The organism is Thioalkalivibrio versutus (assembly GCF_001020955.1).
Taxonomy (GTDB): domain Bacteria; phylum Pseudomonadota; class Gammaproteobacteria; order Ectothiorhodospirales; family Ectothiorhodospiraceae; genus Thioalkalivibrio; species Thioalkalivibrio versutus.
The window spans coordinates 1,880,477-1,995,819 of the sequence record NZ_CP011367.1 but is presented as its reverse complement, the minus strand read 5'-3'; the positions used below and the strand labels follow the sequence as shown (position 1 = coordinate 1,995,819).

Below are 115,343 nucleotides of genomic sequence, written 5' to 3'. Positions count from 1 at the left end.
CAATCGGTGTACTTGCACTTGATGCAGTTATCGAGAACGATGAAAGCCATGCTTTTCTCCCTTTGAATTCAGTCAGTTGACCGGGGTTTTTGAGGCCCGGTCATGGTCGCGGCGGCACGTGTCCCTGGCCTTGCCGACGGGTTATTGCGGCATTGTAACGCCTCCATCGCGGGAGTCGTGAATCCCGGGCACAGGTCGGCGTCATTCAGCATGCGTTGGGCCGCCACCCTTAATGGCGTTGGCGAAATGGCCTGCGGCTACGGGGACTTTGGGGCGACCGCAAAAGACGCAGGCGTTGGTTTACGCGCGCCGAGGCGTCGCGCTAGGGTGGAGACCAGAAGCGTTTGCTGCACCGCCGGGGCCGGTTTTCCGCCTGCGCCCGGTGCCATTGGCCCCTACGTGTCCCTGTTGGTGGGCCGGGCCCCGACAATCTGTGCCCCGGATAACGAGCGGGGCGGGAACCGGGTGCGCCCGGAGTAGTGGGAGAACGATCTATGCATCACTTGCGTTCGGCCACCCCCGTGACCGCTCTGATCCTCGGCTGGCTGTTGCTTGTCCTGCTGCCGGGTTGCGCGGCGGAATCCGAAGAAGAGGATGAGGCGGCTCCCGAGGTCGTGGAAGTCCCGGTGCGCTCGCTGGAAAACGAACTCGTCTCGATCTCCCGTACCTATACTGCGCGTACCCGCAGTCCGCGCGAAGTGGAAGTGCGTGCGCGGGTTTCGGGTGTGCTCGAAAGCCGCCGCTATGAAGAGGGCGAGCAGATCGAGCGCGGCGCCGAAATGTTCCGTATCGATCCGTCGCCCTACGCCGTCCGTGTACGCAGTGGCGAAGCGAGCCTCGAACGGGCCGCGGCGGAGAGGCGTCAGGCCGAGCGCGAGTGGGAACGCGTGCTGGGACTGTACGAGGACAACGCGGCCAGTGGCCGCGAGCGTGACGAGGCCCGCTCGCAACTGGAGCTGGCCGAGGCCGAGGTGGCCGCCGCCGAGGCGGCATTGGCCGAGGCCCGTCTTGATCTCGATTACACCTCGGTCGTCTCGCCCCTGGATGGGGTCGGGGGGCTGGAGGAACGCCCGGAGGGCAGCCTGCTGGAGGCCGGTGATCTGCTCGCCACGGTGACCCAGCTGGACCCGATCCGTGCCGATTTCGCGATACCCGAGGCCCACTTGGCCACCTACGGGCCGCAGATTCGTTCCGGTGTTGGCCTCACGGTGCTGCTCGCCCTGCCGGATGATGCCCTGTACCCCCATCAGGGTCAGATCGATGTAACCGAGGTGTCGGTGGACGAGGCAACCGGCATGGTCGAGGTGCGTGCCCTGTTCCCGAACCGAGATGTGCAGTTGCTGCCCGGCCAGTTCGTGCGGGTCACGTTGAGTGGGCTGATCGCCGGACATGGCAAGCGCGTGCCCCATGCCGCGGTGGTCGAGGGCCCCGAGGGGACGGCGGTCTTTGTCGTTGATGATGACGATGTCCCGCACATGCGGCCCATTCAGATCGGCATGGATCTGGGGGAGGACTTTCTCGTTACCGGGGGGCTGAGTGACGGCGACAGGATCGTGATCGGGGGCGTGGCCGGGATCGAGGAGGGTATTGGCATCCGTCCCCTGGATTCGCCGCGCGCGGCCGAGGAACCGGTGGCCCCGGGCTTGCTGCCCGAGGTATCGACCGACCTGCTGGATGAGGTCATGGATCCGGCGACCGAGCAGGACGCGGTGGACGACATCCTGGACGGGATCGGGAACGGCCCTGACCGCGACCGGGCAAGCGACTGATGTTGCGTTTTTTCATTGGCCGGCCAGTGCTGGCCTCGGTCATCTCCATCCTGTTCGTCCTCGCCGGGCTGTCCTCGGCACTGTTCCTGCCCGTTGACCAGTACCCGGACATCCTGCCGCCCAAGGTGGTCGTGACCGCCAGCTATCCCGGTGCCAGTGCGGAGGCGGTGGCGGAGACCGTCGCGGCGCCGATCGAGGCGACGGTCGATGGCGTGGACAACATGGCCTACATGCGCTCGAAGGCCAGCGACGAAGGTGACATGGAGTTGATCATCACCTTCGAGGTGGGCACGGATCCCGACATCGCCGCGATCAATGTGAGCAACGAGGTCGAGGGGGCGATGGGGCGGCTGCCGGATACCGTGGTCAGCTCCGGCATCGCGGTGGAGAAGCGCGCCCCGTCCATGCTGCAGATGATTACCTTCACCTCCTCCGATGGCAGTCTGGACCCGCGTGCGATCAGTGACTACGTCTGGCGCAACGTGTATGCCGAGCTGCGGCGGGCGCCGGGGGTTGGGGACCAGACGTTCTTCGGGGCGCAGATCTATTCCATGCGGATCTGGCTGCAGCCGGACCAGATGGCCGAGTTCGACCTGACCGCGAGTGATATCCGGACCGCGGTGCAGGAACAAAACGAGCAGTACGCGGCCGGACAGTTCGGCGCCGAGCCGATGGACGAAACGGTCGATTTCACCTACGCCGTGACGACCCCCGAGCGCTTCTCCGAGGTGGAGGAATTCGAGCAGGTGATCCTGCGCAGTACCCCGGACGGGTCTGCGCTGCGTCTGGGTGATGTGGCGCGGGTGGAACTGGGCGCGCATCTGTACAACTTCGGCGCGCGACACAACGGCGAGGTCGCCGTGCCGGTCGGCATCTATCTCCAGCCCGGGGCCAACGCGCTGGAGACGGCGCGCGGGGTGCGCGCAATCCTGGAAGAGCTTGAGCCGCGTTTCCCCGACAGTCTCGAGTACCACATTCCGTTCGACACCACGACCTTCATCGACCAGTCGGTGCAGCGCGTCCTGCTGACCCTGGTGCAGGCGCTGATCCTGGTGGTGGCCGTGGTGTACCTGTTCCTGCAGACGGTCCGCGCCACCGCGGTTCCCATCGTGGCGGTTCCGGTCTCTTTGATTGGCACGCTCGCCGGCATGTACCTGCTGGGCTTCTCCGCCAACATGCTGACGCTGTTTGGCCTGGTGCTGGCGATCGGGATCGTCGTGGACAACGCGATCATCGTGCTGGAGAACACCGAGCGGTTGATGCGCGAGCAAGGCATGAAGGCAGTGGATGCGGCCTACCAGACGGTCGATGAAGTCGCCACGCCGATTATCGCCATGACCCTGGTGACCATTGCCGTGTTCGTGCCGGTGGCCTTTATCGGGGGCTTCAGCGGGCAGATGTACCAGCAGTTCGCAATCACGATCGCCGTCTCGGTGGGGATCTCCGGCGTCGTCGCACTGACGCTGAGCCCGGCGATGTGCGCCCGCTTGCTGTCCGACAAGCCGCGCCGTCCGGCCTTTCCGTTTCGCTGGTTCAACGCTGCGTTCGAACGCTTTACCGCTGTCTACATGGTCGGCGTACGCTTCCTGCTGCGGCGCAATGTCCTGGGCATGGGTCTGTTCGCATTGCTGCTGGTGGCCATCGTGGTCCTGTTCCGCATCGTCCCGGGCGGGCTGGTGCCGGACGAGGATCAAGGCTATGTCTTTGCCGCGGCCGAACTGCCCGCCGCCGCCTCGCTGCACCGTACCGAGTCCGTGATGGACCAGCTGGCGGAGGAGGCACTGGCGGACCCGGATACGGCGGACGTCGTCGCCTTTTCCGGGATGGATCTCCTGTCCGGTGGCATGAAGACCTACGCGGGCGTGGCCTACGTGACCCTGAAGGACTGGTCCGAGCGCCGCGATGCCGATCAGGGCAGCGACGCGGTGATCGACCGGCTGGTCGCACAGGGCGAGCGCCAGCCGGAGGCGAACATCCGCGCATTCAATCCGCCGCCGATTACCGGGATCTCCACCACCGGGGGCTTTGATGCCTATCTGCAAAGCCGGGTTGGGGATGATTTCAAGACCATGCGCGAACGCGCCGACGAGGTCATCGAGGCGGCGCGCGAGCGGCCGGAACTGGCCGACGTGCGTACGGCCCTCAATGTCGAGGTGCCGCGGTACGACGTTGAGATTGATCGCGAACGTGCCTTTGCCGCCGAGGTGCCGCTGGGGGATGTCTTCGATGCCATGCAGAGCACGTTCGGAGCCGTGTATCTGAACGACTTCTCGCTGTTCGGGCGGGTGATGCGGGTCCATATGCAGGCCGAGGCCGAATATCGCCAGCGGCCCGATGATCTCGACAAGGTGTTCGTCCGTTCCGATACCGGCACGCTGGTGCCGCTGTCCAGCCTGCTCACGGTCGAGCGCGTGCAGGGACCGGACGAGGTCGAGCGCTTCAACGTGTTTCCGGCCGCGCGGATCATGGGCGAGCCGGCACCGGGCTACAGCTCGGGCGAGGCGATCCGTGCGTTGAACGAAGTGGTCGACGAGACCCTTTCGGACGACTACCTCCTGAGTTGGACCGGGGCCGAATACCTGGAGCAGCAGGCGGCCGGGACCTCGATGCTGGCGTTCGTGCTGGGCGTGGTGTTCGTGGTGTTGATCCTGGCGGCGCAATACGAACGCTGGAGCTTGCCGCTGGCCGTGTTGCTGGCCGTGCCCTTCGCGATCTTCGGGGCGTTGGTCGCGATCTGGCTCACTGGGCAGGAGAACGGGATCTACTTCCAGATTGGCTTGCTGGTGCTGGTTTCGCTGGCGGCCAAGAATGCGATCCTGATCGTCGAGTTCGCCCAGCTCAAGCGCGACGAGGGGCTGGATCTGTTCGATGCGGCCGCGGAGGCGGCACGTCTGCGCTTCCGGCCGATCATGATGACCGCCATGTCGTTCATCCTGGGTGCGGTGCCGTTGGCACTGGCCACGGGCGCGGGTGCGAACAGTCAGCACGCGATTGGCATCGGCATCATCGGCGGCATGCTGGGCGCGACCTTCCTCGCGCTCCTGTTCGTGCCGTTGTTCTACTACGTCATCAGCAGTGGCATGGAGCGCCTGAACCGCCGCCTGCGCGGAACGGAGCCTGCGGGGGAGACTGGAACGCATGCGTAGCATCCTGCCAAGGGCCCTGACGGGCGCGGCCCTGGCCCTTGCGCTGGTGGGCTGCGCGGTGGGGCCGGACTACGAGCGTCCGGAAGTCACCCTCCCGGAGGCGTGGCCCGAGGCGATTGGCGAGCAGATGGACAAGGACTACTCCGATGCCGAGTTTTGGTGGGAGATGTTCGAGGACCCGTTGCTCGACCGTCTGGTGCGCGAGGCCCTGGAGAACAACCTCGACGCCGAGATCGCCGCGGCCCGCGTGGTGCAGGCGCGGGCCGTGCTGGGGCTCAGCCGCGCCGAGCAATTTCCCCGTCTGGATGGCGAGGCCGAGGTCTTGCGCGAGAATCCGGGGCGCGGGGACGATCCCGAGACCGAGATCACGATTGCCGCGGTGTTGAGCTACGAGGTCGACCTGTGGGGGCGGCTTGCGAGGGCGAACCAGGCGGCGCGAGCCCGTCTGCTGAACGCGGCCTTCACCCGGGATGCCCTGCGTCTGGCGGTGGTCAGTGACGTGGTCAGCACGTATTTCGACTACCGCGCGACGCGCGAACAAATCGAGACCACCGAGGCCACCATCCAGTCGCAGACCGAGGCCCTCGAACTCGAGCGGTCACGCCGCGAGAGTGGCGCGACCACCGACCTGACGGTGCGTCAGGCACAGGCCGAGCTGGAGACCAGCCGGGCGAGCCTGCCCGGGTTGCAAGCGGATGCAGACCAACAGCGGCGCGCCCTGGCGGTGCTGGTCGGAGAGATCGGGGCGGTGATCGACGGGCTCGACGGCCTCGGCGACGAGGGCCTGGAAGCCCTCCCGGAGACGCTCTCCGGCCTGCCGCACTCGGTGCCATCGGATCTCATCACCCGGCGGCCTGATATTCGCGCGGCGGAAACCCGACTGATCGCGGCCAACGCGGATATCGGGGTGGCGCGGGCCGAATGGTTGCCGAGCCTGAATCTGGCGGCCCTGTTCGGGCAGGAGGCGAGCGGGGTGAGCCAGTTGGCCTCCGGTGATTCGGCGATCTGGGAGTTGCTGGTCGGGTCCACGGTTCCGCTCCTCGATTTTGGGCGGCGTCAGGCGACCATTGACGAGGTGGAGGCCGAATATGCGATCGCGGAGCTGGAGTATCGCCTGGCGATCCAGGAGGCCCTGGTCGAGGTGGGCAATGCCTGGAGCGTCCTGAACGCGGCCCACGAGCGGGTGGAGGCACGCCAGCGCGAGATGCGTGCCCGGATCGAGGTCCTTGACCTGGCGGAGCGGCGCTATCTCGGCGGCTTCGTGGGCTATCTGGAGGTGCTGGACGCGCGTCGCGCCCTGCTGGATGCGAGCCTGACCCTGACCGAGGCCTCGCGCGATCGGCTGGCGGCCACCGCGACGCTATTCCGTGCGCTGGGTGGCGGCTGGGACAGCGCGGCGATCCCCTCGGATGTGCTGGAAGATGGCGATCCGGACGATGCCAAGGAAGAGGCGGTCACGCCCGCGGATCCGGACGACTGACCTCCGACGCAGCGGCTACTTTTCGCGCAGGGCGTCTTTCATCCGATAGAGGGCATCCAGGGCCTCGCGCGGGGACATGTCGTCCGGATCCAGCGTGTCGAACAGGGCCTTCAGGGCGCGTGCCTCCGCTTCGTACGGCTCGGGTTCGGGTGCGGCCACGTTGGCCGGGTCGGGTTTGGGCGTGAACAGCCCCAGTTGCGGCGAGTCGCTCTCGGCGGCGCGGTCCTCGAGCTCGCGCAGGTGCTGGCGCGCGAGCTTCAGGACATCGGCCGGTACCCCGGCCAGTTGCGCTACCTGCAGGCCGTAACTCTGATTGGCCGGCCCCTCGCGGACCTGGTGCAGGAACACGATGCTGTGCTCGTGTTCCATGGCATCCGTGTGCACGTTGGCGACCGCCGGTTCGCGTTCGGCCAGCGCCGTCAGCTCGAAGTAGTGCGTGGCGAACAGGGTCAGGGCGCGATTGTGGCGCGTCAGGCGTTCGGCGCAGGCGAGCGCCAGGGCGAGGCCGTCGAAGGTGCTGGTGCCGCGGCCGATCTCGTCCATCAGCACCAGGCTCTCGGGGCCCGCGTTGTGCAGGATGTTGGCGGCCTCGGTCATCTCCACCATGAAGGTGGAGCGCCCGGAGGTCAGGTCGTCGGAGGCCCCGATGCGGGTGAAGATCCGGTCCACCGGCCCGATCTGCGCGCGCGCGGCTGGCACGAAGCTGCCCATGCAGGCCAGCAGCACGATCAGCGCGGTCTGGCGCATGTAGGTGGACTTGCCGCCCATGTTGGGGCCGGTGATGACCAGCAGCCTGCGCTCTTCGGGGTCCAGCTCGGTGTCGTTGGCGACGAAGGGCGCATCCAGGCCGGCCTCCACTACTGGGTGGCGGCCCTGTTCGATGCGGATGCCGGGCGTGTCGACCAGTTCCGGGCAGTGCCAGTCCAGGCGCCTGGCCCGCTCGGCCAGGCAGGCCAGGGCATCCAGTTCGGCCAGCGCGTCCGCAATCACGCGCAGACCCGGGGCGCGACCCTGGAGCTCGGCGATCAGGCCGTCGAACAGGGCGCGCTCGCGGGCCATGGCCTGCTCGCGGGCGGAGAGGATCTCGTCCTCGAAGCGCTTGAGTTCCTCGGTGGTGTAGCGCTCGGCGTTCTTCAGCGTCTGGCGGCGCATGAAGCGCCCGGGCAGCTCCGCCGAGCGCGTGCGCGAGACCTCGATGTAGTAGCCGTGCACCCGGTTGTAGGCGACCTTGAGCGTGGGGATGCCGGTGGCCTCGCGCTCGCGCGCCTCGATCTCGCGCAGGAACGAGTCGGCATCGTTCTCCAGTGCGCGCAGGCGATCCAGTTCGGCATCGAAGCCGGCGCGGATCATGCCGCCGTCGGTGACGCGCAGTGGTGGCTCCTCGACCAGCGCGGCGGCCAGGGTCGCGCTCAGCTCGTCTTCCGGCGCCAGGGCCTCGTACAGCGCCTGCAGGGAGGCCGCGCTGGCGGCCAGTGGGGTCAGGGCCTGGTGCAGGGGCGGCAGGCGTTCGAGACTCGCGAGCAGGGCGGTCAGGTCGCGCGGCCGGGCGCTGCCGAGGACGATGCGCGACAGGATGCGTTCGACATCCGCGCTGCCGGCCAGGGCCTCGCGCAGGGGCGCGGTGGCCCCCGCCTCCAGAAGTCCGGTAATCGCGGTCTGGCGCTCGCGGATGATGGCGCGGTCGCGCAGTGGCTGGTGCAGCCACTGCAGTAGTCGGCGCGAACCCATCGCCGAGCGGGTGGTGTCCAGCAGGGCCAGCAGGGATCCGTGGCGTTCGCCGCCCAGGGTGCGGGTCAGCTCCAGGTTGCGGCGGGTGGCCGGGTCCAGCACCAGCATCTGGCTGCGCAGTTCGTGCGCCAGGCCGGTGATGTGCGCGAGATCCCCGCGATGGCGGTTCTGCACGTAGGCAAGCAGGGCGCCGGCCGCGGCGATGCCGAGATCCAGGCCATCACAGCCAAAGCCGGAGAGATCCCGGGTGCCAAAGTGCGTGGTCAGGACCCGGCGGGCGGAGACACCGTCGAAATGCCAGTCGGCGTGGCGCTGCGGGGCGAAGCCCTCGATCCCGGGGATGGGCGCGGCCTGGTCGGGGATCAGGCATTCCACCGGGTCCAGCCGTGCCAGCTCGGCGGCCAGTTCGGTCGCGTCGCGCACCTCCAGCAGGCGGAACTGGCCGGAGGCGAACTCCAGGCTGGCAATCCCGTAGCCCTCCTTGCGGCCCTTGATCGCGGCCGAGCCGGCGGGGCACACCGCGACCATCCGGTTGATGCTGCGGGCCTCCAGCAGGGCCTCCTCGGTGACCGTGCCGGGGGTGACAATGCGTACGACCTCGCGCTTGACCGGGCCCTTCTGTTCCCCGACGGCGCCGGTTTGCTCGCAGATGGCCACGCTCTCGCCCAGCTTCAGCAGGCGCGCGAGATAGCTCTCCAGCGTGTGCACCGGGATCCCGGCCATGGGGATCGGCTGTCCGGCCGATTCGCCACGCCGGGTCAGGGTAATATCAAGCAGTCCCGCGGCGCGCTCGGCGTCATCATGGAACAGCTCGTAGAAATCACCCATGCGGTAGAGCAGCAGCGTATCCGGGTACTCGGCCTTGATACCGAGGTACTGCTGCATCATCGGGGTGTGTGCGGAAAGTGGCGTCTTGTCAGTCACTTGTTAGCGGCTGTCCAGAAAATCGGGATTCGCAATCAGACATTTGTCCAATACTCGGCGGTTCGCCGCGCACGGTATCACGCGCGCGGATGCATCGGTTGGCAATCCCCCGTGCTCGCGTGCGGGCTCCGTACCCCAACGAGAAACGCCCCGGCCTCAGGGGGGAGGCACGGGGCGCCGAGCACACAGGGGGGCGGTGCTCTTCAGTCACGCTATCCCGCGCCCATGCGGACCGCAAGCAGGCCAACTAACGCTCCATACCCCTGCCTGTAACGCCCTCAAGCAGGGGGCCGGCGCTCGCGCGGCTGGCATGGCCCTGTGGCGTAGTCTGCCCGCGATTGGCCCGGCTAAGCGTATGGGCGGCGGCGCTCATCGGTCCTCCGGCGCTCGATCCGGGCAGACGCGCAGTATACGGATGCGGTGCCCGGCATGGCAGCTGGGTCAGGTGCGGGAGTTGTGCCACACTCGGGACAGCGCAAGCGACGCGATGTCAGGGAGGAGGCGAGCATGATCGGGGAAGAGGATCGGCGCGATCACCGGCGGATGCAGGTCAGCACGGCGGCGCGCGTGACCTGGCGCTCCAGTGGCGAGTCCATCAGCGTGCAGTTGGAGGACCTTTCCGCCATGGGTTGCGCCTTTGTGGCGCAGCGCGAGACCGATGCCGGTGTGGGGATTACGGTCTCGGTGCCAAGCCCGGACGGTCGCCTGGAAGGGCTTGAGCGTCACGGCCGCGTGGTGCGCTGCGCCCCCGTCGAGGGCGCATCCGGCAACGGCTGGCGGGTTGCGGTCGCCTTCGATCCGGAGGGATGATCGCGCCATGACGGCAGAATCGAGCACCACCCTCCTGACCCTCCGCGAGTCCGACGCCCCGAGCCTGTCGGCTTTGGTTTATGACCTGAGCGAGCGCCTGATGGCGAAGGGCGAACGCCTGTGCACCGTGGAATCCTGCACCGGCGGCGGCATCGCGCAGGCGATGACGGATATTCCGGGTAGCTCGCAGTGGTTCGAATGCGGCTGGGTGGCGTACTCGAACGCCGCCAAGACCACGATGGTTGGCGTGCCGCCCGAGTTGATCGAGGAACACGGCGCCGTCAGCGAGGCGGTGGCCCGTGCAATGGTCGAGGGTGGGCTGGCCCGCAGCGGGGCGAATCACGCGCTCTCGGTCACCGGAATCGCCGGACCCGGGGGCGGGACCGACGCCAAGCCGGTCGGTACGGTCTGCTTCGGTTGGCAACAGCGAGGCCAGGATGCCCGTGTCGAGACCTGCCATTTCGATGGCGAACGCCACGAGGTCCGCCTGCAGTCCATGTTGCATGCCCTGAGCGAACTGCTGGCGCACTAGGGAAACCCTGATCAAGGGACCCGTTCGCGCGCGAGTCGGTCTTGCGTGCGAACAAGGCGCGGTGACCGCCGTGCAGTCACCCGGCACAAGGGAGTCGTAACGCCTGCACGCGCCGCACCTGGAGTCTCCTGGGCAAACGGGCCCCGCCAATGAAAACGCCCCGGCCTCTGGAGGCACGGGGCGTCGAGCACACAGGGGGGGGAGGGGTGCTCGCAGGAAACGCTATTCGCCCCCTTTGATCCTCGCAAGCCAACTGGCTCACAGACCCCGAATTTCGCCCTGAACCCCGCGCCGGAACGTGTGCGGGGTCACGCCTGTGTGGGCCGCGTTCGGGGCGGGGGCCCGATTGCGCGGGTGTGTGCCGGCGTCCGTTCCGCGGCGTCGGGGTTGCATGGCCGCCGGGATCGCGGTCGCGGATACCGCTGCGGGATTAACGCAGTCACAGAACCGGGCAGGCGAACCGGGGCAACGCGGTATACGGTATATGTTGTGCATACGGAGGTCGTATGCCCCGGAACGCGCGGAGTATGCCGGGCGGGGCGGGATCGCAAGTCGACGGCGGGCGGGTTCGCGGACAGGTAGATCATGAGAAGGATCGACGGATGCAACAAGTGCCGCCGGACGTGGCGGCTCGCGTTTCTTGGGATCGCCCTGTTGTTGTGGTTGGTGGCCGGTCCACTGGCGGGGGCGGACGCGGATCCGGAGTCATCCTCGCCGGTTGTGGTCAGCCCGGCGGAAGTGGCGGCCCTGGAGGCCGATCTGGCCGTTTTCCGCGACCGTCTCCCCGAGCTTCTGGAAGCCGTGGATACCCAGCCGGCGGAGGAGTGGCTGGAGGCCAGTCCGCTGGACGAGCTCGAGGCGCGCAGCGCTGACGAGGACCGGGCGGAAGCGGAACGGGCACTGTGGGAGGAGGCCCGCGAGTACGAGCAGGCGGCCGTGGAGCGAGTGCGGGGAGCGCTGGACCGTGCGACCACCGCCCGGGAGGTGCCGGAGCGTCTGGGCGAGTTGGAACAGGGTCTGGACGGGGTCGGGGCATTCCCGGCCGGGCTGGGCGAAGAGGTCTCGATCCGCCGCATCGAGGATGAGCTGGAACGGGTGGGGCGCGACCGCGAGCGACTGGAAGCGGAACTCGATGACCAGCGCATCCTGCACGCGCAACTGGAAGAGCAGGCGGAGGTTCAGGCGGAGACCCTGGAACGCCTGCGCCGGGAGCGTCAGGAGCTGGAGGACGGGCCACAGCCGCTGCCCGAGGAGGTCGAATGGACGGAGGCTCACGCAGCCGTGCAGGAGGCCCGGGCGCGACAGGCGGATGCTCGCCTGCTTGCGGCGCAGCTGGATGCCGTTTCGCTGCCGCCGCGGATGCAGGCGCGGGGCCTGCTGATCCGCGGTCTGGAGTTGGAGGCGCGCTGGCAGAGTGTCCTTCAGAGTCGGCTGGAGGTCCGGTTGACCGAACTGTCCAGCGAGGAACTGCAGGAACTGCGGGCGGAGCTGCGTACCCTGCTGGAGCGTCAGCCGGAAGCGCAGCTGCACCATACGGAGGAAATCGAGGAACTGCATGCGGCGTTCGACCGCATCGCGGAGGCCCAGGCACAGACCCGCACCCTGCAGTATGAGCGTGACCGGCTGGTCCGGGTCGAGCGGGAACTGGCGCAATCCCTGTCCCATGTCCACGAGCGTCTGGAGATCAGTGGTCTGACCGAGGCGCTGGGTGGGGTCTTCCTGGAGGAGCAGCGACGCCTGCGCGATCTTGACCAGGTCCGTTTCCAGCTACGTGATCTGGAGCGGGAGCTGGCGCAGTCGCAGTTACGGACCATCAGCTTGCGCGAGCGTCTGGCTGTGCTTCCGGCGGACCCGGTGGCGGAATGGGAACCCGCGGCCCGTGCGGCCTTGCGCGAGCTGCGCCGCCAGACCCTGAATGCGGAGCTGCATGCCGAGGAGGCGCGGACCGAACAACTGCGCCAGGCCGACCTGCGGCTGCGTGCGGTCGTCGATCTGGTGGCGGAGCTCGACCGGATCCTGCAAGAAGCGTTGCTCTGGTGGCCAAGCCATTCCCCGGTCGGGGTCGCGTGGTTCGAGCGGGCGCCGGCCGCGACCCTGGCGCTGGTGGACCCCGCCGCCTGGGCGGAGTTGCGGGAGACATTCCTGCGCCAGACGCTGCACCGGCCATGGTTCATCGGGTTCATTCTGCTGGTGGCGGGGTTGATGTATCTCGCCGGGCGCAATGTCCACCGGCATCTGGAGCGTCTCGCCGAAACGACCCGTCACCGCTACACGGACAGTATTGCGGTCACCGTCCGGGCCCTGGGGTGGAGTCTGCTGCGCGTTTTACCCGTGCCGTTTCTGCTGCTGACTCTCTCATTCCAGTTGCACGCGGTCCCGGAGCCGGGTTTTGCAGTGGAGGTCCTGTCCCTGGCACTGATCACGGTTTCGGTGTGGTGGATGGCGGGCCACCTCCTGCTGCTCTTCATCAGCCGCCATGGGGTCGGGACCGTGCATTTCGGCTGGCCCGAGCCATTGCTGACGCGTCTGTATCGTCACCTGCACTGGTTTCTTCCGGTGCAGACCCTGCTGTTCCTGTTCGTGGCCCTGGCCTTCGGGCACCCGAGCGACGAGGTATTCGATCTTTATGGCCGTCTGGCACTCCTGGCGGTCATCGTGAATTTTGCGATGGTGGCCTGGCTGCTTCTGGCGCCGGTCCCGGACGGTTCGAAAGGCGGCTCGCTGGACGAGCGCCGCCGGTTATTGCTGCGGGGGCTCGTGATCGTGATGGTGGTGGGCCTGGCGGCCCTTGCCCTGGCCGGTTATCTGTACACCGTGGCCGAGCTTCTGCGGCATCTGATCGGGACGGTGCTGGTGCTGATTGTTGTCGGTCTTGGTTACAGCCTGGCGGCCCGGTGGCTCGTCCTGGGAGAGATGCGGCTCGCGCTGCTCCGGAACCGCGAGCGGCGCGAGCAGGAGGCAGTCACCGAGGGCGGCAGCGGCGGCGAAACTGGGCTGGACGTCCCCGAGCCGCAGCTGAGCATGGAGGACGTCAATCTGCAAAGCCGCACGCTGCTGCGGGTGGCGGCGCTGGGCGGCACGGTAGTGGGGCTGTTGTGGGTGTGGTCGGACATCCTGCCGGCCCTGGCCTGGCTGGACGGGATCACACTGTGGTCGCGCACGATCGAGATCGGCGAGAGCGAGATCCTCACCAGCGTGTCCCTCCAGGATCTGTTGCTGGCCGGGTTTCTGGGGCTGCTGTTTCTGTTGTCCGCGCGCAACTTGCCGGGGCTGGTGGAGATCCTGCTGTCGCGCAGCACGCAGATGGATGCGCCCGGGCGCTACACGTTCACCATGCTCCTGCGCTATCTGCTGGCCGTGGTGGCGGTTATCGTGGTGTTTTCGCTGCTGGGCCTGCGCTGGAGCGAGATCCAGTGGCTGGTGGCGGCGCTGACCGTCGGTCTGGGTTTTGGTCTGCAGGAGGTCGTGGCCAACTTCGTTGCCGGGCTGATCGTGTTGCTGGAGCGCCCGGTCCGGGTGGGCGATACCATCACCGTTGGCGAATACAGCGGGACGGTATCGAAGATCCGGGGTCGTGCTACCACGATCGTTGACTGGGACAACCGGGAGATCGTCGTTCCCAACAAGACGTTCATCTCCGACCATCTGATCAACTGGACTCTGAGCGACACCACCACGCGGCTGGTGATCCCGGTGGGGGTCAGCTATGCGTCCGATGTCGATCTTGTCCGGGAGACCCTGCTGGAGGTGGCCCACGAAGACCCGCACGTCCTGGAGGATCCCGAATCGGTAGTGTATTTCCTCCGGTTTGGCGATAACGCGCTGAATTTCGAACTGCGAGTGTTCGTCTGCCAGATGGCGGACCGGCTGGTCACGCTGAGCGGGCTCCACACCGCGATCATCAAGCGCTTCCGCGAACAGGGGATCGAGATCGCTTTTCCGCAGATGGACGTTCACCTGCACGACGACGAAACCCGGAGGCGTCGTGCCGTGCCCCCCGCTGCGGGTCCCTACGAGCCCGGAAACCCCATGGATCGGTGACGGGTGCCCGATTCGTTGGCCCGGGGCCGTGACCCGGGCCAACCCAAGCGTCCCGCCCGCAGACCAGGCGGCTTGCCTCCCGCGCCGCGTGTGTCTTGGGCAAGTCCTTTGTCCCTGCACGATCACGGGTTGGGTCACTCCCCGCCCTGTGGGATACTGCGGCCCCGTATCCGCCCCGTCTTGGGCAACGGGTCGGAAACCATCGCAGCAAGTATCGGGAGGCATACCGTGGACGACAATCGCAAGAAGGCCCTGACCGCCGCACTCGGGCAGATCGAACGCCAATTCGGCAAGGGCGCGGTCATGCGCATGGGCGATCAGGAGGCGGTGGACGTCCCCGCGATCTCTACGGGCTCCCTGGCACTGGATATCGCGCTTGGCATCGGCGGTGTGCCGCGCGGGCGTGTGGTCGAGATCTACGGGCCGGAGTCCTCGGGCAAGACGACCCTGACACTGCAGGTGATCGCCGAGGCGCAAAAGGCCGGCGGTACGGCTGCGTTTGTCGACGCCGAACACGCACTGGACCCGACCTACGCCGAAAAGCTGGGTGTGAACGTGGACGACCTGCTGGTCTCGCAGCCGGATACCGGCGAGCAGGCCCTGGAGATCTCCGACATGCTGGTGCGTTCCGGCGCGATCGACGTCGTGGTCGTCGACTCCGTGGCTGCGCTCACGCCCAAGGCCGAGATCGAGGGCGAGATGGGCGACTCCCACGTCGGCCTGCAGGCGCGGCTGATGTCGCAGGCCCTGCGCAAGCTGACCGCCAACATCAAGCGTTCCAACACGCTGGTCATCTTCATCAACCAGATCCGCATGAAGATCGGCGTGATGTTCGGCAGCCCCGAGACCACCACCGGCGGCAACGCGCTCAAGTTCTACTCCTCCGTGCGCATGGACATCCGCCGCATCGGCGCGATCAAGAAGGGCGACGAGGTCATCGGCAACGAGACCCGTGTGAAGGTCGTGAAGAACAAGATGGCGCCCCCATTCCGCGAGGCCTATTTCGAGATCCTCTACGGCGAGGGCATCTCCCGCGTTGGCGAGATCATCGAGATGGGCGTGAAGGAAGGCCTGATCGACAAGGCCGGCGCCTGGTACAGCTACAACGGCGAGCGCATCGGCCAGGGCAAGGAAAACGCCCGCCAGTACCTGAAGGACAATCCGCATATCGCCGAGGAAGTCGAAAAGACGCTGCGCGAACGCCTGCTGCCCAAGCGCAACAAGGCCACGGTAGAGGACGTGCCGGTCGATGCCCCGGTCGAGGAGCAAGGCTGACCCGGCCGACCCCGAGGCTGCGCTTGAGGTGGGCCTGCGGTTGCTGGTTCGGCGTGAACACTCCGGTCTGGAGCTGGCGCGCAAGCTCGGTGAGCGCGGCTTCGAACGGGATGCCGTGGACGCCGCGCTGGAGCGTGCGCGCGAGCTCGACTATCTGAGCGATACCCGTTACGCGGACTTCATGGCCCGCCACCGTACCGAGCACGGTTACGGCGAACAGCGCATCCGCGCCGAACTGGCCCACAACGGCATCGGCAACGACACCGTGAACGCCGCCATCGATGCCCTGGAGATCGACTGGATCGACCAGGCCCGTGGCCAGCTCGAACGCCACTTCCGCCACCCGCCCGAGACCCGCGAGGACGAGGCCCGCTATCTTCGCCACCTCGCGGGTCGCGGATTCCCCGGCGGTGTCGCCCACCAGGCCCTCGCCGCCTGGAAGGGCGAGCCCTGAGACCCAGTGTCATTGCGAGGAGCTCCGCGACGAAGCAATCTGCGTCCAGAGCCACCCGATTCAGCCGCCGCGCGAACCGTCAGCGATTGCCACGGTCCCTTCAGGGCCTCGCAATGACGTTTCTCGAGCCCCGTCATTGCGAGGAGCTCCGCGACGAAGCAATCTGCGTCCAGAGCTACCGGATCCAGCCGCCGCGCGAATCGTCAGCGATTGCCACGGTCCCTTCGGGCCCTCGCAATGACGTTTCTCGAGCCCCGTCATTGCGAGGAGCTCTGCGACGAAGCAATCTGCGTCCAGAGCCACCGGATCCAGGCGTCGAACAAACCGCCAGTGACTGCCACGGCTCCTTCGGGGCCTCGCAATGACGTGCTGGTGTTGGGGGCGTGCTAGCGTCCCCGTAGTAAACGGCCGAAAGGATTCTCGGCCGGTGAGTGCCCATGCCCTGTCGCCCAGGGAGGGAGCGATGAAACAGCCCTGTGTCTACATCATGAGCAACCGCCGTGACGGGGCGCTTTATGTCGGGGTGACCAGCAACCTGGTGCAGCGGGTCTGGCAGCATCGCTCGGGCGAGGCGTCCGGGTTCACCCGTCGCTACGGTCTGCATCGGCTCGTCTGGTTCGAATCCTGTGAGGAAATGACCTCCGCGATCGAGCGCGAGAAGCAGCTGAAAGCGGGTCCGCGGCGCAGGAAGGTCGCTCTGATCGAGCAGACGAACCCCGAGTGGCGCGACCTGTTCGACGATATTGTGGGTTGAGTATCGGTCAGGCGTTGGAGGGCTCCCGGGTCCTACGGGACCCGGCGATAGGCGACCGGAGTCGTGGTTCTTGCATCGGTTGGGTCCCGATGGAGATTGCTTCGTCGCTGCGCTCCTCGCAATGACGTTGTTCTTGCCCCGTCATTGCGAGGAGCTCTGCGACGAAGCAATCTGCGTCCAGAGCCACCCGATTCAGACGTCGCGCGAACCGTCAGCGATCGCCACGGTCCCTTCGGGCCTTCGCAATGACGTTTCTCGAGCCCCGTCATTGCGAGGAGCATCGCGACGAAGCAATCCGTGTCCATGGCCACCGGATCCGGCGGCGGGGCATGTCCCAAACGATCGCTCCGGCCCCTTTTGGGGGCCTCGCAATGACGAGGAAGATGGCCGGAAGACGGGCCCGGCAATACGCGGGTGGGGCGCTTGCGTGATAGCATTCCGGGTTTGACCCCATTGCTATCGGAACCGCATGAAAAGCGCCGACATTCGCCGGAGTTTCCTCGAATTCTTTGAAGGGCACGGACACACGATCGTGCCGTCCAGCCCGCTAGTGCCCGGCAACGACCCCACGTTGCTGTTCACCAACGCGGGCATGGTGCAGTTCAAGGATGTGTTTCTCGGGCGCGAGAAGCGCCCGTACACCCGGGCCGTGTCCAGCCAGCGCTGCGTGCGCGCCGGCGGCAAGCACAACGATCTCGAGAATGTCGGCTACACCGCGCGGCACCACACCTTCTTCGAGATGCTGGGCAATTTCAGTTTCGGTGACTACTTCAAGCGCGACGCGATCCACTACTGCTGGCAGTTCCTGACCGACACCATCGGCCTGCCGCCGGAAAAGCTGTGGGTCACGGTCTACGAGACCGACGATGATGCCTACAAGGTCTGGGCCGACGAGATCAAGGTCCCGGCCGAACGCATCATCCGCATCGGCGACGACCCTGACGGCGGTTCCGACAACTTCTGGCAGATGGGCGAAACCGGCCCCTGCGGCCCCTGCACCGAGGTCTTCTACGACCACGGGCCGGAGGTCGCGGGTGGCCCGCCCGGTTCGCCGGACGAGGACGGCGATCGCTACATCGAGATCTGGAACCTGGTGTTCATGCAGTACGACCGCGATGCGGACGGCACGCTGAACCCGCTACCGCGCCCGTCGGTGGATACCGGCATGGGCCTGGAGCGTCTGGCCGCCGTGCTGCAGGGCGTTCACTCCAACTACGAGATCGATCTGTTCCAGGAACTGATTGCGGCCGCGGCGCGCGTAACCGGGGCGACGGAAAAGGATTCCGCCTCGCTGCGCGTGATCGCGGACCACATCCGCTCCATCGCCTTTCTGATCACTGACGGCGTGCTGCCGTCGAACGAGGGGCGTGGCTACGTGCTGCGTCGCATTATCCGCCGCGCCGCGCGCCACGGCTTCAAGGTGGGTGCGCAGGATGCCTTCCTCTACCAGACGGTGGGCGACCTGGTGCGCGTGATGGGCGAGGCCTTCCCGGAACTGGCCGAGGCGCAGTCCCAGGTCGAGAAGGCCCTGGAGAAGGAGGAGCGCAAGTTCCTGGAGACCCTGGACAAGGGTATGAAGATCCTGGAAGAGGACCTGCGCGATCTCGAGGGCAAGGTGATCCCCGGCGAGACCATCTTCCTGCTCTACGACACCTACGGCTTTCCGGTGGACCTGACCGGCGACATTGCGCGCGAGCGCGACCTGGAGCTGGACATGGAGGGCTTCGAGTCCGCCATGGCCGGCCAGCGTGCACGGGCCCGTGCGGCCAGCCACTTCTCGATGGACGACGGCGGCCTGCCGCAGGTCGATGTCGCGACCGAATTCTCCGGCTACGAGACGGTGGACGACGAGGGCCGCGTGCTGGCGCTGTACCAGAATGGCGAGGCCGTCGATCGCCTGGAAGTCGGTGCCGAGGGGCTGGTGGTACTGGACCGCACGCCGTTCTATGGCGAGTCCGGCGGCCAGGTGGGCGATGTCGGTACGCTCAGCGGTTCCGGCGTGCGCTTCCAGGTCTCCGACACCCGCAAGCAGGGTGCGGCGCACATCCACGTAGGCCAGGTCCGCGCCGGCACACTGGAGCGCGGCCAGACCCTGCAGGCCGCGGTGGAAGGCCCCCGCCGCGAGAACATCCGCCGCCACCACTCGGCCACTCATCTCCTGCACAAGGCGCTGCGCGATCAGCTGGGCGACCACGTGCAACAGAAGGGATCGCTGGTGGACCCGGATCGTTTGCGCTTCGACTTCACCCATATGGAACCGCTGACCGAAGAACAGCTGCGCTCCATCGAGGCCCAGGTGAACGCCGAGATCCTGGCCAACGAGGCCACCGATACCAACGTCATGGACATCGACTCCGCGATGGAGTCCGGCGCGGTCGCGCTGTTCGGCGAGAAGTACGGTGATCGCGTACGCGTGCTGAAGATCGGCACCTCGGTGGAGCTGTGCGGTGGCACGCACGTGGATCGCACCGGCGACATCGGGTTGTTCCGCATTACCTCCGAGGGCGGGGTGGCCGCGGGCATCCGGCGTATCGAGGCGGTTGCCGGCGAGGTCGCCCTGCGCTGGGTGGACGAGCAGATCGGCCACCTGGACGCGATCGCCGATCGCCTGCGCGCCGGGCCCGGCGAGGCGGCCGACAAGGTTGCCCAGCTGCAGGAGCGCACCCGCGAGCTGGAGAAGCAGGTCACGCAGCTGAAGGGCAAGCTGGCGAGCCAGGCCGGCGACGACCTCGGCTCGCAGGCCAAGGATGTCGACGGCATCCAGGTGCTGGCCGCCAAGGTCGAGGGCGTGGAGCCCAAGGCCCTGCGCGACATGGTCGACCAGCTCAAGCAGAAGCTCGGCAAGGCTGTGGTGGTGCTGGGCACCGCGACAGGCGAGGGCAAGGTCAGCCTGGTGGCAGGTGTGACCAAGGCCGAGACCGGCCAGTTCAAGGCTGGGGATCTGGTGGGCCATGTCGCTACGCAGGTCGACGGCAAGGGCGGCGGCCGTCCGGACATGGCGATGGCCGGCGGCCAGAGCCCGGACAAGCTGGACGCGGCCCTGGCCTCGGTGGAGGCCTGGGTGCGCGAACGCGCCTGATCGATCGTCCATCCCCGTCATCGCGAGGCGCGTAGCGCCGCGGCGATCTCCGAGGGCAGCCCCGGTGCCGGAGGGTTCGGCGCGATCCGGTGGTTTTGGACGGAGGCTGCCACGGCCCCGTCGGGGCCTCGCAATGACGGGGCCCTGCGCGGGGTTCGCCGGGGCGGTGGGCTTTAATGCGGCGGCCAGTTGGTGTTTAATGCCCGCTTCTTAAGTAAACGCTAATGGATGGGGTGCGCCCTGTCCGGACGGTCGCAAGGACCGGGCACGGAACGGAATCTTGAAATGGCGTTGCTGGTACTCAAATTTGGCGGCACCTCGGTGGGCTCGCCCGAACGCATCCAGGCGGTGGCGGAACGCGCGCTGAAGCTGCGCGAGGAAGGCCATCAGCTGGTGATCGTGGTCTCCGCGATGAGCGGCGAGACCGATCGCCTGCTGGGCCTGGCGCACGCACTGAATCCGCGCGCGGACGGTCGCGAACTGGATGTGCTGCTGTCCACCGGGGAGCAGGTCACCATCGCGTTGCTGGCGATGGCGCTGGAGGCGCGGGGCTGTGATGCGCGGTCCTACACCGGGGCGCAGGTGACCATCCGTACGGATAGTGCGCACAACAAGGCCCGTATCCGCAGCATCGACGATGCCCGGGTGCGCGGCGATCTCGAGGCCGGGCGCGTCGTGGTCGTGGCCGGTTTCCAGGGTGTGGACGAGGAGGGTGCGATCACCACCCTGGGCCGGGGCGGATCGGATACCACCGCGGTGGCGCTGGCCGCGGCGCTGAAGGCCGACGAATGCCGCATCTATACTGATGTCGACGGCGTCTACACCACCGATCCGCGGTTGGTGCCGACGGCCCGCCGCCTGCATAGCATCACCTTCGAGGAGATGCTGGAGATGGCCAGCCTGGGCTCCAAGGTGCTGCAGATCCGCGCGGTGGAATTTGCCGGCAAGTACAACGTCCCTTTACGAGTGCTGTCCTCGTTCGAGGAAGGCCCGGGAACCCTGATTACCACGGAGGAGGATGCGCAAGTGGAACAGGCGCTGGTTGCGGGTATCGCGTTCAATCAGAACGAGGCCCAGCTGACGGTTCAGGGCGTCCCCGATCAGCCGGGGGTCGCGCATCGCATCCTCGGCCCGATCGCGGACGCCAATATCGAGGTGGACATGATCGTGCAGAACGTCGGGGCGGATAATTCCACCGACTTCACGTTCACCGTCCATCGCAATGACTACGACAAGGCCCTGGAGATCCTGCAGGCGGCCGCGAAAGCGCTGGGCGCCCGCGAGGTGTCCGGGGATACGCACATCGTGAAGATCTCGGTGGTCGGGGTCGGTATGCGTTCGCACGCGGGCATCGCCAGCAAGATGTTCGAGGCCCTGTCGCGCGAAACCATCAACATCCGGATGATCTCCACCTCGGAGATCAAGATCTCCGTGGTCGTAGATGAGAAGTACCTCGAACTTGCAGTGCGTGCATTGCACGATGCGTTTGAACTCGAACAGACCCCAGTCGGTCAACAGGAGGACGGTTAAGGATGACAGACCGTAAAACGGTTACCGGACGACCGACTCCGTCCGACACAGGCACTGCGGAGAAGAGCATGCTCATTTTGACTCGGCGTGTGGGCGAGACCCTCATGATCGGCGATGATGTGTCCGTCACCGTCCTGGGGGTCAAGGGCAATCAAGTCCGCATCGGCATCAACGCACCCCAGGACGTCGCGGTCCATCGCGAGGAAATCTTTCAGCGCATTCAGCGTGAAGCGAACGTCGCCAGTGGTGAGGGCGGCGGCGAGAACTCCAGTGGCGGTGGTACTGGGGCGGGTGGTGCCGCGGCAGGCGCACGCGACGACTGAACCTCCCGTAAGGAAAGCGAAAGGCCCGGAGGCTGCGATCAGCCTTCCGGGCCTTTCATTTGAAGGCCCAAGGCCTTATCCTGTGCCGCGTTTCCGGAGAGTTGGCCGAGTGGTCGAAGGCGCTCCCCTGCTAAGGGAGTATGGGTCAAAAGCCCATCGAGGGTTCGAATCCCTCACTCTCCGCCAAATCCTGCGAAGGGGCCCGAGTGGCCCCTTTCGCATGTCTGGCCCCCGAGATTTCCGGGATTCGAACCCGAGATACAAGAACGATGGTTCGACCGGTGGCGCGTAGCGACACCGGAACGCCGCAGCGTAGCGAAGGCGGCCCGAAGGGCGACCGGCGCAGCCGGGCGTAATCTTCACTCTCCGCCAAATCCTGCAAAGGGGCCCGAGTGGCCCCTTTCGCACGTCTGGCCCCTGACATGTCCGCCCGGCATTTCCGATTTCCTCCGTCATCCCGGACACCGCGAAGCGGTGAGCCGGGATCTGGCCGGATGGATGGCTTCGACTTGCGAGATCCCGGCTCTTCGCTGCGCTACGGCCGGGATGACGGAGTGTGACGGTCTGGCTGGGGTGACGGGGTGGTGTTCGTGGCCGAGCGGGTGGGATCCCGTCACTGCGGGGAGGTGCAGCCGACGCGGCAGTCTGTCGGGGCTGCCCCGGCGCTGGGGCAGCCGTCCGTCAGGAGCCCCCGGCCCTTCATTGTGCGACGGCCGGGATGACGAGGATGCGGAGGTGGCTGTAATCACAGGGCATCCCGGACGCCACGCGAGACGAGCGACCTTGAGCTCCGGTGTAGCTCCCAATGCGCTTGGGTTGGGGCGCGTGTCTGGGCCCTCGATCAGTTCCCCAGGCCGGTCAGGCGGGCGGGTTCGAGGATCTCGATCCAGTAGCCGTCGAGGTCCTTCACGAAGGCGATGTCCTTCAGGCCGCCTTCGTCGGGGCGCTTCACGAACTCGACGTTGTTCTGGTCGAACCAGCGCACGGCGGCGTCCAGGTCCGGGACCGAGAAGCAGATGTGGCCGAAGCCCTGCGGTTCCTCGTTGCCGTCGTGGTAGTGGAAGTCCGCGTCGTTCTCGGTGCCGTAGTTGTAGGTCAGCTCAAGGATGCCGCGCTGGCTGAACATCCAGCGGGTGGCCTCGCCGGCGTCCTTCGGCGGCTGCGGTTCGTCCTCGCCAAGCTGCGCGAGGAAGTAGAGCGTGAACTCGAACTCCGGGAAGTCCAGGGTCTTCACCAGCTCCATGCCGAACACGCGCTGGTAGAAGTCCAGCGCCTTCTGCGGGTCCTTCACGCGCAGCATGGTGTGGTTGAAGCGAAAGCCTGCGGTGGGATTGTCGCTCATGGTGCGTCCTTGTCTCGGCCAAAGGGGGTGTCCCGGAAGACTGGAACACAGGCGGCGAGGTTCCCTCAAGTGCGGCCGTCACGCGTTGCGCTCGGAGCGAGGGGCTCCGCCACCGCGAGTCGCGCAGGTAGCGTCGCTGGCTTCCGGGAGTGCCCCGGCGCCGGTGGCTGCGTCGGGAGATCGCCACGGCGCTGCGCGCCTCGCGATGACGGGATTTGTGACGCGCCCGGCCAGTTCATTGTCCGTCACTGCGAGGAGGCGTAGCCGACGTGGCAGTCTGTCGGGGTTACCCCGGCGCCGGGGACGCGTGGGGTGCTCGCTTCGCGGCGCTCGCGATGACGGGATGCTGGGCTTGGGGCGCGTGCCCGCGTCCAAAAGCACCGTCATCCCGGAAACCGCGCAGCGGTTATCCGGGATCTCCCGGGGCAGGCATGGCGTTCGTCGGTTCGGCTACTGCCGGCAGAACGGCCAGACCTGGTAGAAGCGTCGGCAGCGGAACTCGGATTCGCAGCTCTGTAGCTGGGACTCGTAGCGGTCGGCGCGCTGCGCCACCTGGCGGGCCGCGGCCCGGACCTGCGGCTTGCTCTGGTAGCTGCCGCGGTTATAGCCGCCCTGGCCCTCATGGTAGGCGAGGTAGAGGTGTTCCGAGTTGTACAACGACACGCCGGTCATGCGCTGGGTGCGGGCGTTGTACCAGCCGATGAAGTCGGTCGCGTGCTTCATGTGCGAACGTCGCGCGAAGCGGCTTCCGGCATCGTCCTGGTACTCGCCCCAGACCGGGTCCTGGGCCTGGGCATAGCCCCGGGCGGAGGAGGGGCGGCTCCACGGGATGAAGCCGAGCAGACGCTCGCGGTCCGGGCGCACGTGGCTGCGGAAGGAGGACTCCTGCTGGATGAACGACATCTGGGTCGCGATCGGCGTGCCCCATTCCCGCTCGGAATCCCGCGCATGATCGTACCAGCGCGGCTGCTCGCGGAAGATCTCGCAGATGTTGCTCTGGTCATCGGGCGGGGAGGGCGACAGCATGGAGCACCCAGCGGTGATGGCTGCCAGCGCCAGCAGCAGCCCGGCCCGCAAAATGGCGACGACCGCCCGCCGCGTCTTCCTTGATTCTGCCTTGTCCACCCGAATCTCCCGCCCGGTTCCCCAATGGCCCGCGAGTATAAAGCACTCGCGACGAGGGCAATGGGTGCCCCGTGCGCCGAGCCTGCTTCCGGAGCTGGCCTCGGCCCCTGCGGGGCTGCGCAACGACAGGGTCGCGTCACTCGCCATCGCGAGCGGCTGTAAGCGATCTCCCGACGCGGTCCCCGGGCCGGGGTGGCCCCCAAAAGACTGCCACTTCGGCTGCGCCTCCTCGCTGTGACGGGAGCGGGGAGGTGCCCCACATGCCCGTCATCGCGAGGCGTGCAGCGCCGCGGCGATCTCCGTCCGGGGCCACCCGAATCGGCGTCGTGCGCGGTGTCAGGGTTCATCGAGTCCGGCCGTCTGTGTGGGAGTGGCCCTGCCCGAGAGCGGATCTCCCGGTAGGAGCCTGCTTGCAGGCGAACGCCCCTGCCCGCGTCCGACAATGGCAGGGGCTTCGCCTGCGAGCAGGCTCCTATCGGGGGGTGTTCCAGTCGGGGTCGAGGGGGCTCAGGGCCGGGTCGGTCCGCCATGGGCCTGGCTCGACCGGCTCGCGGGCGATTTCGCGGATGCGGTCGATGAACGCCTGGCGGGGCAGGGTGATGGCCCCGAGGTTGCGCAGGTGGGCGGTCTCCATTTGTACGTCGACCAGCGGCCAGCCCCAGGCGACCAGGTGGCGGCACAACCAGGCCAGCGCCATCTTGGAGCCATCCCGCTCGCGCGAGAACATCGACTCGCCGCAGAACAGCCGCCCGACCGCGACGCCATAAAGCCCGCCGATCAGGCGCGGGCCGTCCCACACCTCCACCGAATGCGCGTGGCCCGAGCGGTGCAGTGCGATATAGGCCTGCTGCATGCTGGTGGTGATCCAGGTGCCATCGGCGTAGTCACGGGGGCCGGCGCAGGCCTCGATGACGGCCTCGAAGGCGCGATCGAAGCTCACCGTGTAACCGCGATTGCGGATCGCCTTCTTGAGGCTGCGATGCAGGCGGAAGTGGCCCGGCTCCAGGACCGCGCGCGGGTCCGGGCTCCACCAGAGGATTGGCTGCCCGGCCTCGAACCAGGGGAATACGCCGGAGCGATAGGCATTTAGCAGACGCGGCACGGAGAGATCGCCCCCGGCGGCCAGCAGCCCGTTGGGCTCGGGCAACGCCTGCGCCGGGTCCGGAAACGGCGCCTCCGGATGCTCCGGATCGAGCCAGGGCAGGGTGATCTGGGGGCCGGATGTCATGGGGCGTGCCCCCAACGGCCAGAGGGCTGGTCTCCTACAGGTGGGGGTGGGCGTCCGGAGCCCTGTAGGAGCGCAGCCCCCTGCGCGATCGGGCGTTGGCGCGGCCCCCATCGGCCAGATTCCAGCGCGGGCAGGGGCTTCGCGGGCAAGCCCGCTCCCACAGGGCGATCCGGGATCCCCGAGTGCGGAGAAGATCCAGTCGGCGAGCCGGTTGCCTGGGTCGGGAGATCCCGGCTCTTCGCTGCGCTACGGCCGGGATGACGAGGTGGGGTACTGCGGCCGGGATGATGGGTGTCGGTGTGCCGGCGGCATTGTAGGAGCCTGCTTGCAGGCGAATGGGGTGTGGGGGTGTCCAGCGCGGGCAGGGGCTTCGTGGGCAAGCCCGTTCCCACAGGGCGATCCGGGATCCCGGAGTGCGGAGAAGGTCCAGTTGGCGAGCCTGTTTCCTGGGTCGGGAGATCCCGGCTCTTCGCTGCGCTACGGCCGGAATGACGAGGTGGGGCGCTGTGGCCGGGATGACGGCCGCAGCGAGCCGGGCTCGGGTTAGCGGTCGGGCACATCATCGGAATGGGCCTGGCGATAGGGCGAGTGTTCGTGCAGGCGTTCGCACTGGGCGCGCATCATCTGGGCCTCGCGCTCGCAGAAGTCGCGCACGGGCTGCTCGAAGCCCTCGGTCAGGATCATGTGCGCGGAGTACGTGGGTGTGGGCAGGAAGCCGCGCGGGATCTTGTGCTCGCCCTGGGCGCCCGGCTCGAAGCGGGCCAGCCCCTCGCGGATGCAGAATTCGATGCCCTGGTAGTAGCAGGTCTCGAAGTGCAGGTCGGCCAGCTCCTCGGTGCAGCCCCAGAAGCGCCCGTACAGGGTGTCGTGGCTGCGATAGCAAAGCGCCGCGGCGATGGTCTCGCCGTCTGCCTTCGCGTCCGGTTCGGTCGCATCCGGATCCGCCGCGCTGGGGCGCCGGGCCTCGAACAGCACCACCTGATCGCCCAGTTCGGCCGCGGTCTCGACAAAGAAGGCCTCCGACAGCGTCGGGATGCCCATGTGCTTCTCGAAGGTATCCACGTAGAAGCGGTGAAAGCGCGCCCAGTCCTCCGCCTGCCCGGTGGCGCCGGTCAGGGTGCGAAAGACGATCCCGGCCTCCTGCACGCGGCGACGTTCGCGCTTGATGTTCTTGCGCTTTTTCGAGCTGAGCGCGCCCAGGAAGGCGTCGAAGTCCGCGTACCCCCCGTCAGGGGCGTTGGTCCAGTGGTACTGGCAGCCCATGCGCTCGGCCAGGCCCAGCTCGCGGGTCACGTCCAGATCGTCCTGATTGGGGAACAGGATGTTCACGCCGGAGGCGTTCAGCTCGCGCCCGCGGGTGACCAGTGCGCGCACCAGCAGGGTGCGCAGGTGATCGAAGTCCGGCGCCTCCGGGTGCACCAGCAGGCGCGGGCCGGTGGCCGGGGTGTAGGGCACGGAGACGACCAGCTTGGGGTAGTAGTTCAGCCCGTGGCGGTTCCACGCGCCTTCCCAGGCGAAGTCGAACACGAACTCGCCGTAGTTGTTGGTCTTGGCATAGGCCGGGGCCGCCGCGACCAGCTGGCCCTCGCGGAAGATCAGCACATGCTGCGGGAACCAGCCGAACTGCCGGCCCAGGCACTCGTGGCGCTCCAGGCCTTCCAGAAAGGCGTGGCGCAGGAACGGCTCGGTGCCGCCGGTCAGGGCGTCCCAGGCGGCCGGGTCCACCGCGGCCAGGCCGTCACGCAGCTCGACGCGCTCCGCCGTGTGGCCCGTGGCGTCCTCCGACGGGTCCGGTGCCTGGGTGTCGCCCTCGGCGCTCACGCGATCAACCGAGCTTGTCCAGGTACTTCTCCGCGTCCAGTGCGGCCATGCAGCCGGTGCCGGCGGAGGTGACCGCCTGGCGATAAACGTGATCCATCACGTCGCCGGCGGCGAACACGCCCGGCACGGAGGTGGCCGTGGCGTTGCCTTCCAGCCCGCTTTGTACCTTGATGTAGCCGCCCGCCATATCCAGCTGGCCCTGGAAGATGTCGGTGTTCGGCTTGTGGCCGATGGCGATGAACACGCCCATCAGCTCGAGATCCTTGGTCTCTCCGGACTCGGTGCTCTTGAGTCGCGCACCGGTCACGCCGGTCTCGTCGCCGAGGATCTCTTCCAGGGTGTGGTTCCACTCGATGGTGACGTTGCCGTTCTTTTCCTTCTCGAACAGCTTGTCCTGCAGGATCTTCTCCGAGCGCAGCGAATCGCGCCGGTGCACCAGGGTGACCTCGGAGGCGATGTTCGACAGGTACAGCGCCTCCTCGACCGCGGTGTTGCCGCCACCGATCACCGCCACTTTCTGGCCACGGTAGAAGAAGCCGTCACAGGTGGCGCAGGCGGACACGCCCTTGCCGGCGAAGGTGGTCTCGGACTCCAGCCCCAGGTACTGGGCGGAGGCGCCTGTGCAGATGATCAACGCATCACAGGTGTACTCGCCGGAGTCGCCGATCAGGCGGTAGGGCTTGTCCTTCAGCTGCACCGTGTGGATGTGGTCGAAGATCACCTCGGTGTCGAAGCGCTCGGCGTGCTTCTTCATCCGTTCCATCAGTTCGGGGCCCTGCACGCCGTCGTTGTCGCCGGGCCAGTTGTCCACGTCGGTGGTGGTCATCAGCTGGCCACCCTGTTCCAGGCCGGTGATCACCACCGGGTTCAGGTTGGCGCGCGCGGCGTAGACGGCGGCGGTCCAGCCGGCCGGGCCGGAGCCCAGGATCAGCAGCGGGCAGTGACGCGGCGCCTTCTCGCTGCCGCCCTTTTTCGGCTGGGTCGCGGTGTCGCTACCGGAGGAGAGCGAGACGGCGCCGGCGGCTGCCTGCATGGCACCCGTGGCGACGGCGGCCTTGGGGGCGTCCTTCTTGCCGGCCTGCTTGCTCTTCTTGTCGGATGGGTCCTTGGCGTCGCTCATGCGGTACTCCCTGTCGATACGATGAATACGGCTGGCGCTGCCAGGGTGGCCGGCAACGCGAAAAATACGGGTTCGATAAGGCGGGGATTATTGGGACGCGGCGGGTCTTTGTCCAACATCGCCACGCCGGACGTGGATGCCCCAAAGCGGTCCCCGCGCGCGATACCGATTCGGTAATCGCGGGCCATAAAACATTTTCATGTTCGCGTGGGCCGCGGGCACCCGGCGGGGAGTCACTACATCGGCGTTTGGTGGATAACCGGGGTGCCTCGCCAGGAATGGCGACAGGACGGGGAATGGGCGTTTTTATCCACAGCTTGCCCACGGCTTGTGCGCGGTTTGTTCTTCCGGGAGCCACTATATCTAGTGGCTATGCAGTTCTCGATCCCCGATCTATAGTATCTCACGTTCGATCCAACACCAGCGCGAGGCCCGTCATGCACAGCGATTCCCATACTGCCACAGCCCAGCAGGGCACCCAGTACCCGCCGCAAGCCGAACCGTCGGCCGAGGTCCTGGCGACCAGCCCGGGCCAGCACCAGGTGATTCGCCGCAATGGCAAAGTGACCGGCTTCGATGCCTCCAAGATCGAGGTCGCGGTGACCAAGGCCTTCCTCGCGGTGGAGGGCGGCAATGCCGCGGCCAGCCGTCGCATCCACGAGGTGTCGAAGGAAGTGGCCGGGCAGGTGGTGGACAGCCTGTTCCGCCGCGCCGGGACCCAGGGCATGACGGTCCACATCGAGGATATCCAGGACCACGTGGAGCTGGCGCTGATGCGCAGCGGCCACCACAAGGTCGCGCGGGCCTACGTGATCTACCGCGAGCAGCAGTCGCAGAAGCGCGCCGCCGAGGCCGCCGAGCAGGGTGCGGACGAACAAGCCGAGGCCGCCACGCTGAACGTGACCCGGGCCGACGGCACCCTGGCCCCGCTGGACGAGGACCGCCTGCAGGCGGTGGTCGCCGAGGCCTGCGCCGGCATCGAGCAGGTGGATGGCGAGAAGATCCTGACCGAGGCCCGCCGCAACCTGTTCGACGGCGTGGCCGAGAAGGATGTCTCCACCGCGCTGGTGATGGCCGCGCGGGTGATGATCGAGAAGGAGCCGAACTACTCCGAGGTCACCGCGCGGTTGCTGATGGACGCGCTGCGCCGCGAGGCCCTGAGCTTCGTGCACGGCCGCCCGGAAGAGGCCACCCAGGCCCAGCTGGCCGAGCGCTATGCCGATTACTTCGGTGCCTACATCAAGCGGGCTGCCGAGCTGGAGCTGGTCGACAGCGAGCTGACCCGCTACGACCTCGAACGCCTGGGTGCCGCGCTCAAGCCCGAGCGCGACCTGCAGTTCACCTATCTGGGCCTGCAGACCCTGTTTGACCGCTACTTCATCCACAGCGATGGCACGCGCTTCGAGCTGCCGCAGGCGTTCTTCATGCGCGTGGCCATGGGCCTGGCGATCAACGAGATCGACCGCGAGGCGCGCGCGATCGAGTTCTACAACCTGCTGAGCTCGTTCGACTTCATGAGCTCCACGCCGACCCTGTTCAACTCCGGCACCCTGCGTCCGCAGCTCTCCAGCTGCTACCTGACCAGCGTCCCGGACGACCTCGACGGCATCTACAGCGCCATCCGCGACAACGCGCTGCTGTCCAAGTTTGCCGGCGGGCTGGGCAACGACTGGACCCGCGTGCGCGGCATGGGCGCCCACATCAAGGGTACCAACGGCAAGTCGCAGGGCGTGGTCCCGTTCCTCAAGGTGGCCAACGACACCGCGGTGGCGGTGAACCAGGGCGGCAAGCGCAAGGGTGCGGTGTGCGCCTACCTCGAGACCTGGCATATCGATATCGAGGAGTTCATCGAGCTGCGCAAGAATACCGGCGACGACCGCCGCCGCACCCACGACATGAACAGCGCCAACTGGATCCCGGACCTGTTCATGAAGCGTGTGGCCGAGGACGGCGACTGGACCCTGTTCTCCCCGAACGAGGCGCCGGACCTGCACGACCTGATCGGCGCCGACTTCGAGAAGCGCTACAGCGAGTACGAAGAGAAGGCCGCGCGCGGCGAGATGCGCGTGTACAAGACCATGAAGGCCGTCGACCTGTGGCGGAAGATGCTCGGCATGCTGTTCGAGACCGGCCACCCGTGGGTCACCTTCAAGGACCCGTGCAACCTGCGCAGCCCGCAGCAGCACACCGGCGTGGTTCACAGCTCCAACCTGTGCACCGAGATCACCCTGAACACCTCGGACGACGAGATCGCGGTGTGCAACCTGGGCTCGATCAACCTGGCCGCGCACATAGGCGACAACGGCGAGCTGGATCAGGCCAAGCTCGAGCGCACCGTGAACACCGCCATGCGCATGCTCGACAACGTGATCGACTACAACTACTACTCGGTGCCGCAGGCGCGTCGCTCCAACATGCGCCACCGCCCGGTGGGCCTGGGGATCATGGGTTTCCAGGATGCGCTGTACAAGCTGCGCCTGCCGTATGCCTCCGAGGCCGCCGTGGAGTTCGCCGATGCCTCCATGGAGGCGGTGTCCTACTACACCATCAAGGCCTCGACCGATCTGGCCGAGGAGCGCGGGCGCTACGAGAGCTTCCCCGGCAGCCTGTGGAGCCAGGGCATCCTGCCGATCGACTCGGTCGAAAAGCTGGCCGAGACCCGCGGCGACTACCTGCAGATGGACAGCACCCAGCGCCTGGAGTGGGACAAGCTGCGCAAGCGGGTGAAGAAGGTCGGCATGCGCAACTCCAACACCATGGCGATCGCGCCGACCGCGACCATCTCCAACATCTGTGGCGTGTCGCAGTCGATCGAGCCGACCTACCAGAACCTGTTCGTCAAATCGAACCTGTCGGGCGAGTTCACCGTGATCAACCCGTACCTGGTGCGCGATCTGAAGGACCGCGAGCTGTGGGACGAGGTCATGGTCAACGACCTCAAGTACTACGACGGCTCCGTGCAGCCGCTGGACCGCGTGCCGGAGGACCTCAAGGCCCTGTACGCCACCGCGTTCGAGCTGGACACCCGCTGGCTGGTCGAGGCCGCCTCGCGCCGGCAGAAGTGGATCGACCAGGCGCAGAGCCTGAACCTGTACATGGCCGAGCCCTCCGGGCCCAAGCTGGACGCCCTGTACAAGCTGGCCTGGGTGCGCGGGCTGAAGACGACCTACTACCTGCGCTCCATGGGTGCGACCCACGTGGAGAAGAGCACCGTGGCCGACTCCTCGCGCGCCAACAAGCTGAACGCCGTCTCCGGCGGGCAGCAGGCGTCCGAGCCGGAGGCGCCCAAGGCGTGCTCCATCCTCGATCCGGACTGCGAGGCCTGCCAGTAAGGCCCGCCCGCAAGCGGGCACCGAATACGTACGACCAAGCAAACTGAACAAAGGCCCGGCCACCGCGCCGGGCCGCCACCGAAAGAAGAGGGACACTATGCTTTCCTGGGACGATCCGATTGCCGCCGTAAAAGGCGAAGGCCAGAAACAACCCGCCGTACGCCCGGGCATGGGCTTTCAGGAGAACGAAGCCCTGATGAGCACCGCCGGCGCAGCGCCCAGCGTCCCGCCGGAACCGGAAAACGCCGGCCAGCCGCTGGCCGAGCCCAACGAGGAGGCCCTGACCGGCACCGGCCTGGAAGACATCGAGATGGGCGCCGAGCGCATCCGCGTGGATGACAAGAAGATCATCAACTGCCACGCGGACCTCAACCAGCTCGTGCCCTTCAAGTACAAGTGGGCCTGGCAGAAGTACCTGGACGGCTGCGCCAACCACTGGATGCCGCAGGAAATCAACATGAACGCGGACATCGCCCTGTGGAAGGACCCGAATGGTCTGACCGAGGACGAGCGCACCATCGTCAAGCGCAACCTGGGCTTCTTCTCCACCGCTGACTCGCTGGTGGCGAACAACCTGGTGCTGGCCGTGTACCGCCACATCACCAACCCCGAGTGCCGCCAGTACCTGCTGCGCCAGGCCTTCGAGGAGGCCGTGCACACCCACGCCTACCAGTACTGCGTGGAGTCCTTGGGGTTGGACGAGGGCGAGATCTTCAACATGTACCGCGAGGTGCCCTCCGTCGCCGTCAAGGCCGAATGGGCCCTGCCGTTCACCAAGCACCTGGCGGACCCGAACTTCCGCACCGGCACGCCGGAGGCGGACCAGAAGCTGCTGCGCGAACTGATCGCCTTCTACGTCGTGTTCGAGGGCATCTTCTTCTACGTCGGCTTCGTGCAGATCCTCTCCATGGGCCGGCGCAACAAGATGACCGGCGTGGCCGAGCAGTTCCAGTACATCCTGCGTGACGAGTCCATGCACATGAACTTTGGCATCGACGTGATCAACCAGATCAAGGTCGAGAACCCGCACCTGTGGACCGAAGACTTCAAGGACGAGATGCGTACCCTGATCCGGGACGCGGTCGAGCTGGAGGCGCAGTACGCCCGCGACACCATGCCCCGCGGCGTGCTCGGCATGAACGCCCAGATGTTCGAGGAGTACCTGCACTTCATCGCCAACCGCCGCTGCGCGCAGATCGGCCTGGCCGAGATGTACCCGGGTGCCGACAACCCGTTCCCGTGGATGAGCGAAGTGCTGGATCTGAAGAAGGAAAAGAACTTCTTTGAGACGCGGGTTACGGAGTATCAGACGGGTGGGGCGTTGAGCTGGGATTAACCCGGCGAGGCGGAGACCCAACAGAACGGAGCCAGGGAGATGGCGACGCAGCAACAGAAGAGGGCGCCGCAGGACGGCGCCCTTTTTTGTGCGGGCGCTTCGGGCACGAGGGTCAACAGACAAGGTTTGACCCCAGTGGCGCTGGCTGGCTCCTCAACGCAGCTAGCCCCCCAGTCAATCGAGTCAAGTGGTTTAAGAGCGAAAAACCTGAGGAAACAACCCGTGGCATGGAGTGTACCCAAGAACAGTAAGCGACAAGTTGATAAAGCTGGTCGAGCGTTAGCCGAAGGCCGTCTGCCCACGCATCAACAAAACGAGGCATTGCAGGTTATCAACAACTGGCGTTCATCACACAGTTTTCCGATGAATACCTTCCAGGTAAACCTGCGCCAAAGAGCTAGACGGATTGACAACGAAGCGCTGGTGGCGCAGAGACTGAAGCGGGTTCCATCCATCGTCGCTAAGCTCCGCCGCTTCGATGGCATGAAGTTGTCCCGTATGCAAGATATTGGTGGGTGCAGGGCAGTAGTTGGGAGCGTGGACGTTGTATTTGCCTTGTGCAATTCTTATCTAAACAGTGAAATCCGTCATGTCCTAGTTAATCAGAAGGACTACATAGCCGAGCCAAAAGCGTCCGGCTACAGGGGTGTTCATTTAGTTTACCGATATCGAAGTGACCGGAACGAGACATACAATGGGCATCTCATAGAAGTGCAAATTCGTTCTGGACTCCAACACGCATGGGCAACTGCGGTTGAAACAATGGGCACGTTTCTTCGGCAAGCGCTAAAGTCCAGCGAAGGCTCAACCGAATGGTTGCACTTCTTCGCGCTCGTTAGTTCAGCTTTCGCAATTCGCGAGGGGTGCAAGGTGGTGCCGGGAACGCCGACTGATTACGATGTGATTTTGGAAGAAATTCGGAGTCAAGAGGACCGCCTTAAAGTCGCGGACCGTTTAACTGCTTTCGGTGAGGCCTTGCGGACGCTGGAAGATGCTGGAATTCGGGGTTCGAAATACTACCTCATGGTTCTCAAGCCAGCGGAAGAAACGCTCGATATTGTCGGATACAGAAAAAACGAGCTTGCTCAGGCAACCGAAGCTTACCTAGAGGCTGAAAAGAGCGTTTCGAATATTGAGGGAGCAGATGCGGTTTTGGTGGCTGCGGACTCTCTTGATTCCTTGCGGAAGGCATACCCAAATTACTTCTTGGATACGAAAACGTTTTTGGCGGAACTGTCTAGCATTCTGGGCGGAAAAGGATGAGGCTGAAAGAAGACTCGTGACTAGAGGAAGACGCCTGAGCTCAGATAACGGGGTCGGACCTCGGTAACCTACGGAAACACCGAAGGAAAACGGTCTAGAAAGGGCGCGAATAGAGCTTCAAGCGATCATTTCGTCCATCAAATGGGACTTCCAGGTACGGAAGCAATCCCGTGGGCGAATCGCCATCATCTGCCGGGAAGTGGGGCAAGAAGAGGACACCCATGGTCTCTTATTGATTTCTCCGCCGAGGTGCGTGAGGCGCACCGGCCCGCACTGGCCATTACGGCGTGAAATCAGTGTTAGTGAGTGTCCAGGATTTTAGGGGCTTTACAGGTGTGGCTAGTCGGGGCAGTCTTCGTGGTGTGGTGGCAAGCTGGTAAGTAGCTGCACGGCAGGGCAGGGTCTGCCAGCGGTGCAGGTAAACTTGGCGTAGGCCTACGGGGACTTATGTCACAGAAATGGGGGCGTAACTCATGAGCACTTTTGCACTGCTTTTGATCGTGCTTGGCGTAATTGTGTTTGGGGTTGCGATAAAGCAACACCAGACAGATAAGAATCAGGGGGATAAAACGGGGGTGATTGGCATTGTCTTATTCTCGGTCGGGCTAGGAATCGCAAGTTGGTGAGGAAAAAACAAAGAGAAGAGGACACCCATGATCTTCTTGACGGACTGAGGCGGTCGGGCTAGGTTTCGGGATGATTGCAGGCCAAGGAGGGTCCTGATGACTCGAGCCATGAAGGAGCTCGTATCGGCCGAGACGACGCCGTGTTACCACTGTAACTGTCGTTGTATTCGCCGCGCGCTCCGGTGTGGCGAGGGTTTCGAATTGGCGCGGCGCTAGTATCACCAACGCAGTTCGCTCACCGTGTTGGTGCGGATGTGTTTTGTGTGTAAGCCAGGGAGGCGGGTATGGATTCAGGCGTTCGGATGCTGGAGGTTGTTCAAGCGCTTTTTACCAATCGGGATCTAAATGATCTTTTGGGCTATGGTATTGGGCTGTTGGCGTTGGCGATTTTGGCGCTGGTGGCATACCATCATTGGTCGCTAGCAAGGTATAGCCGATTTAAAGTAGATCGCCAGAAGTTCTGTGAGTTTAAGCGGGCGCTGGACGCGTCGGCGGATCAGTATGCAGACATCGGAATTGAGGTGTACTTCCGGGCGCTTTTTGGATTTCGGCTTTCAGCTATATGCATTTTGTCGTTGGTTTCATCCGGCAATCCGTTGAAAAAGATTGTCCTTTTTAAAAAAGGGCGGCGATATTTAGAGTACAATCACAAAACGGGGTATTTCATATCTAAGATCGATCTTAGGTGGCTTCGGTTTTTGGATGCATTGTATGCTGTTCTGGCGTTTTGTTGTTTGCTTATTTCGTGTGTGTCGATTATTGCGCTGCTAGAAGTGGCACGAGAGGGCTACGGCGATGATGTGATCGGGCTTATTTTCTCGGTTTTCGTCTTATTTTTGGTTTTGTCGATTGTATTTGTAGAAGCGCTGTGGTCGACGAGCGCGTCTCGAGCCTTGTTGGAAGATCAAGCAAGAACGGGGTCGGCCTTTGGAATGACGGGGTCGGACCTCGGTAACCTACGGAAAAACAGCGGTAAACCGGTCTAGAAAGGTCGCGATTCGAGCTTAAAGCGGTCATTTCGGCCATCAAATGGGCGTTCCAGGGAGGGAAGCCATGCCACGGGCGAATCGCCATCATCTGTCGGGCCATGTCTGGCACGTTACGCATCGTTGTCACAAGCAGGAGTTTCTGCTGAAGTTTGCCCGGGACCGGAGGCTCTGGCGCTACTGGCTGTACCAGGCGCGCCAGCGTTACGGATTCTGTGTGCTCAACTACATAGTGAACTCCAACCATGTACACCTGCTGGTGCGCGATGGGGGCGGAGCCGAGATTGCGCGTTCCATGCAGTTGATCGCGGGCCGGGTTGGGCAAGCAATAACGGGGTCGGACCTCGGTAACCTACGGAAAAACAGCGGTAAACTGGTCTATAAAGGGCGCGATTCGAGCTTAAAGCGGTCATTTCGGCCATCAAAAGGGCGTTCCAGGGAGGGAAGCCATGCCACGGGCGAATCGCCATCATCTGCCGGGCCATGTCTGGCACGTTACCCATCGTTGTCACAAGCAGGAGTTTCTGCTGAAGTTCGCCCGCGACCGGAGGCTCTGGCGCTACTGGCTGTACCAGGCGCGCCAACGTTACGGACTCTGTGTGCTCAACTACATAGTGACCTCTAACCATGTACACCTGCTGGTGCGCGATGGGGGCGGAGGCGAGATTGCGCGTTCCATGCAGTTGATCGCGGGCCGGGTTGGCCAGTCATACAACCGGCGCAAGGCGCGCAAGGGCGCTGTCTGGGAAGACCGCTACCATGCCACTGCCGTGCAGACCGGGGCCCACCTCGCGCGCTGCCTGGTGTACATCGACCTGAACATGGTCCGGGCGGGGGTGGTGAAGCATCCTTCGGAGTGGGAAGCCAGCGGATATCGGGAGATCCAGGCACCACCGGACCGTTACCGAGTCATTGATGAGCAGGCCCTGCTGGATACGCTGGAGATCGGTTCCGTAGCTGAGCTGAGAGAGTGTCATCGTTTGTGGGTGGAGGAGGCGCTGGCCTCGGATCGCGCCAGTCGGGATGAGTGGTGGACGACGGCCGTAGCGGTAGGGGACCGGTCGTATGTGGACGAAGTGCACCGGGCGCTGGGGGTGCGGTCGCCGGGGCGCCACGTTGAACAGACGGGGGATACCGCATGGGTGCGCGACGATGGGGCGAGTTATGGGGTTGATCAACGGTTTTGACGGCGAAATGGGGCGGATAAGCCTCTAGAAAGGGGGTTTGGCGCGATATAAATCCATGAAGTCAGTAGGTTGTCGTGGTCCGACCCCGTCGCCGAACCGTCGCCGAACGGTTGCGGCTCCCTAGTGCAGAATGACTGCACGGCAGTCACCGCGCCTTGTTCGCACGCAAAAGCGACTCGAGCGCGAGTGCGCAGATTAATCAGTGTTTCCCTAGAGTGTGAGTCCGTGGACCAGATATCCTTGACCAATGCCCGTTGACCTTCAAGCGCTCTCGGCCAGGCTGATCCATCTGATCCTCGACACGGTCTTTGTGGTCGATCGGGACAATCAGATCGTCTTCGTGACTGATGCCTGTGAGGATCTGCTTGGTTATCGCGCGGAGGAGCTGATCGGAACCACGATCACCGACTATATGCATCCGGAAGACCTGGCGGCCTCACTGGCCTCCATTGTTCGGGTCATGGAGGGCAAGCCTCACGTCGATTTCCGTAACCGCTATATCCGCAAAGATGGCGGTGTCGTGTACATCCTTTGGTCGGCCCACTGGGTCGAGGAGGAGGGTGTGCGGATTGGGGTTGCGCGGGACGTGACGGCCCTGCGGGAGGCCGAGGAGGAACTGCGCTTCCTCGCCCATCATGATCCGCTGACAGGACTGACCAACCGATCGCTGTTCTATGACCGCCTGGATCTGGCGATACATTCGGCCCATCGCTACCAGAACCACCTGGCCTTGCTGTTTCTGGATATCAACGACTTCAAGGTGATCAATGATGTCCATGGACACGCGGTGGGGGACCGTGTGCTTTGTACGATCGCCCGGCGGCTGGAGGGCTGCGTGCGGGAGACGGACACGGTGGCGCGGATGGGCGGGGATGAGTTTATTGTCCTGCTGACGGATATCCAGGTGGAGGGTGCCGTTTCCAGAAAGGTCGAGCACATTCAATCGGCCATGGACGAGCCCCTAGGCGCCGAGTTCGGCGGGATCATACCGTCTTGTAGCATTGGCGTGGCCTGCTATCCCGCTGACGGAGAGGACGCCGATACCTTGCTGAGCCGTGCGGATGGCGAAATGTACCGGGTGAAGCGGAAAAGGGGTAAGGGGCATTCATGACCTCAAAGGAAGAGGGAAGTAAGGGCTCGGACCTCGGTAACGTACGGAAAAACCGAAGGAAACCGGTCTAGAAAGGGCGCGAGTCGGGCTTGAAGCGGTGATTTCGGCCATGGGCGAGAAAAGGACACCCATGATCTCGTTGCGGCAAACTCGGGGCATTTCCTTTCCCTCGAGGACTCCATGACCCGAACACTGTTGCTGATCGTCATCTTCTACACGCCGTCGGTATGGGCGGAGCCGCCGGAGCCGATGGTGCCCGCCGACTATTACGACTTCGTGTTCGCGACCGAGCCGAGGCTTTCGCCGGATGCTGGCCATGTCGTCTTCGTGCGCAGTCGCGTGGACGATGAACGCCGCAATCGGGAATCGAGCATCTGGATGGTGCCGGCTGATGGCTCGGAATCGGCAAGCCAGTTCACCCAGGGTGAGTCCGATCGTCATCCCCGTTTTTCTCCCGATGGGCGGCAAGTGGCCTTCTTGAGGACCGTCGACGAGGACGCCCAGATTCATCTGATACCCATTGACGGTGGTGAAGCCCATGCCATCACCGAGATTGAACAGGGCGATCTTTCTCACTTTGCCTGGCTGCCTGATGGTCAACACCTGATCGTTACCCTGACCATCGACCCGGCCGTCGAGGATCCCGCGCAGGAGGAGCAGGGGGATGACGCACCGCAGGCGGATGTGAAGGTCTATTCGCGGCCGCTCAGCCGTCGTGAGTCGCAGGGTTGGCTGGATGAGAGCCGCCGCACCTTGTGGTTGCTGGATTCGGCAAGCGGCGAACTCGAGCGTTTGGCAGGGGACGCCGAGTGGAACCACAACAACCCGACGGTTTCGCCCGATGGCCGCTTCCTGGCGTTCAATGTCGACCGCAGCGGCCGCGAGTACGACGGCAGCTTCAATCAGGACATCTACCTGCTCGATCTCGAAAGCCGTGAGGAACGCAAGCTGTCCGCGCCCGATGGGCGTGTCACCGACCCACTGTTCTCGCCCGACGGGCGCCAGGTCGCCTTTCTCTATCAGTCCGACCGTTATCGTCCCGTGGAACTGCACCGCATCGGGATCGACAACGACGACCACAAGGTACTGCACGATGGCATGGACTTCTCCGTTACGCAGGCCTGGTGGCCCGAGGGGTTCGATCGCCCCCTGGTATTGGCGGACTTCCGCGGCAGCCGTCCACTGATTCGCTTGCACCCCGATGGTGACAGCGAGGTGGTCCTCGGTGATGAAGCCGCTCTCAGCGATCTCGACTTTGCCGCCGACGGCGAGTCCCTGGCCTTGCTGGTCGAAGACGAAACCCGGATGCCGGAGGTGCACGTCGCCGACAGTGACGGGTTCGAGTCGCGACGCCTGACGGGCTTCAACGACACTCTGTTGGAATCACGTTACCGGACCGAGCTCGAACGCTTCAGCTACGAGGTCGAGGATGGCCGCACGGTGGATGCGTTCCTGCTACGGCCCAAAGGGTTCGACGCCGGCGATGACTGGCCGCTGGTGTTGAACATTCGTGGCGGTCCGGCGCATATGTGGGGCCATCGCTGGTTCCACGAGTTTCAGATGATCGCGGGCGCGGGCTACGCGATGCTGTTCACCAACTATCGGGGTTCGACCGGCTACGGTTACGAGTTCCAGGCCTCGGTGTACCAGGACTACGGTGGGGTGGACTACCGCGACAATATGCAGGCCCTGGACGCGGCGTTGGAGCGCTACCACTGGATCGACGAGGAGCGCCAGTTTCTGACCGGTGGCAGCCATGGCGGCTTTCTGACCAACTGGATCACCACGCAGACCGATCGCTTCCGCGCGGCGGTCACCCAGCGCAGTGTCTCCAACTGGATCTCTGAGGCCGGCACCCAGGACTACGTGCCGACAAGGATGAATGCCGAGTTTGGCGGCACGATCTGGACGAACTACGACTATTACTGGGGACGCTCACCGCTCAAGTACGCCGACCAGGTGAGTACGCCGACGCTGATCATCCACTCTACCGATGACCGGGTGACCCCGATCGGGCAGGGCCAGGAGTGGTTCTACGCGCTGCTTAATAACGACGTAGAGAGCGAGCTGGCGGTATTCGATGGCGAAGGCCACAACCTGTCCCGGGACGGCACTCCGGTGAATCTGGTCAAACGCCTGGAACTCATCCTCGAGTGGTTTGAGAGCCATAAACCGTGATCCGCAGTGCGAGGCATTGATTGCGAGGCGGGGGGGCAGTCGGGGAGAAGGGAGAAGAGAGATGGGGGGATAACGGGGTCGGACCTCGGTAACGTACGGAAAAACCGAAGGAAACCGGTCTAGAAAGGGCGCGAGTCGGGCTTGAAGCGGTGATTTCGGCCATCAAATGGGCATTCCAGGGAGGGAAGTCATGCCGCGGGCGAATCGCCATCACCTGCCGGGAAGGGTGAACCGCCCCGGGTTTCCCGGAGACTCGTTGGTTTGGGTCACGCCAGCTGCTGAGCTATGGGCTCAGAGCTCTCCTTTTGCCTCTGGAAGTTTCCGGCGGAAGGCAAAAGGCAAGGTTTGACCCCGGCGTCTGGCCTCTTTGCAGGTCCGGTCGGACGGGCATGTACGCCTTAAGCCGCTGTTTTGTTCCGCGCTGGTTGGCACCCTTGCAGACTGACATGCATACACGGAAAAGCGGACTGTCTCTGGAGGCAGTCTGTATATGTTGGTAATATACAAAAATGATCCAGTGGAAGGACATTACCGGGTTCGACTGGGACGAGGGAAATGCCCGGAAGAGCGTGGACAAACACGGTGTGGGCCAGTCAGAGGCGGAGCAGGTGTTCTTCAATGCCCCCTTGCTGGTCCTGGCAGACGAGGTACACAGTCGGAGGGAGCCTCGCCACCACGCGTTGGGTGTCACTCATGAAGGTCGCCGGCTGCACATTACGTTCACGCTGCGCGAGCGAAGCACGAGAATCCGTGTGATTTCGGCCCGGGATATGCACCGCAAAGAGCGAGCCATCTATGAGCAATATCAAGAAGATTCCTGAGTTCAAGGACGAGGCAGAAGAGCGGGCGTTCTGGGAGAGCCATGATTCGAGTGAGTACGTCGATTGGAACCGCGCCGCGGCGGTCGAGCTCCCGAATCTCAAGCCTTCTACCCGGACGATCTCCCTGCGCTTGCCGGAGTCGCTCCTCGACCGCATCAAGATCGAAGCCAACAAGCGTGACATGCCCTACCAATCCCTGATCAAGGCGTGGCTGGCGGACGACGTGGACGAAGCCCGCAAAAAGGGCTAACGGCGACGACAGCGGATGAGCGTGTGGCATCCGTGGATTTCACCGAGCATGACCTGGTGGTCGGCCTGATGGACGGTCGACGGATTTCGGTCCCGCTCAAGTGGTACCCGCGTCTGGCCCACGCAACGCTCCCGCAAAGCAGGAAAGGACACCCATGCGCAGATGGCGCAGTTGCACGCGAAAGGTCGAATCGGCGGGCGTCTCGGCTATGGGGCGCGGTTTCGAGGGATAAGCCGTTCATTTTGACAATCCGCGCACGCGGGGCGGCGTATGCCGCAGGCCAGACCTGGGCCCCTGCCTGCCATGTACGGCCAACAGCCAGAGGCAAGGTCTGAAACCCGGGAGTCGACGCCGCAGCTCGGTCGCCGGAAAATAAACCGCTCGCCTTTTCGCCGTGCGGTCTTTATAGCAAGGCGACCCGGTTGCCGCCGGATTCTTTGACGCTGTACAGCGCATCGTCGACGCGCTTGAGCAGACTGCGGGGCGATTCATCGGGACGGTACTCCGTGACTCCGAGGCTTGCCGTGACCTGCTCGTGTATCGGGAATCGAGTCCGGGCCAACAGGGCACGCAGGGTCTCGGCCAAGGCCCCGGCGTCCTCTGCTTTGGTCTCCGGCAGGAGTGCAAGAAACTCTTCGCCGCCCCAGCGTATCAGCACGTCGCTGCCGCGCAGATTGGCTTCCAGCGTGTCCGCTACCTGGCACAGGATTAGGTCACCGGTTGCATGACCATGACGGTCGTTAACCGACTTGAAGTGGTCGATATCACACATGATCAAGCTCAACGGCGACCCGTAACGGCGGGCGCGTTGGACTTCGAGCGGCAGCAATTCATCGAATGCCCCCCAGCTCATGAGGCCGGTCAGGCTGTCATGGTGGGCCTGATGATGCAGCTCGGCTTCGATCTGTTTGCGGGCAGAGATGTCGAATCCGGTCCCGGTCAGACAGGGTTGTCCGTTGAGCTCTACCCGCAGACCGGTGAAGTAGTAGGGGATGTACGCCCCGGACGCACCGCGCATGGCTGCCTCGACGTCGGCCGAGCCGGTTTCGAAGACGCGACTGATCGCCTGGGCCACACGAGGCTGATCCTCGCCGGCGAAGAGATCCACGGCATTGATGCGGGTCAGTTCGTTGCCCTCCAGGCCGGTCACCCGCTTGAAGTTGTGGTTCCAGCGGATGAAACGACCGGTGTCATCCAGCACACAGAACACGGCGGGCAGGCCGTCGATCACGGCGTCGCTGAAATCACGTTCCTGACGCAGCTTGTGCTGCAGTTCGTCATGTGCGGAGGACGAAAGAAGAGGACACCCATGATCTTCTTGACGATTAGAGCCTCCTTGGCGGCGGGAATCAGACATTAGCTAGAAATCAATTCCGCTATCGACCTTGTTCCTCTTCCTGATACGTACAGCCCTCTCCTTGATCCAGCCAAGTATGTAAAGCCGGAATGATATCGACAGGATTTGTCGGATCATCATCGCGCGTTGGGTAGCGCCACACACGACCCCATATTTCCTTTCTTTAATGTGGTGGAACGTACCATGCACGAGTTCGAACGCCATCCCCTTCTCGAATTGCTTGGAGGTGTAGTTCAAGGCGATCTCGATCTGGAAACCCTGCACGGAACTCGTCGGTACGGCCTCCCAGAGCCGGCGGGTCAATGCCCGATCTCCGCCGATAATTGGGAAGAATCGCAGCGCCTGGTTGAGTATCAGCGTCGATCGAGCGCGCAAGCCAACATTCATCTCGACGCGTCCCTCGATGACAGGCTGCATGATCCGGGACAAGGTCTGCTGTGTGTGGCCAGTCACGTCAGCGTCGAGAAATAACAGGACGTTAGATTTCGCCGAACGCACGCCTGCATCCAATGCGGTCGTCTTGCCCGTGTTTCGAGCCAGGCGGATGACGCGGGCACCCGCGGCCTCTGCGACCTGGGCCGTCGCATCCGTAGAGCCATCATCGACCACGAGGATTTCCCCAACCCAAGGATGCTGGCGTGCACACGCAATGACATCGGCGATGGTTCCGACCTCATTGAAGGCTGGTATCACTACCGAGACCATCGGTTCCTCAACACCCGGCTCGCGATATAATTGGCGGACACCGCAATGACGATGAATATCAGGAAGGCGATCTCGATATCCTCAATCAGGTCGCCAAGTTGGCGCGTCGTGCCGACGACCGAATAGGCGAGAGAAACGAAGACGGCGAACAACGTTAGGACGGCGAGGAAATTGACGATGAGATAGGTTTGAAAACGCATATCGTGTACTCCCGCAAGCACTTGGGCCGCCGTCCGTGTGCCATATACAAACTTGGATAGAAACAGGATCTGCACGCCCTTGCGATTGAACAGGCGTTCCAGACCACGAACGGCGTTGTTGCTGTGGTGTCCAGGGATGCGGTCGAGTGCCGAAGCGGGGAATTTTCTTCCCAGCCCGTACCAGAAGAGGTCCGACAAGACGGTGGCCAGTATTGCCAGCGAGATGACTGCAGCAAGATCAAGGCGCCCGGTCGCCGCCAGGTATATCGCCGGCAAGAGCACGACTTCGCCCGCGACGAGCATGCCGATAAAAATGAACAGATACGGATAGGTCTGAAGAAGGCTGAGTACCTGTTGGAACAGATCGTGCGCCATGGCGTCCATCGAGAGATTACGTAGGTAAGGGGGATTCGGCGGGCAAGTGGGTGGGCGAATGTTCCAGGTATTAGGGCGATCTTTCAGGCCCACCGACCGTCCGGTGATGGCTACGAATTGGGATCGCGAGGGGCTTGATGCGGTCGCCGGCGGAATGTTGGGTTGCGATGAGTCCCTTATCCGGAATCTGGGGTGCGCCGCCGCCAGCCGGGTGCAGCGGTTGTAAGCGGGTGTTCAGTGCGGGTGCTCGTGAGTCCTCTAATGATCAATTGGAGATCCCAGCGTATGTCGGCCGGCTTTGATGGAGGTTCATGCGGAGGCAATCGCCCCTGCCGATCCCGGACGGCCATTGCGTGTCGAGCGCGCAGGATCTTCTTTCTACACGAGGAAACTACTACACGTGGAAACGATTCATCTGTTGGATGGCGCACAGATGAGCGGTGTTTGTGGGGATTTCAGTTTCCGCTGAGAGAAGAAGAGGACACCCATGATCTGCTTGACGGTCTGAGGCGGTCGGGCTCGGGTTTCGGGTGAGGCCATGGGCCAAGGAGGGTCCTGATGACGCGAGCCAGGAAGGGGCTCGTCTCGGTCGAGGCGACGCCGTAATTACCGCTGCATTTGTCGCTGTGTTCGCCGCGCGTGTTTGTGTGGCGAGGATCCATCCACAGGGTCAATCCGATCGCCGCGCGATCAGGTCCGTCACTGCGCGGATAAGCTGCCACTGGCCGATGAATCCCACGCCTTGCGAATCGATGTGGGAGAAGCCATCGATCAGGTGCAGGTCGGCGTCGCCGATTGCACGGGCGAGGCGCTCGCTTTCGGTGTGCGGGATCATCGTGTCGGCTCGACCGTGGATCAGGATGGCACCGTTGGAAAGATGCGAGAGGTCGCGGTTGGTCAGGGACAGCATCTCGATGGCCGCCTGCGCGCTGGCCGGCAGATCGTCCAGGAGCGCCGGGACGCGCTCCTGGTCATCGTTCAGGATTAACGCCAATAGGCTTCGCCCCTCATCGCCGAGATCATCGGCCACGTCGTCGATGGGGGCCTCGGAGTCGCCCATGCGCCGCCGCGCGATTTCTTCGAGAATCGCGCGGTCTTCGCGGTCATTCAGCATGTGCAGATTGCCGCGCAGGGAGATCCACTTCGCCTGCGGGTCAGGCGTGCGCGTCTGCCAGTGGGCCGATCCGGGCTCCCGGAACGCCCCTGTGGTGGAGAAGGTGATCACGTTCTTCGTGTCGTAGTAGCCGCCGATCGCGACCAGGAAGTCGATGGCCTCCTCCCCCTCCGGCGTCAGCGTCGCCAGGACTGCAAGGCCCACGGCATAAGAGATCGCCGCGACCCCCACCTCTTGTTCATCGGTGGCGCGGTCCACCTCCAGACGGGCCAGTAGGGCCGCGGCATCACCGATGGCAGCGGCATCCTCGGGGCGCACACTGAGGTCTTTCGTACCCTGCAGGTCGGGCACCAGCACCAGGAAGCGTGCCCGCGCCAGCGTAGTGGCGAGTTGCACCAGCCGGCGGTCGTCCTTGCCCTGTGGCGTGAAGCCCGGCACGAGGACGATGCGGGCCCCCACATCCTGCTGGGGATGATAGAGGTCGGCCGCGATGTCACCTTCGCCCGTCTCGAGCGTGAGCGTTTGGCGCATGGGCTCGGGTGTGCGGGCCTTCAGCGTGCTCGGTCCCGCGCCGGCCTCGATGTCCTGCAGCACGCGCGTTGCCTCCCAGCTCTGGGTGCTAATGCAGCCGGTAAGGATCAGGAGACCCAGCAACACAGCAGCGATGCGAAGCATGCGACTACTCTCCTGTCAGATGAGCGGTATCACTCCCGTCGGTACCCTAAGTCTATATCCGGAGTGACCGGGTCGGACCCCCAGCAGTAGGTTGCAATCAAGAGGTTGCTGCCGGATCGGGATCTTATAACGGGGTCGGACCGCGGTAACGCACGGAAAAGGCAAGGTCTGACCCCGGCGTGACTCTGATGTGGTGCCCGTTTTTGTGCTCCTGCTTTGCCCATGCAGACTTTTGTCGTCGGGTAAAGGGCAAGGTATGTGCCGGGTGGCCGCTTGCGGGGTGAGGCAGACGAACTGAAAGGAGGACGCCGGAAATGTTTTGGGCGATGATGCGACGCAGTGTCAACCGGGGATCGATGCGTTGAAGTCGATTAGCCGAAAGGCTGTGGGTGGGTTTGTTTTGGGGGTTCTTATTGGGGCGCCGGCGCCGGCGCCGGTTTGGTCTGGCGGCCCCTGTGATGATGTGCTGGAGCGAGCCTTGCGGGCAGCGGATGCTGATAAGGCTTCTTCAACTCTGGCAGCGTGCCTGGCGGCGCCCGGGCCGGTCGGGGTGCATTTCCAGGTCGCCCACGCTTTGCTGCAGGGGTCGAACGAGGAGGAATGGGCTTGCCGGTACACCGATGTGTTGCTCGGGATGCTTGAGGGTGGTGCGTTAGAGGTTGAGCAGCCGGTGGTCAGCATGATTGCGGCCGACGCTGAGGCGCAAGCCTGTCGTTGTGACAGGGCGTGGAATCGCAGACTGCGTGTTGAAGGCAGAGATCCAAGAGAGGCGGAGCGTTCTTGGTACGGTGCGGACACTCGGCAGATGGAGGTGTTTTCGCTAGATGTGCCTGTTCGTGAGGGGGCGGTAGAAATCTTCGCCCATTACCGACGGGGGATGGACCATGTATGCGTCTTCCGGGATGGAGCGCTGCGGTACGCGGAGTCGCGCGGCGCGGTTACATCAGGGATCGAGCGTGCCCAGGTCTTCGAGCATGGGGAACATCGGGCGCTGCGGGCCGCGCTGGTCTGGCGTCGCGGCGTGCATGGTGAGGCCTTGCAGCTTCTCGATATCGAAAAGGGGGTACCGATCTTCGAGAGGCTGAGCGCCTGGCCGGTGGAGTTTTCGATTAAGGACAACCTATTGCGCTACAGGGTCGTGTTAGAGGGCGACTCCGGGGATCCGGAGGCCGTCGACGGGACGTACTAAAAGGGTAGCGACCACGGGGCCAGACCATGCCTTTTCCCTTCAGGCTTTTAGTGAAGGGCAAAAAGTATAGTCTGGCCCCGAAGTTCCGTGCGCTGGTATCGGTGGTGGACAAGCCCCAGAAAAAATGGCAACCCCATCTAGTCGTATGCGCGGTTACGCTTCCATTCGCCGTCACTACCCCGGGTGTAGGTTTCGCCGCGAGAGTTCCGGCGCATGATGCTCGAGTTGCCAGTATTCGGGTCAAGACCCGGGATCGTGTTGTAGCGGTCACAGCCGGCGAGCTGGCGATCCCAGGCAGAGGCCGTATAGCTACTGCACCGCCAGTCCGACCTGGAAGAGCTGTTGGGCCAAGAGCTTGAGGGGCTGGGCATAGGGGCGGCGGGCGCATTGTAGCCACCCCACTGGGCAGACGGGTTGTTCCACTGCGCAGATACAGGGCCAGTAAGAAGGCCGGCAGACAGAACTGCAATGAAAGCAGCGGTTTTCATGTATATATCCCTTCGGTTTGACAAAGAAGAACAGCGATAGAGATTTCACCAGCCCATCATTTCCGGGGGTTCCGCCAGGACCGCCGTTAAGGGTGGCGACAACAGCCAGATTCCGGACGGAACTACCATTTTATTAATGCTTGTAAGAGCAAAAGGCAAGGTCTGAGCTCCGCCTTTCTGCGGACATGACGGTGCCATGACGGGAAACGCATGACGAGATCGGATCTCCAAGAGTAGCTTCCGATCAACCAGTTGGCGCCTGAGCAGGGATGGTCCTTGGCCTTGGAGTGGCCATTTTCGGCCATGAGTGAGGCTGTAAGGGGCGGGGTCTTCGGCGAGGTATGAAGCGTCGGGGTCGGTGTGAACGGAGCGATCGATGGCGCGGATCTCCAACTGTGCCTGGATCTGGCGCACGAATGAGTGGCTTCCCAAGAAGACGGCAACCTGATCTTCGTGGGGGCCGACGCTGTGTCCAGCTTTACTAGCCCGGAGAGCCAAGAAGGGGATGTGATGGATATCAATCTGGGCGGGGCATTTCTGGAGGGGATGCTGCGATTCTGGTGGGCCTGGATCCTGGTCGGACTGTTCGCCATCGGTCGGCTGCCGATGGTAAAGGGCTGGGTGGGTGAGCTTGTGGTTCGCCTGATTCTGTCGGTTGGGCTGGACGGCAAGGCGGGGCACGCGCTTCACGATGTCACGCTGGAGACGGGCGACGGCACGACGCAGGTGGACCATGTGCTGGTGTCCCGCTTCGGCATTTTCGTCATCGAGACGAAGAATATGCGCGGGTGGATCTTTGGCGATGCGCGGCAGGCTCAATGGACGCAACGTTTCTACCGCCGGTCGTTTCGCTTCCAGAATCCGCTGCGCCAGAACTACCGGCATGAACGGGCGATTTCCGATGCGCTGCAGGTCGAGCCCGAGACGATCCATTCGGTGGTGGTCTTTGTCGGCAGCAGTCGTTTCAAGACGCCGATGCCCGAGAACGTGGTCCGGGGCCTGGGGCTGCTGGGCTACATCCGTTCGTTCCGCACGAAGGTGTGGAGCGATGACGAGGTGCAGGCCCTGGTGGACCAGCTGAACGGTCGCCGGCTGGAGCCTTCTCGGCATACGCACCGGGCCCACGTGCAGCAGCTACGCGAACGGCATGAGGCCCCGGCGGGGCCGGCCTGTCCGAAATGCGGCGAGGCGATGATGAAGCGGAAGGCACGTCGCGGCTCCAGGGTCGGCCAGGAGTTCTGGGGGTGTACGCAGTATCCCGGCTGCCGCGGAACGAAGCCGGTCCAGTAGTCGGGCTCAATCTGGCATCGTGGAGGCGTTCGATTCGTTCCGGAAATGAAAAGGAAGGGGCCATGGCGAATACTCGGTATGTGACCGCGAATCGATTGACTGAGGAGTCGAAGGCGATTCAGGCGAAGGGGCGGAATCTGGTCCTGATCCTGGGCCTTCCGGTCGCGGTTGCGGCCTTCTTCATTCATCCGCTCGTAGGGCTCGTAGCGCTTGCGGGCGTGGCGGCCCTGTATGGCAGCATCGGTGGCAGTGCGGTGATCGAGGCGGGAGCGCGCGGCGAGGATGCGGCCCTGGACTGGCTTTCGAAGCTCCCGGATTCATTTGCGATCTTCAATCAGGTGGATCTGCCCAGCGAACAGTCCCGCACCGGGATGGTGGAGGCCGACCTGGTGGTGACCGGACCGGAGGCGGTGTTCGTGATCGAGGTGAAGCACAACAACGGGGCGATCGACTGTGACGAGAGCCGGTCGCAATGGACCGTGAGCAAGACGGGGCGTCGCGGAAACCGCTATGGCAAGGAGATGCGCAATCCCATCAGGCAGGTGAAGAAGCAGGTGTGGTTGCTGAGTGAATATCTGAAGAGCCGCAAGGCGAAGCGCTGGATCCAGCCGATCGTGCTGTTCACCCACCCGGATGTCTCGCTGGGGCGTTCGTCCGACCTGTCGGTACCCGTGCTCACCGGCCCCGAGGTGGTCGAGTACATCCGGAACTTCAAGCCGGAGCGGCCGCGCCCGGTGAAGGAGAACACGGTGCAGGCCATCGCGACCCTGAAGGGCTGAATCGGCCAGAGAAATAGCGGCGCCGGACCACGCTAAGAGTTGAATATCTATGGGGTCAGAGCTTGCCGTTTGCCCCTGGAGGGTTCCGGCGGGGACGAAAGGCCAGGTCTGATCCCGACGGCTGCTATGGGTGCACGGCGGTGTTTTGTCCGAACTGGATCTGCCAGCCGTGGTGATCGTGGCGTTCGAACAGGAAGCTCATACGCGTGTGCAGCTCGCCGTCGCCGCGGTCCGGCAGACCGTCCGGCATGGATTCAATGCCCGAAACCCGAAACATGACTTCTGCGAAGGCGGTGTCGTCGCCGAGCAGGATGATGTCCTGTACGTCGACGCTTAGCGAGGTTCCGGCAAAGGGGCCCTGCAGCAAGTCCGTATGCCGTTGTGCATTGCTCGAACGGTCCTCGAGGCGTGTGCCGACCAGATTGATCACCCCGGCATTCTCCGCATAGTCGCGTGCCCAGGCCTCGCCATCGCCGGCTTCCCATGCGGCCCCCTTGGCCTCCAGGATGCGCTGGATCTCGCCGTCGTCGGCCCAAGCAGCAGGGGCCGCCATGAGTGCGGCCAGGGGCAAGGCGATCAGTAGGAACGGTTTCATGGACATGCAAGCTCCGGATGGTGTTTGTGACAGGCGCTCCTTGTGTACAGGAGTGTCGGCCTGAGTGCCAGTGAGCCCGCGCTATGGGGTCTACTTCGGATTTGGCAGGCCGGCGTCGCCAGAGGAGCAGCCGCGGCGCCTTCCCGCACAAATCGGCCCCGCCGCGTCGGCTTGAGTGGCGCAAAGGATGTGCGAGCAACAAAGGACACCAACGATCTTCGTTATGTTTGACACCGTACGGACTGCAGCCTGACATCAGCCCATTTTGGCGGAAAGTGGAAGGGGCCTGGCATCAAAGCAAGGGCCGGAAGGCGCCTCGTATGCTGGGCATGGATCGCGTGCCACTACGCGGGATATTCGGATGGAAGGAGTGACATGATGGCCAGAGACAATTTGCCGACCGTGGATTGGGAGCGAGGCGAGAACACGGATCGGGTGAAGATGCAGGTAATGCGCGAGGAGCCCGTCATCCTGCAGATGCCATCGGGCATGGACTGGTCGGTGGACGGGGGTGAGTTCAAGTGCACAGCCGATCCCGACCGAGGGATGCAATGCGACTGCGAAGGCGGCCTGTTGCGGAAACTGGCGGAGCTCAACAATATGCCAGAGCTGAAGGAAATCGCGGACGCCTGCGAGTATTCGAGTTCCCGCGTCGATATCGACCCCGCCGGCGCGCGCATCATCGTCCACGACTGATTTGCAGGGGAGCTGCGAGGGCGGCAAGGGCTCAGGCCGTCCTTTCGAGCCGCGCCTCCATCCCAGGGGCAAGGGCTTCTCCAATGTCCCGCGCTCGTTGATGTCTCCCAACATCACGACGCGCGGCGCTGTTATATTGTGCGGCGTTTCGCTGACCCATCGCGGGGTCAACGCGAAACATGTCGCCGACCAGCAGATCGACGGGTCGGGACTCACTCACGACCCACGATAGGGACTGGCTGAATGGCACAGGGCGCACCGACCCCGCTGAGGTCGCTTTCATCCGAAAAAGTGGTGGGTCTGAGCACGCTGTTCGTCGCCCTGGCGGCGTTTTCCTGGGGGCTGTCCGGCGGGATTGGGGGCATTCTCACGGGCCAGGGTTGGGATCCGGTGGTGGTGTCGTTCTACCGGGGCGCGATCGGGCTGCTGTTCGTGCTCGCCTGGCTTGCGATTCGCCCGCATGGCAGCGGATTGGCCAGTGGCCGCATGTGGTTCTGGTCGGCGATCGCCGGCCTGGGGGTTGCGGGCAACTTCACCTTCTACTTCCTGAGCATCGCCGAGGGCAGTGTCGCGGTGGCTGCGACACTGATGTACTGCGCGCCGGTATTCGTTTATCTCGTCTCTTTTGCACTTGGGCTCGAAAAACCCACCCTGTTCAAGTGGGTCGCGATCGCGATGGTCATGCTGGGTGTGGTGCTGCTGACGGGTATTTACGATATCGGTGCCGGTGACGTGACGCCGATCGCCGCCGGGGCCGGTCTGGCTTCCGGGCTGTCCTACGCGGTCTTTATCTTCGGCTTCAAGTTCGCGGCACCCCACGGCAGCCCGCAGGCGATTCTGGTGATTGCGTTCGCGGTACTGGTCGTCATCCTGTTCGGGCTGGGCGATCCCGACCAGACCGTGGCTGTGCTGAGCACGCCGAGCTGGCCGTTGTTCGTGATACTGGGCGTGCTGGGCGCCGGATTGTCGTTCATTTTCTACATCATCGGCCTGAACCACACGGCACCCGCCGTCGCGTCCATCGTGGCGATGGTCGAGCCGGTGACTGCGTCGCTGTTCGGCGTGGTGTTCCTGAGCGAGACCCTGGGCGCACTCCAGGTCTTTGGCATGGGATTGATCCTGCTGACCGTGACCGCCCTGAGCGTCTATTCCAGCTCGCAGAAGCAATCGGTTCCGCCCCAGCCACGCGCTGACTAGCGCTTGGACGCGACCTCGTCGCTCTAAGCGCTACCAAGATCCGACCATGGTCCCGGGGCAACCCGGGCTGGTCATGGTGCGGGGTCCGCACCGCACCTCTCTCCCGCCTCTTCCAGACGGCCTGTTGGTCGGTAAACGCATGATTGTTCGAGGATGCACGATGAAACCCAGGCTCATTTTGATCATGCTTCCAGCCCTGTTGGCAGGCTGTGGTGGTTCCGCCGAACCCTACAAGGACCGAGAGGCCGCCTATGATCGGTCTTCTGAATGCCATCAGGCTCGCGAAGACTCGGAAGACTGTCGGTTGGCTTACGAGGCACTAATCGAGATCGAAAGAGCATCGACCGAGGACGGCGAAATCGATGCCTACAAGGAAAAGTATTGCAGTGGGCTGAGCCACGATGATCTTCTCTGTGAGGTTGGGAAGGTGATTAGTCTAAGAATCGATCAGGAGCAGAGCGCGCGGGTTCAGGCGAGGGTCGAACATTATTTAGGCAATCGATCCGAGCTTAGAGATCAATATAACGAGTGCGGAAGTATGTACTACGAGGAGGCCGGTCTGGAACGCGATGGTGCCTGGATCGGGGCGGCGGGTGTGCGCAAGCTGCATCGAGCCAAGAGTGCGTTCAGCGACGAATTTAACGAGGAATGCCGGGTGGCGGCGGATGCGGCAAATCGCCTTAAGATTGAATTTGCGGATTATTTCGTAAAGGTTCTATGAGGTGGCACGCCTTGCGGCCAGGGGCGGCGTGCGTTCCGGTTGCGGCGTTTGCCGCGCGCGAGACGAGGCGTCGTACGGGCGACAGCAATGGGCTCGGTCGGATCCGCGGAGTTGGGCCCGGGGGGGCTCTGCTCGAGCCCGCAGAAGCAGGCGGTTCCTTCTCAACCAGGTGCCGAGTGGCGCCTGGGCCGGGAACCCGGCCCGGTGGATCAGGCTATCGCGGGTGATAGATGGTCACCAGGACTGACGCGTCTTCCAGCGCCGTGAGGGCATGGGGCTGACCCCCATTCAGGTAGATCAGGGCGCCGGCGGTGAGCCGCTGGGGTCGGTCTTCCCCGATGCGGAAATCGACCGAGCCTTCCAGGCATTGGACCGTGATCTCTCCGGGTACGGCGTGATCACTGAACTCTTCGCCTTTGGGGAGCACGACGCGGAAGACTTGCAAGTGTTCCGAACGCAGCAGCGTTGCACTTTTTGATCCGCGCAGTTCTTTCCCCAGGGGGCGGACGTCCACGATCTCTCCGGGTGTAGCGTGGTGCAATGCCATGTTGTGCTCCAGCAGTTTTCTGCAATGGCGGCCGCGCAGGCCTCAGCGGAGTGGGCGCACCTCGGCAATGTCGGACAGCGCGATTGGCACGACCATGTAGCCGCTGCCGAAGCGTCGGCGCACACGGATGTGCTCCTCCTCGATTCCGAGCAGTTCGCCATCGCGGGCGCGCCCGTCGGCGAGCTGGATGCGGAGATTGCGGCCGATGTGGTCGCCCAGTGCATTCAGTGCGATGTTCGGGACAGGCGATAAATCGGGTGCCGTGGCCGAGGCGGCCGGGCCCGTGTTCAAGTTCGTATTCTCGGTCGTCGTCGGTCTGGCGGGGCCCGGGGTGACGGGGCGCAGATCGACGCGACCGTAGTGTTTTCCGGCCACGGTCAGGCTGGACTCGACCCGACGTAGCAGGTGGGTCGGGGTGTCGACGTTGGCCCAGAGCAGCGCCGGGTTGTCGATCGGGCCGATACGCAGCGAAACGTCCTTGGGATCCTCGATGAAGCGTCCGTAGGCATCGACCATGGCGGGCCCGGGCTGCACGCCGAAGGGGCGCCAGGCCTCGACCCAGGCGCCTTTGTGGTGCTCGGTATAGTCCTCGAGAGCCATCTCCATCTCGTTTGCGCAGAACTCCATCAGTGCAGGGTAGTACCCGCGGTCCGCGTACCCCACGGTCAAGGATTGTAGCGAGGCGGTCATTAGCGCCGGAGCGAGATCGCGGGCCCGGTTCGAGGCGGCCTGGATGTCGAAGCGTCCGGTGGAGGTGCCCTGGCCCAGTGGGCCCATGCCGAACGTGCTGTGCACGGTCAAACTGTTGCGGTCCTCTTCGAGGTGGTAGTGGGCGCCGAAGTCCAGCGGGATGTCGCGATAGCCGAGTTCGGCCATCAGCGCATCCGGCGGGGCGGCCTGATAGGCCCCGCAGCCGGCGGTGTCGAGCCACAGCGCAGGCGTGTCGCCCTGCGCGCCTGCGGCGATGCCGGCCGGCAGGGTCAGCCCGTGCACGGAAAACCCGAGCTGCCGCGGCAGGCGTCGGGCATCCAGCGTGTGCCGAAGCCGGGCGAGACGCCACAGGTTTCCGGCTTCCAGGGTGATGCGGTCCGCCCGCATGCGGCCGATGGCCGTGTTGTTGGGTTCAAACAGCAGCCCGTTGACGTGCAGTTCGCCCCCGAGGCCGATGCCGACGTCGGAGTAGTGCAGCGTGCCGAGCGGCTGGAGCATCTCCACCATGTCGTCGAGCTTCTGCTCGACCTGCCGGACCTCGTAGTGGTAATACCCGACCCCTGCGGCGGCGACCACGAGGCCGCCCACAATCAGTTTCCCTGGCATGTTCTCTCCCTGTGTTGACTCATCCGGGCCACGCGATAGAGGACCCGGCAGCGGGATTGCCTTGTCCCGCGCCAACAAGATACCCACTCCGGGATCGTTCCGCACTCCGGTTGAGGCAGGCCATTCGTATGGAGTCGAACCTTGCGCGTTGTCTCTCGCGAGATGGCTCTGCGCAGGGATCAGCAGAGGACAGCCATGATCTTTTGGGAGCGAGGGCCGGCGGAACTCGGGGTGAGAAAACGTGACCGGCCCGGCCTGCCATGGGCAGACCGGGCCGGTTGGTTATCGGCCGGAAGGCGCGATCGCGATCAGTTGTCCTGACCTTCAGCCTGATCCGCGGCCATCTGTTGCGGAGCCCAGGCTGCACCCTGGTAGGGGGCGGGGTGGTAATACGGGGCATAGCCATAACGCGGGTAGTAGTTCCCGTAGTGACGGCCGTAGTAGTCGCCGTATCCATGCCCGCTGCCGTATCCATGGCCGCGACCGCGCATGCTGAAGTCGAAGTCGCCGAACATGTCGCCGAGGCCGAACCAGTCACCTACGCCACGACCCCAGCCGGGACCGTACCCGTAGCCGGGACCGTAGTAGGGGCCATAATTCGGGGCGTGATAGCCGGGACCCCACCACTGGGCCGAGGCCTGCATCGGGATCGCAAAGGCGCCGATCAGCGCCGCGGTAGAAAGAGCTTTGGCCAGCTTGTTCATGGCAATACCTCCTCAAGTTAACAACCACTTAAACAAGACCAAATGTCTCGGGGCATTCGGGGCCCCGCCTGCTGGAGGGCGGGGTTTTGGGCCCGCCAGTACCTAGCGGCTTGCATCGTAAAAGAAGAAAATCCAGATAATCTGATATAGGTCAATTTCTTGACGGAAAGTTGGCCTTTTGGTGGGGGTTGGCTGCGGGTAGCGTCGAAAAGTCGACGATTTCGAGGGTCGCTGACCGGCATCTCCCTGAATCTCAGGGCGAGATTGCGGATGCCATGCCGTTGATCGCGGCCCGGGATAGTCCGGTTTTCAGCAGCGCAGGGGATGCAAAGGCCGCCTTCCGAGGGGGCCGATGGCCACGTGATGGCGGTGGAGACGAGAGCACCGCTGGCGCGCAGCCGGGTGTATGCGGGGTGGAACATGGTGCGGGCGGGAGTGGTCTCGCATCCATCGGAGTGGGCGCGGGGCGGACATGGCGAGACCCAGGCGTCACCACCTGAACGCTACCGCGTCATTGCCGGTGGAGACGAAGCCAGAGGGTCTCCATGATCTAGTTCGCCGCGGTGCCGGTATGCCGGTTCCGCGCGCCTACCGATGCACGGCGGTGTTTTGCCCGAACCGAATCTGCCAGCCGTGATGACCATCGTGTTCGAGCAGGAAGCTCATGCGTGTGTGCAGGACGCCGTCCCCCCGGTCCGGGAGGCCCGCAGGCATGGACGCGATGTTCGAGACCCGCAACAGGGCCTCGGCGAAGGCCGTGTCATCGCTCAGCATGGTGATGTCCTGAACGTCCACGCTGAGCGACGTTCCGGCAAAGGGGCCCTGCAGGACTTCGGTATGCCGTTTGGCATTGGTCGCGCGATCATTGAAACGCGTCCCGAACAGGTTCACGAGCCCCGCATCTTCCTGATAATCGCGTGCCCAGGCCTCGCCGTCGCCGGCGTCCCATGCGGCCTCTTTTGCCTCGAGGATGCGCTGGATCTCGCCCGGGTCTGCCCACGCATGGGCCGACGTCAATGCGGCCAATGGCAAAGCGGCTAGTAGAAACCATTTCCTGGACATGCAGCCTCCGGATGTTGGGGGTGACACACGTTTCCGGTGTACACGAAAAGCTGGATGCACGCCAGTTGCGGGAAGCGGGTTGCACGACGAGACTGACGGTTGGGGTGACGGGCCCAGTCCTGAACCGGACGATCAGTGCAGGGCGGTCGTTGGTCTGGCAGTGACTGCGGGCGCTTGTGGGTCCCAGGGGTGCAGGTCTCAGCGTTGATGGACACGGGCGCAGGTAGGCAGCGGGCTTGTGTGGGTGACCGGACGACCGGGATGCAACGGCGGGAGCGAATGATGGACAAGACGCAGGCGTTGTTTTTGTCCCATGGCGGCGGGCCGCTGCCACTGCTGGGGGACCCAGGGCACACGGCCATGGTGGAGAATCTGGAGGGTCTGGCCGGGCGCGTGCGGGTGCCCGATGCGCTGGTGGTGGTGAGTGCGCACTGGGAGGCGTCGGTGCCGACCATCACGTCCGGGGCGAATCCGGGGCTGATCTACGACTACCACGGGTTTCTCCCGGAGTCGTACACCATCGAGTATCCCTGCCCGGGCGAGCCGGCACTGGCCGCGGAGGTTCATCGACGGCTGCAGGAGGCGGGCATCGATGCGCACCTGGACCCGGCGCGAGGGTTCGATCACGGGCTCTTCGTGCCGCTGAAGATCATGTATCCCGAGGCGCAGGTCCCATGCGTTCAGCTTTCCCTGGTGGAGACGCTGGACCCGGCGCAGCATATCGAGATTGGACGGGCTCTGGCAGGGCTGCATGAATCCGGTGTGTGGGTGGTGGGGTCTGGCTTCTCGTTCCACAACCTGCGCGCCTTTTTCACGCCCGATACGCAGGAGGCCCGGCAGCTCAACCAGTCGTTCGAGGCCTGGTTGGAGGCCGTTTGCTGCGGGCGCGCGGACGCGGAAGATGCACGGGCGGCCAAGCTCGTGCACTGGGATGCCGCGCCGGGCGCCCGGTTCTGCCATCCGCGGGCGGAGCACTTGTTGCCGCTGCATGTCTGCTACGGAGTGGCGGGTGGCCCCGCGGCGGAGCGTATCGGGATGCAAATTATGGGCAAGGAGGCCAGTTGTTATCGGTGGTAGCCGAGGCCACGGAAAGGCGCCCCAGTGTCGCCTTGCGGTAACCCGTAGCGCGGGCCGACGCCGCCCCTGGCTACCAGGCGAGTGCCAGCAAGCCGGCCCCGAGGCAGACCACGATGACCGGGATGATGGTCTCGCGGATCACCTGACCCTCGCGCGCCTGCAGACCGGCGGCTCCGGCCGCCATGGCGATGTTGTGCAGCGAGATCATGTTGCCCACCCCGGCGCCGATCAGTTGCAGGGCGAGTACGGTCGGGAGCGCCATGCCCAGGGCATCGGCGGTGTCCGCCTGGAGCTGTGCAAACAGCAGGTTGGAGACGGTCGCGCTTCCGGTCATGAACGAGCCCAGGGCACCGAGGAAGGCACTGAACATCACGAAGGTCCCGCCCAGTGATTCCGCCAGGCCCTGCCCCAGCACCTGTGGCATCGACGGCAGGCCTGCGGCGTTGGAGCCGGAGCTCAGCAGGAGCTGGGTGAGGGCGATGATGAATGCCAGCACGATGGCCGCCACGCGCAGCTTGCCCCAGGTGGCGGCCACCGCCTGACCCAGCGTGGCGCGGCTCACGCGGAACAGGATCAGCGCGGTGAGCAGGGCCAGGCCAAAGTAGAAATAGGGTGTGTACAGCGGGGCCAGGCTCTGCCCCAGCTCGATGCCGTGGAACTCGCCCGGCGACCAACGCACGGACTGCAGGGCCTCGCGCAGCGGCATGATGGTGCGCGAGGCGATCAGCGCGACGGCCATCACCGCGAATGGCACAAACGCCAGCAGCACCCGCCCGACTGGGGCCCGCTCGACCTCTGGGTGCTGTTCGTGCCCAGGTAGCAGGAAGCCGCGATGGGCCGCCAGGGCAATCACCGCCATTGCCACCACGCCGCCGATGATCGCGGGCAGTTCCGGCCCCACCAGCCAGGCAACCAGCAGATAGGGGATGCCGAACGCCAGCGCCGACAGCACGGCGAAGGGCACGAACTCGCGGAAGCGCCCGCGTTCCTCGCCGAGGGTCGCCACCCAGACCATGAACAGCGTAATGAACGGTGCGAGGACGGTGTGGATGACCGCCGTCTGCAACACGGCCGAGCGGGTGGTCTCCGCATCCAGGCCGAGGCCGGCGAAGCCGATGATCACGGGCGTTCCGGCCGCACCGAAGGGGACGGCGGTGCTGTTGCCGATCAGGGCGATGGCGACCGCCTTCAGGGGCCGCATGCCGAAATACACCAACAGCGGTGCCGCCAGTACCGCGGGGGTGCCGAAGCCGGCGATGCCCTCTACGAAACCGACCAGCCCCCACCCCAGCAGCATGGCCAGCACCCGGTGGTCGCGCGAGACGCTGGCGATGACTGACTGGATTGCACTCATGTGCCCGGTCCCGATCATCACGTTCAGCACCAGCAGTGCCATCAGGATGATCAGCAGGACCTCCACGAAAACGATGGCAGCATCCAGCAGACTCGCTACCAGCACCGTGCCCGATATCTGCCAGACCAGAACGGCCAGCACCAGGGTGGCGAGATAGGCGATGGGCGCCGCTTCAAAGGCCGGCCGCCGCAACGGCACCAGCCACACGAACAGCAACACGAACGGCACCAACGTGAGCCAGAACAGCACGATCCCTCTCCCGTTATGCGCAAGGCGTCATCCTAACCCGGGGCTCGGTTCGGGAATAACCGAATCAGGCTGCCACAAGGCCCCTCGGCGTTATGCCCCCCGAAGAGCTCGCTGGGTCGGGCAGCGTCCTGGAGGTCAGGGCCGGACGCTCGGCCCCATGGGCCGTGGATACTTGTCTATAGTGAGGCTGAACTGGTCACGTCCGGGTCTACATGATGCATAACTCCGAAACCCAGTCATCCGGGGGCGCCTCGGATGCCCTTGATACGGACTTCTTGAAGAAACTTCCGAAGGTGGTCGATGACCTCCGGGACCGCTGGTACATCGTGCGCCAGCGCGGGTTCCGGCCACAGGACGTGATGGATGTCCGGGGCATAACGCGGGCTTTGGTGAGTGGCCTGACCGGCTCGGCAATGGATGACTCCTTCACCACCGCTCGCCGGATTGATGAGCGTCTGGCGCAGTATACGTCCACCACGGTGCGTCCCAACCCGGCCGATCTCGAGACCATTGGAGCCCTGGTTCTGCGGCTGCGCGAAAGTGTGCGGGGCGAAGTGCCGTTCGCCGCGTACGACGCCGAGACGGCCGCGCCGGCCCCGACGCTCCAGCGGCCTCTGGTATGCCTGTTCGGGGCGGATGCTTCGCCGGAGAGCGAGACCGCCTTGCTGCTGGGAATACACGGCTATGCGGTTATTGCGTGCGCCGACGAGGCAGCCCTGCCGCATCCGGGCGACACGACCCCACCCGACGTGATGATCGCCGAACTGGCGGCGATGGATGACGCCGAACTGTCGCGGCTTGTCCATCTGCGTGACGGTTCGCTGCCGGGCGTGCCGCTGGTCATCCTGGCGCCAGTCAGCGGAGGAGCAGCAGGACAGGCCGAGCTGCATGTGCTCCGCGCCGGTGCCGATGCCCTGTTGAAGCGGCCCGTAACGGACCTGAACTTGGTGGGGGCCATACGTGGGTTGGTGCAGGACGACTTCCTGACCCCTTACCGGGTGCTGATGCTCGGCGCGGACGCCGGGTCTGTCGAGGAGCCGGCGTCCATGTTGCGGCAGGCCGGGCTGGAGGTAGGTATCAGCGTGGACCCCCTGGAGGTGGTTGATCGAGTGGTGGATGGTCGGCCAGAGGCGGTCGTGATCGCCGGGTCTTTGCCGGGGGTCACCGCGGAGGAGATCGGCCGCCTGCTGTTGCCCCACGACATGTCTCTGGACATCCCCCTGTTGGCTTTGGGTGTGCCGGGGGCACCGGATGGCTCGCCCGGCAACGGGATGCTCGACTACCTGCCGCCCGCCAGTACCGATGCGGACATTGTCTGCCGGGTTCGTGCGCGGGCTGCATGGCACCGCCGTATCCGGTCGCGCGCGCACGGCCAGGCCGTGCGTGATCGCTCGCCGACACTGGTGCATCCCCTGGAGTTCGAGCGTCTCGTGTTATGCCATCTCGACGGCCTTGATCCTGCGCAGGGGGCCGCGGTGGTCCTGCAGTGGGCGTTCGATGACCCGGGGGCACTCCTCGCCCGCCTCGGTCCGATCGACTACCAGCAGACTCGCAACCAGTTCGTGCGCCGGGTTCGCGAGGCCATGGCCCCGGGTGATCTGGTGGTGAGCCATGGTGAGGCGGGCTTGATTGCGATTGCCCAACGCAAGGACGTGAAGGAGATCGTCGAACTCGCGCAACGCGTGCATGAGCAGACTGCCGGTGCCGCTGTGTCCGGTCTCCCGGGTGGAACCGTTGCGGCCAGCATCGGTGTCGGACAGGTGATGTGGGAACGTCCACTCAAGGCTCTGGACCGTGCCATCGCGCTTTGTAGCGAGGCCCGCGACAGCGGCGGCAACCGGGTGCGACTTGATCCGGAGTTGCTGACGCCGGATCTGGAGGTCGAAGAGCGCAATCACTGGCGGCGCACCATTGCCCATGCCATCAAGGAAAAGCGACTGTTCCCGGTGTTTCAGCCGATCGCGAATATCAGTGGGTCCGATCAGATCGAGCGTCACGAGGTGCTGCTGAGAATCCGCGAGCCGAATGGCAAGATCCTGTTGCCGGGACAGTTCGTCGAGATGGCGGAACGGCTCGAGCTCGACCGGCATCTCGATCGCTGGGTTATCAGTAATGCCCTTGGCATCCTCAATGCCCGAACCGTGAGCCATCCGCAGTCGCGGCTGTTTGTGAAGATGTCCCGCGGCTCGCTCGGCGATTCGAGCTTTTTGCCCTGGCTGGGCAAACAACTTGCCGTGCACCCGGTATGGCCGGGAAGCCTGGTTCTGCAACTCCGCGAGGGCGATGTGCTGGGCCGGATGGATCAGCTCTCGGCCTTTGGCGATGCGCTTCGGGATTTGGAGATCCGCATCGCCCTGGAACACTTTGGCGCCAGTACCGATGCCGATACGCGCCGGATGCTTGCCGAAATGCGGCCCGACTACGTCAAGATCGCGCGGGAACTCACCGTGGGGCTGCATCACTCCGCCACGCCTTCGTTACGGCTCAACGGCCTCCTGGGTCAGGCCAAGGAGGTCGGTGCTTACACCATGGCCAGCTATGTGGAGGATGCCGATGGTCTGGCCTTGTTGTGGCAGGCCCAGATCGACCTGGTTCAGGGGAACTTCATCCGGCAGCCAGAGGAAGAGCTGCGCTACGAACTCGAGTTTCCAGGCCTGGACGACGCGGGCTGATCGGCTCGGTCAGACAGGACAGTACGCCTGCGAAGGCTGGCGGTCAGGCTGGCAAGGCGCAGGGGGGGGCACGAGCAACGGATGGTCCAGGACGGTAGGATCGGCAGGCGGGGTCGCCAGGCCCCGCAGCGACGGACCGTTCCAATCACATGACGCAGGGAGGCGTTCATGATTCTTCTGGTTGTATACAGTTTCGCGGTACTGGCCGCATTGGTGATGCTGTTGTCGCGACGGCGCGCCGCGCTTGGCGTGCGGGTATTGTATGCCTTCGCGACCTTGGCGCTGCCCTTTGCCACGGTATTGCTCGCGCATGCGCTGAACGGTGGCGAGGCATCCGGGGCGGGGGCTTTCGGGCTGGTGCTGTTCGCGTTCCTTGGCAGCCCGTTGTTGATGTGGTGGGTGTTTGCCTATCGCCACCCTGCAGGGGTCTCCGAGGACCCTGCTGAGAGGGGCATCGCGCCGGGCTCACCGGCGCCGGAAGCGGTCAGGTCGGCCGCGCCGGATGCCGTCCAGGAGTCCGTGGTGGCCGCGGCACAGCGGTCGACTGCGCGGATGCACCCCTTCCGCCGTGCGGCGATGGTGCAGACGCCGGGGGCGCTCCTGCTGGGATTGGGACTGGCCGAGAAGCTCGGGGATAATGACGGTCCGATCTTTCCGTTTCTGGCGAATGGCTGGCTGGTCGACGGCATGCTGGTGCTGGGGGCGGTTCTGTTTGCCGTATCGCTCCGGATGATCGTCGCGGAACTGCGCCGGCCGTCCGAACCGCAACGGGATACCGATGCGCTCGGAATCCGTAACCCGCGTCGCTGAGCCACCCGCAGACGCAGGTCGCCGCGACCGCTTCTTGTGAACTCTTTAACGGAACGGCGCTTCTGCGTATGACGGATCGGTAGCAAGCCTCTCCGGCGCGGGCTATGTTCTGGGTGGAGCCGCTGTGGTGGACGAATTCCTCGACTCGCGGGATCGGCGCTAAAACGGCCGGTCGGCGCGGACGGAGGACTTGTGTGGGGTCGTGGGTATGAATGATTAGCGCGGTGCGGAGGGTTTCGTCATGCAGGGATACGTCGTCGGCAGGGTGGAATCCGATTCGCGGGCAGGGCCTGGCTTGCGGTACCCATGACGTCGGTGGTTGTTACCGTGGCGGGCTGGGGGACGAAGGTATGACCACCGCACGGAGTGACCCCGCTTGAAGGTGCTCGTCATCCTCGGCCACCCGCGCACCGATAGCCTGTGCGGGGCGCTGGCCGAAGCCTACAGCGAAGGGGCGCGCGCGGCCGGGACCGAGGTGCAGTCCCTGAATCTGGCGAGCCTGGAGTTTGATCCGCACGTCCACACCCCTTCGCCCAATCAGCAGCCACTCGAAAAGGATCTGGAGGCCGCACGCGGCCTCGTCGAGTGGGCTGATCATCTGGTGTTTGTCTATCCCACCTGGTGGGGCACCATGCCGGCGCTGCTCAAGGGGTTTCTGGACCGGATCATGACGCCGGAATTCGCCTTTCGCTCCTGCGAGGGCGGTACCGGGTACGAAGGGTTGCTGCAGGGCCGATCGGCGCAACTGATCACGACCATGGATACGCCGCCGCTGATCCACCGGCTGGTTTATCGCCAGCCAGGTGCCAATGCGATGGCGCGCGCCACGCTGGGGTTCTGTGGGGTCCGGCCGGTGCGCTCGTTGATGTTCGGTTCGGTGCGCCATAGCGACGAGGCCCAGCGCAAAGCCTGGTTGCAGCGCGCACGCCAGGAAGGGCTGCGTCTGGCCAAGGGGCGCGAAAGTGCGGGTGAGTGGCTTGCGCACAAGGCCGGTGCCTGGCTCCAGGCGTTGCGCTTGCAGTTCTATCCGATGACCTTTGTGGCCTACGCGGTGGGGGCGCTGGTGGCCGCCCCGGCGGGTGGGGTGTTCGGCAATCCGGTGTTCTGGCTCGGGTACCTGTGCCTGTTTCTATTGGAAGTGGCCACGGTGCTGGTGAACGAACGCGTGGACTTTGGCTCGGACCGGCAAAACCGGTTCTATGGTCCCTTTACCGGTGGGTCGCGTGTGCTGGTGGAGGGGCTGTTGTCCGCGCGCGAGCTGGGCGTGGGGATTGCCGTCGCGCTGGTGGGCTTCGCCCTCGCGTTTGTTGCATTGCTGGCGACCGCACCCGGAGATTCGGGGCCGATCCTGACGGTGATGGCCGTCCTCGCGATTCTGGCAATCGGCTACACGGCGGCGCCGCTGAAGCTTAGCTATCGGGGGCTGGGCGAGCTCGATGTCGCGCTTACGCACAGCCTGGGCGTGCTGCTGTGCGGCTATGTGTTCCTGGCGGGCGACTGGACCGCGTCCTTGCCCTGGCTGTTGAGCCTGCCGCTGTTCCTGGCGATTGTGCCGTCGATCACGCTATCCGGGATTCCCGACCGCGAGGCGGACGCCGCGGTGGGCAAGGGCACCCTGGCCGTGCGCCTGGGGAACGACGGTGCGCTTTGGGTGGCGTTGTCGTTCACCATCCTGGCGGCCGCCAGCGGCGCGTCGTTCGATGCGCTGGGATGGGCGCAGGGGGCCTATGCCGGGATCGGGTATGTGGTGGTCCCGTATGCCGCCTGGCTGGTCTGGCTCCTGTGGCGTGCGCTGCACCGCGAAGGCCCCAGGGGCCGCATTGACGGATTGATGGCGGCATCCCTGGGCTATGTGCTCTGGTTCGGGCTGTTCCCCCTGGTGAACCTGGTCATGGGCTGATGGTGGTAGCTCCAGGGGGATAATGGGAGGAGCCATCGGGGGCCCGTGCTTGGTACGCGTTATTCGGAGGGAGGTTCACCGGTGAGGCGCTGCTGGCTGCTGGCATCGGGGGCGCGGCGCAGCTTTCTCCGGGCCTTCTCGCGCCAGTTGGGAGCCAGGGTCTCGCAATCAGCGAGTTGCTGCAGGTGCTGGTGATTCCGGCGCCGATAGACCGCGGCCATTGCGGCAGCGATGCTGAGGCTTTCGGGCTGGCGTTCGAGCCGTTCGATCATGTCGCCCGCGGTGAGGGTGCCTGGTTCCAGTACGCGGTAGAACCAGCCGCAGCGCCCGGTTTCCTGGACGTCGCGCGCGAGGCCCGGGACGTCGAAGCGGGCGTCGAGCTTCCAGCACGGGGTGCGGGGCTGGCTGACCTGTACCCGGGCGGTGCCGATGCGATAGATGTCGCCGATGTGCACGCTGTGTTCATCCATGCCGTGGCTGGCCAGGTTTTCGCCAAAGCCGGGGGGCACGAAGCGGGTGGCGCGATCCGGGTACTGCTCCTGCCACCCGGCGTACCGATCGAGGCTGTAGTGGAGCAGGGCGCGCTCCGCGCCGCCGTGGTTTTCCGGGTCCGCCTGTTCGTCACCGGCCAGGCCGAGGGGGCCCAGCACGACTGGGCCTTCCACAGGCTGCTTGTCGATGGCGCTGGCGCGGCCCCTGGCGTAGTCCGCGGTTACGCGGCCGGTGTAGATGCCGATGAGTCGGGTGGTGGTCATGCAGGGGCACTCCCGGGCTGGCGCGGAGTCTCGACGATACAACAAGTCCGCGTCCGGGTGACGGCGGCTCGTTCAGCGCCCGCGCAGATACAGCAGGCGGGCGATAAAGGCGATACCCAGGATGATCCAGCCAATGGGATAGGGCAGCACGCCGGAGAAGAAGGCGGTCAGGCTGGCGACCAGCAGGGCGCCGATGACGAGCAGGGGGATGTCCATGCCCTTGAGAGCCGGGATTCCCGTCGATGTTCCGCGGCGGTCGGTCGGGGCGACGGCTTCGGGGTTGCAGGGTGCCTTGCGGCTGGGGTATCCGTAGGGCCGTATCTTGGGTATGGACAGGGGGATTACATGGGGAAGCGTGCGAACACGGCGGTTGCGGGCTGGGTCGTCGCGGGGCTGATGGGGGTGGGCAGCGCGGGCGCGGCCGACATCGACGGGGCTGGGGATCACCCGGATGTGCCGCGGGTGGCGGGTTCGTACATCGTGTACCAGGACCAGAGCGACTTTGACCGGCTCGCGGTGCCCACCGGGCCGTGGGACGGGGATGGGTTCGAGTCGGTCGAACGGCTGGAGGGCGAGGTCCTGCGGCTGAGCTACAACTTCGAGGACCCCAGCGTAACCACGCTGCGGGTGAAGCGCAGCTACCTGCAGGCGTTGGAGGCACGCGGTTTCGAGATCCTGTTCACCGGCTCCGAGGAGGAGCTCTCGGGCGGGGCGGGACGGACCTTTTTCCGGGAATCCGGCCTGTTCGAGCGCGGGGCGCGCGATTGCTGCCGGGTAGCCAACCGGGATCGTCAGGTGCGCTACATCGCGGCGCGCTCCGAGGCCGGGGATGTGCTGGCGGGGATTGCCGTGTTTAACGCCCGTCGGGTCGACGGGCCGGCGGTCTCCAAAGCGATCGTGACCGCGGAGGACATGGATACGACCATGGATCACCAGCCGCTGACCGCCGGCGAGATGGAGACCGGCCTGATCGAGGACGGCCGCGTGGCGGTGCAGGACATCCTGTTCGAGGTGAACAGCGCGGCGATCCTGCCGGCATCCGCCGAGGCGCTGGCGACGATCGCGGACCTGATGAACGAGCAGTCATCCATGGAGCTGCTGGTGGTCGGGCATACCGACAACACCGGTGACTTTGACTACAACGTGTCGCTGTCCCTGGAGCGCGCGCAGTCCGTGGTGAACTGGCTGCGCGACGGGCACGGTATCGCAGGCAGCCGGCTCCAGGCCGCAGGGGCCGGGATGATGGCGCCGGTCACTACCAACCGCACGGAGGCAGGGCGAGCCCAGAACCGCCGTGTGGAGCTGGTCGAGCGCGGCGGATAGCGGCGCGGGCCGGACCCGAGCCGGGTGTTCAGTCTCCCGGCGCGGCGTTCCAGCGTTCGAGGATGTCGAGGATAGGGTCGATGGCGGGCGGATCGTCCGTCAGCGGGCCGGGTACCAGCAGCCCACGATGCGAGGCCTCGAGGATCAGCGGGTCCGGATGACCGTCCAGGTGCAGGGATTCGACCGGCACCACGCCGTCGCCCAGTTCGTCGTCGGTCTGCTCCCACCATTCGCTGATGCGCCCGGCCACCGCCTCGAGGTCGATCTGTTCGTCCAGCGCGGCCAGACTCTCGCGCATGGCGGGGGTGGGTTCGGGCAGTTTGCCGCCGATGATGCGGACCGGTATGTCGTCCGGCCAGGGGCGTGCGTTGAGTTCGGCCAGGAAGTGGCTGCCCGGGCGCAGGTCGATCTTGGCCGCGCCGGTGCCGTCGCGCAGGCCGGCAAACAGCGAGAAGCGCTGCTGCTGGATGTCGGCCAGCCACTCGCGTACCTCCAGCCAGACCCGCAGCCGGGCCCACTCGGAGCCATGATTGGGGGTGGCCACCAGGATCACGCCGGCGACGGGTCGCCACCCGACACGCGGGGTCGCATCCTCCGGATGCCGGTAGCGCGTCACGAAATCGCGGATCACCAGACCCCCCATGCTGTGGCCAATCAGGATCAGCGGGTCGTCGCCTTCGAGCTGCGCCCAGTGTTCCGCCAGCAGGTCCGCACTGTGGTCGATGGCCTGGTCGTTGGGATAGCGGAATTCCCAGCCATTGCTTCCGGCGTCGTCCAGCGCGGGCGCCAGGGCGTCCCAGATATCGCCGGGCTCGTCCAGTCCGTGCAGCAGCAGGACGTCCGGCGGGCGCTCGTCATCGAACCGGTCCGAACGCGGCAGGAAGCCCTGCAGATCGTCGGGCAGCTCCATGCTCTCGGGGAACCATTCGTGCAGGCGGTCCTGGACTTCGACGCGCAGCTCGCGCTCCTGTTCCGGGTTCTGCTCGGCCCAGCCGACCCAGATGGCCAGGGCGAGCAGGGGCACGCCCACCAGGATCAGGAAGGCGCCGAGGCGCCGGCGGCGCCGGTTCGAATCGGGACGGCTGGCATTCATGGACGATCACCATCGGACAAGCCGAGCGCTACGGCAAGTAGGGGCCCGGCACGGGCGATTGGATGCCCTGTGTATCATGGCGGGAAGTCCCTCACGGAAGTTTCGACATGCGACGCGCGTACCTGCTCCCCTGGCTTCTGGTCCCCCTCTTGCTGACCGCGTGCGCCGGGCTGGATGTCCGCGACTTCGGCCTCGACGGGGGTGGTGGTGATCGTGCCGAGGAGGCGATCCGTGAGGCCCTGCGGGTGGGCACCGAGCGCACGGTGGAGCGGACCGGCCGCGAGGATGGCTACTGGGGCAACGCGTTGATCCGCATCGGTCTTCCGCCGGAGCTGGAGCAGGCCGGCGATACGCTGCGGCGCGTCGGGTTTGCCAGCCAGGTGGACGATCTGGAGCGGCGGATGAATCGTGCGGCGGAGTCCGCAGCGCAGGAGGCCGTTTCGGTGTTTGTCAGCGCCATCCGCGGGATGCGGCCGGAGGACGTGTATGGGGTGCTGCGCGGGGCCGATGATGCCGCCACGCAGTATCTGCGCGATGCGTCGGAATCCACCCTGCGCGAGCGCTACATGCCGATTGTGCAGGAGCAGATGGAGCGGGCCGACGTCTATCGGGTGTACCAGCCGCTGCGCGACGCGGCGGGCCGCATTCCGGGCCTGTCGGGGCTGGACGTCGATCTGGATCGCTACGTGACCGATCACGCCCTGGATGGCCTGTTTACCATCCTCGCGGACGAGGAGCGCCGCATCCGCGAGGATCCGGCCGCCCGCACGACCCAGCTCCTGCGCGACTATTTCGGTCAGTAGCGCACTGCGTGCAGATGGCCGATGCGCGGCGTGTCGGAAAGCAGCAGGGATGGGATCTCTTCGGCCCGTAACGGACGGGCGAAGTAGTAGCCCTGGATGCAATCGAATTTCAGTTCGCGGCCGATTGCCAGTTGTTCCTTCGTCTCCACGCCCTCGGCAATGGTCCGCAGGCCCAGTGACTCGGCCAGCAGGACCATGCCGCGCGAGAGGTCGTGGGCGGATGGATCGATCCCGAGTCCGGAGATCAGCTGGCGGTCGATCTTGAGGATGTCGATGGGGAAGCGGTTGAGGTAAGCCAGCGAGGAATAACCCGTGCCGAAGTCGTCGATGGCGAGCTGGATGCCGAGTGACTTGAGCTGCTTCAGGGCATCGGTGGCCGCGTCCATCGCCAGTACCGTTTCGGTCAGTTCGATGTGCAGCAACTCCGGCGGTAGCCGATGGCGATCCAGCGCGGCCGCGACATGGGCCGCCATTTCGGGGCGGACGATGTCGTGCGCCGAGAGGTTGATTGCCACGTACCATGCGGGGCGGCCGTGTTCGGCGGCCAGGGCCTTCCACGCGGCCGCCTGGCGGCAGCCTTCGTCCAGGGCCAGATCGCAGATGTCATGGATTAACGTGGAATCCTCCGCCACGTCCAGAAACTCCGCCGGGGATAGTTCTCCGCGGATGGGGTGTTGCCAGCGGATCAGCGCCTCGACGCCGACATGGCGCTCCTGCGCCAGGGAGTAAATCGGTTGGTAGCGCAGGAAAAACTCGTTGTGCCGCAGCCCGCGCCGGATATCGAATTCCTGGCGCATGCGCCGCAGTTCCTCGGTGACCGGGTGCAGCGCGGGGATGACCAGCCAGGCCATCAGCTGGCCGATGCCGACGAAGAATCCGGTACGGGTTAGCCAGCGTTCGGTCTCCTGCGCGATGCCGGCGGTGACATCCACCGGCGTCATGGGTCCGGCCAGCACGCCGGCCACCAGGGCCACGACCAGGGCGGCGCCCGCGCCGAAGCGCGCCGCGGCGAACAGGATGGGCACGTAATAAAAGTGCGGGACGATACTGTCGGCGCCACCCGCGGTGTAGACGATCAGCCAGGACAGGGCGAGCCCGCCGAGGATCAGCAGACTAGCGCCCACGAATGACATGCCCACCCAGGCACGGAGTGTGGTGCGCGCGAGGTAGTCGGTGTAGCGGATGCCACCGGTGGAGGGCAGGGCCGAGGGAAACCTGGACATCGCGCTCTTCCTTTGGCCAATCCCGGGCCGGTTATTACACCTTCGGCTGTGCGACAAGGCGGCACGGCTTCAGGGTGGCATGTCCAGTCGTCCAAGCGACCACCTGTATCACGAGTGTAGTACATGTGAGTCAGAACACCGTTCTGCAGATCGGCAGCGCGGATCTGGAAAATCGGTACCCCCAGGAACGCTGCGGGGTCGTTCCTGATGCATATAAAAGGCGGGCCCTCGCCTTCGATGATCTGGCTTTTCATGCCCCCTCCTCGCGATGCCCGGGTGGCAAGAAAGGACTCTCGTTAGGCGGTGTTAGGTCTGAGTTGTGGGCAATCGAGATCGGGATGATAATCCGCCGCCCGGGGCACAGCCCCGGCCAGCAATTGCAAGCCTGGGCCCCGAATGCTGAAGAAGATCAAGTTGGAACATGTCGTTGAGGGAATGTACATCCGGGAACTTTGTGGCTCGTGGATGGAGCATCCCTTCTGGCGCACACGCTTTCTCCTGGACGACCCGAAGGACCTCGCGACACTGCGGAAAAGCCGCATCCGCGAGGTCTGGATCGACACCGCCAAGGGACGGGACCTGGAGGGTGCGGGGGAGGCCGTAATACAGGCAACGCGGGAGGCCGAGATGCAGGACTCGCTGCAGGCCGCTTGCGCTGTGGAAGGTCACCAGGAACCCGTTTCTACTGCGGAGGAACTGCAGCGAGCCGTTACGATCTGCAGGAAGTCGCGGCAGGCGATGACTTCGATTTTCGGCGAGGCGCGCATGGGCCGTACCGTGGACACCGAGCTGGCGCGCAAGGTAGTCGAGGAAATCACGGAGTCCGTGACCCGTAATTCCCGCGCCCTGGTTAGCCTGGCGCGGCTGAAGAACGCCGACGACTACACCTACATGCATTCGGTGGCGGTATGCGCGCTGATGGTGGCGTTGGCGCGCGAGCTGGGGCTCGCGGACGAGGCGGTCCTGGCGGCTGGCGAGGCGGGGTTAATGCACGACATTGGCAAGGCCGCCATGCCTCTGGAGGTGCTCAACAAGCCCGGCAAGCTGACCGATGAGGAGTTTGCTGTGATGAAGCGCCATCCGGAGGAGGGGCGCCGTATCCTTCAGGCCGCTGAAGATGACCTCGATCCGATCACCCTGGATGTTTGCCTGCATCACCACGAAAAGATGGATGGTTCGGGATATCCCGAGGGGCTGACAGGGGATCAGATTACCCTGTACGCGAAGATGGGCGCGGTCTGCGATGTCTATGACGCGATTACGTCGAATCGCCCTTACAAGGCGGGCTGGGACCCGGGCGACTCCATCCGCAGGATGGCGGAATGGGCGAACGGCCATTTCGATCCGACCGTCTTCCAGGCGTTCGTGAAGAGCCTGGGGATTTACCCCGTGGGGTCCCTGGTGCGCCTGGAATCCGGACGCCTTGCTGTAGTCGTCGACCAGTCCGCCGGTTCGCTGCTCAAGCCGGTCGTGAAGATATTCTATTCGACGAGTTCGGGTTGCCGGATTCCACCCAGGGTGGTGGATCTCTCCGCTGTCCATAACAAGGAAGCGATTGCCGGGCGCGAGGATCCTTCCGTCTGGCCATTCGCGGACCTTGATGAACTTTGGTCCGGGCTCCCGGCAGACCGTCGATAGATCGCGGGCGCACGGTGGACGCGATTCAGGCGAGCAGGCGCAGGACGAGCCGGGGTGCCAGGTTGGCCTGGGCGAGGATGGCGATTCCGGCCTGCTGGAGGATCTGGGCACGGATGAGTGCCGCGACCTCGGCGGCGTAGTCGGCATCCAGGATGCGGCTGCGCGCGGCCTGGAGGTTCTCGCTGCCGATGCCCAGGTTGTCGATGGTGGACTCCAGGCGATTCTGCACCGCGCCCAGACGACTGCGCCGGGCGCTGATCTGGTCCAGGGCCTGGTCGAGTCGGGCGAGGGCGTCGCTGGCGCCCTGTGCGGTGCCCAGATCGATCCCGGCGAGGTGGCCCTCGACCGCGCGGGTGGCGGGCATGTCCAGGGCATTGAGACCGGCGTCGCCGCTGATGGTGATGGTCTCGCGTGCGGTGATGTCGAGGCGCCCATCGAAGCTGGCGGAGGCGCGGCTTGGGTCTCCGAGCTCGCGGTTGATGGCGGTGGCCAGGGCCGCGACCGAGTCATAGTCCCCGTCCGGGACGTCGATCGCCGGCCGCTCGCCGATGCGGATGCGGAAGTCGCCCGCCACCGTGAATGGACCGCTGGCGAACAGCGCCGTCAGATCCCCCGACCGGCTGGTCGCGATCGCGCCGAGCTGGCGCGTGCCCATGCCGTCGCCGAGGTCCACGGCGAGGGTCTGCCCGGCGTTGGCACCAACCTGAAAGAGCGCGGTGGGGGCGCTGCCATCGAGCAGGGTCCGTCCATTGAAGGTGGTCTGGGTAACCACCCGGTCGGTCTCGGCCAGCAACTGCCGGGCCTCGCGGTTCAGGGCCTGGCGGTCGGAGGCGGACAGGGTGCCGTTGGCCGCCTGCAGGGCCAGCTCGCGGATGCGCTGGATGTTGCCGCTCATGGAGCCCAGTCCGCCCTCGGCGGTGCGGGCCAGCCCGATGCCGTCCTGCGCATTGCGCATGGCCTGGTTCAGGCCACGAATCTGGGTCGTGAAGCGTTCGCTGATGGCCATTCCGGCGGCATCGTCGCGCGCCGAGTTGATGCGGCGCCCGGAGGCCAGGCGTTGCAGGGCCACCTGCAGTGCGCCCTGGGAAAGCCGCAGGTTGCGCTGGGCGTTGAGCGACAGGAGATTCGTGTTGATCACCTGGGCCATGTTGTCGGGTCTCATGGCCCGTCACCGGGCCTGTCGGTACCCGGTGCCATGCCGCCGGGATCATGCAGCCGAAGTTTCGCGGCTACAGTGCGTTAACGGCGGTCTTGAACCGAACTTTAGGCCCGGGAAACCCAATCATTTCCATGGTGGCCCCAACTTGTTCGGTACGCCCCATAGCGCTTGCAGGCGCTCCTCCCGGCCGCAATGGGTCACGTAGTCGGCGTAGCGTTCCGGGTGGTTGCGGTAGTAGTTCTGGTGTTCGTCCTCGGCCCGATAGAAAGGTGCAGCGTCCCGTATGCGCGTCACCACCGGTTGGTCGAAGCGGCCCGAGCGGTTCAGCTCGGCCCGTGAGGCTTCGGCGATGGCGCGCTGGGCGGCATCCTGCGGAAAGATGGCGGTTCGATAGTGGGACCCGCGATCACAGAACTGCCCGTGGGGATCCAGCGGGTCAATACTGCGCCAGAAGGCCTCCAGGATCTCGCTGAAGTCGATGCTCCCGGGGTCGAAGAGGATACGCACGGCCTCGACGTGGCCGGTGCGCCCGGTGACTACCTGCCAGTACCCGGGATCAAGGGTATGCCCCCCGGTATAGCCAAGCTCGGTTTCAAGCACGCCTTCCAGCGCGTCGAAGGGTGCTTGCATGGACCAGAAGCAACCGCCGGCCAGCACCGCCTGTTCGGGCTCGTCGGCCTGGGTCAGGGCCGGCGCCAAGAACAGGAGTAGGGCGCCGAGCCAGAGTGTGCGAGTGAAGGACATGATGCCTCCCCAAGATGCGTGGGCCATTGGTGAGACCCGTACCCGCGCGGATGGTGCCCGCCCCGGGAGATGCGGACTCCCGGAGCAGTCCCTACGGGTGATCGCGCGGGATGGAAGAGATGGATTCCACGACCAGATTGGCGCCGTCGCGGATCTCGTCGACGATGCCCTGGACGGTCTGGACCTGGGCGTCGGCCTGCTCGGCGACCTCACGGACCGTGTCGATGCGATCGGCGATTTCGCGTGTGCGTTCCAGGTTGCTGTTGATGACCTCGGCGATTCGGGTGGTTGCTTCGCTGGTGCTGGCGGCGAGCTTGCGCACCTCCTGGGCAACCACGGCAAAGCCGCGGCCCTGTTCGCCGGCGCGAGCGGCCTCGATGGCGGCGTTCAGGGACAGCATCCGGGTGGTCTCGGCCACGGTGCGGATCGTCTCTATGATGGACTCGATGTTGCGTGCCTCGGCGTTGAGACGTTCGACTGCCTCCTGGGTGCTGGTCACCTCGGCACGAATCTGCACGGTGTGCTGTGCGTTGAGCCGCAGTGAGTCCTCGCCGCTGCGGGCGTGATCGGCAGTCTTGCGGGCCATGTCGTGGGCGACGGCCGAGGCCTCGCGGGTGCGCTGCGCCGTATGTACGCTGACGGTGATGTCGGTGGCGAACTTGATGACCTTCTCCACCCGGCCTTGTTGGTCGAGAATCGGATTGTAGGTGGCTTCCAGCCACAGCTCCTGGCCGTTGGCCTTCAGCCGCCGGAACTTCCCGCTCATGAGCTGGCCCTGCGCCAGGCGCTCCCAGAAATCGGGATGATCGCGATAGAAGGTCTCGTCGCAGAAGATACGATGATGCTGGCCGCGTATGTCGTCGAGGTTGTACCCGACCGCTTGGAGGAAGTTCTCGTTGGCCTTGAGGATCTCGCCTTCCGGGGTGAACTCGATCACCGCCATGGAGCGGTCCAGGGCGGTGAAGACGGCTGCCTGGTCGCGCAGCTGTTCCTGCTTTTCGGTGACGTCGTAGGCGAGCTTCGCGATCTTCTCCACCTGGCCCTGGGTGTCGCGCACGGGGAAGTAGGTGGCTTCCAGCCAGATGGTTTCGCCCGTGCGCGTCACTCGGGGGAAGGTTCCGGTATGCGATTCCCCGGCCGCCAGGCGGCGCCAGAAGTCGCGGTACTGCAAAGAGCGTGCGTACTCGGGGCTGCAGAACATCCGGTGGTGCTGGCCGATGACGTCCTCGCGCGGGTGGCCTATGGTCTTCAGGAAGAGCTCGTTGGTATCGAGGATCTGGCCGCGCGGGGTGAACTCGATGTAGGCGACGGCCTCCCGAATCGCGTCGAGCACGGCCGCGTCGGTGGTTCCCGTAGCAGGATGGGCCGTCGGCGAAACGGCGGGGTTGAAGAACATGGCGAGCTCCTTGTGACCAGGTGCGTAGAGGCCGTTGAAAACAATGTACAGGTAATGTACAAGAAAAGTACAGATGTTTCCTGTTAGGAGCGATGCATGGTTGATTGGACAAGAATCAGGGTGCCAGCCGCCGCCCTCTGGCTGGGAGTCGCGGTCCTGCTGGCCGGGTGTGGGGGCACCTTCCCGCAGCCCGGTCCGGATCCGGGATTCGACGACGGACTGAGTGCGCAGGCCCTGTTTCAGCGAACGCTTGCGGCCCACGGCGGGGACCTGCGCGAATACCCGGGTGATCTGAATCAGGCGACCGATGGCGAGTGGGGGCGCGTGATCCAGCGTTTGCAGCCGCTGGTGGCGGACGGCGAGTACCGCGGCCAGGGCGAAGAGCGTTATCGCCCCGCCGATGATCTGTATGCGGTCCACTACACCGGTCCCGAGGGCACCAAGAGCGTCTTCCGCCACGGTGACGAATTCCGCTTGTACTACGATGGCGAGCGCAGTTCGGACCGCGACCGGATTCGCGCCAGCGCGATGACCACGGACGCCGGCGAGCTGTTCCACTACGGTCCGAGCTTCGTCAAACACCGGGCGACCGACATGGAACGGCTGGCGGACCAGCGCGAGGGCGGTGTGAACTACCGCCGGGTACTGGCCACCATTGAGCCCGGGTTCGGCGAGGCGGACGAAGACCGAGTGGTGATGTGGATCCACCCCGAAACCGACCTGCTTTATCGCGTGCATGTCACCCTGAACGGCTTTGGCCCCACCCAGGGTGCCCACGTGGATACGACCTTCCTGGAGTACGCGGAGATCGAGGGGTACACCCTGCCTACGCGCTTCGAGGAGCGGGTGCGCGGGCCGCTGCGGCTGTTCGTGCACGAGTGGTGGGTGACCGGTCGGGACAGCGGACGCGACTGGGCGCCTGCGGATGTCCGTGGGCCCGGTTTCTCGGGGGCGGCGGCGCCCCCCGCGGCGGACACTGCCGCACCGTAAGGGGATATGTTCGGGTGTGCCGTCATCGGCCCGCCATGAACGACGTGAGCCGACCCAGGGCCGATCTGCCGCCTCCGAATGCCCCCGCGGTTCCGGCTGCGCCGGCGGTTGCAGATTGCTTGTGGGGTCGCTGTGCGGTCGGGCCCTACTGGCTGGAGATTGCGGAAGCGCTCGAATCCGACCCCGATGGGATGGCGGACAAGCCACCTTCCTGAAGGCGCCGGACTACGGCCAGTGCCGTGCGGCGGCTGTAGTCGTGGATCTTCCAGTGATCCGGCATCCAGCCGACCAGGAAGCGGTAGAAGTCGGCCTGGGCAATGGGGAACAGCGCACGCCACTCGTGCTCGATGGCGCCGGCTTCCGTGCCCTTGCCCCGTTCGTTCAGGGCCTCGCGCAATGCCGCGAAATAGGCATCCAGCAGGTCGGCCTCCCAGTTCTCCTGTTCCCGTTCGTCCAGGCAGCTCCCGAGGAAATAGGCCACATCGCGCATGCCGCAGCCGCCCCCGACATACTGGAAATCCACGGCGGCAACGGCGTCGCCCTCTGGCGCAAAGCAGAAGTTGGCGACCTTGGCATCGCCGTGGACCAAGCTGCGGTAGCGGGCGCCGGTCAGGGCGTCGTCGAGGGCCGCTGCCGTCTCGCGAATCGCCGGGTCCTCGATGGCGGCCCACTCGTCCGGGCGGGTGGCCAGATGCCAGTAGCTGCCCTCGGGCCACAGGCCGGTGGGCTCCCGCCCCATGAAACGCGCGTGGAAGCGGGCGAGCCAGCGCAGGCAGAGCCGCGCCTCGGCGCGGGTCAGGTGGTCCCTGCGCTGCGGGAAACCGGCAGCGTCGAGGTCCTCCAGCACGATCAGGTGCTCGTCGCCGATGGTCGCGGTATCCAGACAGCGGGGCACACGGCTGGTGGCGTCGCATTGGTTGGCCCAGTCGCGGTACCAGGCCATTTCCACCTGATAGGAGCGGACCTTGCGCTGATGCGAGCGGTTGTTGCTCCAGCCGCGCGGATGGTCCAGCTCGTCGGGGAACACGATGTGCTTGAGGATGACTGTGGGGGAGTCGCCGCCTTCAAGAAGGTAGCGCACGATCTCGCCGTAGCCGCTCCAGAGGGTCTGGATGACCGGGCCGCGCACCGCCGTGCGGGCACCGGTGGCCTGCAGGACGAAACGGGTCGCTGCGTCGGTCATCCGCGGTCGGGCAGGGCGCGACAGCTCCAGAACACGCCCAGCATCTCGAGCATGGCGGCGTCGTCGCGGGTCCAGAACACGATGTCGTCGGTGGGATTGGCGTAGCGCCCGCCGTAGGCCGTCTCGGTGGCTTGTAGTCGGGCGCGGGCCCCGTTGAAGGCCAGCACGGCCTGCTCGCCCTCGAAGGTGGCGGTGAGTTCGGGGCCGTAGGCGCAGATGTAGGCCACCTCGCGCGGGGCATCATCGCCCCGCGGCAGCGCGCTGCAGCCGGCGATCAGCATGATTCCTGCCAGTACGATTGCTAGGCGCACGCGGTGGTCTCCGGTTGATGATGGATTATCGTAGCGTTCGGCCGGTCGGTACTGCATGTGGCCCTGTGTTACCGAGGGAAACACTGATTAATGTACACGCTCGCGTTGGTACCCCAGGTTTTCCGAGACAAGGCGCGGTGCGCAGCCGGTAGTGGTTCTACCGGCAAGGGCCGCAACGCAGGATCCAGGAACCTGGGGTACCAACCCCACAGATCATTGAAAGTAGGGGCTCGGCCGCCCGTTGTTGATAAAAACGGGCGCGCGCACGGCGTTGCGGCTCCCTTGTGCAGAATGACTGCACGGCAGTCACCCGCCTTGTTCGCACGCAAAAGCGACTCGAGCGCGAGCGTGTACATTAATCAGTGTTTCCCGAGGGTGTTCCGACCGTGCGGGCCGCGTGGGCCGGGCTGATTCAGGCGCTGCGGCCAGGCTGCGTGGCGGCGGACGAAGCGGGCTCGGCGAGCATCCGTTGGCAGTCGGCGGCTGGCTGCGGGCGGGCAAACAGGAAGCCCTGCAGGGTCTGGCAACCGGCCTCCTGCAGGAAGGCTTGCTGCGCCTCGGTTTCCACGCCCTCGGCGACGGATTCGAGGCCCAGGTTATCCGCGAGGCTGAGGATGGTGCGCACGATGGCGCCCGCGCTCGACTCGGTCTCCAGGTCCGCGGTGAAGCAGCGATCGATCTTCAGCACATCCAGCGGAAAACGGCGCAGATAGGCCAGCGATGAATACCCGGTGCCGAAGTCGTCCAGGGCCACGCGCACCCCGCGCTCGCGAAACTGCCCCAAGGTGCGGATGACCTGGTCGGTATCGGCCATCAGCATGCTCTCGGTGACCTCCAGCTCCAGGGCGTCCGCACTCAGCTGGGTGTGTTCCAATACCCGGTCGATGCTGTGCGCCATCTGGCGATCCCGAAACTGGGGGGCGGCCAGATTGACGGACACGCGGACCGGTGGCAGCCCGGCCTGATGCCAGTCCCGACACTGACGGCAGGCCTCGGTCAGTATCCACTGGCCCAGTTCGACGATCAGCCCGGTCTCTTCGAGGATCGGGATGAAGGCGCCCGGCGAATGCACCGTGCCGGCGCCATCCTCCCAGCGCAGCAGGGCCTCGACGCCTACGATCCGGCCATCGCCGGCCGCCACCCGCGGCTGGTAATGGAGAAAGAAACCTTCCTGGTGATCGACCGCGCGCCGCAGTTGGCCCTCCAGCGAGACGCGTGTCCGCACGTCGTTGTTGAGCTCGCCGGAACAGAACTGGATGGCATTGCCCTCGGTGCGCTTGGCCTGGTGCATCGCGGATTCGGCGCGGCGCATCAGGTCGGACGCATCCTGGGTGTCGTGGGGATACACGGCGACCCCGACGGAACCGGGCACATAGAGCTCGTGCTCGCCAGCCTTGATGATCTGGCGCAGCGGCTCCAGCAGGCGGGTGACGGCGCCGGCGACCGAGCCGGGAGACTCCACCGGGAGCAGGGCGCCGAACTCGTCGCCGCCCAGGCGTGCCAGTACGCCACCGACCGGCAGACGGTTTTCCAGGCGCCGGGCCACATGTTGCAGGACCTCGTCGCCGGTGGCCTGGCCCATGCCTTCGTTGACGCTCTTGAAGCGATCCAGGCCGATGTGGGCCAGCACCAGCGGACGCCCCAGGCGCTCGGCATCGGCGACGGCCTGGTCGGCGCGTTCGGCAAAGCGGGTGCGGTTGGGCAGGCCGGTGAGGGCGTCGTGGTAGGTGATGAAATGGAGGTGGCGCTCCGCCTCGCGCCGTTCGGTGATGTCGTGCACCACGCCGGCCATGCGTTGGGGCCGACCCTGGGCATCGAAGTCCACGCTCCCGCGCTGGTAGACGATGCGGACGGAGCCATCGGGGCGGACGATGCGGTGCTCGATGTCGTATTCCGGTCCTCCGGGGGTGAGGGCGTCGTCGACCGCGCGCTGCACGCGCTCGCGGTCGTCCGGGTGCACGGCCTGCATGAACGCCTCGTGGGTCGCACCCCATTGGTCGTATTCGAGGCCGAAGATGCGGAACACCTCGCTGGACCAGCGGATGCCCCCGGCGTCGAAGTCCGAGATCCAGTTGCCCAGATGGGCGATCTGCTGCGCCTCCTGCAGTTCCGCCTCGCGCCGTTCCAGCGCCTCGCGCGCCGCGCGACGCTCGGTGATGTCCTGGAACGAGACCACGGCGCCGGTAACACGGTTGCGGGCATCGAACAGCGGGGCGGCGTTGATCAGTACCGGGAACCCGTGTCCCGCGCGGCTCCAGAAATACTCCTCGCAGGCCTGCAACGGCTCGCCGGTGTGCAAGACCCGGTAGACCGGGCATTCCGTGGCGGGGAAGGCTTGGCCGTCGGGCCGGCTGTGGTGCGACAGTTCGTGCGAATTGTGGCTCAGGGCCTCGTGTTCGCTGGCGAACCCGAGCAGTTCGCAGGCCGCGGGGTTGAGAAAGGTGTAGTTGCCATCGGCGTCGATGCCGAAGACGCCCTCGGCCAGGCTCCCCAGCAGGTTCTCGCGCAGGAGTTCGCCCTGCTTGCGGTCCGTGACGTCGATTCCGAGGGTCTGAAAATGGGTGATCTCGCCGGCCTCGTTGAAAAAGGCGCGGCTGGTCCAGCGGATCCAGCGGTCGGCCCCGTCGCCGCGGCGCACCGGGTTCTCGATGGTGCGCACGGGCGCGTCGGGGGTATAGCGCAGCAGGTCGGCGCGGTTCTCGGGCTGCCGCTCTTCGGGGAGGTCATGGATCCAGCGGTGCCCGAGCAGGCTGCCGGCGGGCGCCGCGAAGTATTCGTGGGCCGCCCGGTTGGCATAGAAGATGGTGGTGTCGGGTCGATAACAGATGATGATGAAGGGGTGGTTTTCCACCAGGTCCTCGTACTGGACCATCACCCCGGACGAATCGCTCATGTATTTCCCCTGTCGGACGCGTCCTGCTGGCTCCTTCCATCCGAACGCGTTGTCCCGAGTTTGTCAGGGGAATTCTGAAGGCGCAAACCGTATTCAAGAGGTAGATTTCAGGGGCGGTCAAGCGGCGTCAACGCGGCGCCGTTCAGTGGGGCGCCGGTACGGGCGGAGATGTCAGCGCGGGCGTTCGCCGGAATCGAGTTCATCCAGCGGGTCGTGGGCGTCCTCGCGCTGGCGGACGCGTTGTTCGTGTGTCCGGGGGTCGGTAAGGGAGGGATCCGCCTGCACGTTTCGCACGACCAGGAAGGTCCATACCGTCGCAAACACCCACAGGAACAGACCGATTGCCAGCGGGAAGCCGCCGTAGCCGGAGATGCCGGCCAGGCCGGTCAGCAGGGCATAGGCGATCGACACAAGGGCGGCCGCCCAGGCAATGGCGATCGGCGCGGCGCAGCTGTGGGCGGCGGCGCCGTAGCGGTACGCCGCCACCGGTGGCAACACGATGCCGAGAAAACGGTAGAGCGCAGGTTCCCGCGCGGGTTGATGCAGGCTGGTCATGTCGATCCCTCTCTCCGGGGTGCCGCTTTCCCCGGAGTCTGGTCCGAATCCGGGATGTTTTCCACGTGGCCCGGCGACCGCTGCGCGAGGACTGGACGTGGACCACGGCCCTGGCGCTCGGCCCGGCCGCGGATGGACTGCGTTCCGGTCCCTGCACGGGCGCGGTCCGGTTGCTATCCGTTCAGATCACCGGCGATGGGGATGGTTCAGGGCCTGGGTTTGGCGGTGTCGGCCGCGGCAATGGCGACCCGGTCGCGCCCGCCGCGCTTGGCCTGGTACAGGGCGCGGTCCGCGGCCTCGACCACCTGCGTGGCGTGGCGGGTCTCGTTGGGGGTGAGGCAGCCGACCCCGGCGCTGGCGGTCAGTGTGGGGGCCACGCGGGAACTCGCGTGCGGGATCGCCTCCTCGCGGATGCGCTGCAGGCAGCGCTCGGCCAGCGCGTGGGCCGCGTCGATATCGGTGTCCGGCAGGATCAGTACGAACTCCTCCCCGCCCAGGCGTGCCAGCAGGTCCTGTTCGCGGCCGACGACGCCGGCGAGGCAGGTGGCGATCCGCTGCAGGCAGCCGTCGCCGGCCGGGTGGCCGTAGCGGTCGTTGTATTCCTTGAAGTGGTCGATATCGAGCATGATGGCGGAGAGCGGGCGCTGGTCGCGCCGGGCGTGGGCCCACTCGCGTTCGAGTACGAGGTCGAACTGCCGACGGTTGGCGATGCCGGTGAGCGAATCGCGGTAGGACAGGGCCTCCAGTTCGGACTTCAGGCGCAGTAGTTCTTCTTCCTGTTGCTTGCGCTCGCTGATGTCGAACATGAAACCGAGGAGGGCAACACTGACCAATGTACACGCTCGCGCTCGAGTCGCTTTTGCGTGCGAACAAGGCGCGGTGACTGCCGTGCAGTCATTCTGCACAAGGGAACCGCAACGCTGTGCGCGCGCAAAAGCGGCCGAGCCCCTTCGGGGTTGGCACCCCAGGTTCCCCGATCCTGCGTTGCGCCGCTTACAGGTAGAACCACTACCTGTTGCACGACGCGCCTGGTCTCGGAAAACCTGGGGTGCCAACGCGAGCGTGTACATTGGTCAGTGTTGCCCTTGGGCCTCGACTTCGCCGTCCCTGCGCACCACGTGGACCACATCGCGGATCCAGATGTAGTGCCCGTCCCGTGTCAGGGCGCGGTAGTCCGCCTCGTGGTCGACCCCGGACTGCGACTGGGTGACGCAGAAGTTGACGACCGATTCGCGATCGTCCGGGTGCATGCGCTCCACCCAGTCGTCGATGCTGACCCAGCTCTCCGGCGTCCAGCCCAGCAACGCCTCGATCTGCGGGCCGATGTAGGTGAAGCGCATGGTGGCCCAGTCGATCCTCCACGGGATGGCGCGGGTGGATTCCAGCAGCGTGCGATAGACGGTGCTGTCCGGTTCCATCTCGGGGTGCGTGGTGGGCGATTCGATGCCCGGTCCCGGGGCCGTCCCTGTGTTCTCCGGCTGGTCGGCTGCGGTCGCGTTCATGGCGAATCAAGTCCTTCTTTGGGGCGCAGGCGGTATTGCGTGGTGGTTGGATTGATCAGCTGGCGGCGAGGGGCTGGATCAGCAGCTCGATCTGCGGGGAGAACGCCTCGCTGCCGAGGTTCCCGGCCGGAGTGGTGGTGCCGAAGACGCGCAGGACCAGGCGTTCGGGGGCGACCCCGGCGTTCTCCAGGCGGCGGCCCGCCGCCATCGCATCGTCCTCCGTGCCCTCCGACGAGGTGTCGGATGCGTCCATGCCGTGTCCATGCGCGATGACGGTCACCAGGCTGGCACCAAACTCGTCAAGCAGCCGGCCGATGGTATCCAGGGCGCGGGCCTGGTCGGCACCTTCCGGCAGGGTCACGCGGATACCCGAATCCTGATGATCGATCGCGCTGGGTTGTCCGGACAACTCCTGGCGCAGGCGGGCCCCTAGGACGTCCATGTAGTAGCCCAGGCGGCCGGGGTCCAGGGTTTCGTGACCCTGTTCCCTCAGGAAGACGCGTCGTTCGCTTTCGGCACTGGACGAGCGGGCGATGTGCAGGCCCAGCGACGGTTCGGTGGGTTCCGTCGAGCGGGTTTCCGTCTCCGTCTCGGTATCCGTATCCGTACCTGCGGCCGTGTCCGTGTCCGTATCCGTTTCGGGCTGGCTATCGGTGCCTGCGGGTGGCGCCGTATCGGTTTCCGGCGCGGCGGGTTCGGAGGCGGGGCGGTCGCCAGTGGGAGCCGGTGCATCCTGCTCCACCGGCAACAGGGCACAGCCCGAGGCCATCGCGGACAGTAACAGGGGGAGCGCCAGGATTCGGCCCGAGCGACGGGTGTTCGAAGATTGGAACATGGTCTCCTCAGTGTTGGCGGCACCAGTCGAGGAAGGCCTCGGCGGACAAGGGCCGACTGAAGTGGTAGCCCTGTCCGCCTTCCACGCCCTGCGCGCGCAACCATTCCACCTGGTGGGCCGATTCGATGCCCTCGGCGACGATCTGCAGATTGAGCGAGCGGGCCATCTCGATGATGTGGCCGATGACATTGCTGGTCACCGCTTCGTGGGCGATGGCATCGGCAAAGGTCTTGTCGATTTTTAGTGTATCGAGTTCGAAACGTTCCAGGTAGGAAAGGCTCGAATATCCTGTGCCAAAGTCGTCGATGGCGATGTGGTGGCCGCGCCGGCGCAGTTCCCGCAGGCGGGCGCGGATGGCGTCTTCGTTGAGCAGGGAGCGTTCGGTCAGCTCCAGCTTGATCGCGGAGGGTGCGACACCTGCCTCGCGCAGGGCCTTGCGCAGCGCATCCCCGAAGCGGTCGGAGGCTAGGTCGTGGCCGGTAATGTTGAGGTTGATGGCCTGCTCGGGATGCGCCCGCAGGTTGTCGCCCAGATCGCGGAGGATCGCGCGCAGGATGGCCAGGGTCAGATCGGTGGCCTGCCCGGTGTCCTCGGCGAGCGGCACAAAGACATCCGGGCGGATGGTCTCGTCGCCCTCGCGATGCCAGCGGGCCAGGGCCTCGGCACCCCGGCAACGGCCGTCCGCGAGGTCGACGATGGGCTGGTACTCGACACTCAGGCGCTCGTTGGCAATGGCCTCGCGCAGCTCGCTGGCCAGGCTCAGGTGGCGGCGCAGGTAATGCAGGACCAGGAGTAGCCAGAGGGTCACCAAGAGCAGCCCGAAGATGCCCGCCACGATCAGGGTGGAAAGGTAGCGATCCCAGAAGGCCGCCAGCGGCTGCGCGGCAATGATGTCGACCGGGAAGATCGTGTCCAGCGAGAAGCGGCTGACGATGCGCCCCTGGGCGCGGTCGACGCTCAGGCCAATGGGGGTGGTGTCGGGTGATGGCAGGTCGGCGTCAGCGGGATAGCGGCTCATGGGAAGGCCTTCGACCCACAGGCCGACCCGCTGCTTGTCCAGCAGGCCCGGACTGATCAACAGGCGTGGGTCGATCGCGACATCATGCTGGCCGAAGCGCATCAGGAACAGCTCCACACCGCCCACGGCGGTGTCCGCGCTCGGCCACCAGGCGACCACGCCGGTGTCGTAGATGCGGCTGGCACGCGGTGGCGTGAGGGCCTCGCCCTGGACAAACCCCGCACCGCACTGGCGTTCGGCCGCGCGCCAGTACCCGATGGCACGCACATGAGGCCGTGCGATGGCCGCGTCCTGAAGGCGTTCCAGGTGCTCCGGGGAGCAGGGTTCCAGGTCCAGCTGGTTGAGGCTGTCCAGCAGTTCGCGGGCGTCTACCAGCGCGGCTTCGGTCTGTTCGCCCAGGCGCTGGGAGAGTTCGGCCAGGCGTTTCTCCTCGGCGACCACGGATTCCTGCCACAGGAACCAGCCCAGGGCGGCGAGCGGCAGCAGGATGCCGAGCAGGGTCGCGGCGGAGACCGAGAGCAGGACCTTGTCGCGTCGGGTGATCATATTCACCAGGGGCTGGAATCGAACGGATCGAGAGTAGCACGGGGCGGACCTCAGGCCGGTACCCGTAATGTCAGGGAGATTCGGCACCGTCTATGGTCAGAATGAGGAGTCCGTGTCGGGAGGTGTTGCCATGAACCAGGGTCGGGAAGAGGGCGGAGATGGGGGCACGACGATGTCGCACGAAACATCCGGAACGCGAATGCCGCAGGCCGTGCGCAGCCGGATCAGCATGCATGACGGTGTAACCGATTGGTGCGACTGCTGTTCCTGCGAGGCCGAGCCGTACTGGGCGGAGGTGGCGGAGGAGCTGGGAATTGATTCGGATCCGGGCGTGGCACGTGGAGGGCGCGCCGCGGGTCAGTCGCAGCTCCCGACTGAGTCACGGGCGCAGATGCGGCCGTCGGTCCAGATGCTGCGGCTTAGGTAAGCAGCGTCCAGCCGGGCACCGGAGAGTTCGGCGCCGGTCAGGTTGGCGTGGGCGAGATTGGCGTTCTCGAGGTTGGCGTCGACCAGGCGAGCCTGGATCAGGTCTGCGCCGGTCAGGTTGGCGCCAGCCAGATTCGCGCCCTCCAGTCCGGCCAGGGCGAGGTCCGCGAAACGCAGATCCGCGTCGGTCAGCCGTGCACCATGCAGGCGCGCGCCGGCCAGGCGGGTGCTGTGGAGTGACGCGCCCGTCAGGTCGGCACCGCGCAGGTCGGCGCCGGCCTTGTCACAGTAGTTCCAGTTGACCCCGGGCCCCGCGGCCTGTTCGCAGTCGGGCCCGGAGTCACGCTCGAAGGCAATCCCGAAGGCGAGCAGCAGGCCGATGGCCAGGGTGACTGCAAGGCCACCCGCGATCCAGGGCCGCGGCCCGCGGACCCACTCACTCCAGGGCGGCGCCGGCCGTTCCAGGATCTCGGCCCATTGTTGGCGATGGGAGATCGTCGCGGGCGATTCGGGACAACGGCGGTCCCCCTTGCGGCGTTCGCGGATCTCGGCGGGCGGGTTGTCGTCGCGCCGTTCCCGCCGGCGTTCGTCCTCGCGCAGGCGGGCCTGGTTCAGGCGTTCGCGGCCCTCCGGGGTGTGGGCGTTCTGCAACTCTTCGGGGATCAGGTGAGGGCGCTGGTCGATGCGCCACCAGGTCTCGCGGTCGAGGCTGACCTGGTCATCCGGGCGCAGCCGGCCGAGGATCAGGAAGCGCCCGATCGAGCGCTGAGGGTAGGGCCCGCAGACCTGATCATCGCGTCGGGTAAACCACAGCTCATGGCGTCCGTCGCCGGTTCCCGGGGGCGGATCTTTTGCGTCTGGCCGGGGATCGGGGTTATCGCTGGTCACGGTTCTTGCTGGCTTCCCTTGGCACCGCGTCCGTTACGGTGGATGCCGCGAGTATAGGGCATGGAACAGGGCTTCTGGGCACGGATTACCGGCTGGGGGCCGGGGGCTGGATGCCCCAGGTATCGAGCTGGTCGCGGAGTTCCCCGGCGGCGGGCTCCGCCTTCTCCAGGATCTCGTCGATCCGGTTGAAGTGCAGCAAACGGATGCCACCGGTATCCGGTACCAGGTAGAGATCCGGCGGGTCGAGGCGGGTCATGTGGCGGATGATGGAGCCCTGCATGATGCTGAAGCTCTTGAACAGCAGGTCGGTGATGCCGATGTCCTCGGTGGCGTTCGGCGAGCCATTGCCGGACACGTCCACGGCGATCACGTAGTCGTATTCGCCCTGCAGCAGATCATAGGGCAGTGGATTGGAGGCCCCGCCGTCGATCAGGGTCTGGCCGTCGTCGTGCCGGACCGGTTCGAACAGGCCGGGCACTGCCATGCTTGCCTCGATCGCCAGGAACAGGTCGCCCTGGTCGATCACCACGCTCTCGCCGGTGCGAAAGTCGGTGGCGACCACGGCGAAGGGGATGCGCAGGTCGTCGAAGTCGCGCGCCTCGGTGTGCTCGGCGAGGAAACGCAGGAACTCGCCCGAATCGAACAGGGCATTGCGGCCCAGTCGCAGGGGGACCAGGTCCAGCAGCTTGATCTCGGAGCGCGCCAGCCCGGTCAGGGCATCAAGCTCGGATCCGGAAAAGTCGTCGAACAGGTCGAAGATCTCGTCGGCATCGAGCCCCGCGGCGTACAGGCCGCCGATCACGGCGCCGATGCTGGTGCCGGTGATGCGGTCGGGCAGGACCCCCCGGTCGTCGAACACCTGCAGCATGGCGATATGCGCCAGCCCCCCGGCCCCGCCCGAGCCCAGCGCCAGGCCAATGGTGGGGGTGGGCGGTTCAGCGGTGTCCGCAGCCAGTGCGACCGGGGCGGTGGCCAGGAACAGGGCGAGGAAAAGGAACGACAGCCGTCTCATGGGGCGATGCGTTTCCGGGGCGTGTGGGTGTCATGCTGCTACCCTGAGCCCGAATGCACGGACGGGCAAGAAGAGGGTCGCGCATGCGGGTCACAACAGGGAGTGGCGAGAGGGTCCCGCGTGGCTTCAAGTGGAGCTATCTCGCCTTCGTTCTGGTGCTGGTTTCGGTGTATGCCGTGGTCCATGGCTGGTTCAATTTCCTCTGGTTTTCCAACGTGGCGTTACTGGGCGGGCTGCTGGCGGCCTGGCTGGAGAGTCGCCGGATCGCGAGCATGATGCTGGTGGCCGTCGTGCTTCTGGAGCTGGGCTGGGTGCTGGATTTCCTGCTGAGCATGGCGGTCTGGGGCTGGGCCCCGCTGGGGGTTGTGCACTACATGTTCAACCCCGAGATCCCGCTGTTCGTGCGCCTGCTGTCGCTTTACCACCTGCCGCTTCCGTTCGTGCTGATCTGGATGGTCTGGCGTCTCGGGTATGACCCCCGTGCCTGGCGTTACATGGTGGGGCTGGGCTGGGTCATCCTGTTGCTGACCTTCGCGCTCGCGGATGCCGACAACAACGTGAACTGGGTGCTGGGTCCGGGTGGGCAGGTGCAGGAGTGGATGCACCCTGTGGCATGGCTGGCGGTGGTCATGGCGGTATGTTCCGGGGTGTGGTGGCTCACGCATCTGCTGTCTGCCTGGCTGTTGCCGCAGCGCAGCATCGCGCGCTGCGGGCGGGCTTGGTAGGCTGACGGGCTTCCCCGAGCGAGGAAACGGGAGCGGAAATGATCGAGACTACGCCGGTAGAGCGGGTCGGGCTTGTCGAACCGGACACGTTCCTGCGGCAGTACAAGGCGGTCGCGCAACCGGTGATCCTGGAGGAGCTGACCCGAGAGTGGCCGGCACGGGAGCGCTGGACACCCGACTATTTTCGCGAGGTCGCCGGGGATGCCGTGGTGCCGCTGTACGACAGCCGGCCCGCGCGCGACAACGAGCATCAGCACGCCGCGTCCCTGCACATGCCGCTGGCGGAGTATCTGGACCTTCTGGAAGGGGGCGAGCGCGATCTGCGCCTGTTCTTCTTCAACCTGTTTGCCGCCCGGCCGACGCTGGCGCGCGACTTCGAGTTTCCCGACATCGGTTTGCGACTGTTCCGCAAGCTGCCCGTGCTGTTCATGGGCGGCAAGGACGCGCGCGTGCAGATGCACTTCGACATCGACCGCCCGGATATCCTGTTGTGCCACTTTGGCGGGCCGAAACGCGTACTGCTGGTCGCTCCCGAGTACACGCCGTACATGTATCACGTGCCTTTCTCGTTCAGTGCACTGGCCGCGGTGGACTTCGAGGATCCCGACTACCAGCGCCATCCGGCTCTGCGGCATGTGCGGGGGCACCTGGCCGAATTGCACCACGGGGATGTGCTCTATATCCCGCCGGGGTTCTGGCACTACGTGCTGTATGACGACATCGGCTTTTCCATGGCACTGCGGGCGTTTCCGCGTGACCTGCCGAATGTCGCGCGGATGCTGAGCAACCTGCTGGTGACGCGGACCATCGAGGGCACCATGCGCAAACTGGTCGGGCAATCCTGGAACGACCGCAACGAACGTCGCGCGGTGGAACGCACCGAACACTTTCTCGCCCGGCATCCCGCGGCCTGATGGATCCAGGCACGCGCTCGCGGAGTAAGATCCGGGGGCTGGCCTTTTCTTCTTCTGCCTGGAACGAGGTGCTGCCGTGAGTGAAGCCCTGCACGTGGTCTGTCCGCATTGTGACGCGGTGAATCGAATCCCTGCGACACGGCTGGGTGCCGGCCCGAAGTGTGGCCAGTGTCATCGGTCGTTGTTCGGTCAGGATCCGCTGGAACTGACCGCCACGAACTTCCTCCGCCACCTCGAGCGCAACGATATCCCGCTGTTGGTGGACTTCTGGGCGCCGTGGTGCGGCCCCTGCAAGATGATGGCCCCGCAGTTCCGCCAGGCCGCGGCGGACCTCGAGCCGACCGTGCGGCTGGCGAAGGTGAATACCGAGGCGGAGCCGGCGCTGGGCCGGCGGTTTGCGATCCGCAGTATCCCGACCCTGGCGCTGTTCCGCGGCGGACGCGAAGTGGCGCGCCAGGCGGGCGCGATGGGGGCGGCGGATATCGTGCGCTGGACCCAGAGCCAGGTTTAGCCGGGCAAAGGTGGCTTCGTCGCGGTCGTCAGCATCGTAGGATGCCGACGGTAATCAATCAGCGGTTGCCCAGTTCGCGCCAGGCCTCGTGGCCGCAGCTCATGCAGTGGTATTGCGCCTCGAAATGCCCTGGCTGGTTCGCACGTTCCCGGATCGTACCGTCCTGGAAGGTGAAGCTGCGCAGGGTGCAGCGCGGGCATTTTTCGACCGGGTCGCGGGGCGCACGTGGCTCGCTGGCCGCAGGCGTGTCGGTGCCTTCGGTCCTGTCGGCGGCGTCCTCGATTGCCTGATTGAGCTCCCGGGTCAACTCGGCCGTGACCCGGTGGGCGGCCTCTGTGGTGTCCTCGCGGGCCATGGCCTCCAGCTCGGCCAGACGGTCACGGATGTGCTTTAGACGGGTTTCGAGTTCGGTCACGGGCGCCTCCAGGGTGGTATGCCCAGCATAGTCGGTTCGCGTTCGACGGGGGTTAATCCAGCCGGACTACTGTACGGCCGCGGATCTGGCCCTTCAGGATCGATTCGCCGCAGTCCGGCAGGTCTTCCAGGCCGATCTCGCTGGTGATGGCGTCGAGATCGGCCCCGGGGAGCAGCGCCGCCAGGCGCTCCCAGGTGCCCCGCCGCCGCTCGGCGGGGCACAGGACCGAGTCGATCCCCAGCAGGTTGATGCCGCGCAGCAGGAACGGCAGGACCGTGGTCTGGAGCTGCGCGCCGCCGGCCAGGCCACAGGCGGCCACCGAACGTCCGTACGCCATCCCGGCGAGTACATGGGCCAGCATGTCGCCGCCGACCGTGTCCACACAGCCGGCCCAGCGTTCGCCCAGCAGCGGCTTGGCCGGCGTGTCGGCCAGCGCCTCGCGATCCAAGATGGTGCTGGCGCCCAGTTGGTGCAGGTAGTTGGCGTTCTCCGGGCGTCCGGTCACGGCGGTGACCGTGTAGCCCAGGCGTGCCAGGAGCCGCACGGCGATGCTGCCCACGCCGCCGGAGGCACCGGTGACCAGAACCTCGCCGGTGCTCGGTTGCAATCCGTGGTCTTCCAGGGCCTGCACCGCTAGCATGGCGGTAAAGCCGGCGGTGCCCGCGGCCATCGCCTGGCGCGCGCTGTAGCCGGGCGGCTGAGCGATCAGCCAGTCGCCGCGGACGCGCGCGCGCTGGGCGTAACCGCCCCAGTGGGCCTCGCCGACACGATAGCCGGTCAGCACGACGGGATCGCCCGGGCGGTAGCGCGGGTCCGCCGATTCGAGCACGGTCCCGGCCAGGTCGATGCCCGGCACGTGGGGATAATCCCGCACCAGGTTGCCCCGCCCCTGCAGGATCATGCCGTCCTTGTAGTTGAGCCCCGAATAGTGAACCTGGAGCAGGACCTCGCCCGCGGGCAGGTCGTCGAGGGTGAGTGTCCGGATCGTGGCCACCGGGCCGTCGGGCTGCGGTTCAAGGAGCAGGGCCTTGAAGGATTCGGTCATGCGAATGAGCGTCTCGTCAGGGAATGCAACGGCAGCCTAACAAACGGCCGTCTTTTCTGGCGCGAAGCGCGGGGAATGTTGCTAACCTCATTGGGATGGGCGAACGGGATTGCGCGTGTTCGCCGGGCGGCGTTGCGCCACGCGCCGATTGTTTCCCGTTGCGAGGATCATCATGGCGGCAGACCCCTCCGGGTGTTTCCATTCACAGATCATTGAATACGCCCCGGTCTGGGTGAATACCCTGGATCCCGAGGGGCGGGTGACGCTGTGGAATCGGGCGGCGGAACGGATCAGTGGCTATAGCCGCGAGGAAGTGGTGGGACACGCGAGTATCTGGGAATGGCTTTTCCCCGACTCGGACTATCGCGCGGCGGTCTTCGCCGAGGGGCAGGCCATCATTCACGAAGGCCGCGAGATCGCGGGCCTGGAGTCCATCATCCGCACCCGTAGTGGTGAACAGCGCACGCTGTCCTGGTATGCCCAGCGGTTCTTCGATGCCGAGGGCACGCTGCTTGGGGCCAGCGTGATGGGCGAGGACATCACCGAGCGCAAGCAACTGGAACTCAGGGCACAGCACCAGTACCGGTTGCAGGAGGTGGTCTCGGCGATCTCCGCGCAGTTTGCGGACCTGTCGGCGGACGCGGTGGACGCGGCCGTTGTGCAGGCCCTGCAACGTCTGGGCGAGTTCTTCCGGATGGGGCGAGCCTACGTGATCTGCTTTCGCCCGGACCATGAGACGATGGACCTGGTGAGCGAGTGGTGCGCGCCGGGGGTCGCCCCCTTCCTCGACGAGATGCAAGGGATACCCATGGAGGCGCATGGCTGGGTGACCCGCCAGATTCGGCAGGGACACCCGGTGCACGTCCCCGATGTGGGTGCGCTCCCCGAGGCTGCGGTGGTGGAGCAGGCCGAGTTCCGGCGCCAGGATATCGAGTCCCTGTTGCTCATCCCGTTGATCAGTGATCAGAAGGCCTTCGGGCTCTTGGGCCTTGATTCGGTGGCCCGGCACTACGAGTGGAGCCCCGAACAGATCGCCGTGCTGCAGGTGGTAGCCGATATCATCGCCGGCACCTTCGCGCGCAAGGAGGTGGAGGCGGAGCTGGCACGCCAGGCGCGGGTAGATGGCCTGACCGGCCTCGCCAACCGGCGCGAATTCGATGCCGTGCTGGAGCGCGAGTGCGGTTCGCGGCGCGAGGTGAACCTGGCGCTGTTGATGATCGATATTGACCACTTCAAGCCGTACAACGACCGCTTTGGCCACCAGCGTGGGGATGACTGCCTGCGCCAGGTCGCGGAGGTATTGCGCGCCGCGGCACACCGGCCCACTGATCTGGTGGCGCGTTATGGCGGCGAGGAGTTTGCCTGCATCCTTCCGGACACCACGCTGGAGGGTGCGCGGGCGGTCGCCGAGCGGGTGCGCCGCAAGGTCGAATCGTTGCAGCTGGGCCACCCGGATAATGTGAAGGATGCGGTGACGGTCAGTATCGGGGTATCCGCGGTCGACGGGGGACGATCCGTGGCGCCGGAGGATCTTCTGGGGGAGGCGGACCGGCAGCTTTATCGCGCCAAGCGCGAGGGACGCAACCGGGTCTGCGCGGCGGGGCTCTGATTACCCCCGCCGGGGTTATTCTGCGCCGGCGGCGCGCGTCGGGCGTTCGCGCGGATCGGCGGAGCGGGCATCTTCGCGCTCAAGCAGGGTGACGACCGGGACCGACTCGCTGTCTTCGTTCACCAGCTGATCGCCTTCCATCCACGGTGGCGGCAGCTGCGGACGCATGTCCTGGACCTGGGCGAAATTCGGGAACTCCACCTTGGAAAACAGTTCCGCAGCGGATTCCTGCGCCTGCGGGTTTTGCAGGGTCAGCACGAAGCCGGTGGCCAGCACCAGCAGGGAAAACTGGAAGCGCTGATCGCTGTAGGTGGAACGTGAACGCAGCAGGTCGAGCATTGGATGGTCTCTCGGGAGTCTTGCCTGCATAGACAGTACGCCCGGACGAGGGTTTCCATCAAGCAGGCCCGGTGCGGAGCGGGGCTTTGAGTTGCCACCGACCCGGGTCGTGTCAGGGGCAGCCGGGGGCGTGTTGCTTCAGGATGCGCGGCGGCAGACCAGAAAGACCTCTTCGACGCCGTCGGTGGCGACCATGCCGGGGGTCAATTCGAGGGGCTTTTGCAGGCGCAGTCCCAGGGGCATCAGGAAGCGGTTGTAGACCTTCATCGCGACCGGCCGATGACGTTGCAGGAACCACATGCCGAGGTCATTGAGACGCGAGGATTTGGGCTTCATGCCGAAGATTGCGCTTTGCTCGATCTGCAGGTGGTGGCGTTCCAGCAGTTGCGTCAGCTTGGCCGGTTCATAGCGCCGGTAGTGGCCGACGATGTCGTCGAACGGCGTCCAGTATTCCGGGTGTAGTGGGGTGGAGAGCAGTACCCGCGCCCCGGGTGCCGCCACCCGCGAGAGCTCGGCCAGGGCCGCCTCGTCGTCTTCCACGTGCTCGACGATGTCCAGCGCGCACACCAGGTCGAAACTCTGGTCGGCGTAGGGCAGGGCGGAGATGGGGGCGGTGTGGGTGATGCCGCCCGCGCTTTCCAGTGCCGCCAGGGCCGGTGGGCTGATATCGACAAAGTGGGTGCCGGCGATCGGCAGGCGCGGGCGCATGCCGGGCCCGACTTCGAGCCGGCGGGTATGCGATTCGGCCAGGCTGGATACCAGGCTCCAGGTGTTGAAGCGCTCCGGGTGCACCAGACGCGTGTCCGCCCACAAGCCATCGTAGAAGCGCTGGTTGACGTCGCCGATGTCCGAATGTTGCTGCGGGGCAGTATCGTGGGTCACGCGGTGGCCGGGCTTGAATGGTGCGCAACAGTGTAACCAACCTGACGGGTGGTCACAGGCTGGCTGGGTAGACTCCGGGAAGCCGTTCTCGGTTTGGCGGGCGGGTCAGCGCCATCCGCTGTGTCATTCGTCGGTCTCAAGGCGCCGTGAGTGACGGCGCTGAATCCGGTGGCGCAGCGCGGCGCCCAGCAACAACAGCACCGCCAGCGCAAACAGGGGCAGGAGGGTTTGCGGTTGCAGGGCCTCGCCGCTCGCGAGGGCGTCGGTGGTCCCGTGGATGGCGGTGGCGTACACGCCCCACTTGACGGCGAGCCCGAGCACGGCTGCCAGCAGGAAACGGCCAAGTGGAAGGCCCAGCGCGCCGCCGGCGTAGTTGACCATCGAATGGGGAAAGCCGGGGAGCACGCGCAGCGCGATCTGCGTGGCGAGGCCACTGTGGCGGTGCAGGAAATCGGCTAGCCAGGCGTCTTCGCGGCGTTCGTGATCGGGATGGCGCGCCAGGCGGGCGGACACGCGGTACGCACCCCAGGCACCACTGACGCTACCTGCGAGGAGCAGACCGATGGCTAACAGGGGCGGATGGAACGGGGCGATCAACCAGAGGATGAGCGTGCCGGGCAGAGCAAAGGTCAGCATCAGGGCCATCAGGAGCACCAGCCCTGCCGTGGCCCAGGGGCCGCCCGCGACGGCATCGCCCCAGGCCAGCAGGCGGACCGGATCGCCGATCCACAGCGCGATGCCGATGCCCAGCGCGATCAGCAGCACCAGCAGGCCGCGCCCGATGTTGGCGCGGGAAAACCCGTTGGGTCGGGGGCGGGGGTGCGTCATTGAGCGGGGCCTCCGGGGAGCGTCCGGCGTGATGCGGTCAGAGTAGCGGATGCGCAATCCCAAGGTTCGGTGGCAGGTCGCATCGGCGCCGCGGATCGGTACACTCGGCTCAGGTACCCGGGGAGGAGACGCGCATTGAGCAAGAAGCTGGAGAATCAGACGGCACACAAGATCCTGCGCGGGCTCAAGTCGCACTATCCGGTGTTCTACCTTCTCGGCTGGGACGAAGATCGCATGGAGCGGCTGCTGCGTTCGGTCGCACGCTCGTTCTACGGCGAAGACGGCCACCTGGAGGTCTGGTCGGCGAGTCACGGGTTTGGCGAGCACGACGACCCGAATGCACCGACGACGGACCCGGTAGCGGCAGTGGCGCGGGTGGCGGCCGGCGAGACGGATGCCCCGCGAATGGTCCTGCTGAAGGATCTGCCCATGTGGTTCGATGACAACCCGGCGCTGGTGCGCGGAGTGCGCGACCTGTACTACCAGCTGAAGAAGGGGCGCAACGTGGTGTTCCTCAGCTGCCCGTTGCTGAAGCTGCCGGAGATCCTGAAAAAAGAGGTCTTCCTGGTCGAGGTGGAGCTGCCGTCCGAGGCCGAGGTGCTGGAGCAGCTCGAACACACCCGCGGCGCCGAGGCGGTCCCGCGCGAGCAGTTGTTCCGGGTGGCGGCGGGAATGCGCGGCCTGTCGCTCAACGAGGTCGGGCACCTGAGTGCGCGGCTGTTCCGTGGCAAGCCGCTGCCCGAGGCCGACATGCTGGCCGAGATCCAGGAGGAGAAGGGCCAGATCCTGCGCAAGGAGAGCTGTCTCGAGTTCTATCCGCCACAGCGCTCGCTGGAGGATATCGGCGGTCTGGAGAACCTCAAGGAATGGGTGCGCACACGCGCCGACCTGTTCACCGAGAAGGCCTGGAACGACAACGTCCCGCTGCCGGCCGGGGTGCTGTTCATGGGGGTGAGCGGCTGCGGCAAGAGCATGGCCGCCAAGGCCATCGCCACCGCCTGGGGGCTGCCGCTGGTGCGGCTGGACATGAGCCTGGTGCTGTCCGGCAGTTTCGGTACCCCGGAATACGCCTTTGCCCGGGCCACCCGGATCGCCGAGGAGATCGCGCCGATGGTGCTGTGGGTCGACGAGCTGGAGAACGCCTTCGGTTTCGACAGTCACGCCGCGGGCAGCGCCGGCAATGTAAACATCTTCTCCAGCTTTCTCACCTGGCTGCAGGAGAAGTCGCCGCGGGTGTTCGTGGCGGCGACCGCGAACCGCATCCAGCAGCTCCCGGCCGAGCTGATGCGCAAGGGGCGCTTTGACCAGCTGTTCTTCCTTGACCTGCCGAACGTGGAGGAGCGCAAGGAGATCCTGCGCATCCACGTCGAGCGTCACGGCGGCAACCTGGAGGACTTCAACCTGAACTACATGGCGGCCAGCACCGAGGACTGGAGCGGGGCCGAGATCGAGCAGGCGGTGAAGTCGGCGCGGATCGACGCCTACCAGGAGGGGCGGGTGTTCAACCAGCGCGACGTGATCCGCAACGTGATCAACACGGTACCGCTGTCGCGGACCATGGTGGAGCAGATCCGCGAGATCAAGAGCTGGGTCTTCCAGCGCGCGATCAATGCGTCGAAGCCGGAGTCGAAGGGCGCCGCATCCGGCCCGCCGAAGCCGCCCGGCTGACCGCCGGGCCTGGTTTTCCGGGCGCCGGAGCGTGGGCTCCGGGTGGCCTATACTCCGGTCAGGGGGACGCCAGAGCCGGTACGGGTCCCGGTCCCCCACGGGTTCGGATACGGGTCGCCGGTGGAGGAATGCTCATGTGGCGCAATGTTTCTTTCGCGATTGTCCTGGCGGCGGTCCTGGGTCTCGGCGGCTGTGCGACCTATCAGGGGTCGCAGGAACAGGCCGGGATGGTGATCGGCGGCGTGCTGGGGGGCGTGCTTGGCTCGCAGGTCGGCTCCGGGCGTGGCCGGACCGCGGCGATCATCGCCGGCACCCTCGCGGGCGCGGCGATCGGTGGCTCGGTGGGCCAGTCCATGGACGAGGTCGACCGGTTGAAGACGGCCCAGACCCTGGAGAGTGTGCGGACGGGTGTGCCCTCGCGGTGGGTCAATCCCGACAGTGGCAACCAGTACACCGTGGTGCCGACGCGGACCTACGAGACCACCGCCGGCCCGTGCCGCGAGTACACCATCGACGCGGTGATCGGAGGCCAGACCGAGCAGGTGTACGGGACCGCCTGTCGGCAGCCGGACGGCAGCTGGCGTATCCAGGGCTGAGTGGCGGGCCTGGTCCGCGTCTCAGACAGACGGTTCCGGGGTCGGTTGCCCCGGCCCGGGCGAGTCGTCGGCGGTACGGGTGTCCTGGAAGTCGGATTCGGCTCCAGCATCCAGGGTGCGCGAGACGACGCAGTCACGCCCCTCGCTCTTCGCCTGGTAGACGGCCTGGTCGGCGACCCGGAAGAGGTCGTTCATGTCGATCTCGCGACCGCAGGGACGACTGGTCACGCCGAAGCTGGCGGTAATGGTCAGTCCGGCGGGCTGGAGTTCGCGCAGTTGCTGGCGCAGCTCCTCGGCACGGGTATGGGCATCGAACAGGTCGCACTCGGGCAGGACCAGCAGGAATTCCTCGCCGCCGAAGCGCAGGGCGACATCGACCTCGCGCCCGGTGGTGCGCAGTAGTTCGCCGATGCCAACCAGGACCTCGTCGCCCACCAGATGGCCGTGGCTGTCGTTGATCTGCTTGAAATGGTCGATATCCAGCAGGATCAGGCTGAGGGCCATGTCCTTCTGGTTGGCTTCGGTGAAGAAGCGTGCGGCGCATTCGGCCAGGACATTGCGATTGCGCAGGCCGGTGAGGGGATCGATCATCGCCATGTCGTAGAGTTTCTGGCGCTGGCTCTGGACTTCCTCGAGCAGGCGCTTGTTCGCCAGGAGGTTGCCGATGCGGGCGCGGACCTCGTCTTCCAGCACCGGCTTGGTCACGAAGTCGTTGACCCCCAGGCGGAAGAGCTCGGCGCGTCGGTTCGGGTCGTCGAGGCCGGACATCGCGACGATCGGCAGGCTGGTCTTGTCGGGGAAGCGGTGGCGCAGGCGGCTGACCAACCCCATGCCGCTGATGTCGCCCTCGACCAGGATATCGCTCAGGACCAGATCCCAGGTGCCCTCGTCGAAGGCAGTCAGGGCGGCGGAGGCGCTGCGAAAGTGCGCTACTTCCAGACCCATGCCCTCGAGGATGCGAGTCATCACCCGGGCGACGGTGGGGCTGTCCTCGACATACAGCACATGCCCCTCGTGGGCGTGTTCCACCGGCCGGCCGTAGCGTGCGGCCTGGTGGAACAGGTCACGGATGTTGGTCTTGTCGTGGAGATCGGTGGCGCCGGCCTCGAATGCCGCGCGGCGTATGTCGTGGTCCTGCTTGGTGGTCAGCAGGATCAGTGGCAGATCATGGCCGGCGGGTTTGGCGCGTGCCTGGCGGCAGAACTCGATCCCGCTCATGTCGGGCAGGGTAATGGAGGCGCAGACCAGCTCGAGGTCGTTTTCCTCGATGCGGGCGAGGCCCTCCGCACCACTTGCGGCCATGATCGGCTTGTGGCCGGCGGCCAGGACCATGCGGCTCCATAGCGCCCGGAACACACGGGAGTGGTCGACGACCAGGATCTTCATGGCCGGCCGTCCATTGGGCGGTCTCGCCGGGGCGCGGTCGTGACCGGCGGTCGGAGCGTGTCTGCCGTCATGCTGGGTCCTGACTCCATTCAGTGATCCGCAGGCAAATCCGGATAATGCGCGTCTTCGCGCCGGGCTTCAAACGGGCCGTCAAGGCGCGCTGGACAGGGCGTGCGGGCACGGGAACAATGCGGTCATCTGGCGTGCGACAAAACACTACGGCCAGGGGAAAGGAGTCCGGCATGAGCTACATGCAGCGAATGGGGAGTCTGCTGCGGTTCGGCAAGGCCGGCGAGCGGCGTACAAAGGCACGCCAGGAGGCCGCTCGCGGGCTGCGGGTGCTGGTGGTGGATGATTCGCGCACGGTGGTCGCGCTGCTCACCAGCATGCTCAAGCAGAACGAGCTGGAGCCGATTGGCGTCGGCGATGCCGAGGAGGCGCTGGCTTTGGCGCGCGAGAATCCACCGGACCTGATCTTCCTGGATATCCTCCTGCCCGGGATGACCGGGTTTGCCATGCTGCGTCAACTGCGCCGGGACCCCGCCACCGCGAAGGTGCCGGTGATCATGATCAGCGGCAACGAGGACGCGGTCGAGCAGTTCTTCCTCGATCGCATCGGCTCCGACGACTTCATGAAGAAACCCTTCGGCCGCGGAGAGGTGTTCACCCGCATCGAGCGCCTGGTGGCGAAGGGGCGTCTTCCGGCCCGCCCGACGCGCTTCTCCGGGTAGGAATCCCGGACCCGCACTTGCGTTTCAGGCGGCGTGCCGGGCCCGCCAGTCGCCGATCTCGTCGTGCAGGCGCTGTTTTGCGCTGGCTTCCAGGAACGCGGCGTCGACGGCGTTGCGTGCCAGTTTTTCCAGGTCATCCAGGTCCAGCTGCAGGGCCGCGGCCGTGGCGCGGAAGTTTTCCCCCACGTAGCCGCCGAAATAGGCCGGGTCATCCGAGCTGATAGTGACGCACAGCCCCGCGTCCATCAGGCGCTTCAGGTTGTGTTGTTCCAGGCGCTCGAACACGCACAGCTTGATGTTGGACAGCGGGCAGACGGTCAGCGGGATCTGCTCCCGCGCCAGGCGCTGCATCAGGTCGGGGTCCTGCTCGGCCTGGACGCCGTGGTCGATGCGCGCGACTTTGAGCAGGTCCAGTGCCTGCCAGATGTAGTCCGGTGGTCCCTCCTCGCCGGCATGCGCGACGGCGGGGAATCCCTCGGCCCGCGCGCGCTCGAACACGGCCTGGAATTTCTCCGGCGGGTTGCCCAGCTCCGCGGAGTCCAGCCCGACTGCGTGGATGTGCTCGCGCCAGGGCAGGGCGGTCTCCAGGGTCTCCATCGCGGCCTCGGCGCTCAGGTGGCGCAGGAAACAGAGAATCAGGCGGCTGGTGATGCCGAGTTCCCGTTCGCCGTCGGCCAGCGCGCGGTGGATGCCGTCGATGACCGTGGCGAAGGGCACGCCGCGTTCGGTGTGGGTCTGCGGGTCGAAGAAGATCTCGGTGTGGCGGACGTGGTCGTCCCGGCAGCGTTCGAGGTACGCCCAGGTCAGGTCGTAGAAATCCTGCTCGGTCAGCAGGACGCAGGCGCCCGCGTAGTAGATATCGAGGAAGGATTGCAGGTCGTGAAACTGGTAGGCGGCCCGAACCTCCTCGACCGAGGCATACGGGAGATCGACATCGTTGCGCTCGGCCAGGGCGAACATCAGCTCGGGTTCCAGGGAGCCCTCGATGTGCAGGTGCAGCTCGACCTTGGGGAGCGTGGCGATGGCGTCTTGCATGGCGGGATCCTGCGGTGTCGGGGAGGAAAGTGCGCAGAGGCTAGAACTGCCCGGGGCGCCCGACAAGTAACCGGGGTCACCCGAGGGGCGAGAGCAGTTCCTGGAAGAACCGCGCCAGCAGGCTGGGTTCCAGCCACAGCATGAAGGCGATGCCCCAGGCGCCGCCCCACAGGTGGGCGCTGTGGTTGATGTTGCCGCGGTTCTGGCGCTGGGCATAGAGCGAATAGCCGACATAGACCGCCGCAAACACGATGGCCGGGACCGGGATAAAGAACACGAACAACAGCGACCACGGCTGCAGCAGGATGTAGGCGAACAGCACCGCGGAGACCGCGCCGGAAGCGCCCAGCGAGCGGTAGCCCGGGTCACGCAGATGGCTCAGGTGGCTTGGCAGACTGGCGAGGACGATGGCGGCCAGATAGAACAGCACGAAGCCGCCCATGCCGATCGCGGGCACCAGCACGCGCTCCATGGCCATGCCGAAGAAAAACAGCGTGATCATGTTGAACGCGAGATGGGTGCCATCGGCATGGATGAAGCCGTGGGTCACCAGGCGCCAGTATTCGCCGCGCTGCACCGATGGCGGGTGATGGATCATCGCCTGCAACCAGCGCGGGTTCTGCCATGCGAGCAGGGAGACCGCGACGGTGGCGACGATCAGGTACAGCGTCACACTCGGTTCAAAGTTCACCGGCAACCTCCAGGGACCCGTAGCGCCAGGCCTGCAGGCCGTCGGGCCAGCTGCCCGGCGCCAGCCCGGCCTTTTGCAGCAGGGCATCGAGGAAGGTCTCGGGGTCGGGCAGTTGTTCCCAGACCGCAGGGAGGAAGGTGGCGCGGCGCGCTCCGGCCTGAAGGACCAGGCCGTCCCGGCCCGGTTGTAGCTGATCCAGCAGGCCCTTGCGCTGCGCGGCCTCCATGGGTCGCGAAGCGGTCAGCAACGTGACCGAATAGGCGAGACCGGCCAGTTCCGACGTGCGCAGCGGTGGAAAGCGCGGGTCATTGAGCGCCGCCGCGCGAGCGTTGTGCAGGACGTCCGCGGCCAGGGGCCGGTGGGCCTCCAGCGTGCCGATGCAGCCGCGCAGGGTTTCCCCTTGCTTCAGGGTGACGAAGCTGGCGCCGGGATCGGGTAGCGGGTCGGGCTCCTGTTCCAGTGCAATGGGGCGGGCGGGGGCATGGTGCGCGGCCCGCCGGATGGCATCCGCGGCCAGTTCCAGCAGGCGCTCGCGCGCCGGCGCGGGCCGGCGGTGTCGCCGGAGTTGCGCTGGTCCAGTGTGGTGATGGTGAGACCGCGCTGTCGCGCGAGCCGCAACAAGCCCGCCAGCGGCCGGCAGCCGCAGGCCTGTTCCGGCCCCAGCGCGTGTTCGTCCAGCTGTTCGATGGCACGGGTGGTGGCCGTGTCCAGGCGGCATGCGGTGGCATAGTCGTGGAAGTGGGAGAGATCCGAACTCACGACGATCAGGGTTTCCGGGCCGCCCCACAGCCGTTCCAGCACGCTCGCGACCTGCTCGGACGAGGCATCCCCGACCACCAGCGGGACGAGTTCGAATTCCCCCAGTGCCACCTGCAGGAACGGCAGGTGGGCCTCCAGGCTGTGTTCCGGTCCGTGGGCGATGTCCAGTAACTGGACGCCGGGCAGGTCCGCGATGGCGTCCAGGGCTTCGTGGTCCACGGGGATGTCTCCCAGCGGGCTGCGGTAGGCCGTTGCCGTAGTGGTCGCGATGCCGCGAAAGGGCACGCGATGCGATGGACCCAAGAGGATGACGCGCCGGATCTTTCCCGCCAGGGGGCGGATGTGCGCATAGACCGAGGCCGCCACCGGGCCGGAGTATGGGTAGCCGGCATGCGGCGCGATCAGGGCCTTGGGCGGCGCCGCGTCCGCTACGAGCGGGGCGGCATCGAGCAAGCGGGTGACCGTGGCGCGCAGCTCCTCGGGCTCGGCCGGGTAGAACTGGCCCGCGATGGCGGGCTCGCGGATGCGGGGCTGTGCCGTCATTGAGGGGCTCCATCAAGCATTATGTTGTTGAATATTGGGGTTGTGCCCTCATATTCAAGACCATGAATCACGGTCTGGACTGGATATGAACGACATCCCCGAACACGACGCATTCACCGTCGCCACGCGCTACTGGCATGCCCTGGAGGATGGCCGCGTACAGTGCGATCTGTGCCCGCGCTACTGCAAGCTGAAGCCCGGACAGCGCGGCGCATGCTTTGTGCGCGCCAATCTCGACGACGCGGTGGTGCTGACCAGCTATGGGCGTTCCTCCGGCTACTGCGTGGATCCGATCGAGAAGAAGCCGCTCAATCACTTCCTCCCGGGCAGTCCGGTGCTGTCGTTCGGCACGGCCGGCTGCAACCTGGCCTGCAAGTTCTGCCAGAACTGGGACATCAGCAAGTCGCGCGAGATCGACACGCTGGCCGATCGCGCCGATCCCGAGACCATTGCACGTGCCGCCGAGGCGCTGGACTGTCGCGCGGTGGCCTTTACCTACAACGACCCGGTGATCTTCCACGAGTACGCCATCGACGTGGCGGCGGCCTGCCGCGCGCGGGATATCCGCACGGTGGCCGTGACGGCCGGTTACATCACCGAGCAGGCGCGCGGCGAATTCTTTGCCGCCATGGATGCGGCGAACGTGGACCTGAAGGCATTTACCGAGCGCTTCTATCACAAGCTGACCGGGGCCCATCTGCAGCCGGTACTCGACACCCTGGAATGGCTGGTGCACGAGACCGATACCTGGGTCGAGATCACCACGCTGCTGATCCCGGGAGAGAACGACAGCGATGTGGAGATCACCTCCATGGCGCAATGGGTCCGGGAGCATCTGGGGCCGGATGTGCCGCTGCATTTCACCGCCTTCCATCCGGATTTCAAGATGACCGAACACCCGCGCACGCCGATCGAGACGCTGCAGCGGGCGCGGCGCATCGCTCGCGAGCAGGGTCTGCATCACGTGTACACCGGCAATGTGCATGACACGGAGGGCCAGAGCACCTGGTGCGCGGGGTGCGGGCAACGCGTGATTGGCCGCGACGGGTATGAGCTGTCGGACTGGAACCTGACCGCCGATGGCTGTTGCAACGCCTGCGGGGCATCGGTGCCCGGGGTGTTCGAGGCGCGCCCCGGCAACTGGGGCGCCCGGCGTCAGCCGGTGCGGTTAGCCGATTTTCGGGGGGCTGATTCGCAGGGCTTGAAAAGGCCCTCTCCGCGACCTAGTTAACTCGGTAGACAGGATCTGCAACGGAGGTGATCACCATGGACCTGCAAAAGCTCAAGCCGTGGAACTGGTTCAAGCGCGAGGAGACCGCGAGTCCGGAGGTCGTGCCGGCTCGGCGCGAGGGCGCCGACCCCTTGATGCGCATGCACCGCGAGATGGACCGGATGTTCGAGGACTTCTTTGGCTCGGCCCTCGGGATGCGCGGGGGTGATGCCGCCGCCTCGCTGCTGCTCAAGCCCAGTGTGGATATCGCCGAGACCCGCAAGGCCTACCGGATCACGGTGGAGGTGCCGGGGATCGACGAGGACGCGATCGACCTGACGGTGGATGGCGACGACCTGATTATCTCCGGCGAGAAGCGCTAGGGAAACACTGTTTCATGCACACGCTCGCGTTGGCACCCCAGGTTTTCCGAGACAAGGCGCGTCGTGCAACAGGTAGTGGTTCTACCTGTAAGCGGCGCAACGCAGGATCGGGGAACCTGGGGTACCAACCCCGAAGGGGCTCGGCCGCCCGTTGTTGATCAAAAACGGGCGCGCGCACGGCGTTGCGGCTCCCTTGTGCAGAATGCTGCACGGCAGTCACCGCGCCTTGTTCGCACGCAAAAGCGACTCGAGCGCGAGCGTGTACATGAATCAGTGTTTCCCTAGGAGACCGAGGAAGATGACGCGGGCTATCATCGTGTGGAGCGGGCCTACGGACAGTTTCGCCGTATCCTCAGCCTGCCCGGGGACGCCGATATCGATGCCATCCAGGCGCGGTTCAAGAACGGTGTTCTGAAGATCGATATCCCCCGGCGCAAGGATGACGCCCGGCCGGGCGTGCGCCGGATCGAGATCGGCTCCTGAGGGGGGGGCATCACACGGCGGCCTGCCGTGCGCTGAATGATCGCCGGGACCGCCCGACGCCAAGGATGTGAGACCAGCGAATGACACGACGGATCGTGATCTGTGCGGACGGAACCTGGAATCGCCCGGAGGAGGACGTCGAGTCGGACGTGCCGACCAATGTCCTGCGCCTGGCGCGGGCCATTGCGCCCGTCGATGCCATGGGCGACCCGCAGCAGGTCTACTACGACTGGGGCGTGGGGGCGTACTACGCAAAGATCTCGGGTGGCGTGACCGGGCGTGGCATCCACAAGAACATCCAGGATGCCTATCGCTACATCGTGCAGAACTACGCCCCCGGCAGCGAGATATTCCTGTTCGGTTTCAGCCGCGGGGCGTACACCGTTCGCAGCCTGTGCGGCTTGATCAACAACTGCGGGGTCCTGAAGCGCCCGGATGCACGGTTGATCGAGCAGGCCTTTCGGCACTACAAGAACACCGGCGCCAGCCATGCGCCCGAGGGCGAAGCCTCGCGTACCTTTCGCGCGAAACATGCGCATCCCTCGCGGGAGATCCGCTTTGTTGGTGTCTGGGATACGGTCGGCGCGTTGGGAATCCCGTTCTCTCTGCTGGGAATGTTCGATCGTACGGACGAGTTCTACGACACCAAGCTGGGGTCCAACGTGCGCATCGCCCGCCATGCCATGGCGATCGACGAGACACGAGCCGACTTTGAGCCCACCCTGTGGGATCCGCGCCCGGGGCTGGACCTGAAACAGCTGTGGTTCAGTGGCGTGCATGCCGACGTGGGCGGCGGCTACGCCCCGGATGCCGAGGGGCGTCTCGCGTCAGAGGCCCCGCTGGCGTGGATGATCGAGCAAGCCCGGATGGCCGGACTGCAAGTGGAGGGGTATCTGCCGGATAACCTGCGCCCCGACCCGCTGGCGTCGCTGCACCGCTCGCGGCGGCACATCTATCGCCTGCGACGGCGCTATCGGCGTCCGTTGTACCAGTCGGGTCACCCGACCGAGGTGCATCCAAGTGCCCTGGAACGCTACCGGAAGGATGTCGACTACCAGCCCGAGAACCTGCGCGCGTTTCTGGACGAATGGGGCTGGCCGGACGCCGACTGAATTCCCCCGGATGGAGTAAACGCTCGCGTTGGGAGGCCGGGTCTCCGTTATCCTGTAGGAATAGCAGACGGAGATTCCCTCAATGCAGCCATTTCCCTCGAAGAACGTGTTTGGCGGGGCCCTGGAGCCCTGTAGTCGCGGGCCGGTCACCGGTTTTTATCGCGACGGCCGTTGTGCCACCGGCTACGACGACCAGGGCATGCATACCGTGTGCGCCGAGCTCACCCGCGAGTTTCTCGATTTCTCCCTGGCACGGGGGAATGATCTGATCACGCCGGTTCCGGAATTCGGCTTCCCCGGCCTGGAGGCCGGGGATCGCTGGTGCCTGTGCGCCGCGCGCTGGCTGGAGGCCTACCGGGCGGGGGCGGCGCCCGGGGTCTTCCTGCGCGCGACGCACGAGGAGACCCTGGCGGTGATCCCGCTGGACATCCTCAAGGAACACGCGCGCGACCCAGCTGATTGAGATGGAGGCCCTCCTCGGAGGGTCGGTGGGGGGTCGGGGTGGGCCCCGTTGAATACAGGGAGAAGACGGATGGATCCGTACATGGTGGGGCTGACAATCGTTCGGGTCGATAACGTGGGCATGGGAAATCGGGGGGTGGCCGATGGTTGACCGCAAGGCCGTGCCCGAGATCGAACGCTTCCGGATCACGCGGACGCTGGGTACGAGTGCCCGCGACGGGCTCTATGTCGCGCACGACCCGCTGCTGGATCGGCAGGTCGCGATTCGAACGCTGACCAACGTCGCGGCGGACGCTTCGACCCGCCAGGCATTGCTTGAAGATGCCCGCCGGTTAAGCCGCTTTCGGCACCCGAACATCGCTCCCATCTTCGAGGCGGGGGACTACGCCGAGGGCGTCTACCTGGTGTTCGAGTACGTCGAGGGCGAGACCCTGGAGCAGATCCTGGCGCGCGGACCCTTGCCGATCGATCGCGCCCTGGCCCTGATGCGCGAGCTGCTGGATGCGGCAGCGGCGGCGCACGAGCAGGGCATTCTGCACGGGGCCTTGCAGCCGGCGAACGTGACCGTGAATCCCGAGGGACATGCGCGCATCACCGGGCTGGGCATGGCGCTGCCCGACGTGGCCGCGCGCGGCGAGAGCCACCTGCCGGATACACCCTACTATCTGGCGCCGGAACGGCTGGCGAACGAGGCCGCGACCGAAGGGTCCGACGTGTTCTCCCTGGGGGCCTTGTTCTTCGAGATGCTGACGGGCGAGCGCGCGTTTGCCGGTGATAGCCCCGCGGCGATCCGGCAGGCGATGCAGGCGGGGGCGCTGGAGCCACCCTCCGGTCGCACCGGCAATGGCGACGAACGCTTCGACGCCCTGGTACTCCGGGCCACCCGCCCGGATCCCGCCGAGCGTTTCGCATCGGCCCGCGAGTTTCGCGAGGCGCTGGTGGTGGCCGTCGAGGGCGAAGGCCAGACGGGCGATGGATCGCAGGACTTCATCCTGCGGCGGATCCGGCGCAAGCCTGATTTCCCCGGTATCTCCAGCCACATCCGCGAGATCACCCAGTGTTCCGACGACACGATGAAGCGCTCGGTGGCCGAGCTGTCGAATGCCGTGCTGAAGGACTACGCCACCACGCAGAAGCTGCTTCGGCTGGCGAACTCCCCCTTTTACAGCAACTTTGGCGGCAATATCCGCACCGTTTCGCGCGCGATCGTGCTGCTGGGCTTCGAACAGGTGCGCACGGCGGCGCTCGGGCTGGTGCTGTTCGAGAACCTCAAGGGCGGGCGTCATTCCGGACGCCTGATGGAGGCGCTGGTCGGCACCCTGTTCAGCGCCATGCTGGCGCGTGATCTGGCGGAGCAGGTCGGCGGGGTGGAGAGCGAGCGGGCGTTCGTCTGCGCGCTGTTCCACGATATCGGTCGCATGCTGGTGTTGTACTACCTGCCGGAGGAGGCGGACGAAATCCGCATTCGTGTGGGTCAGGGTACGGGTGAGGGCAGTGCCGCCCGTCAGGTCCTGGGGATCTCCTACGAGGCCCTGGCGCGCAGCGTGCTGGAGGACTGGAACTTCCCGCGCGAGATCGTTACGTCGGTGGAACGGGCTCCCTCGGGCACGCTGCCGGCCGCGCGGGATGCCGACCAGCGCCTGCATCGCATCGTCACCCTGGCGTCGGAGATGGGGCAATGCATTACCCAGGCGGACCGCGACCAGCAGGGCGCTCTGCTGACCGATCTGCGCAGGCGCTACGAACGTGCCCTGGGCGTGGATGCCCGCGGCATGCAGCGGGCCATCAAGTCCGGGCGCGAGCATATGGATCACTTCCTGACGGTGGTCAAGCTGCCGCCGGAGGGCCGCGAGCCGTTGAACCGGCTGAAGGCGAATCTGGGTGTGCAGATCGATGACAGCGACGCGGCGGATATCGAAGCCGCGGAGGGGAGCGGCGAAGCGGCGGCAGCCGCAACCGCCGATCCCGCCGCCCAGGCCGCGGCACTGATGGAGACCCTCACCGACATGCTGGACAGCATGGTGGGCGGATTCGAGCTGAACACATTGATGCAGACAACGCTCGAGACCCTGTACCAGACCCTCGGTCTGCGGCGGGTAATGCTGATGCTCGCCGATCGCGAGCATCGGGTGCTGGTGGCGCATACCGCCTTCGGAAAGGATGCCGAGACGCTGTCCGGACGGCTGCGACTCGCGCTCGCGGGCAAGGGCGACATCCTGTCGCTGGCCCTGGAACAGAAGAAGGACCTGGTCATCACCGACAGCCACGAGGCCTCGATCAGTCGCTATATCCCCGACGAGTTCCGCCAGGCCCTGGATGCGCGCAGTTTTCTCCTGCTGCCGCTGGCGGTGCGCGATCGTTGTATCGGGCTGCTGTATCTGGAATTGCCGGCCGGCGCAGCCGTGGAACCGACGGTCCTGCGGGCCCTGAAGGCCGTTCGCAATCAGATGGCTCTGGCCATTCGGCAGGCGCGCGATTGACGTCGCCCCCACCCGCGGACGCGCACGGGTGGGGGCGGTCTGCACAGTGTCGATCGCTCCCCCTCAGTCCGCCGGATGGGGCCGGCGGATGCCGGCTTTTGCGAACGACTAACGGATTCTGCACTCAATCGCTGTTGCCCCTCGATAAGTGGCGCTAAGGTGGAGATGATGCAAAGCTGGTCGAACATTATGGCGGCCAGATGCGACAGTTGGACAACAGTGGTATGCCCTGGGGACTGTTACAGCAGGAGATTCCGGTTTCCGATCTGCAGGTTGGTATGTACGTCAGCCGGCTCGATCGTCCGTGGCTGGAGACGCCCTATCTGGTCGAGGGGGTGCGGATTCGCTCGCAGGACGATATCGACGAGCTCGCTCGCCATTGTGTGCATGTGTTCGTTGATCTGGAGAAGAGCGCGCCGGCGTCGCTGAGCCGGCTGCCATCGGCCGCGGCGTCCGCGCGGACTACCGTGACGGCCTCGAGCCCGGCCGAGGCCGCCCAGTTCCGCGGCATGACGGTGTATCGCGATCACTGCTCGGTGGAGCAGGAGCTCCCTGCGGCCAGGGAGGCTCAGGCGATTGCCGGGCGTGTGCTGGAGCAGATCCGTGCCGGCATGGAGCGCAACCCCGGGGTGCGTCTGGCGGCGGCCCGCGAGGCGTCCGAGGCGTTGCGCGAGAGCGTGGAACGCAACCCGGACGCCCTGCTGCTGCTGGCCAGGCTGAGCCACTCGGACGATGTGCTGTACGCCCACTCGCTCAATGTCGCGATCCATCTTCTGGCGCTGGGCCGGCACATGGGGCTGGATCGAGCCGAGTTGTCGATCCTCGGGCTGGGTGGTCTGCTGATGGACATCGGCAAGATGCAGATGCCACGGACGCTCCTGGGGCGCCGCACGCGGCTGTCCCCGGATCAGCGGCGCGAGATTCAGCGCCACGTGGAATATGGCGAGGCGATCCTGCAGCGCTCCCACGGGATCCCGGAGGGCGTGCGCGACATTGTCGCCCAGCACCACGAACGCGAGGACGGGCGTGGCTACCCACGGGGTCTGGTAGCCAACCAGATCTGTGCCTATGCGCGCATGGCGGCTATCGTGGATTCCTACGAGGAGATGCTGACGGAGGGCGGCCTGGCCCGGACCCCCTTCGAGGCCCTGAAGGAACTGCGGGAGAACGCGCGCTGGGGGCTGAATTCGGCGCTCGTGGATCAGTTCACCCACTGCGTGGGGCTGTTTCCCGTGGGCAGCCTGGTGGAGCTGGACAACGGCGAGGTCGCGATCGTGCTGAGTCACCGCCGCACGCAGCGCTTCATGCCCCGGGTGATGCGCATCCTCGATCCGTCCCATATGCCGTATCCCGACCCGTGGGAGCTGGATCTGGGCTCGCCTGCGCCGGATTCCGAGGGGGCGCGGCGGCAGATCCTGCGCGACCTTCCGGCGGGTGCCTACGGGGTCGATCCGGCGCGCTATTATCTGGTTCATCGAAGGATACCGGGGAGGTGTTCGACCGCTGAAGGGCATCGTAGTCTCGCGTGGAGCCAGGAAGGACACGGGAGGGAGCGATGCTGGACAAGAAGACGTTGCAGAAGCTGGGCGGCTGGGAAGGCTATCGGCTGGAGCGTGCGGTTTGGCCGGAGGAGGCCGGCGGCACGCTGGAGTTGCACCTGAAGCCGACGCGGCAGTGGATGCACTGCGAACGCTGCGGTCATCGGACCCGGCAGGTGCACGAGACGACGCTGCGGCGGGTCCGGGATCTTCCCCTGTTCGAGTACCGGGTGGTGCTGGTGGTGCCGCGTCGCCGCGTGTGGTGCGAGCACTGCGGCGGTCCCCAGTTGGAGCGGCTGAGCTGGCTGGGGCGCTATCAGCGGCTGACCAACCGGTTGGCGGATGCCTGCAGTCAGTTGTTGCGTTCGGCCAGTATCCAGGCCGTGGCCGTGTTCTATGGCCTGGGCTGGCACACGGTGAAGACGGTGGACCGGCATCGACTGGCGGCTGCGCTGCCGGAGCCGGACTGGGCGTCGATCCGCTATCTGGCGATGGACGAGTTCGCCCTGCACAAGGGGCACCGCTACGCGACCGTGGTGATCGAGCCGATCCGGCGCCAGGTGTTGTGGGTCGGTGAAGGCCGCTCGCGCGAGACCGCGCGGGCCTTCTTCGAGCAGCTCCCCGAAGGCGTGCGCGAGCGCATCGAGGCGGTGGCGATCGACATGACCACGGCCTTTGAGCTCGAGATCCGGGCGCAGTGCCCGCGCGCCGAGATCGTCTATGACCTGTTCCATGTGGTCGCCAAGTACGGCCGCGAGGTGATCGACCGGGTGCGTGTCGACGAGGCGAAGCGCCTGGGCGACGACCGACAGGCTCGACGAGTGATCAAGTCCAGCCGCTGGCTGCTGTTGCGCAACCGGGCATCGTTGAACGCCGGCCAGGCGGTGCACCTGGACGAGCTGCTGCAGGCCAACCAAGCGTTACTGACGGTCTACCTCTTACGCGACGAACTCAAGAGACTGTGGTTCCAGCGCAGCCCCGAGCGGACGCACCAGGCGTGGCGGCAATGGGTGCAGCAAGCGCACGAGAGTGGAATCCAGGCCCTGCAGCGCTTCGCACGCCTGCTGGAGCCCTACCTGCCCGGCATCGTCTCGCGCTGCCGCCACCGGCTGAACACCAGCGTCGTCGAGGGCATTAACAACACGATCAAGGTCATCAAGCGTCGGGCCTATGGCTATCGCGACCAGGAATACTTCTTCCTCAAAATCCGCGCAGCCTTCCCCGGTAATGCTCGATGAACCTATTATCTTTGAGTAGATGCGCTTCCGTATGGGGGACCGCATCTACTGATTTCGCCACATGGGCGTAGCCGCCGGACTTCTGTCGATGTCGAAGCTGTTTGAATATCACGATTTTCTCCGTGCCCTGGGCGGGATTTCCCCGCGCCCGCAGGGGGCCGGGGCGCAAGCAGCCGTGACCGTCATCGAACTGGAGGGGCTAAGGGACGTGGACGCGGCCCTGGGGTACGCCGCGGGAGACGAACTGATCCGGAACGCGGGTCAGGCGCTGGCGAGCGCCCTGAGCGATGGCCTGGTCGGGATCACCGGACGCCATCAGATCACCTGTGCGCAGCCGGCCGTGGCCGGGAGTGGGTTCGCCGAACTGGCGGCCCACAAGATGCTGCGGGTGTTGAGTGAACCGTTTGCCTGTGGTGAGCGGCAGGTGCTGCTTTGGCCGCGTGCCGGGCTGGCGCTGGCGGGCCCCCGGGTGGTGCGCCCGCAGGATTTGCTGGCTCATGCCTATGCCGCAGTTCGGCAGGCGCGACGGGCTCGGGCGCGCCTGCGCCTGTATGCCCCGGAGGCGGCGGCGACCATGCTGGAGGGCGTGGATCTGTGGTCCCAGCTGGGGCAGGCCATCGAGGAGGGAAGCCTCCACCTCGAGTATCAGCCACAGGTCGCGCTGGCATCGGGCTGCGTGCAATCGGTGGAAGCCCTGTTGCGCTGGGATCACCCGCAGTATGGCTCGATCCGTCCGGACACCATGGTGCGGGCGGCGGAGGGAACGGACCTGATGCCCCGGCTGACGCACTGGGTCTTCAACACGGCCCTGCGCCAGTGTGCCGAGTACCGCCAGGCCGGACTGGATGCGGGGATCTCCGTGAACTTTTCTGCCGACGACCTGCAGGAACGGGAGGTGGTGGATCTGGTGGCGCAGTCACTGGAGGTCTGGCAGGTGCCGGCGGAGAGCGTCACGGTGGAGCTGACCGAAACGGCGGTGATGGAGAGTCACGACGCCGAGGCGCGTGCGGCCCTGCACGGGATGAAGGACCTGGGCTTGCGGGTGTCCATGGATGACTTCGGTATTGGCTATTCGTCGATGGAGCGGCTGCTGCGCATGCCGCTCGACGAGCTCAAGATCGACATGACCTTTGTCCACGAACTGGTGTCCAGCCGGCCGCACCAGCGCATCGTGGAATCCATGATCGGGCTCGGCCAGAAGATGGGCCTGAGCGTGGTGGCCGAGGGCGTGGAAGATCAGGAAACCCTCGACCGCCTGCGCGCTCTGGGCTGTGATCTGGTGCAGGGTTTTTATCTCGGCCGGCCGGCGCGCCTGGCGCAATTCATGGAACAGACGCGCGCGGGCCGTGACCCGGGCGCGTGCTGAACCCGCCCAACCGGTCCTCGTTGCGGCGCGCCAGCGCACCGATCCCGCAGTCTGGAAGCATGACGCGTGCTCCCGGGGCAGGCAGTCGGTGACGTCGACCCCCCGCCCGTGGATGGTCATCCAGCAGGGGCAAGGCGGGGTTTGGCGGGCCCGTTCCCCCTGGATAACTGCTGGACGATCATGCGCCGCCCCTGCCGGCATCGCGGGAACGCAGGTACCAGTGGATGACGATCCAGTCGTACAGGGCATGGGTGACGATCACCACCAGCAGGTTGCCGGTCAGGTGATAGAGCACCCCGAGGTAGAGCCCGATGACGGTGGCGAACACAAAGTACAGGCGGCTGATCGAATGGGCGAGTCCAAACACGATCGCCGCGGCGACGATCGCCCACTCGGGTGACCAGCGTTCGGTCAGCCAGCCCTGCAGCACGCCGCGCACCAGGAGCTCCTCGCCGATGCCGGCGAGGAGCGAGATCAGCAACACCGCGCCGGGGAGCGCGTGACGAAAGAGTTGCCGCACGAAATCCCGCACCTGATCGGCCAATGCACGGTAGGGTCCCCAGCCGCTGGACGCGAGCGCCCCCAGGAGCACCAGCATGGGCAGCACCGCCAGTGCACCGAGGGCGACGGCGTCGAGGTTCCAGTCGATCTGCTCGCCCAGCGAGATATCCGCAACTCGGGCCAGGATCAGGGCCAGCGGGATCAGCGCCGCCTGGAAGGCGATGCCGGCCAGCAGCGGGTGTCGGGCGATGCTGTGGCGCCGGCTCACAGTCGCGTCAATGGAAAACGGATATGCATCACGCGCGAGGATGCCCGATTCCGCGCCCTGCTGTCCCGGACAAGAAAATCCCCGCGCCGCCGGAGCGGGCGCGGGGATGCTCGGGATGCAAATCCGGACGGCCCTTGCCGGGCCATCGAGGGGCGCACTGCGTCAGGTCTTGGCTTCCTCGATGCGGATCAGGGCCAGCTCGTGGAACAGCCCCTTCATCAGGCTGACACACATTACCAGCAGCACGATGACGAACGGCAGTCCGGTGCTCACCGCCCCGGCCTGCAGGGCATTGAGGGCCGCGGCTCCGCCAACTGCCAGCAAGACACCGGCGACCACGCCTTCGGTTGTGGCCCAGAACAGGCGCTGGGACTGCGGGGCGTCGGTCTTGCCGCCGGAAGTGATGGCGTCGATCACCAGCGAGCCGGAGTCCGACGAGGTGATGAAGAACACCAGCACCAGGGCAATCGCCAGGAACGAGGTGATGGCGGTGAAGGGCAGGTGTTCGAGCATCTGGAACAGGGCCAGGGAGGAATCGGAGATGCCGTCTGCCAGGGCGCCAACGCCATCGCGGGACTGGGTCAGCCCGGAACCGCCGAAGGCACTCATCCAGACCACGGTGACCAGGGTCGGCACCAGCAGCACCGCGGTGACGAACTGGCGCACCGTGCGCCCGCGCGAGACGCGGGCGATGAACATGCCGACAAACGGCGACCAGGAGATCCACCAGGCCCAGAAGAAGATGGTCCAGGCGTGGTAGAAGGTCTCGTCGTCGCGTCCGACCGGGTTGCTGAGCGGGATGATGTACTGCACGTAGCCGGTGACCGTGGTGCCGATGCTGGAGAGGAATGCGATGATGCCCCCGGCGACCATCACGAACAGCAACAACACTGCGGCGAACACCAGGTTGATGTTGCTGAGGAGCTTCACCCCGCCATGGATGCCGCGCATGACCGACAGCAGGGCAATGATGGTCACGCCGATGATGATGGCGATCTGGGTGTTCAGGCCGGTATCGATGTCGAACAGGAATCCGATGCCCGAAGCGGCCTGCTGCGCACCCAGGCCGAGGGAGGTGGCGAGGCCGAACATGGTCGCCAGCACGGCCAGGATGTCGATCACGTGGCCGATCGGGCCCCAGATGCGCTCCCCGAGGATGGGATAGAACGCCGAGCGGACGGTTAGCGGCATGCCCTTGTTGTAGGCGAAGAACGCCAGCGCCAGGCCGACGACCGCGTAGATCGCCCAGGGGTGCAGGCCCCAGTGATACATGGTGGCCCCCAGCGCCGCCTGCCGGGATTCTTCGGTCCCGCCTTCGATCCCCAGCGGTGTGCCGAACCATTCGGTGAAGTAGCCCACCGGTTCGGCGACGCTCCAGAACATCAGGCCGATGCCCATGCCCGCGGCGAACAGCATCGAGAACCAGGAAATGACCGAGAATTCCGGCTTGGCGTCCTGGCCGCCGATGCGGATGCGCCCGATGGGCAGGACGATCAGGGCCAGGCAGAACAGGACAAAGATGTTGCCGGCCGACAGGAACAGCCAGTCGAAGGTGCGCCCGATCCACTGACGCGTGTTGTCGAGGTGCTCGTTGGCCTGTTCCGGAAAGACCAGGGACAGGATGACAAATACGACAATCAGCAGGGCACTGGTGACGAAGACCGGGTTATGCAGGTCCAGCCCAAGCGGGTTGATGTTCTGATCCCCGATCTCGTGCTCGGTGTCGTATTCCGCTTCCAGTTCCTTTTTCTGCTCTTCGAGATCGTGCGGATTCTCGTTCACCGTCTCCTCCTCGCTTCTTGTTTTTATCGGGTGCCTGCGTCAGCCTCGGCGCGCGGCGACCTCGTTGAGTAAAGACGGGCAATCGGCAAATTGCAAAGCCCTTTGGCCGATTGGTTGCACGGGCGTTATGGGGGCGCGGATCCGCGTCTCCCGGAGGCGGCAGGTGCACACAGGGCCTGCTCGCAGTGGCCCCGTGGTCCACGCACCGTTACCGTAGTAGCGACGATGAACCCATGTGCAGAGGGGAACCGAATGAAGGCCTTGTTGATTGATCCGGAGCAGCAGACGATCGAAGCCGTGGACGTCCAAGGGCGTGACGACATTGCCCGGCTGATCGGGTACGACACGCTCGAGTCCGACGAGATCGGGCCGGATGGTGATCGCCTGTTCTTCGACGAAGAGTGCTTCCTGCGCGGAACCACCGGGCGTTTTCAGATCGACAGCGTGATCCCGGTTTCCGGCAAGGGGCTGGTGGTTGGCAGTGACGATGATGGCGCGACCCTTAAGGACGTCGCGTCCGAACTGGAGTCCATCCGGGGCCGGATGAAGTATCTCTAGGGGAACACTGATTGATGTACACGCTCGCGCGCGAGTCGCTTTTGCGTGCGAACAAGGCGCGGTGACTGCCGTGCAGTCATTCTGCACAAGGGAGCCGCAACGCCGTTCCCGCGCCCGTTTTCATCAACAACGGGCGGCCGAGCCCCGTCTTTCAATAGCTTGTGGGATTGGCACCCCGGGTTCCCCGATCCTGCGTTGCGCCCTGAAGACATCAAAAACGGGCGGGTAGAACCACTACCCGCTGCACGACGCGCCTGGTCTCGGAAAACCTGGGCTGCCAACGCGAGCGTGTACATTAATCAGTGTTTCCCTGGGGCGAGATCAACGCAGCTGGCTGTCCTTGGAGGC

Annotated in this window: 94 protein-coding genes, 1 tRNA gene and 9 pseudogenes (2 of these 104 running past the window's edge); 57 read left to right on the top strand and 47 right to left on the bottom strand. The window is 65.5% G+C overall.

Going from position 1 to position 115,343, the window contains the following annotated elements; genetic code table 11:
• Positions 1-50, bottom strand: partial view of a ferredoxin FdxA gene (gene fdxA, locus TVD_RS09245; protein ID WP_018168634.1) — the 5' end (the start) only. The gene continues 274 nt to the left of window position 1, outside the view; 50 of the gene's 324 nt are visible here — the first part of the coding sequence; its start codon is at positions 48-50; its stop codon lies off the left edge, out of view.
• Between the two features lie 444 nt (positions 51-494).
• Between fdxA and TVD_RS09240 the strand changes: the two genes are divergently transcribed.
• The 3 genes from TVD_RS09240 to TVD_RS09230 are packed head-to-tail and all read left to right on the top strand — an operon-like array spanning position 495 to position 6,395.
• Complete coding sequence (locus TVD_RS09240) at positions 495-1,769, top strand: efflux RND transporter periplasmic adaptor subunit (protein WP_047251442.1); 1,275 nt, start codon at positions 495-497, stop codon at positions 1,767-1,769.
• Positions 1,769-4,915: an efflux RND transporter permease subunit gene (locus TVD_RS09235; RefSeq protein ID WP_047251441.1), complete on the top strand. Its 3,147-nt coding sequence runs from the start codon at positions 1,769-1,771 to the stop codon at positions 4,913-4,915. The genes TVD_RS09240 and TVD_RS09235 overlap by 1 nt, the downstream gene beginning before the upstream one ends.
• Positions 4,908-6,395: an efflux transporter outer membrane subunit gene (locus tag TVD_RS09230; protein WP_047251440.1), complete on the top strand. Its 1,488-nt coding sequence runs from the start codon at positions 4,908-4,910 to the stop codon at positions 6,393-6,395. Before TVD_RS09235 ends, TVD_RS09230 begins: the two co-directional genes overlap by 8 nt.
• 15 nt (positions 6,396-6,410) lie before the next feature.
• Here TVD_RS09230 and mutS read toward each other — a convergent pair whose 3' ends face one another.
• On the bottom strand, positions 6,411-9,008 hold the full coding sequence (gene mutS, locus TVD_RS09225) for a DNA mismatch repair protein MutS (protein ID WP_047251957.1): 2,598 nt from the start codon (positions 9,006-9,008) through the stop codon (positions 6,411-6,413).
• Positions 9,009-9,554: 546 nt separating this feature from the next.
• Between mutS and TVD_RS09220 the strand changes: the two genes are divergently transcribed.
• From TVD_RS09220 to TVD_RS09175, 10 genes are all read left to right on the top strand, one after another.
• Complete coding sequence (locus TVD_RS09220) at positions 9,555-9,857, top strand: PilZ domain-containing protein (protein ID WP_018144308.1); 303 nt, start codon at positions 9,555-9,557, stop codon at positions 9,855-9,857.
• A 7-nt stretch (positions 9,858-9,864) separates the two neighbouring features.
• A complete protein-coding gene (locus tag TVD_RS09215; RefSeq protein ID WP_047251439.1) occupies positions 9,865-10,389 on the top strand; it encodes a CinA family protein in 525 nt (174 codons plus the stop codon).
• Positions 10,390-11,109: 720 nt separating this feature from the next.
• On the top strand, positions 11,110-14,430 hold the full coding sequence (locus TVD_RS09210; protein ID WP_240472308.1) for a mechanosensitive ion channel domain-containing protein: 3,321 nt from the start codon (positions 11,110-11,112) through the stop codon (positions 14,428-14,430).
• Positions 14,431-14,658: 228 nt separating this feature from the next.
• Positions 14,659-15,705 (top strand): recombinase RecA, encoded by a 1,047-nt coding sequence (recA, locus tag TVD_RS09205; protein WP_018144305.1) that lies wholly within the window; start codon positions 14,659-14,661, stop codon positions 15,703-15,705.
• Positions 15,680-16,159 carry a regulatory protein RecX gene (locus TVD_RS09200; protein ID WP_047251437.1) on the top strand — a complete coding sequence of 160 codons (480 nt, stop codon included), beginning with the start codon at positions 15,680-15,682 and terminating at the stop codon, positions 16,157-16,159. Before recA ends, TVD_RS09200 begins: the two co-directional genes overlap by 26 nt.
• Positions 16,160-16,622: 463 nt before the next feature.
• Positions 16,623-16,913 (top strand): GIY-YIG nuclease family protein, encoded by a 291-nt coding sequence (locus TVD_RS09195; protein ID WP_047251436.1) that lies wholly within the window; start codon positions 16,623-16,625, stop codon positions 16,911-16,913.
• Between the two features lie 469 nt (positions 16,914-17,382).
• Positions 17,383-19,992 carry an alanine--tRNA ligase gene (gene alaS / locus TVD_RS09190; protein ID WP_047251435.1) on the top strand — a complete coding sequence of 870 codons (2,610 nt, stop codon included), beginning with the start codon at positions 17,383-17,385 and terminating at the stop codon, positions 19,990-19,992.
• A 285-nt stretch (positions 19,993-20,277) separates the two neighbouring features.
• Positions 20,278-21,522 (top strand): aspartate kinase, encoded by a 1,245-nt coding sequence (locus tag TVD_RS09185; protein ID WP_047251434.1) that lies wholly within the window; start codon positions 20,278-20,280, stop codon positions 21,520-21,522.
• A gap of 68 nt (positions 21,523-21,590) precedes the next feature.
• Positions 21,591-21,845 (top strand): carbon storage regulator CsrA, encoded by a 255-nt coding sequence (gene csrA / locus TVD_RS09180; RefSeq protein ID WP_018144301.1) that lies wholly within the window; start codon positions 21,591-21,593, stop codon positions 21,843-21,845.
• Between the two features lie 95 nt (positions 21,846-21,940).
• Positions 21,941-22,031, top strand: a tRNA-Ser gene (locus TVD_RS09175).
• A gap of 655 nt (positions 22,032-22,686) precedes the next feature.
• Here TVD_RS09175 and gloA read toward each other — a convergent pair.
• The 5 genes from gloA to trxB form a co-directional block, all read right to left on the bottom strand.
• Positions 22,687-23,187, bottom strand: coding sequence for a lactoylglutathione lyase (gloA, locus tag TVD_RS09170; protein WP_047251433.1), 501 nt, complete (start codon positions 23,185-23,187; stop codon positions 22,687-22,689).
• Positions 23,188-23,637: 450 nt separating this feature from the next.
• Positions 23,638-24,264 carry a transglycosylase SLT domain-containing protein gene (locus TVD_RS09165; protein WP_018177061.1) on the bottom strand — a complete coding sequence of 209 codons (627 nt, stop codon included), beginning with the start codon at positions 24,262-24,264 and terminating at the stop codon, positions 23,638-23,640.
• Between the two features lie 520 nt (positions 24,265-24,784).
• Positions 24,785-25,540, bottom strand: a complete 756-nt coding sequence (gene aat / locus TVD_RS09160) for a leucyl/phenylalanyl-tRNA--protein transferase (protein ID WP_047251432.1) — start codon at positions 25,538-25,540, stop codon at positions 24,785-24,787.
• Between the two features lie 543 nt (positions 25,541-26,083).
• Positions 26,084-27,361 carry a GNAT family N-acetyltransferase gene (locus TVD_RS09155; protein ID WP_047251431.1) on the bottom strand — a complete coding sequence of 426 codons (1,278 nt, stop codon included), beginning with the start codon at positions 27,359-27,361 and terminating at the stop codon, positions 26,084-26,086.
• A gap of 4 nt (positions 27,362-27,365) precedes the next feature.
• Entirely contained in the window at positions 27,366-28,481 is a 1,116-nt protein-coding gene (gene trxB / locus TVD_RS09150; RefSeq protein ID WP_047251430.1) for a thioredoxin-disulfide reductase, read from the bottom strand.
• A 437-nt stretch (positions 28,482-28,918) separates the two neighbouring features.
• Between trxB and TVD_RS09145 the strand changes: the two genes are divergently transcribed.
• From TVD_RS09145 to TVD_RS14295, 12 genes and pseudogenes are all read left to right on the top strand, one after another.
• Positions 28,919-31,813 carry a ribonucleoside-diphosphate reductase subunit alpha gene (locus tag TVD_RS09145; RefSeq protein WP_047251429.1) on the top strand — a complete coding sequence of 965 codons (2,895 nt, stop codon included), beginning with the start codon at positions 28,919-28,921 and terminating at the stop codon, positions 31,811-31,813.
• Positions 31,814-31,910: 97 nt separating this feature from the next.
• Positions 31,911-33,149: a ribonucleotide-diphosphate reductase subunit beta gene (locus tag TVD_RS09140; protein WP_018168655.1), complete on the top strand. Its 1,239-nt coding sequence runs from the start codon at positions 31,911-31,913 to the stop codon at positions 33,147-33,149.
• A gap of 222 nt (positions 33,150-33,371) precedes the next feature.
• On the top strand, positions 33,372-34,412 hold the full coding sequence (locus TVD_RS09135; protein WP_047251956.1) for a RelA/SpoT domain-containing protein: 1,041 nt from the start codon (positions 33,372-33,374) through the stop codon (positions 34,410-34,412).
• 722 nt (positions 34,413-35,134) lie between these two features.
• Positions 35,135-35,230 (top strand): annotated as a pseudogene (locus TVD_RS14310) (transposase); the annotation flags it as partial.
• Between the two features lie 92 nt (positions 35,231-35,322).
• Positions 35,323-36,024 (top strand): hypothetical protein, encoded by a 702-nt coding sequence (locus tag TVD_RS09130; protein ID WP_047251428.1) that lies wholly within the window; start codon positions 35,323-35,325, stop codon positions 36,022-36,024.
• Positions 36,025-36,091: 67 nt separating this feature from the next.
• Positions 36,092-36,352 (top strand): annotated as a pseudogene (locus tag TVD_RS14305) (transposase); the annotation flags it as partial.
• Positions 36,353-36,473: 121 nt separating this feature from the next.
• A complete protein-coding gene (locus tag TVD_RS09125) occupies positions 36,474-37,211 on the top strand; it encodes a transposase (RefSeq protein WP_047251427.1) in 738 nt (245 codons plus the stop codon).
• Positions 37,212-37,458: 247 nt separating this feature from the next.
• Positions 37,459-38,322, top strand: coding sequence for a sensor domain-containing diguanylate cyclase (locus TVD_RS09120; RefSeq protein ID WP_047251426.1), 864 nt, complete (start codon positions 37,459-37,461; stop codon positions 38,320-38,322).
• A gap of 180 nt (positions 38,323-38,502) precedes the next feature.
• Positions 38,503-40,500: a S9 family peptidase gene (locus TVD_RS09115; RefSeq protein ID WP_047251425.1), complete on the top strand. Its 1,998-nt coding sequence runs from the start codon at positions 38,503-38,505 to the stop codon at positions 40,498-40,500.
• 509 nt (positions 40,501-41,009) lie between these two features.
• Positions 41,010-41,321: a BrnT family toxin gene (locus TVD_RS09110; protein WP_047251424.1), complete on the top strand. Its 312-nt coding sequence runs from the start codon at positions 41,010-41,012 to the stop codon at positions 41,319-41,321.
• A complete protein-coding gene (locus tag TVD_RS09105; protein ID WP_047251423.1) occupies positions 41,296-41,571 on the top strand; it encodes a BrnA antitoxin family protein in 276 nt (91 codons plus the stop codon). The genes TVD_RS09110 and TVD_RS09105 overlap by 26 nt, the downstream gene beginning before the upstream one ends.
• Positions 41,529-41,714 (top strand): annotated as a pseudogene (locus tag TVD_RS14295) (DUF2442 domain-containing protein); the annotation flags it as partial. The gene TVD_RS09105 and the pseudogene TVD_RS14295, both read left to right, overlap by 43 nt.
• A gap of 260 nt (positions 41,715-41,974) precedes the next feature.
• On the opposite strand, the gene TVD_RS09100 reads toward TVD_RS14295, so the two are convergent.
• From TVD_RS09100 to TVD_RS09090, 3 genes are read right to left on the bottom strand one after another with little or no spacing between them, the layout of a single operon-like run.
• Positions 41,975-42,928 carry a sensor domain-containing diguanylate cyclase gene (locus TVD_RS09100; RefSeq protein WP_240472266.1) on the bottom strand — a complete coding sequence of 318 codons (954 nt, stop codon included), beginning with the start codon at positions 42,926-42,928 and terminating at the stop codon, positions 41,975-41,977.
• Positions 42,929-42,931: 3 nt separating this feature from the next.
• On the bottom strand, positions 42,932-43,633 hold the full coding sequence (locus TVD_RS09095) for a glycosyltransferase family 2 protein (protein ID WP_047251421.1): 702 nt from the start codon (positions 43,631-43,633) through the stop codon (positions 42,932-42,934).
• Complete coding sequence (locus TVD_RS09090) at positions 43,621-44,208, bottom strand: DedA family protein (RefSeq protein WP_019563984.1); 588 nt, start codon at positions 44,206-44,208, stop codon at positions 43,621-43,623. Before TVD_RS09090 ends, TVD_RS09095 begins: the two co-directional genes overlap by 13 nt.
• A 558-nt stretch (positions 44,209-44,766) precedes the next feature.
• Between TVD_RS09090 and TVD_RS15060 the strand changes: the two are divergent.
• Positions 44,767-44,878: pseudogene (locus TVD_RS15060) on the top strand (transposase); the annotation flags it as partial.
• Here TVD_RS15060 and TVD_RS09085 read toward each other — a convergent pair.
• Positions 44,879-45,997, bottom strand: coding sequence for an RNA methyltransferase (locus TVD_RS09085; protein WP_047251420.1), 1,119 nt, complete (start codon positions 45,995-45,997; stop codon positions 44,879-44,881). It lies immediately after the preceding pseudogene.
• 319 nt (positions 45,998-46,316) lie between these two features.
• On the opposite strand from TVD_RS09085, the gene TVD_RS09080 reads away from it, so the two are divergent.
• The 3 genes from TVD_RS09080 (at position 46,317) to TVD_RS09070 (ending at position 49,743) form a co-directional block, all read left to right on the top strand.
• Positions 46,317-47,186 (top strand): hypothetical protein, encoded by an 870-nt coding sequence (locus TVD_RS09080; RefSeq protein WP_240472264.1) that lies wholly within the window; start codon positions 46,317-46,319, stop codon positions 47,184-47,186.
• A gap of 998 nt (positions 47,187-48,184) precedes the next feature.
• The gene (locus TVD_RS09075) at positions 48,185-48,964 is read left to right on the top strand and encodes a nuclease-related domain-containing protein (RefSeq protein ID WP_047251419.1); all 780 of its coding nucleotides are present in this window, start codon (positions 48,185-48,187) and stop codon (positions 48,962-48,964) included.
• A 62-nt stretch (positions 48,965-49,026) separates the two neighbouring features.
• The gene (locus TVD_RS09070) at positions 49,027-49,743 is read left to right on the top strand and encodes a nuclease-related domain-containing protein (protein ID WP_047251418.1); all 717 of its coding nucleotides are present in this window, start codon (positions 49,027-49,029) and stop codon (positions 49,741-49,743) included.
• 124 nt (positions 49,744-49,867) lie between these two features.
• On the opposite strand, the gene TVD_RS09065 is transcribed toward TVD_RS09070, so the two are convergent.
• Positions 49,868-50,344, bottom strand: a complete 477-nt coding sequence (locus tag TVD_RS09065; RefSeq protein WP_047251417.1) for an SgcJ/EcaC family oxidoreductase — start codon at positions 50,342-50,344, stop codon at positions 49,868-49,870.
• 369 nt (positions 50,345-50,713) lie between these two features.
• Between TVD_RS09065 and TVD_RS09060 the strand changes: the two genes are divergently transcribed.
• The 3 genes from TVD_RS09060 (at position 50,714) to TVD_RS09050 (ending at position 52,952) form a co-directional block, all read left to right on the top strand.
• Entirely contained in the window at positions 50,714-51,034 is a 321-nt protein-coding gene (locus tag TVD_RS09060; RefSeq protein WP_019594142.1) for a hypothetical protein, read from the top strand.
• 243 nt (positions 51,035-51,277) lie between these two features.
• On the top strand, positions 51,278-52,231 hold the full coding sequence (locus TVD_RS09055) for a DMT family transporter (RefSeq protein ID WP_047251416.1): 954 nt from the start codon (positions 51,278-51,280) through the stop codon (positions 52,229-52,231).
• Positions 52,232-52,391: 160 nt separating this feature from the next.
• Positions 52,392-52,952 (top strand): hypothetical protein, encoded by a 561-nt coding sequence (locus tag TVD_RS09050; RefSeq protein ID WP_047251415.1) that lies wholly within the window; start codon positions 52,392-52,394, stop codon positions 52,950-52,952.
• Positions 52,953-53,166: 214 nt separating this feature from the next.
• Here TVD_RS09050 and TVD_RS14290 read toward each other — a convergent pair whose 3' ends face one another.
• From TVD_RS14290 to TVD_RS09030, 4 genes are all read right to left on the bottom strand, one after another.
• Complete coding sequence (locus TVD_RS14290; protein WP_082119113.1) at positions 53,167-53,499, bottom strand: cupin domain-containing protein; 333 nt, start codon at positions 53,497-53,499, stop codon at positions 53,167-53,169.
• Positions 53,500-53,541: 42 nt separating this feature from the next.
• Positions 53,542-54,816 carry a hypothetical protein gene (locus TVD_RS09040; RefSeq protein WP_047251413.1) on the bottom strand — a complete coding sequence of 425 codons (1,275 nt, stop codon included), beginning with the start codon at positions 54,814-54,816 and terminating at the stop codon, positions 53,542-53,544.
• Positions 54,817-55,124: 308 nt separating this feature from the next.
• A complete protein-coding gene (locus tag TVD_RS09035; protein WP_047251412.1) occupies positions 55,125-55,520 on the bottom strand; it encodes a sulfur globule family protein in 396 nt (131 codons plus the stop codon).
• Positions 55,521-56,108: 588 nt separating this feature from the next.
• Positions 56,109-56,582 (bottom strand): SgcJ/EcaC family oxidoreductase, encoded by a 474-nt coding sequence (locus TVD_RS09030; protein WP_047251411.1) that lies wholly within the window; start codon positions 56,580-56,582, stop codon positions 56,109-56,111.
• Positions 56,583-56,864: 282 nt separating this feature from the next.
• On the opposite strand from TVD_RS09030, the gene TVD_RS09025 reads away from it, so the two are divergent.
• Complete coding sequence (locus TVD_RS09025; protein ID WP_047251410.1) at positions 56,865-57,659, top strand: DODA-type extradiol aromatic ring-opening family dioxygenase; 795 nt, start codon at positions 56,865-56,867, stop codon at positions 57,657-57,659.
• 70 nt (positions 57,660-57,729) lie between these two features.
• Here the strand turns inward: TVD_RS09025 and TVD_RS09020 are convergent, their stop codons facing one another.
• Entirely contained in the window at positions 57,730-59,262 is a 1,533-nt protein-coding gene (locus TVD_RS09020) for an L-lactate permease (RefSeq protein WP_018175704.1), read from the bottom strand.
• Between the two features lie 212 nt (positions 59,263-59,474).
• On the opposite strand from TVD_RS09020, the gene TVD_RS09015 reads away from it, so the two are divergent.
• From TVD_RS09015 to TVD_RS09005, 3 genes are all read left to right on the top strand, one after another.
• A complete protein-coding gene (locus TVD_RS09015; protein ID WP_047251409.1) occupies positions 59,475-61,934 on the top strand; it encodes an EAL domain-containing protein in 2,460 nt (819 codons plus the stop codon).
• 168 nt (positions 61,935-62,102) lie between these two features.
• Complete coding sequence (locus TVD_RS09010) at positions 62,103-62,744, top strand: hypothetical protein (protein WP_047251408.1); 642 nt, start codon at positions 62,103-62,105, stop codon at positions 62,742-62,744.
• A 376-nt stretch (positions 62,745-63,120) separates the two neighbouring features.
• A complete protein-coding gene (locus TVD_RS09005; RefSeq protein ID WP_047251407.1) occupies positions 63,121-64,644 on the top strand; it encodes an NAD(P)H-dependent oxidoreductase in 1,524 nt (507 codons plus the stop codon).
• A 59-nt stretch (positions 64,645-64,703) separates the two neighbouring features.
• On the opposite strand, the gene TVD_RS09000 is transcribed toward TVD_RS09005, so the two are convergent.
• Positions 64,704-65,399, bottom strand: a complete 696-nt coding sequence (locus tag TVD_RS09000; protein ID WP_047251406.1) for an MOSC domain-containing protein — start codon at positions 65,397-65,399, stop codon at positions 64,704-64,706.
• A 72-nt stretch (positions 65,400-65,471) separates the two neighbouring features.
• Entirely contained in the window at positions 65,472-65,615 is a 144-nt protein-coding gene (locus TVD_RS14780) for a hypothetical protein (protein ID WP_018175713.1), read from the bottom strand.
• A 129-nt stretch (positions 65,616-65,744) separates the two neighbouring features.
• Here TVD_RS14780 and TVD_RS08995 point away from each other — a divergent pair, with 129 nt between their 5' ends.
• Positions 65,745-66,722 (top strand): OmpA family protein, encoded by a 978-nt coding sequence (locus TVD_RS08995; RefSeq protein ID WP_047251405.1) that lies wholly within the window; start codon positions 65,745-65,747, stop codon positions 66,720-66,722.
• A 28-nt stretch (positions 66,723-66,750) separates the two neighbouring features.
• Here the strand turns inward: TVD_RS08995 and TVD_RS08990 are convergent, their stop codons facing one another.
• Entirely contained in the window at positions 66,751-67,815 is a 1,065-nt protein-coding gene (locus TVD_RS08990) for a lecithin--cholesterol acyltransferase (protein WP_047251404.1), read from the bottom strand.
• 107 nt (positions 67,816-67,922) lie between these two features.
• Here TVD_RS08990 and TVD_RS08985 point away from each other — a divergent pair, with 107 nt between their 5' ends.
• Complete coding sequence (locus tag TVD_RS08985; protein ID WP_018144249.1) at positions 67,923-68,618, top strand: DUF4197 domain-containing protein; 696 nt, start codon at positions 67,923-67,925, stop codon at positions 68,616-68,618.
• On the opposite strand, the gene TVD_RS08980 is transcribed toward TVD_RS08985, so the two are convergent.
• Positions 68,612-69,841 carry an EAL domain-containing protein gene (locus tag TVD_RS08980; protein WP_047251403.1) on the bottom strand — a complete coding sequence of 410 codons (1,230 nt, stop codon included), beginning with the start codon at positions 69,839-69,841 and terminating at the stop codon, positions 68,612-68,614. The two genes, TVD_RS08985 and TVD_RS08980, sit on opposite strands and share 7 nt — an antisense overlap.
• 396 nt (positions 69,842-70,237) lie before the next feature.
• On the opposite strand from TVD_RS08980, the gene TVD_RS08975 reads away from it, so the two are divergent.
• Positions 70,238-71,479, top strand: a complete 1,242-nt coding sequence (locus TVD_RS08975; RefSeq protein ID WP_047251402.1) for an HD-GYP domain-containing protein — start codon at positions 70,238-70,240, stop codon at positions 71,477-71,479.
• Between the two features lie 25 nt (positions 71,480-71,504).
• On the opposite strand, the gene TVD_RS08970 is transcribed toward TVD_RS08975, so the two are convergent.
• The 3 genes from TVD_RS08970 to TVD_RS08960 form a co-directional block, all read right to left on the bottom strand.
• Positions 71,505-72,626, bottom strand: coding sequence for a flagellin N-terminal helical domain-containing protein (locus TVD_RS08970; RefSeq protein ID WP_047251401.1), 1,122 nt, complete (start codon positions 72,624-72,626; stop codon positions 71,505-71,507).
• A 135-nt stretch (positions 72,627-72,761) separates the two neighbouring features.
• A complete protein-coding gene (gene msrA, locus TVD_RS08965; protein ID WP_047251400.1) occupies positions 72,762-73,382 on the bottom strand; it encodes a peptide-methionine (S)-S-oxide reductase MsrA in 621 nt (206 codons plus the stop codon).
• A 91-nt stretch (positions 73,383-73,473) separates the two neighbouring features.
• Positions 73,474-74,778, bottom strand: a complete 1,305-nt coding sequence (locus TVD_RS08960; RefSeq protein ID WP_047251399.1) for a methyl-accepting chemotaxis protein — start codon at positions 74,776-74,778, stop codon at positions 73,474-73,476.
• A 96-nt stretch (positions 74,779-74,874) separates the two neighbouring features.
• On the opposite strand from TVD_RS08960, the gene TVD_RS08955 reads away from it, so the two are divergent.
• Positions 74,875-75,768, top strand: a complete 894-nt coding sequence (locus tag TVD_RS08955) for a hypothetical protein (RefSeq protein ID WP_047251398.1) — start codon at positions 74,875-74,877, stop codon at positions 75,766-75,768.
• Between the two features lie 145 nt (positions 75,769-75,913).
• Here the strand turns inward: TVD_RS08955 and TVD_RS08950 are convergent, their stop codons facing one another.
• From TVD_RS08950 to TVD_RS08905, 10 genes and pseudogenes are all read right to left on the bottom strand, one after another.
• Positions 75,914-76,951, bottom strand: coding sequence for a phosphotransferase (locus tag TVD_RS08950; protein ID WP_047251397.1), 1,038 nt, complete (start codon positions 76,949-76,951; stop codon positions 75,914-75,916).
• Entirely contained in the window at positions 76,948-77,232 is a 285-nt protein-coding gene (locus tag TVD_RS08945; protein WP_018144242.1) for an MliC family protein, read from the bottom strand. The genes TVD_RS08950 and TVD_RS08945 overlap by 4 nt, the downstream gene beginning before the upstream one ends.
• A 442-nt stretch (positions 77,233-77,674) precedes the next feature.
• Entirely contained in the window at positions 77,675-80,155 is a 2,481-nt protein-coding gene (locus tag TVD_RS08940; RefSeq protein ID WP_047251396.1) for a sensor domain-containing protein, read from the bottom strand.
• A gap of 171 nt (positions 80,156-80,326) precedes the next feature.
• Entirely contained in the window at positions 80,327-80,710 is a 384-nt protein-coding gene (locus TVD_RS08935) for a hypothetical protein (protein WP_019627996.1), read from the bottom strand.
• Positions 80,711-80,916: 206 nt separating this feature from the next.
• Positions 80,917-81,531 (bottom strand): annotated as a pseudogene (locus TVD_RS08930) (diguanylate cyclase); the annotation flags it as partial.
• Positions 81,532-81,801: 270 nt separating this feature from the next.
• Positions 81,802-82,212, bottom strand: a pseudogene (locus tag TVD_RS08925) (PAS domain-containing protein); the annotation flags it as partial.
• Positions 82,213-82,267: 55 nt separating this feature from the next.
• Entirely contained in the window at positions 82,268-83,047 is a 780-nt protein-coding gene (locus TVD_RS08920; RefSeq protein ID WP_047251395.1) for a hypothetical protein, read from the bottom strand.
• A gap of 7 nt (positions 83,048-83,054) precedes the next feature.
• A complete protein-coding gene (locus TVD_RS08915) occupies positions 83,055-84,611 on the bottom strand; it encodes an EAL domain-containing protein (RefSeq protein ID WP_047251394.1) in 1,557 nt (518 codons plus the stop codon).
• A gap of 357 nt (positions 84,612-84,968) precedes the next feature.
• Positions 84,969-85,925, bottom strand: coding sequence for a pentapeptide repeat-containing protein (locus TVD_RS08910; RefSeq protein ID WP_047251393.1), 957 nt, complete (start codon positions 85,923-85,925; stop codon positions 84,969-84,971).
• A gap of 85 nt (positions 85,926-86,010) precedes the next feature.
• Positions 86,011-86,937 carry a patatin-like phospholipase family protein gene (locus TVD_RS08905; RefSeq protein WP_047251392.1) on the bottom strand — a complete coding sequence of 309 codons (927 nt, stop codon included), beginning with the start codon at positions 86,935-86,937 and terminating at the stop codon, positions 86,011-86,013.
• A gap of 83 nt (positions 86,938-87,020) precedes the next feature.
• Here TVD_RS08905 and TVD_RS08900 point away from each other — a divergent pair, with 83 nt between their 5' ends.
• The 3 genes from TVD_RS08900 (at position 87,021) to trxC (ending at position 89,087) form a co-directional block, all read left to right on the top strand.
• Positions 87,021-87,662, top strand: coding sequence for a hypothetical protein (locus tag TVD_RS08900; protein WP_240472258.1), 642 nt, complete (start codon positions 87,021-87,023; stop codon positions 87,660-87,662).
• Between the two features lie 38 nt (positions 87,663-87,700).
• Positions 87,701-88,576 carry a cupin-like domain-containing protein gene (locus TVD_RS08895; protein ID WP_047251390.1) on the top strand — a complete coding sequence of 292 codons (876 nt, stop codon included), beginning with the start codon at positions 87,701-87,703 and terminating at the stop codon, positions 88,574-88,576.
• Positions 88,577-88,652: 76 nt separating this feature from the next.
• Positions 88,653-89,087 (top strand): thioredoxin TrxC, encoded by a 435-nt coding sequence (gene trxC / locus TVD_RS08890; RefSeq protein ID WP_026287936.1) that lies wholly within the window; start codon positions 88,653-88,655, stop codon positions 89,085-89,087.
• Between the two features lie 58 nt (positions 89,088-89,145).
• Here trxC and TVD_RS08885 read toward each other — a convergent pair whose 3' ends face one another.
• Both TVD_RS08885 and TVD_RS08880 read right to left on the bottom strand, forming a co-directional pair.
• The gene (locus TVD_RS08885) at positions 89,146-89,502 is read right to left on the bottom strand and encodes a hypothetical protein (protein WP_047251389.1); all 357 of its coding nucleotides are present in this window, start codon (positions 89,500-89,502) and stop codon (positions 89,146-89,148) included.
• A 52-nt stretch (positions 89,503-89,554) separates the two neighbouring features.
• Positions 89,555-90,547 (bottom strand): MDR family oxidoreductase, encoded by a 993-nt coding sequence (locus TVD_RS08880; RefSeq protein WP_047251388.1) that lies wholly within the window; start codon positions 90,545-90,547, stop codon positions 89,555-89,557.
• Between the two features lie 172 nt (positions 90,548-90,719).
• On the opposite strand from TVD_RS08880, the gene TVD_RS08875 reads away from it, so the two are divergent.
• Positions 90,720-92,156, top strand: coding sequence for a sensor domain-containing diguanylate cyclase (locus TVD_RS08875; protein ID WP_047251387.1), 1,437 nt, complete (start codon positions 90,720-90,722; stop codon positions 92,154-92,156).
• A gap of 15 nt (positions 92,157-92,171) precedes the next feature.
• Here TVD_RS08875 and TVD_RS08870 read toward each other — a convergent pair whose 3' ends face one another.
• From TVD_RS08870 to TVD_RS08860, 3 genes are all read right to left on the bottom strand, one after another.
• On the bottom strand, positions 92,172-92,495 hold the full coding sequence (locus TVD_RS08870; protein ID WP_018144227.1) for a hypothetical protein: 324 nt from the start codon (positions 92,493-92,495) through the stop codon (positions 92,172-92,174).
• Between the two features lie 138 nt (positions 92,496-92,633).
• Positions 92,634-93,377: a class I SAM-dependent methyltransferase gene (locus TVD_RS08865; RefSeq protein ID WP_018170089.1), complete on the bottom strand. Its 744-nt coding sequence runs from the start codon at positions 93,375-93,377 to the stop codon at positions 92,634-92,636.
• 123 nt (positions 93,378-93,500) lie between these two features.
• Positions 93,501-94,205 carry a TVP38/TMEM64 family protein gene (locus tag TVD_RS08860; protein WP_047251386.1) on the bottom strand — a complete coding sequence of 235 codons (705 nt, stop codon included), beginning with the start codon at positions 94,203-94,205 and terminating at the stop codon, positions 93,501-93,503.
• Between the two features lie 135 nt (positions 94,206-94,340).
• Between TVD_RS08860 and TVD_RS08855 the strand changes: the two genes are divergently transcribed.
• Positions 94,341-95,873 carry an AAA family ATPase gene (locus TVD_RS08855; RefSeq protein WP_047251385.1) on the top strand — a complete coding sequence of 511 codons (1,533 nt, stop codon included), beginning with the start codon at positions 94,341-94,343 and terminating at the stop codon, positions 95,871-95,873.
• 134 nt (positions 95,874-96,007) lie between these two features.
• Positions 96,008-96,469 carry an RT0821/Lpp0805 family surface protein gene (locus TVD_RS08850; protein ID WP_018144223.1) on the top strand — a complete coding sequence of 154 codons (462 nt, stop codon included), beginning with the start codon at positions 96,008-96,010 and terminating at the stop codon, positions 96,467-96,469.
• Positions 96,470-96,490: 21 nt separating this feature from the next.
• Here the strand turns inward: TVD_RS08850 and TVD_RS08845 are convergent, their stop codons facing one another.
• Positions 96,491-97,855 (bottom strand): diguanylate cyclase, encoded by a 1,365-nt coding sequence (locus tag TVD_RS08845; RefSeq protein ID WP_047251384.1) that lies wholly within the window; start codon positions 97,853-97,855, stop codon positions 96,491-96,493.
• A gap of 242 nt (positions 97,856-98,097) precedes the next feature.
• On the opposite strand from TVD_RS08845, the gene TVD_RS08840 reads away from it, so the two are divergent.
• Positions 98,098-98,586 carry a response regulator gene (locus tag TVD_RS08840; protein WP_018144221.1) on the top strand — a complete coding sequence of 163 codons (489 nt, stop codon included), beginning with the start codon at positions 98,098-98,100 and terminating at the stop codon, positions 98,584-98,586.
• Positions 98,587-98,610: 24 nt separating this feature from the next.
• On the opposite strand, the gene TVD_RS08835 is transcribed toward TVD_RS08840, so the two are convergent.
• From TVD_RS08835 to amrB, 4 genes and pseudogenes are all read right to left on the bottom strand, one after another.
• On the bottom strand, positions 98,611-99,621 hold the full coding sequence (locus tag TVD_RS08835; protein WP_047251383.1) for an adenosine deaminase: 1,011 nt from the start codon (positions 99,619-99,621) through the stop codon (positions 98,611-98,613).
• Between the two features lie 76 nt (positions 99,622-99,697).
• The gene (locus tag TVD_RS08830) at positions 99,698-100,312 is read right to left on the bottom strand and encodes a rhomboid family intramembrane serine protease (RefSeq protein ID WP_047251382.1); all 615 of its coding nucleotides are present in this window, start codon (positions 100,310-100,312) and stop codon (positions 99,698-99,700) included.
• Positions 100,302-100,838: an AmmeMemoRadiSam system protein A gene (gene amrA / locus TVD_RS14935; protein WP_047251952.1), complete on the bottom strand. Its 537-nt coding sequence runs from the start codon at positions 100,836-100,838 to the stop codon at positions 100,302-100,304. Before amrA ends, TVD_RS08830 begins: the two co-directional genes overlap by 11 nt.
• Positions 100,826-101,614, bottom strand: a pseudogene (gene amrB / locus TVD_RS08820) (AmmeMemoRadiSam system protein B); the annotation flags it as partial. The pseudogene amrB and the gene amrA, both read right to left, overlap by 13 nt.
• 85 nt (positions 101,615-101,699) lie before the next feature.
• Here amrB and amrS point away from each other — a divergent pair.
• The 9 genes and pseudogenes from amrS (at position 101,700) to TVD_RS08775 (ending at position 111,886) form a co-directional block, all read left to right on the top strand.
• Positions 101,700-102,845, top strand: coding sequence for an AmmeMemoRadiSam system radical SAM enzyme (amrS, locus tag TVD_RS08815; protein ID WP_018938105.1), 1,146 nt, complete (start codon positions 101,700-101,702; stop codon positions 102,843-102,845).
• Positions 102,846-102,880: 35 nt separating this feature from the next.
• Positions 102,881-103,204 (top strand): annotated as a pseudogene (locus TVD_RS08810) (Hsp20/alpha crystallin family protein); the annotation flags it as partial.
• Between the two features lie 321 nt (positions 103,205-103,525).
• Positions 103,526-103,690, top strand: a complete 165-nt coding sequence (locus TVD_RS08805; RefSeq protein ID WP_018938103.1) for an Hsp20/alpha crystallin family protein — start codon at positions 103,526-103,528, stop codon at positions 103,688-103,690.
• A gap of 80 nt (positions 103,691-103,770) precedes the next feature.
• Complete coding sequence (locus TVD_RS08800; RefSeq protein WP_047251381.1) at positions 103,771-104,802, top strand: DUF2235 domain-containing protein; 1,032 nt, start codon at positions 103,771-103,773, stop codon at positions 104,800-104,802.
• Positions 104,803-104,884: 82 nt separating this feature from the next.
• Positions 104,885-105,265, top strand: coding sequence for a DUF2237 family protein (locus TVD_RS08795; RefSeq protein WP_018144213.1), 381 nt, complete (start codon positions 104,885-104,887; stop codon positions 105,263-105,265).
• 142 nt (positions 105,266-105,407) lie between these two features.
• Entirely contained in the window at positions 105,408-107,744 is a 2,337-nt protein-coding gene (locus TVD_RS08790; RefSeq protein WP_047251380.1) for an HDOD domain-containing protein, read from the top strand.
• Between the two features lie 278 nt (positions 107,745-108,022).
• Positions 108,023-109,213, top strand: a pseudogene (locus TVD_RS08785) (HD-GYP domain-containing protein); the annotation flags it as partial.
• 86 nt (positions 109,214-109,299) lie between these two features.
• Positions 109,300-110,520 carry an ISL3 family transposase gene (locus tag TVD_RS08780; protein WP_047250638.1) on the top strand — a complete coding sequence of 407 codons (1,221 nt, stop codon included), beginning with the start codon at positions 109,300-109,302 and terminating at the stop codon, positions 110,518-110,520.
• Positions 110,521-110,608: 88 nt separating this feature from the next.
• The gene (locus TVD_RS08775; RefSeq protein ID WP_047251379.1) at positions 110,609-111,886 is read left to right on the top strand and encodes an EAL domain-containing protein; all 1,278 of its coding nucleotides are present in this window, start codon (positions 110,609-110,611) and stop codon (positions 111,884-111,886) included.
• Between the two features lie 178 nt (positions 111,887-112,064).
• Here the strand turns inward: TVD_RS08775 and TVD_RS08770 are convergent, their stop codons facing one another.
• Both TVD_RS08770 and TVD_RS08765 read right to left on the bottom strand, forming a co-directional pair.
• Positions 112,065-112,655: a CPBP family intramembrane glutamic endopeptidase gene (locus TVD_RS08770; protein WP_047251378.1), complete on the bottom strand. Its 591-nt coding sequence runs from the start codon at positions 112,653-112,655 to the stop codon at positions 112,065-112,067.
• A gap of 162 nt (positions 112,656-112,817) precedes the next feature.
• On the bottom strand, positions 112,818-114,437 hold the full coding sequence (locus TVD_RS08765; RefSeq protein ID WP_047251377.1) for a BCCT family transporter: 1,620 nt from the start codon (positions 114,435-114,437) through the stop codon (positions 112,818-112,820).
• A 252-nt stretch (positions 114,438-114,689) separates the two neighbouring features.
• On the opposite strand from TVD_RS08765, the gene TVD_RS08760 reads away from it, so the two are divergent.
• Positions 114,690-114,995 (top strand): hypothetical protein, encoded by a 306-nt coding sequence (locus tag TVD_RS08760; protein ID WP_047251376.1) that lies wholly within the window; start codon positions 114,690-114,692, stop codon positions 114,993-114,995.
• A 321-nt stretch (positions 114,996-115,316) separates the two neighbouring features.
• On the opposite strand, the gene TVD_RS08755 is transcribed toward TVD_RS08760, so the two are convergent.
• Positions 115,317-115,343 carry the 3' end of a DksA/TraR family C4-type zinc finger protein gene (locus TVD_RS08755; RefSeq protein WP_018938096.1) on the bottom strand. 240 nt of this gene lie beyond the right edge of the window, so only the last 27 of its 267 coding nucleotides appear in the window; its start codon lies beyond the right edge, outside the window; it ends in the stop codon at positions 115,317-115,319.

What these genes read in the sequence shown, in the direction of transcription:
- TVD_RS09115 (WP_047251425.1), top strand. Translation starts at nt 38,503, where the DNA reads ATGACCCGAACACTGTTGCTGATCGTCATCTTCTACACGCCGTCGGTA.
- TVD_RS09085 (WP_047251420.1), bottom strand. Translation starts at nt 45,997, where the DNA reads ATGCTTCGCATCGCTGCTGTGTTGCTGGGTCTCCTGATCCTTACCGGC.
- TVD_RS08945 (WP_018144242.1), bottom strand. Translation starts at nt 77,232, where the DNA reads ATGCTGATCGCCGGCTGCAGCGCGCTGCCGCGGGGCGATGATGCCCCG.
- TVD_RS09200 (WP_047251437.1), top strand. Translation starts at nt 15,680, where the DNA reads ATGCCCCGGTCGAGGAGCAAGGCTGACCCGGCCGACCCCGAGGCTGCG.
- msrA (WP_047251400.1), bottom strand. Translation starts at nt 73,382, where the DNA reads ATGTCCTTCACTCGCACACTCTGGCTCGGCGCCCTACTCCTGTTCTTG.
- TVD_RS09215 (WP_047251439.1), top strand. Translation starts at nt 9,865, where the DNA reads ATGACGGCAGAATCGAGCACCACCCTCCTGACCCTCCGCGAGTCCGAC.
- gloA (WP_047251433.1), bottom strand. Translation starts at nt 23,187, where the DNA reads ATGAGCGACAATCCCACCGCAGGCTTTCGCTTCAACCACACCATGCTG.
- TVD_RS09070 (WP_047251418.1), top strand. Translation starts at nt 49,027, where the DNA reads ATGGCGAATACTCGGTATGTGACCGCGAATCGATTGACTGAGGAGTCG.
- TVD_RS09075 (WP_047251419.1), top strand. Translation starts at nt 48,185, where the DNA reads ATGGATATCAATCTGGGCGGGGCATTTCTGGAGGGGATGCTGCGATTC.
- TVD_RS08960 (WP_047251399.1), bottom strand. Translation starts at nt 74,778, where the DNA reads ATGTTCTTCAACCCCGCCGTTTCGCCGACGGCCCATCCTGCTACGGGA.
- TVD_RS09015 (WP_047251409.1), top strand. Translation starts at nt 59,475, where the DNA reads ATGATGCATAACTCCGAAACCCAGTCATCCGGGGGCGCCTCGGATGCC.
- TVD_RS09230 (WP_047251440.1), top strand. Translation starts at nt 4,908, where the DNA reads ATGCGTAGCATCCTGCCAAGGGCCCTGACGGGCGCGGCCCTGGCCCTT.
- TVD_RS08915 (WP_047251394.1), bottom strand. Translation starts at nt 84,611, where the DNA reads ATGATCACCCGACGCGACAAGGTCCTGCTCTCGGTCTCCGCCGCGACC.
- TVD_RS14780 (WP_018175713.1), bottom strand. Translation starts at nt 65,615, where the DNA reads ATGGACATCCCCCTGCTCGTCATCGGCGCCCTGCTGGTCGCCAGCCTG.
- alaS (WP_047251435.1), top strand. Translation starts at nt 17,383, where the DNA reads ATGAAAAGCGCCGACATTCGCCGGAGTTTCCTCGAATTCTTTGAAGGG.
- TVD_RS09130 (WP_047251428.1), top strand. Translation starts at nt 35,323, where the DNA reads ATGGATTCAGGCGTTCGGATGCTGGAGGTTGTTCAAGCGCTTTTTACC.
- TVD_RS08955 (WP_047251398.1), top strand. Translation starts at nt 74,875, where the DNA reads ATGGTTGATTGGACAAGAATCAGGGTGCCAGCCGCCGCCCTCTGGCTG.
- TVD_RS09040 (WP_047251413.1), bottom strand. Translation starts at nt 54,816, where the DNA reads ATGCCAGGGAAACTGATTGTGGGCGGCCTCGTGGTCGCCGCCGCAGGG.
- TVD_RS09065 (WP_047251417.1), bottom strand. Translation starts at nt 50,344, where the DNA reads ATGTCCATGAAACCGTTCCTACTGATCGCCTTGCCCCTGGCCGCACTC.
- TVD_RS09220 (WP_018144308.1), top strand. Translation starts at nt 9,555, where the DNA reads ATGATCGGGGAAGAGGATCGGCGCGATCACCGGCGGATGCAGGTCAGC.
- amrS (WP_018938105.1), top strand. Translation starts at nt 101,700, where the DNA reads ATGAACGACATCCCCGAACACGACGCATTCACCGTCGCCACGCGCTAC.
- TVD_RS14290 (WP_082119113.1), bottom strand. Translation starts at nt 53,499, where the DNA reads ATGGCATTGCACCACGCTACACCCGGAGAGATCGTGGACGTCCGCCCC.
- TVD_RS08920 (WP_047251395.1), bottom strand. Translation starts at nt 83,047, where the DNA reads ATGTTCCAATCTTCGAACACCCGTCGCTCGGGCCGAATCCTGGCGCTC.
- TVD_RS09010 (WP_047251408.1), top strand. Translation starts at nt 62,103, where the DNA reads ATGATTCTTCTGGTTGTATACAGTTTCGCGGTACTGGCCGCATTGGTG.
- TVD_RS08970 (WP_047251401.1), bottom strand. Translation starts at nt 72,626, where the DNA reads ATGGCCCAGGTGATCAACACGAATCTCCTGTCGCTCAACGCCCAGCGC.
- TVD_RS08870 (WP_018144227.1), bottom strand. Translation starts at nt 92,495, where the DNA reads ATGCTCGACCTGCTGCGTTCACGTTCCACCTACAGCGATCAGCGCTTC.
- TVD_RS08905 (WP_047251392.1), bottom strand. Translation starts at nt 86,937, where the DNA reads ATGAGACGGCTGTCGTTCCTTTTCCTCGCCCTGTTCCTGGCCACCGCC.
- TVD_RS08845 (WP_047251384.1), bottom strand. Translation starts at nt 97,855, where the DNA reads ATGAAGATCCTGGTCGTCGACCACTCCCGTGTGTTCCGGGCGCTATGG.
- TVD_RS08795 (WP_018144213.1), top strand. Translation starts at nt 104,885, where the DNA reads ATGCAGCCATTTCCCTCGAAGAACGTGTTTGGCGGGGCCCTGGAGCCC.
- TVD_RS09035 (WP_047251412.1), bottom strand. Translation starts at nt 55,520, where the DNA reads ATGAACAAGCTGGCCAAAGCTCTTTCTACCGCGGCGCTGATCGGCGCC.
- TVD_RS09185 (WP_047251434.1), top strand. Translation starts at nt 20,278, where the DNA reads ATGGCGTTGCTGGTACTCAAATTTGGCGGCACCTCGGTGGGCTCGCCC.
- TVD_RS09090 (WP_019563984.1), bottom strand. Translation starts at nt 44,208, where the DNA reads ATGGCGCACGATCTGTTCCAACAGGTACTCAGCCTTCTTCAGACCTAT.
- trxB (WP_047251430.1), bottom strand. Translation starts at nt 28,481, where the DNA reads ATGAGCGACGCCAAGGACCCATCCGACAAGAAGAGCAAGCAGGCCGGC.
- TVD_RS09000 (WP_047251406.1), bottom strand. Translation starts at nt 65,399, where the DNA reads ATGACCACCACCCGACTCATCGGCATCTACACCGGCCGCGTAACCGCG.
- TVD_RS09055 (WP_047251416.1), top strand. Translation starts at nt 51,278, where the DNA reads ATGGCACAGGGCGCACCGACCCCGCTGAGGTCGCTTTCATCCGAAAAA.
- TVD_RS09095 (WP_047251421.1), bottom strand. Translation starts at nt 43,633, where the DNA reads ATGGTCTCGGTAGTGATACCAGCCTTCAATGAGGTCGGAACCATCGCC.
- TVD_RS08775 (WP_047251379.1), top strand. Translation starts at nt 110,609, where the DNA reads ATGTCGAAGCTGTTTGAATATCACGATTTTCTCCGTGCCCTGGGCGGG.
- TVD_RS08850 (WP_018144223.1), top strand. Translation starts at nt 96,008, where the DNA reads ATGTGGCGCAATGTTTCTTTCGCGATTGTCCTGGCGGCGGTCCTGGGT.
- TVD_RS08800 (WP_047251381.1), top strand. Translation starts at nt 103,771, where the DNA reads ATGACACGACGGATCGTGATCTGTGCGGACGGAACCTGGAATCGCCCG.
- TVD_RS09050 (WP_047251415.1), top strand. Translation starts at nt 52,392, where the DNA reads ATGAAACCCAGGCTCATTTTGATCATGCTTCCAGCCCTGTTGGCAGGC.
- TVD_RS08900 (WP_240472258.1), top strand. Translation starts at nt 87,021, where the DNA reads ATGCGGGTCACAACAGGGAGTGGCGAGAGGGTCCCGCGTGGCTTCAAG.
- TVD_RS09120 (WP_047251426.1), top strand. Translation starts at nt 37,459, where the DNA reads ATGCCCGTTGACCTTCAAGCGCTCTCGGCCAGGCTGATCCATCTGATC.
- TVD_RS09235 (WP_047251441.1), top strand. Translation starts at nt 1,769, where the DNA reads ATGTTGCGTTTTTTCATTGGCCGGCCAGTGCTGGCCTCGGTCATCTCC.
- aat (WP_047251432.1), bottom strand. Translation starts at nt 25,540, where the DNA reads ATGACATCCGGCCCCCAGATCACCCTGCCCTGGCTCGATCCGGAGCAT.
- TVD_RS09025 (WP_047251410.1), top strand. Translation starts at nt 56,865, where the DNA reads ATGGACAAGACGCAGGCGTTGTTTTTGTCCCATGGCGGCGGGCCGCTG.
- TVD_RS09140 (WP_018168655.1), top strand. Translation starts at nt 31,911, where the DNA reads ATGCTTTCCTGGGACGATCCGATTGCCGCCGTAAAAGGCGAAGGCCAG.
- mutS (WP_047251957.1), bottom strand. Translation starts at nt 9,008, where the DNA reads ATGCAGCAGTACCTCGGTATCAAGGCCGAGTACCCGGATACGCTGCTG.
- TVD_RS09060 (WP_019594142.1), top strand. Translation starts at nt 50,714, where the DNA reads ATGATGGCCAGAGACAATTTGCCGACCGTGGATTGGGAGCGAGGCGAG.
- TVD_RS09240 (WP_047251442.1), top strand. Translation starts at nt 495, where the DNA reads ATGCATCACTTGCGTTCGGCCACCCCCGTGACCGCTCTGATCCTCGGC.
- TVD_RS09110 (WP_047251424.1), top strand. Translation starts at nt 41,010, where the DNA reads ATGATCCAGTGGAAGGACATTACCGGGTTCGACTGGGACGAGGGAAAT.
- TVD_RS08995 (WP_047251405.1), top strand. Translation starts at nt 65,745, where the DNA reads ATGGGGAAGCGTGCGAACACGGCGGTTGCGGGCTGGGTCGTCGCGGGG.
- TVD_RS09105 (WP_047251423.1), top strand. Translation starts at nt 41,296, where the DNA reads ATGAGCAATATCAAGAAGATTCCTGAGTTCAAGGACGAGGCAGAAGAG.
- TVD_RS08880 (WP_047251388.1), bottom strand. Translation starts at nt 90,547, where the DNA reads ATGACCGAATCCTTCAAGGCCCTGCTCCTTGAACCGCAGCCCGACGGC.
- TVD_RS08760 (WP_047251376.1), top strand. Translation starts at nt 114,690, where the DNA reads ATGAAGGCCTTGTTGATTGATCCGGAGCAGCAGACGATCGAAGCCGTG.
- TVD_RS08980 (WP_047251403.1), bottom strand. Translation starts at nt 69,841, where the DNA reads ATGTCCAGGTTTCCCTCGGCCCTGCCCTCCACCGGTGGCATCCGCTAC.
- TVD_RS09125 (WP_047251427.1), top strand. Translation starts at nt 36,474, where the DNA reads ATGCCACGGGCGAATCGCCATCATCTGCCGGGCCATGTCTGGCACGTT.
- TVD_RS08895 (WP_047251390.1), top strand. Translation starts at nt 87,701, where the DNA reads ATGATCGAGACTACGCCGGTAGAGCGGGTCGGGCTTGTCGAACCGGAC.
- TVD_RS08990 (WP_047251404.1), bottom strand. Translation starts at nt 67,815, where the DNA reads ATGAATGCCAGCCGTCCCGATTCGAACCGGCGCCGCCGGCGCCTCGGC.
- TVD_RS09145 (WP_047251429.1), top strand. Translation starts at nt 28,919, where the DNA reads ATGCACAGCGATTCCCATACTGCCACAGCCCAGCAGGGCACCCAGTAC.
- TVD_RS09100 (WP_240472266.1), bottom strand. Translation starts at nt 42,928, where the DNA reads ATGTCTGATTCCCGCCGCCAAGGAGGCTCTAATCGTCAAGAAGATCAT.
- TVD_RS09030 (WP_047251411.1), bottom strand. Translation starts at nt 56,582, where the DNA reads ATGTCCAGGAAATGGTTTCTACTAGCCGCTTTGCCATTGGCCGCATTG.
- TVD_RS08790 (WP_047251380.1), top strand. Translation starts at nt 105,408, where the DNA reads ATGGTTGACCGCAAGGCCGTGCCCGAGATCGAACGCTTCCGGATCACG.
- TVD_RS08975 (WP_047251402.1), top strand. Translation starts at nt 70,238, where the DNA reads ATGCTGAAGAAGATCAAGTTGGAACATGTCGTTGAGGGAATGTACATC.
- TVD_RS08935 (WP_019627996.1), bottom strand. Translation starts at nt 80,710, where the DNA reads ATGACCAGCCTGCATCAACCCGCGCGGGAACCTGCGCTCTACCGTTTT.
- TVD_RS08780 (WP_047250638.1), top strand. Translation starts at nt 109,300, where the DNA reads ATGCTGGACAAGAAGACGTTGCAGAAGCTGGGCGGCTGGGAAGGCTAT.
- TVD_RS08875 (WP_047251387.1), top strand. Translation starts at nt 90,720, where the DNA reads ATGGCGGCAGACCCCTCCGGGTGTTTCCATTCACAGATCATTGAATAC.
- TVD_RS08835 (WP_047251383.1), bottom strand. Translation starts at nt 99,621, where the DNA reads ATGCAAGACGCCATCGCCACGCTCCCCAAGGTCGAGCTGCACCTGCAC.
- csrA (WP_018144301.1), top strand. Translation starts at nt 21,591, where the DNA reads ATGCTCATTTTGACTCGGCGTGTGGGCGAGACCCTCATGATCGGCGAT.
- TVD_RS08840 (WP_018144221.1), top strand. Translation starts at nt 98,098, where the DNA reads ATGAGCTACATGCAGCGAATGGGGAGTCTGCTGCGGTTCGGCAAGGCC.
- TVD_RS08950 (WP_047251397.1), bottom strand. Translation starts at nt 76,951, where the DNA reads ATGACCGACGCAGCGACCCGTTTCGTCCTGCAGGCCACCGGTGCCCGC.
- TVD_RS08860 (WP_047251386.1), bottom strand. Translation starts at nt 94,205, where the DNA reads ATGACGCACCCCCGCCCCCGACCCAACGGGTTTTCCCGCGCCAACATC.
- TVD_RS08940 (WP_047251396.1), bottom strand. Translation starts at nt 80,155, where the DNA reads ATGAGCGATTCGTCCGGGGTGATGGTCCAGTACGAGGACCTGGTGGAA.
- TVD_RS09195 (WP_047251436.1), top strand. Translation starts at nt 16,623, where the DNA reads ATGAAACAGCCCTGTGTCTACATCATGAGCAACCGCCGTGACGGGGCG.
- TVD_RS08985 (WP_018144249.1), top strand. Translation starts at nt 67,923, where the DNA reads ATGCGACGCGCGTACCTGCTCCCCTGGCTTCTGGTCCCCCTCTTGCTG.